General features: G+C 59.1%; 106 protein-coding genes, 1 tRNA gene and 2 riboswitches (1 of these 109 running past the window's edge). Of the genes, 57 read left to right on the plus strand and 50 right to left on the minus strand.

Annotated features, from left to right (window positions below; translation table 11 throughout):
- Positions 1–184 carry the 5' end (the start) of an NAD(P)-dependent oxidoreductase gene (locus IE188_RS13935; protein ID WP_191287128.1) on the minus strand. It extends 767 nt beyond the left edge of the window, so 184 of the gene's 951 nt are visible here — the first part of the coding sequence; it begins with the start codon at positions 182–184; its stop codon lies beyond the left edge, outside the window.
- A 154-nt stretch (positions 185–338) separates the two neighbouring features.
- Here IE188_RS13935 and IE188_RS13940 point away from each other — a divergent pair, with 154 nt between their 5' ends.
- From IE188_RS13940 to IE188_RS13950, 3 genes are all read left to right on the plus strand, one after another.
- A complete protein-coding gene (locus tag IE188_RS13940; RefSeq protein ID WP_229836844.1) occupies positions 339–800 on the plus strand; it encodes a DUF6173 family protein in 462 nt (153 codons plus the stop codon).
- 78 nt (positions 801–878) lie between these two features.
- Positions 879–1,016 carry an aa3-type cytochrome c oxidase subunit IV gene (locus tag IE188_RS13945; RefSeq protein ID WP_308442459.1) on the plus strand — a complete coding sequence of 46 codons (138 nt, stop codon included), beginning with the start codon at positions 879–881 and terminating at the stop codon, positions 1,014–1,016.
- A 33-nt stretch (positions 1,017–1,049) separates the two neighbouring features.
- Positions 1,050–1,646: a hypothetical protein gene (locus tag IE188_RS13950; protein WP_191287129.1), complete on the plus strand. Its 597-nt coding sequence runs from the start codon at positions 1,050–1,052 to the stop codon at positions 1,644–1,646.
- 9 nt (positions 1,647–1,655) lie between these two features.
- Here the strand turns inward: IE188_RS13950 and IE188_RS13955 are convergent, their stop codons facing one another.
- Both IE188_RS13955 and IE188_RS13960 read right to left on the minus strand, forming a co-directional pair.
- A complete protein-coding gene (locus IE188_RS13955) occupies positions 1,656–1,985 on the minus strand; it encodes an AzlD domain-containing protein (RefSeq protein WP_191287130.1) in 330 nt (109 codons plus the stop codon).
- On the minus strand, positions 1,982–2,695 hold the full coding sequence (locus tag IE188_RS13960; RefSeq protein ID WP_191287131.1) for an AzlC family ABC transporter permease: 714 nt from the start codon (positions 2,693–2,695) through the stop codon (positions 1,982–1,984). The genes IE188_RS13955 and IE188_RS13960 overlap by 4 nt, the downstream gene beginning before the upstream one ends.
- Positions 2,696–2,742: 47 nt before the next feature.
- On the opposite strand from IE188_RS13960, the gene IE188_RS13965 reads away from it, so the two are divergent.
- Genes IE188_RS13965 through IE188_RS13975 form a run of 3 tightly spaced genes read left to right on the plus strand, consistent with a single transcriptional unit; the run spans position 2,743 to position 6,007 of the window.
- Entirely contained in the window at positions 2,743–3,633 is an 891-nt protein-coding gene (locus IE188_RS13965) for a formate dehydrogenase accessory sulfurtransferase FdhD (protein WP_229836862.1), read from the plus strand.
- Positions 3,630–4,250 (plus strand): molybdenum cofactor guanylyltransferase MobA, encoded by a 621-nt coding sequence (mobA, locus tag IE188_RS13970; protein WP_191287133.1) that lies wholly within the window; start codon positions 3,630–3,632, stop codon positions 4,248–4,250. Before IE188_RS13965 ends, mobA begins: the two co-directional genes overlap by 4 nt.
- Positions 4,247–6,007, plus strand: a complete 1,761-nt coding sequence (locus IE188_RS13975; protein ID WP_191287134.1) for a bifunctional molybdopterin-guanine dinucleotide biosynthesis adaptor protein MobB/molybdopterin molybdotransferase MoeA — start codon at positions 4,247–4,249, stop codon at positions 6,005–6,007. The genes mobA and IE188_RS13975 overlap by 4 nt, the downstream gene beginning before the upstream one ends.
- Positions 6,008–6,076: 69 nt before the next feature.
- On the opposite strand, the gene smpB is transcribed toward IE188_RS13975, so the two are convergent.
- Positions 6,077–6,553: an SsrA-binding protein SmpB gene (smpB, locus tag IE188_RS13980; protein ID WP_191287135.1), complete on the minus strand. Its 477-nt coding sequence runs from the start codon at positions 6,551–6,553 to the stop codon at positions 6,077–6,079.
- Between the two features lie 80 nt (positions 6,554–6,633).
- On the minus strand, positions 6,634–7,503 hold the full coding sequence (gene dapA / locus IE188_RS13985; protein ID WP_191287136.1) for a 4-hydroxy-tetrahydrodipicolinate synthase: 870 nt from the start codon (positions 7,501–7,503) through the stop codon (positions 6,634–6,636).
- Positions 7,504–7,643: 140 nt separating this feature from the next.
- Here dapA and IE188_RS13990 point away from each other — a divergent pair, with 140 nt between their 5' ends.
- A complete protein-coding gene (locus IE188_RS13990; protein WP_191287137.1) occupies positions 7,644–9,605 on the plus strand; it encodes a lytic transglycosylase domain-containing protein in 1,962 nt (653 codons plus the stop codon).
- On the opposite strand, the gene IE188_RS13995 is transcribed toward IE188_RS13990, so the two are convergent.
- Both IE188_RS13995 and mnmD read right to left on the minus strand, forming a co-directional pair.
- Positions 9,595–10,467, minus strand: a complete 873-nt coding sequence (locus IE188_RS13995; protein ID WP_191287138.1) for a DMT family transporter — start codon at positions 10,465–10,467, stop codon at positions 9,595–9,597. The two genes, IE188_RS13990 and IE188_RS13995, sit on opposite strands and share 11 nt — an antisense overlap.
- A gap of 11 nt (positions 10,468–10,478) precedes the next feature.
- Positions 10,479–11,156, minus strand: a complete 678-nt coding sequence (gene mnmD, locus IE188_RS14000; protein ID WP_191287139.1) for a tRNA (5-methylaminomethyl-2-thiouridine)(34)-methyltransferase MnmD — start codon at positions 11,154–11,156, stop codon at positions 10,479–10,481.
- Positions 11,157–11,210: 54 nt separating this feature from the next.
- Between mnmD and IE188_RS14005 the strand changes: the two genes are divergently transcribed.
- Complete coding sequence (locus tag IE188_RS14005; protein WP_191287140.1) at positions 11,211–12,251, plus strand: NAD(P)/FAD-dependent oxidoreductase; 1,041 nt, start codon at positions 11,211–11,213, stop codon at positions 12,249–12,251.
- Here the strand turns inward: IE188_RS14005 and IE188_RS14010 are convergent.
- Positions 12,248–12,793, minus strand: a complete 546-nt coding sequence (locus tag IE188_RS14010; protein WP_191287141.1) for an NADPH-dependent FMN reductase — start codon at positions 12,791–12,793, stop codon at positions 12,248–12,250. The two genes, IE188_RS14005 and IE188_RS14010, sit on opposite strands and share 4 nt — an antisense overlap.
- A gap of 82 nt (positions 12,794–12,875) precedes the next feature.
- Here IE188_RS14010 and IE188_RS14015 point away from each other — a divergent pair, with 82 nt between their 5' ends.
- Complete coding sequence (locus IE188_RS14015) at positions 12,876–14,531, plus strand: thiamine pyrophosphate-binding protein (protein ID WP_191287142.1); 1,656 nt, start codon at positions 12,876–12,878, stop codon at positions 14,529–14,531.
- Positions 14,532–14,540: 9 nt separating this feature from the next.
- On the opposite strand, the gene IE188_RS14020 is transcribed toward IE188_RS14015, so the two are convergent.
- The 3 genes from IE188_RS14020 to IE188_RS14030 form a co-directional block, all read right to left on the minus strand.
- Complete coding sequence (locus IE188_RS14020; protein ID WP_191287143.1) at positions 14,541–14,852, minus strand: YciI family protein; 312 nt, start codon at positions 14,850–14,852, stop codon at positions 14,541–14,543.
- A 19-nt stretch (positions 14,853–14,871) separates the two neighbouring features.
- Positions 14,872–15,480: a cob(I)yrinic acid a,c-diamide adenosyltransferase gene (gene cobO / locus IE188_RS14025; RefSeq protein WP_191287144.1), complete on the minus strand. Its 609-nt coding sequence runs from the start codon at positions 15,478–15,480 to the stop codon at positions 14,872–14,874.
- 106 nt (positions 15,481–15,586) lie between these two features.
- Entirely contained in the window at positions 15,587–16,792 is a 1,206-nt protein-coding gene (locus IE188_RS14030; protein WP_191287145.1) for a TsoY family (seleno)protein, read from the minus strand.
- Between the two features lie 157 nt (positions 16,793–16,949).
- On the opposite strand from IE188_RS14030, the gene IE188_RS14035 reads away from it, so the two are divergent.
- Positions 16,950–17,264 (plus strand): hypothetical protein, encoded by a 315-nt coding sequence (locus IE188_RS14035; protein ID WP_191287146.1) that lies wholly within the window; start codon positions 16,950–16,952, stop codon positions 17,262–17,264.
- A 2-nt stretch (positions 17,265–17,266) separates the two neighbouring features.
- On the opposite strand, the gene IE188_RS14040 is transcribed toward IE188_RS14035, so the two are convergent.
- Positions 17,267–17,734, minus strand: coding sequence for a GNAT family N-acetyltransferase (locus IE188_RS14040; RefSeq protein ID WP_191287147.1), 468 nt, complete (start codon positions 17,732–17,734; stop codon positions 17,267–17,269).
- Complete coding sequence (gene cobN / locus IE188_RS14045) at positions 17,731–21,426, minus strand: cobaltochelatase subunit CobN (RefSeq protein ID WP_191287148.1); 3,696 nt, start codon at positions 21,424–21,426, stop codon at positions 17,731–17,733. Before cobN ends, IE188_RS14040 begins: the two co-directional genes overlap by 4 nt.
- A 64-nt stretch (positions 21,427–21,490) precedes the next feature.
- Between cobN and IE188_RS14050 the strand changes: the two genes are divergently transcribed.
- Positions 21,491–21,652 (plus strand): hypothetical protein, encoded by a 162-nt coding sequence (locus IE188_RS14050; RefSeq protein ID WP_191287149.1) that lies wholly within the window; start codon positions 21,491–21,493, stop codon positions 21,650–21,652.
- Positions 21,653–21,659: 7 nt separating this feature from the next.
- On the opposite strand, the gene IE188_RS14055 is transcribed toward IE188_RS14050, so the two are convergent.
- Complete coding sequence (locus IE188_RS14055; RefSeq protein ID WP_191287150.1) at positions 21,660–22,112, minus strand: GNAT family N-acetyltransferase; 453 nt, start codon at positions 22,110–22,112, stop codon at positions 21,660–21,662.
- A complete protein-coding gene (gene cobW, locus IE188_RS14060) occupies positions 22,109–23,194 on the minus strand; it encodes a cobalamin biosynthesis protein CobW (RefSeq protein ID WP_191287227.1) in 1,086 nt (361 codons plus the stop codon). The genes IE188_RS14055 and cobW overlap by 4 nt, the downstream gene beginning before the upstream one ends.
- Positions 23,195–23,228: 34 nt before the next feature.
- A riboswitch (cobalamin riboswitch) is annotated at positions 23,229–23,428 on the minus strand.
- 203 nt (positions 23,429–23,631) lie between these two features.
- Here cobW and smc point away from each other — a divergent pair.
- Positions 23,632–27,087: a chromosome segregation protein SMC gene (gene smc / locus IE188_RS14065; RefSeq protein ID WP_191287151.1), complete on the plus strand. Its 3,456-nt coding sequence runs from the start codon at positions 23,632–23,634 to the stop codon at positions 27,085–27,087.
- Between the two features lie 63 nt (positions 27,088–27,150).
- Complete coding sequence (locus IE188_RS14070) at positions 27,151–27,618, plus strand: YbjN domain-containing protein (RefSeq protein ID WP_191287152.1); 468 nt, start codon at positions 27,151–27,153, stop codon at positions 27,616–27,618.
- 35 nt (positions 27,619–27,653) lie between these two features.
- Here the strand turns inward: IE188_RS14070 and IE188_RS14075 are convergent, their stop codons facing one another.
- The 4 genes from IE188_RS14075 to IE188_RS14090 are packed head-to-tail and all read right to left on the minus strand — an operon-like array spanning position 27,654 to position 31,113.
- On the minus strand, positions 27,654–28,838 hold the full coding sequence (locus tag IE188_RS14075) for a lytic murein transglycosylase (protein ID WP_191287153.1): 1,185 nt from the start codon (positions 28,836–28,838) through the stop codon (positions 27,654–27,656).
- A 45-nt stretch (positions 28,839–28,883) separates the two neighbouring features.
- The gene (cbiB, locus tag IE188_RS14080; RefSeq protein ID WP_191287154.1) at positions 28,884–29,801 is read right to left on the minus strand and encodes an adenosylcobinamide-phosphate synthase CbiB; all 918 of its coding nucleotides are present in this window, start codon (positions 29,799–29,801) and stop codon (positions 28,884–28,886) included.
- The gene (locus IE188_RS14085) at positions 29,798–30,745 is read right to left on the minus strand and encodes a threonine-phosphate decarboxylase (protein WP_191287155.1); all 948 of its coding nucleotides are present in this window, start codon (positions 30,743–30,745) and stop codon (positions 29,798–29,800) included. Before IE188_RS14085 ends, cbiB begins: the two co-directional genes overlap by 4 nt.
- A complete protein-coding gene (locus IE188_RS14090) occupies positions 30,742–31,113 on the minus strand; it encodes a DUF1636 family protein (protein ID WP_191287156.1) in 372 nt (123 codons plus the stop codon). The genes IE188_RS14085 and IE188_RS14090 overlap by 4 nt, the downstream gene beginning before the upstream one ends.
- A 183-nt stretch (positions 31,114–31,296) precedes the next feature.
- Here IE188_RS14090 and IE188_RS14095 point away from each other — a divergent pair, with 183 nt between their 5' ends.
- The 3 genes from IE188_RS14095 to IE188_RS14105 are packed head-to-tail and all read left to right on the plus strand — an operon-like array spanning position 31,297 to position 33,270.
- Positions 31,297–31,668, plus strand: a complete 372-nt coding sequence (locus IE188_RS14095; RefSeq protein ID WP_191287157.1) for a response regulator — start codon at positions 31,297–31,299, stop codon at positions 31,666–31,668.
- 46 nt (positions 31,669–31,714) lie between these two features.
- Entirely contained in the window at positions 31,715–32,356 is a 642-nt protein-coding gene (locus IE188_RS14100; RefSeq protein WP_191287158.1) for an HAD family hydrolase, read from the plus strand.
- On the plus strand, positions 32,353–33,270 hold the full coding sequence (locus tag IE188_RS14105; protein WP_229836846.1) for an ornithine cyclodeaminase family protein: 918 nt from the start codon (positions 32,353–32,355) through the stop codon (positions 33,268–33,270). Before IE188_RS14100 ends, IE188_RS14105 begins: the two co-directional genes overlap by 4 nt.
- Positions 33,271–33,357: 87 nt before the next feature.
- Here the strand turns inward: IE188_RS14105 and rpsU are convergent, their stop codons facing one another.
- Positions 33,358–33,564 carry a 30S ribosomal protein S21 gene (gene rpsU, locus IE188_RS14110; protein WP_091427324.1) on the minus strand — a complete coding sequence of 69 codons (207 nt, stop codon included), beginning with the start codon at positions 33,562–33,564 and terminating at the stop codon, positions 33,358–33,360.
- Between the two features lie 108 nt (positions 33,565–33,672).
- Here rpsU and IE188_RS14115 point away from each other — a divergent pair, with 108 nt between their 5' ends.
- From IE188_RS14115 to IE188_RS14125, 3 genes are all read left to right on the plus strand, one after another.
- Positions 33,673–34,362: a COQ9 family protein gene (locus IE188_RS14115; protein ID WP_191287159.1), complete on the plus strand. Its 690-nt coding sequence runs from the start codon at positions 33,673–33,675 to the stop codon at positions 34,360–34,362.
- Complete coding sequence (locus tag IE188_RS14120) at positions 34,359–35,345, plus strand: NAD(P)H-quinone oxidoreductase (protein WP_191287160.1); 987 nt, start codon at positions 34,359–34,361, stop codon at positions 35,343–35,345. The genes IE188_RS14115 and IE188_RS14120 overlap by 4 nt, the downstream gene beginning before the upstream one ends.
- Before the next feature lie 90 nt (positions 35,346–35,435).
- On the plus strand, positions 35,436–35,993 hold the full coding sequence (locus tag IE188_RS14125; protein ID WP_191287161.1) for a hypothetical protein: 558 nt from the start codon (positions 35,436–35,438) through the stop codon (positions 35,991–35,993).
- 6 nt (positions 35,994–35,999) lie between these two features.
- Here the strand turns inward: IE188_RS14125 and IE188_RS14130 are convergent, their stop codons facing one another.
- Positions 36,000–36,641, minus strand: a complete 642-nt coding sequence (locus tag IE188_RS14130) for a ribonuclease T2 family protein (RefSeq protein ID WP_191287162.1) — start codon at positions 36,639–36,641, stop codon at positions 36,000–36,002.
- Positions 36,642–36,789: 148 nt separating this feature from the next.
- On the opposite strand from IE188_RS14130, the gene IE188_RS14135 reads away from it, so the two are divergent.
- Entirely contained in the window at positions 36,790–37,536 is a 747-nt protein-coding gene (locus tag IE188_RS14135; RefSeq protein WP_191287163.1) for a DUF1013 domain-containing protein, read from the plus strand.
- A gap of 143 nt (positions 37,537–37,679) precedes the next feature.
- Positions 37,680–39,887 (plus strand): ATP-binding protein, encoded by a 2,208-nt coding sequence (locus IE188_RS14140; RefSeq protein WP_191287164.1) that lies wholly within the window; start codon positions 37,680–37,682, stop codon positions 39,885–39,887.
- Between the two features lie 8 nt (positions 39,888–39,895).
- Here IE188_RS14140 and yaaA read toward each other — a convergent pair whose 3' ends face one another.
- From yaaA to IE188_RS14155, 3 genes are read right to left on the minus strand one after another with little or no spacing between them, the layout of a single operon-like run.
- Entirely contained in the window at positions 39,896–40,657 is a 762-nt protein-coding gene (gene yaaA, locus IE188_RS14145) for a peroxide stress protein YaaA (RefSeq protein WP_191287165.1), read from the minus strand.
- 1 nt (position 40,658) lies between these two features.
- On the minus strand, positions 40,659–42,704 hold the full coding sequence (gene recQ, locus IE188_RS14150) for a DNA helicase RecQ (RefSeq protein WP_191287166.1): 2,046 nt from the start codon (positions 42,702–42,704) through the stop codon (positions 40,659–40,661).
- A 59-nt stretch (positions 42,705–42,763) separates the two neighbouring features.
- Positions 42,764–43,051, minus strand: a complete 288-nt coding sequence (locus tag IE188_RS14155; protein WP_191287167.1) for a YggT family protein — start codon at positions 43,049–43,051, stop codon at positions 42,764–42,766.
- Positions 43,052–43,177: 126 nt separating this feature from the next.
- On the opposite strand from IE188_RS14155, the gene IE188_RS14160 reads away from it, so the two are divergent.
- The 9 genes from IE188_RS14160 (at position 43,178) to IE188_RS14200 (ending at position 52,272) form a co-directional block, all read left to right on the plus strand.
- Positions 43,178–43,708 carry a thioesterase family protein gene (locus IE188_RS14160; RefSeq protein WP_191287168.1) on the plus strand — a complete coding sequence of 177 codons (531 nt, stop codon included), beginning with the start codon at positions 43,178–43,180 and terminating at the stop codon, positions 43,706–43,708.
- A 56-nt stretch (positions 43,709–43,764) separates the two neighbouring features.
- The gene (locus IE188_RS14165; RefSeq protein ID WP_191287169.1) at positions 43,765–45,129 is read left to right on the plus strand and encodes an MFS transporter; all 1,365 of its coding nucleotides are present in this window, start codon (positions 43,765–43,767) and stop codon (positions 45,127–45,129) included.
- Positions 45,130–45,137: 8 nt separating this feature from the next.
- Entirely contained in the window at positions 45,138–46,034 is an 897-nt protein-coding gene (gene mepA / locus IE188_RS14170) for a penicillin-insensitive murein endopeptidase (protein WP_191287170.1), read from the plus strand.
- Entirely contained in the window at positions 46,007–46,954 is a 948-nt protein-coding gene (locus IE188_RS14175) for an esterase-like activity of phytase family protein (RefSeq protein ID WP_191287171.1), read from the plus strand. The genes mepA and IE188_RS14175 overlap by 28 nt, the downstream gene beginning before the upstream one ends.
- Before the next feature lie 72 nt (positions 46,955–47,026).
- On the plus strand, positions 47,027–47,647 hold the full coding sequence (locus IE188_RS14180; RefSeq protein ID WP_191287172.1) for a queuosine precursor transporter: 621 nt from the start codon (positions 47,027–47,029) through the stop codon (positions 47,645–47,647).
- Between the two features lie 280 nt (positions 47,648–47,927).
- Positions 47,928–48,347 carry an alternative ribosome rescue aminoacyl-tRNA hydrolase ArfB gene (gene arfB, locus IE188_RS14185; protein WP_191287173.1) on the plus strand — a complete coding sequence of 140 codons (420 nt, stop codon included), beginning with the start codon at positions 47,928–47,930 and terminating at the stop codon, positions 48,345–48,347.
- Positions 48,348–48,366: 19 nt separating this feature from the next.
- Entirely contained in the window at positions 48,367–49,644 is a 1,278-nt protein-coding gene (locus tag IE188_RS14190) for an aspartate aminotransferase family protein (protein ID WP_191287174.1), read from the plus strand.
- A complete protein-coding gene (locus IE188_RS14195; RefSeq protein ID WP_191287175.1) occupies positions 49,641–50,582 on the plus strand; it encodes a phosphotransferase enzyme family protein in 942 nt (313 codons plus the stop codon). The genes IE188_RS14190 and IE188_RS14195 overlap by 4 nt, the downstream gene beginning before the upstream one ends.
- A 124-nt stretch (positions 50,583–50,706) precedes the next feature.
- Complete coding sequence (locus tag IE188_RS14200) at positions 50,707–52,272, plus strand: DUF5677 domain-containing protein (protein ID WP_191287176.1); 1,566 nt, start codon at positions 50,707–50,709, stop codon at positions 52,270–52,272.
- Here IE188_RS14200 and pncB read toward each other — a convergent pair.
- Together pncB and pncA are read right to left on the minus strand one after the other, a co-directional pair.
- Positions 52,245–53,537 carry a nicotinate phosphoribosyltransferase gene (pncB, locus tag IE188_RS14205; protein WP_191287177.1) on the minus strand — a complete coding sequence of 431 codons (1,293 nt, stop codon included), beginning with the start codon at positions 53,535–53,537 and terminating at the stop codon, positions 52,245–52,247. The two genes, IE188_RS14200 and pncB, sit on opposite strands and share 28 nt — an antisense overlap.
- On the minus strand, positions 53,538–54,146 hold the full coding sequence (gene pncA / locus IE188_RS14210) for a bifunctional nicotinamidase/pyrazinamidase (protein ID WP_191287178.1): 609 nt from the start codon (positions 54,144–54,146) through the stop codon (positions 53,538–53,540). It abuts the gene before it with no gap.
- Positions 54,147–54,246: 100 nt separating this feature from the next.
- Here pncA and trhO point away from each other — a divergent pair, with 100 nt between their 5' ends.
- Positions 54,247–55,155 (plus strand): oxygen-dependent tRNA uridine(34) hydroxylase TrhO, encoded by a 909-nt coding sequence (gene trhO, locus IE188_RS14215; protein WP_191287179.1) that lies wholly within the window; start codon positions 54,247–54,249, stop codon positions 55,153–55,155.
- Between the two features lie 44 nt (positions 55,156–55,199).
- On the opposite strand, the gene IE188_RS14220 is transcribed toward trhO, so the two are convergent.
- From IE188_RS14220 to rfbB, 5 genes are all read right to left on the minus strand, one after another.
- The gene (locus IE188_RS14220) at positions 55,200–56,300 is read right to left on the minus strand and encodes a polysaccharide biosynthesis/export family protein (protein WP_191287180.1); all 1,101 of its coding nucleotides are present in this window, start codon (positions 56,298–56,300) and stop codon (positions 55,200–55,202) included.
- A 154-nt stretch (positions 56,301–56,454) separates the two neighbouring features.
- Entirely contained in the window at positions 56,455–57,411 is a 957-nt protein-coding gene (locus IE188_RS14225) for a glycosyltransferase family 2 protein (protein ID WP_191287181.1), read from the minus strand.
- Between the two features lie 6 nt (positions 57,412–57,417).
- A complete protein-coding gene (rfbA, locus tag IE188_RS14230) occupies positions 57,418–58,290 on the minus strand; it encodes a glucose-1-phosphate thymidylyltransferase RfbA (RefSeq protein ID WP_191287182.1) in 873 nt (290 codons plus the stop codon).
- Positions 58,291–58,320: 30 nt separating this feature from the next.
- Positions 58,321–59,169, minus strand: coding sequence for a dTDP-4-dehydrorhamnose reductase (gene rfbD / locus IE188_RS14235; RefSeq protein ID WP_191287183.1), 849 nt, complete (start codon positions 59,167–59,169; stop codon positions 58,321–58,323).
- Between the two features lie 27 nt (positions 59,170–59,196).
- Entirely contained in the window at positions 59,197–60,243 is a 1,047-nt protein-coding gene (gene rfbB / locus IE188_RS14240; protein ID WP_191287184.1) for a dTDP-glucose 4,6-dehydratase, read from the minus strand.
- Positions 60,244–60,430: 187 nt separating this feature from the next.
- On the opposite strand from rfbB, the gene IE188_RS14245 reads away from it, so the two are divergent.
- Together IE188_RS14245 and IE188_RS14250 are read left to right on the plus strand one after the other, a co-directional pair.
- On the plus strand, positions 60,431–61,669 hold the full coding sequence (locus tag IE188_RS14245; RefSeq protein ID WP_191287185.1) for a rhamnan synthesis F family protein: 1,239 nt from the start codon (positions 60,431–60,433) through the stop codon (positions 61,667–61,669).
- Between the two features lie 38 nt (positions 61,670–61,707).
- Positions 61,708–62,442: a hypothetical protein gene (locus IE188_RS14250; protein WP_191287186.1), complete on the plus strand. Its 735-nt coding sequence runs from the start codon at positions 61,708–61,710 to the stop codon at positions 62,440–62,442.
- Positions 62,443–62,455: 13 nt separating this feature from the next.
- Here IE188_RS14250 and IE188_RS14255 read toward each other — a convergent pair whose 3' ends face one another.
- Both IE188_RS14255 and IE188_RS14260 read right to left on the minus strand, forming a co-directional pair.
- Entirely contained in the window at positions 62,456–63,115 is a 660-nt protein-coding gene (locus IE188_RS14255; RefSeq protein ID WP_191287187.1) for an ABC transporter ATP-binding protein, read from the minus strand.
- Positions 63,115–64,521, minus strand: coding sequence for a sugar transporter (locus IE188_RS14260; protein WP_229836848.1), 1,407 nt, complete (start codon positions 64,519–64,521; stop codon positions 63,115–63,117). Before IE188_RS14260 ends, IE188_RS14255 begins: the two co-directional genes overlap by 1 nt.
- A gap of 254 nt (positions 64,522–64,775) precedes the next feature.
- Between IE188_RS14260 and IE188_RS14265 the strand changes: the two genes are divergently transcribed.
- The 3 genes from IE188_RS14265 (at position 64,776) to IE188_RS14275 (ending at position 70,598) form a co-directional block, all read left to right on the plus strand.
- Positions 64,776–65,570, plus strand: coding sequence for an ABC transporter permease (locus IE188_RS14265; protein ID WP_191287188.1), 795 nt, complete (start codon positions 64,776–64,778; stop codon positions 65,568–65,570).
- Positions 65,571–65,710: 140 nt separating this feature from the next.
- Positions 65,711–69,637, plus strand: coding sequence for a calcium-binding protein (locus IE188_RS14270; RefSeq protein WP_191287189.1), 3,927 nt, complete (start codon positions 65,711–65,713; stop codon positions 69,635–69,637).
- 136 nt (positions 69,638–69,773) lie between these two features.
- Positions 69,774–70,598, plus strand: a complete 825-nt coding sequence (locus tag IE188_RS14275) for a DUF2793 domain-containing protein (protein WP_191287190.1) — start codon at positions 69,774–69,776, stop codon at positions 70,596–70,598.
- A gap of 57 nt (positions 70,599–70,655) precedes the next feature.
- On the opposite strand, the gene rfbC is transcribed toward IE188_RS14275, so the two are convergent.
- Genes rfbC through IE188_RS14290 form a run of 3 tightly spaced genes read right to left on the minus strand, consistent with a single transcriptional unit; the run spans position 70,656 to position 73,294 of the window.
- Positions 70,656–71,234, minus strand: coding sequence for a dTDP-4-dehydrorhamnose 3,5-epimerase (gene rfbC / locus IE188_RS14280; protein WP_191287191.1), 579 nt, complete (start codon positions 71,232–71,234; stop codon positions 70,656–70,658).
- A gap of 43 nt (positions 71,235–71,277) precedes the next feature.
- Complete coding sequence (locus IE188_RS14285) at positions 71,278–71,967, minus strand: sugar transferase (RefSeq protein WP_308442460.1); 690 nt, start codon at positions 71,965–71,967, stop codon at positions 71,278–71,280.
- Complete coding sequence (locus tag IE188_RS14290) at positions 71,960–73,294, minus strand: UDP-glucose dehydrogenase family protein (RefSeq protein WP_191287192.1); 1,335 nt, start codon at positions 73,292–73,294, stop codon at positions 71,960–71,962. The genes IE188_RS14285 and IE188_RS14290 overlap by 8 nt, the downstream gene beginning before the upstream one ends.
- Positions 73,295–73,477: 183 nt before the next feature.
- Here IE188_RS14290 and IE188_RS14295 point away from each other — a divergent pair, with 183 nt between their 5' ends.
- The 3 genes from IE188_RS14295 to IE188_RS14305 all read left to right on the plus strand — a co-directional run bounded on the left by IE188_RS14295 (position 73,478) and on the right by IE188_RS14305 (position 76,039).
- On the plus strand, positions 73,478–74,104 hold the full coding sequence (locus IE188_RS14295; RefSeq protein WP_229836866.1) for a CAP domain-containing protein: 627 nt from the start codon (positions 73,478–73,480) through the stop codon (positions 74,102–74,104).
- Between the two features lie 158 nt (positions 74,105–74,262).
- A complete protein-coding gene (locus IE188_RS14300) occupies positions 74,263–74,478 on the plus strand; it encodes a hypothetical protein (protein WP_191287194.1) in 216 nt (71 codons plus the stop codon).
- Between the two features lie 127 nt (positions 74,479–74,605).
- A complete protein-coding gene (locus IE188_RS14305) occupies positions 74,606–76,039 on the plus strand; it encodes a mannose-1-phosphate guanylyltransferase/mannose-6-phosphate isomerase (protein ID WP_191287195.1) in 1,434 nt (477 codons plus the stop codon).
- Positions 76,040–76,056: 17 nt separating this feature from the next.
- Here the strand turns inward: IE188_RS14305 and IE188_RS14310 are convergent, their stop codons facing one another.
- Both IE188_RS14310 and IE188_RS14315 read right to left on the minus strand, forming a co-directional pair.
- On the minus strand, positions 76,057–76,737 hold the full coding sequence (locus tag IE188_RS14310) for a YjbF family lipoprotein (RefSeq protein WP_268246025.1): 681 nt from the start codon (positions 76,735–76,737) through the stop codon (positions 76,057–76,059).
- 56 nt (positions 76,738–76,793) lie between these two features.
- Complete coding sequence (locus IE188_RS14315; RefSeq protein ID WP_229836852.1) at positions 76,794–78,902, minus strand: YjbH domain-containing protein; 2,109 nt, start codon at positions 78,900–78,902, stop codon at positions 76,794–76,796.
- Between the two features lie 214 nt (positions 78,903–79,116).
- On the opposite strand from IE188_RS14315, the gene IE188_RS14320 reads away from it, so the two are divergent.
- From IE188_RS14320 to IE188_RS14340, 5 genes are all read left to right on the plus strand, one after another.
- Complete coding sequence (locus IE188_RS14320) at positions 79,117–80,274, plus strand: acyl-CoA dehydrogenase family protein (protein WP_191287197.1); 1,158 nt, start codon at positions 79,117–79,119, stop codon at positions 80,272–80,274.
- On the plus strand, positions 80,267–81,367 hold the full coding sequence (locus IE188_RS14325) for a CaiB/BaiF CoA transferase family protein (protein WP_191287198.1): 1,101 nt from the start codon (positions 80,267–80,269) through the stop codon (positions 81,365–81,367). The genes IE188_RS14320 and IE188_RS14325 overlap by 8 nt, the downstream gene beginning before the upstream one ends.
- A gap of 91 nt (positions 81,368–81,458) precedes the next feature.
- Positions 81,459–81,535, plus strand: a tRNA-Arg gene (locus tag IE188_RS14330).
- Positions 81,536–82,148: 613 nt separating this feature from the next.
- Positions 82,149–83,150, plus strand: a complete 1,002-nt coding sequence (locus tag IE188_RS14335; RefSeq protein ID WP_191287199.1) for a hypothetical protein — start codon at positions 82,149–82,151, stop codon at positions 83,148–83,150.
- Positions 83,151–83,370: 220 nt separating this feature from the next.
- Positions 83,371–84,729: a hypothetical protein gene (locus tag IE188_RS14340; protein ID WP_191287200.1), complete on the plus strand. Its 1,359-nt coding sequence runs from the start codon at positions 83,371–83,373 to the stop codon at positions 84,727–84,729.
- A gap of 29 nt (positions 84,730–84,758) precedes the next feature.
- Here the strand turns inward: IE188_RS14340 and IE188_RS14345 are convergent, their stop codons facing one another.
- From IE188_RS14345 to IE188_RS14365, 5 genes are all read right to left on the minus strand, one after another.
- The gene (locus IE188_RS14345; protein WP_191287201.1) at positions 84,759–85,064 is read right to left on the minus strand and encodes a hypothetical protein; all 306 of its coding nucleotides are present in this window, start codon (positions 85,062–85,064) and stop codon (positions 84,759–84,761) included.
- Positions 85,065–85,196: 132 nt separating this feature from the next.
- Positions 85,197–85,997 (minus strand): ABC transporter ATP-binding protein, encoded by an 801-nt coding sequence (locus IE188_RS14350; RefSeq protein WP_229836853.1) that lies wholly within the window; start codon positions 85,995–85,997, stop codon positions 85,197–85,199.
- Positions 85,987–86,994, minus strand: coding sequence for a FecCD family ABC transporter permease (locus IE188_RS14355; RefSeq protein ID WP_191287202.1), 1,008 nt, complete (start codon positions 86,992–86,994; stop codon positions 85,987–85,989). Before IE188_RS14355 ends, IE188_RS14350 begins: the two co-directional genes overlap by 11 nt.
- A gap of 1 nt (position 86,995) precedes the next feature.
- A complete protein-coding gene (locus IE188_RS14360; protein ID WP_191287203.1) occupies positions 86,996–87,937 on the minus strand; it encodes an ABC transporter substrate-binding protein in 942 nt (313 codons plus the stop codon).
- Positions 87,924–88,643 (minus strand): (2Fe-2S) ferredoxin domain-containing protein, encoded by a 720-nt coding sequence (locus IE188_RS14365; protein WP_191287204.1) that lies wholly within the window; start codon positions 88,641–88,643, stop codon positions 87,924–87,926. Before IE188_RS14365 ends, IE188_RS14360 begins: the two co-directional genes overlap by 14 nt.
- An 87-nt stretch (positions 88,644–88,730) precedes the next feature.
- Positions 88,731–88,944, minus strand: a riboswitch (cobalamin riboswitch).
- A gap of 312 nt (positions 88,945–89,256) precedes the next feature.
- Between IE188_RS14365 and IE188_RS14370 the strand changes: the two genes are divergently transcribed.
- Both IE188_RS14370 and IE188_RS14375 read left to right on the plus strand, forming a co-directional pair.
- Positions 89,257–90,456, plus strand: a complete 1,200-nt coding sequence (locus IE188_RS14370) for a PDDEXK-like family protein (protein WP_191287205.1) — start codon at positions 89,257–89,259, stop codon at positions 90,454–90,456.
- The gene (locus IE188_RS14375; protein ID WP_191287206.1) at positions 90,453–91,022 is read left to right on the plus strand and encodes a hypothetical protein; all 570 of its coding nucleotides are present in this window, start codon (positions 90,453–90,455) and stop codon (positions 91,020–91,022) included. Before IE188_RS14370 ends, IE188_RS14375 begins: the two co-directional genes overlap by 4 nt.
- A 290-nt stretch (positions 91,023–91,312) precedes the next feature.
- On the opposite strand, the gene IE188_RS14380 is transcribed toward IE188_RS14375, so the two are convergent.
- A complete protein-coding gene (locus IE188_RS14380; protein ID WP_191287207.1) occupies positions 91,313–91,987 on the minus strand; it encodes a helix-turn-helix domain-containing protein in 675 nt (224 codons plus the stop codon).
- Positions 91,988–92,185: 198 nt separating this feature from the next.
- Here IE188_RS14380 and IE188_RS14385 point away from each other — a divergent pair, with 198 nt between their 5' ends.
- The 6 genes from IE188_RS14385 (at position 92,186) to IE188_RS14410 (ending at position 98,468) form a co-directional block, all read left to right on the plus strand.
- On the plus strand, positions 92,186–92,413 hold the full coding sequence (locus tag IE188_RS14385) for a helix-turn-helix domain-containing protein (RefSeq protein ID WP_191287208.1): 228 nt from the start codon (positions 92,186–92,188) through the stop codon (positions 92,411–92,413).
- Positions 92,414–92,599: 186 nt separating this feature from the next.
- Complete coding sequence (locus tag IE188_RS14390; protein ID WP_191287209.1) at positions 92,600–93,313, plus strand: hypothetical protein; 714 nt, start codon at positions 92,600–92,602, stop codon at positions 93,311–93,313.
- Positions 93,310–95,478, plus strand: a complete 2,169-nt coding sequence (locus tag IE188_RS14395; protein WP_191287210.1) for a Mu transposase C-terminal domain-containing protein — start codon at positions 93,310–93,312, stop codon at positions 95,476–95,478. Before IE188_RS14390 ends, IE188_RS14395 begins: the two co-directional genes overlap by 4 nt.
- The gene (locus IE188_RS14400; protein WP_191287211.1) at positions 95,465–96,439 is read left to right on the plus strand and encodes a TniB family NTP-binding protein; all 975 of its coding nucleotides are present in this window, start codon (positions 95,465–95,467) and stop codon (positions 96,437–96,439) included. Before IE188_RS14395 ends, IE188_RS14400 begins: the two co-directional genes overlap by 14 nt.
- Positions 96,436–98,274, plus strand: coding sequence for a TniQ family protein (locus tag IE188_RS14405; protein ID WP_191287212.1), 1,839 nt, complete (start codon positions 96,436–96,438; stop codon positions 98,272–98,274). Before IE188_RS14400 ends, IE188_RS14405 begins: the two co-directional genes overlap by 4 nt.
- A complete protein-coding gene (locus IE188_RS14410; protein ID WP_191287213.1) occupies positions 98,271–98,468 on the plus strand; it encodes a hypothetical protein in 198 nt (65 codons plus the stop codon). Before IE188_RS14405 ends, IE188_RS14410 begins: the two co-directional genes overlap by 4 nt.
- A gap of 215 nt (positions 98,469–98,683) precedes the next feature.
- Here the strand turns inward: IE188_RS14410 and IE188_RS14415 are convergent, their stop codons facing one another.
- The gene (locus IE188_RS14415) at positions 98,684–99,913 is read right to left on the minus strand and encodes a hypothetical protein (protein ID WP_191287214.1); all 1,230 of its coding nucleotides are present in this window, start codon (positions 99,911–99,913) and stop codon (positions 98,684–98,686) included.
- Positions 99,914–100,348: 435 nt separating this feature from the next.
- On the opposite strand from IE188_RS14415, the gene IE188_RS14420 reads away from it, so the two are divergent.
- The 3 genes from IE188_RS14420 to IE188_RS14430 all read left to right on the plus strand — a co-directional run bounded on the left by IE188_RS14420 (position 100,349) and on the right by IE188_RS14430 (position 101,860).
- Positions 100,349–100,687, plus strand: a complete 339-nt coding sequence (locus IE188_RS14420; protein ID WP_229836855.1) for a hypothetical protein — start codon at positions 100,349–100,351, stop codon at positions 100,685–100,687.
- Positions 100,684–101,136 carry a hypothetical protein gene (locus tag IE188_RS14425; RefSeq protein WP_191287215.1) on the plus strand — a complete coding sequence of 151 codons (453 nt, stop codon included), beginning with the start codon at positions 100,684–100,686 and terminating at the stop codon, positions 101,134–101,136. Before IE188_RS14420 ends, IE188_RS14425 begins: the two co-directional genes overlap by 4 nt.
- A gap of 223 nt (positions 101,137–101,359) precedes the next feature.
- Positions 101,360–101,860, plus strand: a complete 501-nt coding sequence (locus IE188_RS14430; RefSeq protein ID WP_191287216.1) for a hypothetical protein — start codon at positions 101,360–101,362, stop codon at positions 101,858–101,860.
- Between the two features lie 613 nt (positions 101,861–102,473).
- Here the strand turns inward: IE188_RS14430 and IE188_RS14435 are convergent.
- Positions 102,474–103,526, minus strand: a complete 1,053-nt coding sequence (locus tag IE188_RS14435; protein ID WP_191287217.1) for an alpha/beta hydrolase — start codon at positions 103,524–103,526, stop codon at positions 102,474–102,476.
- A gap of 427 nt (positions 103,527–103,953) precedes the next feature.
- Here IE188_RS14435 and IE188_RS14440 point away from each other — a divergent pair, with 427 nt between their 5' ends.
- On the plus strand, positions 103,954–104,424 hold the full coding sequence (locus IE188_RS14440; RefSeq protein ID WP_191287218.1) for a helix-turn-helix domain-containing protein: 471 nt from the start codon (positions 103,954–103,956) through the stop codon (positions 104,422–104,424).
- Between the two features lie 318 nt (positions 104,425–104,742).
- Here IE188_RS14440 and IE188_RS14445 read toward each other — a convergent pair whose 3' ends face one another.
- Together IE188_RS14445 and IE188_RS14450 are read right to left on the minus strand one after the other, a co-directional pair.
- Positions 104,743–105,348, minus strand: coding sequence for a hypothetical protein (locus IE188_RS14445; RefSeq protein WP_191287219.1), 606 nt, complete (start codon positions 105,346–105,348; stop codon positions 104,743–104,745).
- Between the two features lie 8 nt (positions 105,349–105,356).
- The gene (locus tag IE188_RS14450; protein WP_229836857.1) at positions 105,357–105,980 is read right to left on the minus strand and encodes a HupE/UreJ family protein; all 624 of its coding nucleotides are present in this window, start codon (positions 105,978–105,980) and stop codon (positions 105,357–105,359) included.
- Between the two features lie 148 nt (positions 105,981–106,128).
- Here IE188_RS14450 and IE188_RS14455 point away from each other — a divergent pair, with 148 nt between their 5' ends.
- Positions 106,129–106,761: a tyrosine-type recombinase/integrase gene (locus IE188_RS14455; RefSeq protein ID WP_191287220.1), complete on the plus strand. Its 633-nt coding sequence runs from the start codon at positions 106,129–106,131 to the stop codon at positions 106,759–106,761.
- Positions 106,762–106,959: 198 nt separating this feature from the next.
- On the opposite strand, the gene IE188_RS14460 is transcribed toward IE188_RS14455, so the two are convergent.
- Both IE188_RS14460 and IE188_RS14465 read right to left on the minus strand, forming a co-directional pair.
- Positions 106,960–107,325 (minus strand): cupin domain-containing protein, encoded by a 366-nt coding sequence (locus tag IE188_RS14460; RefSeq protein WP_191287221.1) that lies wholly within the window; start codon positions 107,323–107,325, stop codon positions 106,960–106,962.
- Between the two features lie 242 nt (positions 107,326–107,567).
- Positions 107,568–109,706 carry an SIR2 family protein gene (locus IE188_RS14465; protein WP_191287222.1) on the minus strand — a complete coding sequence of 713 codons (2,139 nt, stop codon included), beginning with the start codon at positions 109,704–109,706 and terminating at the stop codon, positions 107,568–107,570.
- Positions 109,707–109,826 lie beyond the last annotated feature (120 nt).

Consider the following 109,826-nt stretch of genomic DNA (forward strand, 5'->3'; position numbering starts at 1 on the left):
TGATAACGATGTCGCAACCCTGCATCAGATCGGAAGCGTCGTCCGACGCCTTTGCCCCACGCGCCACGAAATCCGCAACACGGTCAGGATCAAGATCCAGAACCGTCAGATCCCTGCCGTTGCGAAGCAGACTGCCAGCCAGTTTCCCGCCGACATTTCCCAACCCTATGAAACCTATTTTCACGTTCTCATCCTTTGCTGCGTGCAGACGGGCCAGATACACGGTCGGCCCTTGCGCGGTATTTGCAAGATCGAGGCGATCTCGCGATCGTCAGGTGACGCCCCTGAATGTGTGTGCCACAAAGAGCAGAGTGAACTGTAAATCGTTGTGAGGCCAGATGGCGAAGAAAAAGCAGACCGACCGCCCCAACCCGCCCCGCGCGCATACTGCCAGGTGCAGCGAGGACGGGCCCGTTGTCGTCGACGACCAACCCTTGCCCAAGAAGGTGGCCGAAACGCCGCTGGAACAGAAAAGCCCGGCGGAATGGGCCTATGAGCGGCTGATTCTCTATATCAAGAACTTCGAGGAACAGTTGGACAATGAACACGAGGTCGCGATGGGCTTCACTGGTGGCGATGCCGGTGTGCTGCGGATCGAAGGGATCGGGTATTTCGACCCTGATGTGCTGACATTCTACGGGTCGGATGGCGAAGGCACGAAAACGCAGTTGATCCAGCATGTCAGCCAGCTGTCGGTCATGTTGCGCGCCCTGCCGAAACGGATCGAAAGCGAAGCCCCCAATCGCATTGGGTTTCGCCTGGCTGCCCAGTTGGAGGACAGTGACGCCGCCGAGGGCTGATCTGCAATCCGGCCCGTGACAGACGATTACAAATCGGGTAATTGAAACTTCAACGCAGGTTTGTGAACAGGAAGACACATGATGGAAGATCACGTACACGGAACGATGGACACCAGCGAGCAGGAAAAAACCTTTGAAGGTTTTGTAAAGTTTTCAGCCCGCGCGGTGATCGCTTTCTTGGTGGTGCTGCTTCTGCTGGCGATGTTCAACGCCTGAGGCTACGGCCTGTTATCGAGTTAGGATTTCCCGATGTTGCGATTGATCATGGCTGTGTCGCTGTTGCTGACGCTTGCGGCCTGCGGAGGTGCAGACAATGTCTGGGCCAGCGACGAGGCCGTGTCGCGCGCCAAGTACCGGCATGGCGGGCCACCCACGATCACCTTGTTCACCGTGATTTCGAACAAATCCGGGGCAGGCGCTCATTCCGCGCTGATGATCAACGGGTCCGAGCGGCTGATCTTTGATCCGGCGGGGACGTGGCATCACCCGAACCTGCCCGAACGGCTTGACGTGCATTACGGCATGACCGACAAGGCGGTCGATTTCTATATCGATTACCATGCCCGCATCACCTATCACGTGGTGCGGCAGGACATCGTGGTCAGCCCCCAGGTGGCGGAAATGGCGATCCGGGCGGTCGAACGGTATGGCGCGGTGCCAAAAGCGCAATGCGCCACTTCGGTCGGGACCATTCTGCGCAGCCTGCCCGGGTTCCAGTCGGTCAAACCCTCGATGTTTCCGAAGAAGATCATGGATCAGTTCGCAGCCTTTCCGGGGGTGACCGAACGCAAATTCTATGACAACGACCCGGAAGAAAACGGCGTGATTCTGACGCGCGGCATCTGACCCGCGCGTCTAGCCCAGCAGGTAAAGCAACCCGTAAAGCGTGGCGGCCCCGGACAGGATCGCGGCCAGCACATTGCGGCTGAAATACCCCACCGACAAGGTCATCAGTGCAGCACCCAGCCGGGCCGGATCGGTCACCCCGCCGGTCGCGGCGGGCCACAGGACCAGCGGCGCGACCAGACCCGGCAACACGGCGACCGGCGTGTAACGCAAGTGGCGCAACAGCCATTCCGGCATCGGGCGATCCCCGACGATCCCAAGGAAACTGAACCGGATCAGGAAGCTGCCAATCGCCAACGCGACAATGACGATCCAGACCGTGATGTGATCCGTGATCATTGTCCCGCCTTTCGCGTCATCAGAAGCTCGACCTGCGCCCCGACGATCATCGCGCCGATGGCGGCGACCAGAAGGCCGGAGCCATAGGGCATCCACGCCATCAAAAGCGCCAAAACAACCGATGTCGTTGCAGCAGCCACATGCGCCAATGTTCGCAAAGCAGGGGCAATCATCGCCAGAAAGGTAATCGGCAGCGCAAAATCCAGCGCAAGTGACGGCGGCACCTGCGCCCCGGCCACAGCCCCCACATAGCTTGCGCCATACCAAAGCGGCGCCAGCGGCGCGACAGTCCCGATATAGTAGGCGAACCGCTCGGACACGGTCAGATCGCGCTCCATCTCGAACTTGATCTGGGACAGGGCATAGGCCTGATCCACCATGAAATAGGCAACCAACGCCCGTTTCCACATCGGGGCTTTGCCCAGATAGGGGGTCAGGGACGCGCTATACATTGCCATGCGAAGGTTCACCGCCAACGCAGTCAGGATCACGATGATCGTCGGCGCATTCTCGGTCATCAACTGAACCGCGGTAAACTGGGCCGCGCCAGCAATCACCAGCACAGAAAAGCTCATCACCTCGACCACGTTCAAACCGGCTTCGGTCGCGACCACGCCAAACAGCGCAGCGAAGGGAACGATCACCAGGATGAATGGCAAAGCGTCACGCACACCGCGCAGGAAATGTCGTTTCGGGTTGGACGAAGTCATCATCGGGTCCTAAGTTGCGCACTACGCTTACGGCGTCATGGCAGGAGTTGCAATTGGCCACCGAAGACAAACTTTCCGACTATCTGATCGCGCCCCTCCCTGCCGATCCACGCCTGACGCGGGCGGTGGACGGCTTCGACGAAACAGGTGCGCCCGTCCATGTATCGGTCGTAGAGGAACGCCCGCTGACCATCTTCCTGAATAAGCGCGAGATCGTGACCGCCATGACCATCGGTGACTATCCCGAATATCTTGCGCTCGGCTTTCTGCGCAATCAGGGAATGCTGTCCGACGATGACCAGATCACGGGTGTGGACTATGACGAAGATATCGACACCGTCGTGGTACGCACTGAGGTCGTGACCGACTACGAAGACAAGCTGGCGCGCAAAACGCGCACCTCGGGCTGTGCGGTCGGCACCGTGTTCGGCGACATGATGGAGGGGTTGGAGGGGCTGACCCTGCCCGCAGCCCCCCTGAAAACCTCGTGGCTGTATGCGCTGGCGCAGAAGATCAACCGCACGCCCTCGCTCTATCTTGAAGCCGGCGCCATCCACGGCACGGTTCTGTGCCAGGAAGACCGCCCGCTGGTCTATATGGAGGATGTGGGCCGCCACAATGCCGTCGACAAGGTGGCTGGCTGGATGCTGTCCGAAAGCGTCACGGGGGCTGACAAGATCCTCTACACGACTGGCCGCCTGACGTCCGAGATGGTGATAAAGACCGCGCAAATGGGCATTCCCGTGCTGGTCTCCCGCTCTGGCTTCACCGCGTGGGGGGTAGAAATCGCGCGCGAGGTCGGTTTAACCCTGATCGGGCGGATGCGCGGGCAACGGTTCACCTGTCTGTCCGGCGAAGACCGCCTGATCCGCGACATGGACCCCGCGCATGTGATGCGCGAAGACCGCAAACACCGCCGCAAAGGGGCGGGCGCATGACCAAGCCGGTCGGCATCATTCTGGCGGGTGGTCTGGCCACCCGGATGGGCGGGGGCGACAAGGGGCTGTTGCCCTTGGGGGATGGCACGCTTCTGTCGCAGGTCATCGACCGACTGGCCCCGCAAGTGGAGGCAATGGCCCTGAACGCCAATGGCGACCCCACGCGGTTTGCAGGCCTCGGACTGCCGATCCTGCCCGACAGCATCGACGGGTTTGCCGGGCCTTTGGCCGGTGTGCTTGCAGGGCTGGATTGGGCGGCGGCGCAAGGTGCGACGCAGGTGGTATCCGCCGCCGCAGACACCCCGTTTTTCCCCCGCGATCTGGTCGATCGGCTGACGCAAGCGGCGCGCGCGGCCAACGCTCCGATCGTCCTTGCCGCCACGCTGGACCCTGATCGCGGCCCGATGCGTCAACCGACCTTCGGGCTGTGGGATGTCACCTTGCGCGACGATCTGCGGACCGCCCTTGAAGACGGGCTGCGCAAGGTCGTGCAATGGACCGACAGCAACGGCGCTGCGCAAGCCGTTTTCGACCCTGACCCGTTCGACCCGTTCTTCAACGTGAACACCCCCCAAGACCTGACCCGCGCCCAATCCTTGCTGGAGTCCGCCCCATGAGAATCTTCGGCATCACCGGCTGGAAAAACTCCGGCAAAACCGGGCTGATGGAGCGTCTGATCACTCATTTCACCGCCAAGGGACTGCGGGTCTCGACCCTGAAACACACCCATCACGGCGTCGATCTGGAGCGTCCCGGCACCGACACGCACCGCCACCGCGGGGCGGGCGCGCAAGAGGTCGTGCTGACCTCATCCGCCCGCGTGACGATCCTGCACGAGCTGCGCGACACCGCGGAACCCGCGCTTGACGACCTGATTGCCCGGCTGACCCCCTGCGATCTGGTGTTGATCGAAGGGTTCAAATCCGCCCCCCACCCCAAGATCGAGGCCCACCGTGCGGCAACGGGCGCGGCGCTGCTGGCCCCCAAAAACGACACTATCCGCGCGGTTGCCAGCGACACCCCCTTGCCCGACATCGACCTGCCAGTTTTCGACCTTGACGACACCGCTGCCATTGCTGCTTTCATCGAGGTCGCAACGGGCATGGCCCGAAAATCCTCGGCCAAGCTGGCAAATGACTGTTTCGCCCTGCCCCCCGGCGTGCATTGGACCCCGGTGGACGAAGCGCTTGAGACCCTGCAAAGCCGCCTGACGCCCATCACCGGCACCGAAACGATTCCTCTGGCACAGGCGCGCGGCCGTATTCTTGCAACGGACCATATGGCGGTGCGCGCCAACCCGCCCGGCGCAAACGCGGCAGTTGATGGCTATGGTTTTGCTTATGCCGGGCTTCCGACAGGTGACACGATCCAGATGCCCCTTGTCGATGGACGTGCCGCCGCTGGCGCACCCTTTGCAGGCACGGTGCCAATGGGCCACGCCATCCGCATCCTGACTGGTGCCCTGCTGCCCGACGGGGTCGACACCGTCGTGATGCAGGAAGACGTGCAGATCGACGGCCAAACCGTCAGCTTTCCCTCAGGCGTGAAGCCCGGCGCAAACGCCCGCGCCACAGGCGAAGACGTGGCCGCCGGCAAGCTTGCCCTGCCCGCAGGCCACAAAATGCGCGCCCCGGATGTGGCCCTTCTGTCGGCGCTTGGCCTGCCGGATGCTCAGGTCCATACCAAACTGCGTGTTGGCGTCTTGTCCACCGGCGATGAACTGACTGAGCCCGGCACCACGCTGGACGTGGGCCGCACCTATGACGCCAATCGCCCGATGCTGCTGTCACTGGCGGAAAATTGGGGCTACACCCCGGTCGATCTGGGGCATGTGGCCGATGATCGACACAAGCTGCGCAGTGCCTTTGACGATGCGGCCACCAAAGCGGACGTCATCCTGACCTCCGGCGGCGCATCGGCGGGCGATGAAGACCATGTCTCGGCCCTGCTTGAACAGACCGGATCGCTGCACCACTGGCGCATCGCGATCAAACCGGGCCGCCCGCTGGCACTTGCCCAATGGAACGGCACGCCCGTCTTTGGCCTGCCCGGCAACCCTGTCGCCGCCCTGATCACCACGCTGATCTTCGCCCGCCCCGCCTTCTCGAAACTCGCGGGCGGCCCTTGGCTTACCCCACAAGCCTTTGACCTGCCCGCCGCCTTCACGAAATCCAAGAAGCGCGGACGCCGCGAATACCTGCGCGCGCGGGTCAATGATGAGGGTCAAGTTGAAGCGTTCAAATCCGAAGGTTCCGGCCGCATCTCGGGCCTTAGCTGGGCCACGGGTCTTGTCGAACTGCCAGACGAGGCACTTGACATCACACCCGGCACCCCCGTGCGCTTCCTGCCTTATACGGGTTTCGGCTTAACGTAATCAGTGTTTCTTCTGGCCGAAAATATCCTAGGGTGAATGCGCGCATGCGCAGAGGGGCAAGGCCCCTTCTTAATCCCCGTGCCGCAACAACCGCTGTTTCTGGCGGCCCCAATCCCGCTTGGCCTCGGTCGCGCGTTTGTCATGGGCCTTTTTGCCCTTTGCGATGCCGATCTTGATCTTCACCAGACCCTTGTGATTGAAATACATGACCAGAGGCACAAGGGTCATGCCCTTGCGCTGGGTCGCATTCCACATCTTCGCAATCTCGCGCTTTGAGGCCAGCAGCTTGCGCTTGCGCCGCTCAAGATGCCCCCAGGTCACGGCCTGTTTGTAAGGCGCGATATAGGCGTTGGTCAGGTAAAGCTCTCCATCTTCGACCGCCGCGTAGCTTTCGGCGATATTGGCGCCACCTTGACGCAGGGACTTCACCTCGGACCCCATCAGAACGATGCCGCACTCGATATCTTCCTCGATCGCGTAATCGTACCGCGCGCGCCGATTGTCGGCGATCACCTTGTAGTTGGGGTCATCTTTCGTCTTGGCCATGTCGCGGATGTAGGGCTTTGCCCCGCCCCTGTCCAGCCCGGCCCCCCGCAAATCGCACGGAACCGGACAACAGGTTCAGTTCAGAGACCCGCCTGGCGCATTGCGTCGTCCAGCGCCGCCTTGGTCTGATCGGTCAGGCCGACCAGCGGCGACCGTACCTCTTCCGAACAAAGCCCCAACTTCGACAGCGCATATTTCGCTCCGCTGGTGCCCGGCTCCAGAAAGATTGCCTTGTGCAGCGGCATCAACTTGTCGGCGATCTCCAACGCGCGGGCATAATCACGTTCAAGGGTCGCGGTCTGCATATCGGCACACAGGCGCGGGGCCACGTTCGCCGTGACCGAGATACAGCCCTGCCCGCCCTGGGCATTGAACCCGTGCGCGGTGGCGTCTTCGCCGGACAGTTGGACAAAATCCTTGCCGCAGGTCATGCGCTGCATCGACACGCGGGCCAGATCGCCGGTCGCGTCCTTCACGCCGATGATATTCTTGTGCTTTGCCAGCTCGCCCATTGTTTCCGGCGTCATGTCCACGACCGACCGGCCGGGAATGTTGTAAATCACGATCGGCAAGTCCACCGCATCGGCCACGGTCAGGAAGTGGTGGATCAGCCCGCGCTGGGTCGGTTTGTTGTAATAGGGTGTGACCACCAGACCTGCCGCCGCGCCCACGCGTTTGGCATGTTCCATGAACCGCAGGGTTTCCACAGTGTTGTTCGACCCGGCGCCCGCAATGACCGGCACGCGTCCGGCGGCAGACTCGACCACCGCTTCGATCACCGCTTCATGCTCTTTATGGGTCAGGGTCGGGCTTTCACCGGTCGTCCCGACAGGCACCAATCCGTGCGACCCTTCGGAAATCTGCCAGTCCACCAAGCGTTTGAGCGCGTCGAAATCCACTGCGCCGTCCTTGAACGGCGTGACCAGGGCAGGAAGAGATCCTTTGAACATGACACGCTCCATCTTGTTGTATCTGATTTCAGGCGGTGCAAACTGACTCGCACCCGCAAACGCGGCGGAAACTAGCCGGGTTCAACACAAATGCCAAGTTTGTGTGTTGCGTATCCGGCGGCCATTACTAGTTTTTCCCCATGAGCAGGATATTCAAACACACAATCGGGGCCTTGTCCCTGTCACTCTTGCCCTTTCTGGCGATGTCGAAAGGGGCAGTGGCGCAAGAATCAAGCGCGGTGAACGCGTTGAAGCAGGCGGTGCAACAGGCCCGCTCGGAGGACTGGCCCGCAGCCTTGTCGACGGCACAGGGCGGAGGGCCTTTGGTGCGCGATATCGTCGAATGGCACCGGTTGCGCCGTGGCGAGGGCAGTTTCGAGGACACCCGCGCCTTTTTGGCGAAACACCCGGATTGGCCGGGTCTGAAATACCTGCGCAAGCAATCCGAAGAGAGTATTCCGCATCGCTACGATCCACAGAAGGTGTTGGCATTCTTCAAACAGGAACCACCGCAAACCGGCCGGGGTGCGCTGCGGCACGCCGAGGCGTTGACCGCGACAGGTGCCGCCGAAGAAGCCCGCGCCCAGATCATCCTGGCCTGGACCACCCTGTCGCTGGACGAAGAAGAACATGATGCGTTCCTGTCCCGCTATGGCGACACGCTGAAACCCTATCACTGGGACCGGCTGGATATGCTGCTTTGGCGCGGCGATACGCAGGACGCGGGCTGGATGCTGCCGTTGGTCGACAAGGATCATCAGGCGCTGGCCAAAGCGCGACTGGCCCTGCGCAAGAAGAAAGACGGCGTCGACGCGCTGATCGCCGCTGTTCCTTCTGCTTTGGCAGATGATCCGGGGCTTGCCTATGAGCGTTTTCTGTGGCGGGCGTCGAAGGGGCGCAATCAGGACGCGATCGACCTGATCCTTACCCGTTCCAATAGCGCGGCATCGCTTGGAAAACCGCATCTCTGGGCCAGTTGGCGCCGGGTTCTGGCGCGGTGGTCGATGCGCGAAGGCAAGGCGCAGCAAGCCTATCAACTGGCGGCGTTCCATCACCTGTCCGGCGGGTCGGATCAGAACGACCTTGAATGGATCGCGGGTTATGTCGCGCTGCGCAAGTTGAACGACCCCGTCACGGCGCTGGAGCATTTCCAGGCGTTCCGTCTGGCGGTGGACACACCGATCAGCATGGGTCGCGCGGGGTATTGGCTGGGTCGCGCCTATGAGGCGTCGGGCGACGCGGTCGCGGCACAGGCTGCCTATGAGCTGGGCGGCGAATATCAGACAAGTTTCTATGGTTTACTGGCGGCTGAAAAGGCCGGGCTGCCCATGGACCCGACATTGACCGGTAACGAGCCATTTCCCCCGTTCAAACAAGCACGGTTTTGGGGCGGGACGGTTATGGAAGCCGCGCGCCTGTTGCAAGCGGCTGGCGAACTCTATTGGGCCGAACGGTTTACCGTGCATCTGGCCGAAAGCCTTAACCGAGAAGAGATCGGCCAGCTTGCCGCATGGGCCGAAAGCGTGGATGAGCCGCATTTGCAGGTGATGATTGCCAAACAGGCCGCCCGTGTTGGTCTGACGATTCCGCGCCCCTATTATCCGACGCCGGATATCGGGCGCGGCAACCGAACGGTTCCCCGCGCGCTTGAGCTTGCCATCGCACGGCGCGAAAGCGAATTTGACCCCAGCGTCATGTCCGGTGTGGGCGCGCGTGGGTTGATGCAGCTCATGCCCGGCACCGCATCGGACATGGCCAAGCGTCTGGACATGCCATACTCGAAATCACGCCTGATCACGGATCCCGAATACAACACACGATTAGGGTCGGAATATCTTGCCAAACTGATCGAGGATTTCGGCATGAACCCGGTGCTGGTGTCCGTGGCCTACAATGCAGGGCCGACCCGCGCGACACGGTGGTCGGAGCAACTGGGCGATGTGCGTGCCGGTTCGACCGATATCATCGACTGGATCGAGCATATTCCGTTCCGCGAGACCCGGAACTACGTCATGCGCGTGGCAGAAAGCCTGCCTGTCTATCGCGCGCGGCTGACCGGCAAAACCGAACCGCTTTCGCTGTCAAAGGAGCTTAAGCAATAGGCCGGGCCGCACGGCGGCTGCGGAGGAGGGTAAATATCCCCGCGCCGACCACGATGGCGGCACCAATCACCACGTTCGTGCGAAGCTCTTCCCCAAACAGGGATACACCAAGGATCGAGACGAAAACGAGTTGCAGATAGGCGAAAGGCTGGACCACGCTGGCCTCGGCAAATTCATAGCATTTGATCAGGAGCCAGTGCCCCAGCACACCGGTGACACACAGAAGCGCCATCCAGCCCCAGTCACGCGCGATCATCGGCTCCCAAAACGCAGCACCGATGCCGGTCATCACGACCGCGCCAACTATCCCGGTCCAGAAAAAGCTGGTCTGGGTGCTGTCGGTTTTCGCCGCCAGCCGGGTCAGCAGCCCGTAAAGCGCGAACATCAGCGCACCGATCAAGGGCACGATCGCCTCGGGCGCGAAGACTCCGACGCCGGGTTGCAGAATGACCAGAATGCCGATGAACCCGATACCGATGGCCAGCCATCGCCGCCAACCCACTCGTTCCCCCAGCACCGGGCCAGAGAATGCCGCGACCAGCAGCGGATAACACGCAAAAATCGCGTGGCTTTCCACCAGCCCCAGAAGCACGAATGACAATACCGTCACGCAGATTTCCAGCGCCAGAAGCGCGCCGCGAAAGATTTGCAGATAAGGGCGGGCGGGACGCAGGGCACTCCTTAGACCACCATTGCGACGGGTCAACCAGATGACGAACGCGGCAAAGAACCAGTACCGGATCATCACCACCATCCAGACACTATAGGCATCGGCAAGGTGGCGCGAAATGCCATCCTGCATGGCGAAAACGAAGGTCGCCCCAATCATCAGCAGAATACCGGCGCGGGTGTTTTGCTCCATCTGGCGGCTCCTCAGGGGCGCAGGGTGCCGCGGCTCATGTGCCGCTTGCGTCCATAGCCCGGTGAGCGTTCCACATCAAAGCCCGCCGCGTCCAGCCCCCGGCGCACGAATCCGGCGGCAGTATAGGTCGCGAATGTGCCACCGGGCGCAGTGTGTGCACCAACCTGCTTCATCAACTCGTCGCCCCATAGTTCAGGGTTCTTGGCGGGCGAGAAGCCATCCAGAAACCACGCGTCAGCCTTGTCCTGCCAAGCGGGCAGGGTCTGGCGGGCATCGCCGGTGATCACGTCGACGGCGAAACCATCCAGATCGAACGAGCGCACGCCATCACCCCATGCCGACAGGAATGGCGCGGCGACAGCACGCGCTTCGGGAAAGGCGCCCAGCGCCTTGGCAATGTCGTCGGCCGCCATCGGAAACGCCTCGAACGAAGTGAAGCGGACGCCGGTTGGTGCGCCTGCGTCGCGCCACAACAAGAACGTCGCCAGCATGTTCAACCCTGTGCCAAACCCCAGTTCGGCCACATGAAACCCCGGTGCAAACCGGGCGGGCAGATCGTTGCCGCTCAGGAACACATGGCGCGTCTCGGCCAACCCGTCTTCCAGCGAGAAATACGGGTCGTCAAACCGCGTCGCCACCGGTACGCCGCTGTCTTTCCATGTGATGTCTGCGTTCTGGTTCTTTGCCATGACTTGCCCTAGAACTCGGCCCAACGCGCGTGACCATGAAGAAGGACCGATGCTTTGGCAATCGTGGATGTGACCATTTATGGCGCGGGTATCTTTGGCCTGTCCGTGGCGTGGAGCTGCGTGAAGCGCGGTGCCAAGGTGCGCGTGATTGATCCGCATGGCGTCGGAGCGGGGTCGTCTGGAGGGTTGGTCGGAGCACTGGCCCCGCATGTGCCGGAACGATGGAACGCGAAGAAGGCGTTTCAGTTTGATAGCCTGATCATGGCGGAAGAGTATTGGGCCGAGGTTGAGGCTGTGTCCGGCCTGTCCTCGGGTTATGGCCGCACGGGGCGGCTGCAACCCATTGCCGACGACCGCCTTCTAACCCTGGCACATGAGCGGCAGGCCGAGGCTGCCACGTTGTGGCAGGGAAAGGCTGTGTGGGAGGTTCTCCCCGCCACTGACTTTCCGGGCTGGGCACCGGACAGCCCGACCGGATACCTGATCCACGACACGCTGACCGCACGGATGAACCCGCGACTGGCGGCACAGGCGTTGGCAAGCGCAGTTCAGGCAAAGGGGGGCGAGATTCAGACCGCTGGCCGCGAAGAAGGCTATGTCGTCTGGGCCACCGGCTGGCAGGGGCTTTTGGCCTTGTCGCAAGAGTTGGGGAAACCCGTCGGCAACGGCGTGAAAGGGCAAAGCGCGCTTTTACGTCACGACGCCGCCACGCTTCCGCAAATCTTTGCAGACGCGCTGCATATCATCCCCCATGCGAACGGCACAGTCGCCATCGGATCAACCAGCGAACGCGAATTCGATGACCCGACAGGCTGTGACGCCGCGATTGAGGACGTAATCGCCCGTGCCCGCGCCGCCTGCCCGGCCATCGCAGATGCGCCAGTCATTGACCGCTGGGCGGGCGTGCGCCCACGCGCAAAATCCCGCGCACCAATGCTGGGTCGCTATCCCGGCAGGCCCGGTCACTTCATCGCAAATGGCGGCTTCAAGATCGGCTTCGGCATGGGGCCGAAGGTCGGCGAGGTGATGGCCGATCTGGTGCTGGACGGGTGCGACACGATTCCCGAAGAATTCAGGGTTGAGGTCAGTCTTTAGGCCCGTTCAACCTCGGCCCGCAGCCTCTCCATCAACGCCGATAGCGTGGCTTCGTATCGCTCGCTTTTCAGCTTACCGCTTTCATCAAACTCCTGACGGCTACCTGCGACAGCCACGGATGGCCCGGTGATCAGGCGTGGCTGGAACGGCATCATCGCCAAAACCAATGAGTTTTGCGCCCGCACGCCCCCGGCCCGCCCCGCAGCAGCCGACATGATTGCCACCGGCTTGTCCGTCCACGGCATCGGTTTCACCCGGCTGACCCAATCAAGCGCATTCTTCAAAACGCCGGACAACATGCTGTTATATTCGGGCGTCGAGATGATGACCGCATCGGCCACCGCGATTTGCCCCGCCAGACGGACCACGCTGTCAGGCGCGCCGTGTGCGTCTTCGTCATCGGCATTGAAAAGTGGCAGAGCAAGATCGGCCTCGGTAAACTCCGCATCGCCATAAAGGCGCGCGGCGTTTCTGATCAGAAGCCGGTTCGTTGCGTCTTTACGCAATGACCCGGACATGCCAAGCAAACAATGATTGGACAATGGAACCTCCCTCAAGCGTCCCGCCAAGGTGCGGTGCGCGTCGGGCAAGGTCAACGGTTGAATGGGCAACGGGGGTACAGACATGCGGCATGGCGGACAGATTTTGGTCGATCACCTTAAGACCGAAGGGGTGCGGCGCGTGTTCTCGGTGCCCGGGGAAAGTTTTCTGGCGGCGTTGGATGGCCTGCATGACAGCGGGATCGAGAACGTCGTTTGTCGTCAGGAAGGCGGCGCGGCCATGATGGCCGAGGCACATGGAAAACTGACCGGAGAGCCGGGGGTGGTGTTCGTCACCCGCGGTCCCGGGGCGTCCAATGCCGCGTCCGGCATTCACGTGGCCCAACAAGACAGCACGCCGATGGTGGTGTTCGTCGGTCAGATCGCCCGCAACCATCGCGACCGCGAGGCGTTTCAGGAAGTCGACTATCGCGCCGTGTTCGGCACGCTGGCCAAATGGTCCTGCGAAGTGGACCAGACCGAGCGCCTGCCTGAATACCTTGCCCGCGCCTTTCACATGGCGCGGTCTGGTCGTCCCGGCCCGGTGATCGTTGCCTTGCCCGAAGATATGCTAAGCGCCCATGCCGACGTGCCCGACCGCCCAGCGATGGCCCGATCGAACGGACATGTCACCGCAGGGGATGCGCAAGCGATCACCGCGATGCTGGCAGACGCGAAAGCACCTTTGCTGATCGCGGGTGGGCCGGGCTGGTCGCAAGAGGCGGCTGACAACTTGGCCCGGTTTGCGAACGCCCATGACCTGCCCGTCGCCTGTGCCTTCCGGCGACAGGACTTCATGGACAACCGCCACCCGAACTATGTCGGCGACCTTGGGGTCGGGATGAACCCGAAACTGGGCGCGCGGCTGCGCGAGGCCGACACGCTGATCGTTGTGGGATCGCGACTGGGTGACAGTGTGACGGGCGGTTACGAGCTGTTAGCCCCTGCCGCCACAAGCAAGCGGATCGTGCATATCTATCCCGATCCGAACGAGCTGGGGCGCGTGTACCACGCCGATCTGGCGCTGGTGGCCACCGGACCCGAGGCCCTTGCGGCGCTTGTGCAGACAAATGGAACGGAAGCGCCCACATGGTCCGACTGGACCCGATCCGCGCGCGGCGATTATGAGGCTTTTCAACACCCGGTGACCACGCCCGGAGACGTGAAAATGGAAGAGGTGGTTCTGTGGTTGTCCAAGAACCTGCCCGAGGACGCCATCATCACCAACGGGGCCGGCAATTATGCCACATGGCTGCACCGTTACTTCTGCTTCAAACAGCACGGCACCCAGCTTGCACCCACGTCCGGGTCGATGGGATACGGGTTTCCCGCCGCAGTCGCCGCGAGCCTTGAACACCCCGACCACACCGTTGTCGCGTGGCTGGGGGACGGAGAGTTTCAGATGACGCTGAACGAGATGTCGACCGCCATCCAGCACGGTGCCAAACCCATCGCGATCATTGCCAATAACGGGCGATACGGCACGATCCGCATGCATCAGGAACGCACCTATCCAGGGCGCGTGTCGGGCACCGACATGGCCAACCCCGACTTCGCCGACCTCGCAAAGGCATACGGCGGGCATGGCGAGACCGTGACCAATGGCGCAGAGTTTGCCGAGGCGTTCGCCCGCGCCAAAGCCGCCGACAGATTGGCGGTGATCGAGCTGGTGCTCGACCCGCAGGTTGCAACACCCAGCCTGACACTGGACGATTTGCGCGAAATGGGACGAAAGGGATGACGCGGGCGGTCAGCCACCCGGCATCTCCATCATCTCGGCCAGATGGATGGTGCCCATCTGGATGAACGAGTTTTCACTGGCGATCGCCAGCGCCGCATCTGCGTCGGCCGCTTCGATGATGCAAAACCCCATCATTGGCTGTTTGAACCCTTCGTGCGCGCCGTTGCCATCCACGGTCCACTGCGCCTTGAATGGTGTTTCCGGCATGACGAATGCATCCTTATACTTCGCAATCCACGCTTTATACGCAGCCTGCATATCCGCCTTTTTGTGGTCCGGCACGTCGCGCGGTTCGTGGTAGGCGATATAGAATTTGGGCATCTTCGTCCTCCTCAGAGGTCTAGAATTCGACCCCTTGCTGCGCTTTCACCCCCGACCGGAACGGGTGCTTGACCAGCTCCATCTCGGTCACCAGATCGGCGATTTCGATCAGTTCCTCTGCGGCGTTGCGTCCAGTCAGAACCACGTGAGTCATCTCGGGCTTTTCTTCAACAAGGAATTTGACCACGTCGTTCACATCCACATAGTCATAACGGATGGCGATGTTGATCTCGTCCAGCAAAACCATGGTGTTTGACGGGTCGCGGATCAGCTCTTTCGACTTTTCCCACGCCGCCTGTGCCATTTCGATGTCGCGCGTGCGGTCCTGGGTTTCCCAGGTAAAGCCCTCGCCCATCGTGTAAAATTCGCAAATGTCGCCGAACTTGTCGTTGATCAGGTCGCGTTCGCCGCAATCCATCCCGCCCTTGATGAACTGGACGACGGCGCATTTCATCCCATGCGCGATGCAGCGGAAAATCATCCCGAACGCAGCCGAGCTTTTGCCCTTGCCCTTGCCGGTATGCACGATGATCAGACCCTTCTTGTCGGTCTTGGTCGCCATGATCTTGTCACGGGCGGCTTTCTTCTTGGCCATCTTCGAGGCGTGTCTGTCGGGATCTACGGTCATGCTGTCCTCATGATTTGTTCGCCCGTCACTGTGCGGCTCATAAGGTCCAGATGCAAGAGAGGGCGCGCCGCATCCAACACGCCCCCGTCCTTTGATGGTGTCTGGTTTACTCAGCCGGCACGGCTTGCACGGCGGGGCGGCCAAAATGCTGGCGGTTCAGGCGCAGCACCAAAGCGACCATTGCAAACTGGAACGCAATGGCAACCGCCGTGATCACCCAGTACATGACCGAGTATTTCGTCAGCACACCGGCCTGCACCAATCCTGCGTTGATGAAAAATTGCAGCAGCACCGACAGGGCAACACCAGGGCAGACTAGCGCATAGGAACCGGGCGAGGTGTCAGAGCCGAATACATAGCTTTTCCAGTAGCCGTGACGCGCCAGCATCACCAGCCCCAACAGCCCGAACAGAACCTGTACAGCGATCAGGCGGGCCAGGAAGATCATGGTTTCCCCGGCGCTTCCATGCACCTCGAACGTGGCGTGCAGGCCGTGGTCCTGACGCAGCGCCATAATGCCAAGAATGGTCATCAGCGGAATCACGATCAGAAGCGTCGGCGCGGTTTCCTTCGATGTGCCATAGTGCAGCATCGAGTTGAATGCGGTGAACAGCGCCAGCACGGCATAGATGATCGACGCGATGCCGAAGAAGGTTGACCCGACCAGCGACACGCCGACCACCACGGTGTTCGCACTCATTGCGGCGGGGGCCGAGAAGCCGACGGCAGTCATGGCAAGCGCGAAGGCCGGCAGCATCTGCGCAAAGCTGTTATGCGCGGTCACGTCGAACACACCCCCCTTGGTCAGCACCCGACCAAGAAAGTCTCCGATATAGATCAGCGCCATAATACCGATCGCAAGGAATGCGGCCATGGCGAAGGGGAACAGGTATTCCACGATCGACCACAGGCCCGGCACGAACACAAGACCGACGATGAACAGACCGTTGACGCTCATCGCCAGGGCCAGCGGCATGGCAAGGATGGTGGTTTCGCCGTTTGAGGATTTGAGTTTGGTATACGCCTCGGTTTTGCGGAAGACCGAGAAGGTTTTGAGGTTCCAGATCAGGTATTTCAGATTCAGAAACACCATCGCGGCAATCCCCAGCACCGCCACCAGGATGCCGGTTTTCAGGCCGACCGTCCCCGTAGAAAAAGCTGCCATAATGTCTTCGAAAACGGGAACGGGTTTGCCGGGATGCGGCACCCAGAACATCAGATACATGAAGAACGTGACCGACAGGCCACCAGCCCCGACCGAAGCCAGGAAATAGAGCGGAGAATACGTGTCCGCAGGGCGAGTGTGTTGCATGGGATTTCTCCATTCATATTCATATTTGTGAATGTTTATAGACCCGACAGCCTGCACGGGCAAGGGATTGTCGCGCACATGATGTCGCACCCGTGCGTTGTTCTTAACCGGTTGTTAACCATCGCCGCGCACGTTGCGGAAAAACAGGAGTGTCCAAGTGAAGCCCATCCTTTCCTGCGCCGCGTTTCTGGCAACCGGCCTGCTTGTCGCCGCCTGCGACAGCCCCAGCCCGCAATTCATGTCATCTGATACATCTGTCAAAAAGGTGACGGTCGATGGCTCGACCTTCTCAATCCACCGCCGCGAAAACTGGGTCGAGGTCTATCGCACAAGTTTCGAAGCCTTGCCGCGCATCCCGGTGATCCTTGCCCGCGCCAAGATCGCGATTGAACAGGCGACAGGCTGCAGGGTGGTCGAGGGGTCACTGTCCGGCGATCAGGCCATCCAGCGGGCCGAAATCGACTGCGGCTAGCGTCAGGGCAGATGCTTTTCGAACCGATAGGATGTGGGCCGGTCGAACCCCTCATGCGCGGTTTCTGCGGTTTTCACGAAGCCGAGCGCCCTGAAGATGGCGTGGTTTTCGACCAGCTCGACCCGCGTTTGCAGCACCAGCCGCGACAGACCCAGTTCACGCGCGCGGGTCTGGGCAAGGTCAATCAGTCGCCGTGCCATCCCGTGTCCTTGCGCAGAAGGGTCCACGGCAAGTTTAGCGATACAAAGCGCGGGAGGTCTTGCCTCGGGCTGCGGGGTCAGGAAAACGCAGGCCACATCATCAATCACCCAGACCTCGCCCGTGCGCGCCTGTTCGGCGATCCCCTCAACGGTCAAGAGATGCAGTGAACTGGGCGGGTCGATGCGGCCCTCCATCCCTGCGAAGGCGCGATGCAACAGCGCAAGGATCGGTGCCATATCATCGTCTGGCGTGATCCGGCGCGGTGTCATCGCAGCTCGTCCAGCCGCGCCTTCGCCGAGTTGGACCGGGGCATCCACAACCCGCGCTCTATCGCTTCGGTCAGGCGTTCGGCGATTTCCTTCAGGGCGGGGGCGTTGTGCTCCTCGATGAACTCACGCGTATCGTCATCGTCGATGAAGGCCGCATAGACCAGATCGAAATGGTGCCCCTTCACCGCGCCTGTGGTGGCGGCGAAAGCGAACAGATAATCGACGGTCGCCGCGATCTCGAACGCGCCCTTGTAGCCATGGCGCTTCACCCCGTCGATCCATTTCGGGTTCACCACGCGGGAACGCACGACGCGCCCGATCTCGTCATCCAAGGTGCGAATGACCGGGCGTTCGGGGCGGGAATGGTCGTTGTGATAGATGGGCCGGTCACGCCCTTGCAGGGTGGCGACCGCCGCCGCCGCGCCGCCTTCGAACTGGTAGTAGTCATCGCTGTCCAGAAGGTCGTGTTCGCGGTTGTCCTGGTTCTGCACGATGGCTTCGACCTGCCCCAAGCGCGCCTCGAACCCGTCCCGGTCACGCGCACCTTCGCTGCCCGCGCCATAGGCATAACCGCCCCATTCAAGGTAGGCGTCAGCCAAGTCGGCCTTGTTCGCCCAAAGCCGTTCGTCGATCATCGCCTGAAGCCCCGCGCCGTAGGCACCGGGTTTGGACCCATAGACCCGATGTGCCCCCTCGCCTGCCCGCACGCGCGCGGCAGCGGGGTTCACGTCGTCGGGTTCATCCAATACCTGAACGGCGCGCGCGGCGCTGTCGACCAGCGCGATCAGTTGGGGGAAGGCGTCCCGGAAAAAGCCGGACACGCGCAAGGTCACGTCCACACGCGGGCGACCCAACGCCGTTGCCGGGATCACCTCGAACCCCGTCACGCGCCGATTGGCGCTGTCCCATTTGGGCTTCACGCCCATCAGCGCCAGCGCCTGTGCGATGTCATCCCCGCCCGTCCGCATGTTCGCCGTGCCCCAGGCCGTGACCAGCATCGCGCGCGGCCAGTCGCCATGGGTTTGCAGGTGTTTGTCGATCAACAGGCTCGCCGACTTCCAGCCCAGCGCCCAGGCGGTCGGGGTCGGCACGGCGCGGCTGTCGACGGAATAGAAGTTGCGGCCCGTCGGCAGTGTGTCCAGCCGCCCGCGGGTGGGCGCGCCGGATGGCGCGGGGGCGACGAATTGCCCGGACAGGGCGGTGAGGAGCCCCGTTTCCTCACCCGGGCCACAGGCCGCCACGTTGGGGCGTACACGGGCTTCGACCTCGGCAAGGACGGCCTGCGTTGCCGGACCGGGCGCGGACGCTTTTTCATCCAGAATGCGGGCTGCCAGTTCTTCCAGCCGCTCGACGGTATCGCCGTGGCTGCGCCATGCGCCTTCACCGACCAGAACCTCTGGCCGTAACCCCGTCCACGGCGTCGCCATGTCGCAATCCAGGGGGTCGAACTCCAGTCCCAGGTCCTCGGCCATTGCCCGGATCAGCGATGCATCGCCCCCCTCGCCCGACCCGCGCGGAACACGGACCAGAGCTTGCACCAGGTCACGCTCCAACCGGTCTTGCGGCGATTGCCCGAAGATGTGCAATCCGTCGCGGATCTGCGCCTCTTTCAACTCGCACAGATAGGCGTCGAGCTTGGCAAGATCCTGTTCTTGATCCTCGCCCGACATGCCCACATCCGCATCCAGCCCGGTGGCCTGTGTCAGCGTCAGGATTTCACGCCGCAGGTGGTCGATGCGGCGTGGATCCACGCCCGCCGCCTCGTAGTATTCGTCCACCAGCGCCTCCAGATCACGCAGCGGGCCATAGGTCTCGGCCCGTGTCAAAGGGGGTGTCAGGTGGTCGATGATCACCGCCTGCGCGCGGCGCTTGGCCTGTGTGCCTTCGCCGGGGTCGTTGACGATGAACGGGTAGACATGCGGCAGCGGGCCAAGCACGGCCTCGGGCCAGCATTCAGCCGACAGGGCTACGGATTTCCCCGGCAGCCATTCCAGGTTGCCATGTTTGCCCATGTGCACAATCGCATGTGCGCCGAACGTGTGGCGCAGCCAGAAATAGAAGGCGAGGTAGTTGTGCGGCGGCACAAGATCGGGACTGTGATAGGTGTCGGTCGGGTCAATGTTATAGCCGCGCGCGGGCTGCACACCGACGACCACATTGCCGTATTCAAGGACCGACAAGGCAAATGACCCGCAATCGACATCGCCGGGGGTATAGAACGGATCTTCTTCCGGCTTGCCCCAGCGTGTCTCGATGGCTTCACGCAGCGCCCAAGGCAATTGGCCATAGCTGATCTGGTACTCTGCCATCGACAGGGTCACGCCGCCCGTGCGCGCGGCCCGGTCGGTCAGCCAGTTGGTCGGCCGTTTCATCACCGCCTGCATCAAGTCATCGCTGGTGGCAGGTCGGTTGGTGACACGATAGTCGTTGTCTTCCAACAGGCTCAGCGCGTGAACAACTGCGGCGGGCGTGTCCAGCCCGACCCCATTGGCCAGCCGCCCGTCCTTGTTGGGATAGTTCGCCATGATCAGCGCCACACGCCGGTCGGATGGATCAGCCCGTCGCAACTTCGCCCAGCTTGCCGCCAGTTCGGCCACGAACTGCACCCGGTCGCCCCGCGCGCGATAGGTGGCGATGGGGCATTCGGTGGCATCGTCAAAGAACGCCTCGCCCTTGAAGCTGATAGCGCGGGACAGGATGCGCCCGTCCACCTCGGGCAAGGCCACGTTCATCGCGATGTCGCGGGCGGACAGGCCGGTTAGCCCCTCTTCCCATGCCTCTTCACTGGACCCGGCCAGCACGACCTGAAAGACCGGGGCGGATTGGCACCACGGCATCTGGAAGGGGTTTGCGGTTTGCGTGGTGTCACCCTCATGCGGTGATCCCACCGCAAAAGACGTGCAGTTCAGGATCACGTCCGGGGCGGCTTCGGTGAACAGATGCTCCATTGTGGCCACCGAGACCGGATCTTTCAGCGAGGCGACGAAGACGGGCAGCGGGTTCAGACCCTGCCTGAGCAACGCCCGCACCAATCGGTTGATCGGGTTCAGCCCGGCGCCTTGCACCAGCGCGCGATAGAATACGATCGGCACCACGGGGGCGCCGTCTGTCCAGTCGGCCCGTGCCGTGTCCAGATCGGCCACCCCGGCACCGGGCCAATAGACGCCAGCCCGCAGCAAGGGACGCGCTGTTTCGGGCTTGTCGCCCCCGTCCAGCATCGCACGGGTGTAGGTCAGGAACCCGACCGCATTTTCCGGCCCGCCTTCAACAAGGTAAGCCCAGAGCGCGTCGTAATCTTCGTCAGACACCGTCGACAGCGCCCGCAGTTCCGCATCGGGCTTGTCATCACCGGGCAAAAGGGCAAGCGGCACACCCGCCTCGCGCAGATGCGCCGCGTATTGTTCGGCCCCGTATTTCCAATACCCGACACCGCCCAGAACACGGGCGATCACCAGACGGGATTTGGTCGCACAATTGTCGATATGCAGATCGACCGACATGGGGTGCGCCAGATGCATCATGTTGGCCAGACGCAATTCGGGGGGATTGGCCATCTCGGCCCGCGCCTGTGCCAGCCCGGCCAGTTCCGTATCGGCGGCCGAGATAAACACCACATCCGCCGGGGTCTGCCCCAGATCGACAGGTTCCTTTCCGTCGTCGATGGAACCGGGTGTGGCAGCCAGAAGATGCATGTCGCGTCCCTTGCGAATTGGTGTTATGCGACCGGGCAGACACATGCCCGATCAAGGTGGACCCATGGATTACAAAGCAGCCGGCGCGCCCAAACCCGCCAAAGGCGCCCCGCGCCACGCCGAACACAATGCCCGTGGCACCGAGAAGAACCCGCTGAACCGCAAGGACGACAAGACCGCCTTGCTGAAACGGATGAAAGCCGCCGCCGAGGCCAGGAAGGGCTGAACGCGCATCACAACGCCTTCTCCATGAAAATCGAACTGTTGGCTTCTGGGTAGTCCCCGAACGGGCCGCAGATACGGAACCCGGCGCGCTGGTAAAGCCGGTGCGCGGCATGAAGCACATTGCCCGTTTCCAGTTTCAACGCGGCCAGGCCCTTTTGTCTGGCGGTCATTTCGATCCGCGCCAGCATTGCTTCGCCCACACCTTTTCCGCGCGCGTCGGTCGCGACAAACATCGACTTCACCTCGCCATAGTTGCCTTTGTCGGCCAAGGCCCCTGTGCCCAGCACGCGGTCGCCCTCGCGCGCCACGAAGAACGATATCTCAGGCGCGCAGAGGTCGCTGATGTCCAGATAGAAATTGTCCTCGGGCGGGAACAGCTCTTCCATCAACGCCTGGCTTTGCCTCAGCAGCGCCGTTGCCCCGGGATCGCGGGGATCGCCGGGGGTCACGTCGATGGTCATGCCACCAGCGCCTTTTCGATGGCGGCGCGATCCAGACCGGACTGACCAATCACCACCAAACGGGTTTCGCGCGGCTGCGCGCCAAAGGGCTGATCGTAATAGGTATCCACACGCGGGCCGACCGCTTGCAGGGTCAGGCGCATCGGCTTGCCCGACACGGCGGCAAAACCCTTCAGGCGCAGGATATTGTGGTCACGGATCGTCTGGGCGACCTGTTCGGCAAAGGCACTTGGGTCGGCCACCTCATCCCGCGTGACCACGAAACTTTCGAACGAGTCATGGTCATGGTCGTGATGATGGTGGTGGTCGTCATCGTGATGGTCGTCATGGTCGTGATGGTCATCATGATGATGCCCCTGCTCATGCAACGACAGGCGTGCGTCCATGTCATCTTCCGCACCGACGCCCTGCCCCAACAGAACTTCAACCGGCAACACACCCATCGACGTGCGCACGACCTGCACGCCCTGACGTGCCTCGCCCGACAGCTTGCCCACCAGCGCGTCGGCTTCGTCACCGTTCAACAGGTCGGACTTGTTCACCACGATCATGTCGGCACAGGCCACCTGATCCTTGAACAGTTCGGACAGGGGCGTTTCGTGATCAAGGTTTTCGTCCAGTTTGCGCTGCGCCTCGACCGCGGCGAGGTTCGAGGCAAACTGGCCATCGAACACCGCCTTCCCGTCCACCACGGTCACAACGCCATCCACGGTCACGCGGGTGGAGATCTCGGGCCACTGAAACGCGCGCACCAGGGGTTGCGGCAGCGCAAGACCCGAGGTTTCGATCACGATGTGATCGGGCGGCGTGTCGCGGTCCAGCAGTTTTTCCAGTGTCGGAATGAAATCCTCGGCCACGGTGCAGCAGATGCAGCCGTTCGACAGCTCCATGATATCGTCTTCCGCGCAGGTCTCGTCCCCGCAGCCTTTCAGAATGTCGCCATCCACGCCCAGATCGCCAAATTCGTTGATGATCAGCGCGATGCGTTTGCCATTTGCGTTGTCCAGCATGTGACGGATCAGCGTGGTCTTGCCCGCGCCCAGAAAGCCCGTGACGACGGTGGCCGGTATCTTTGCTTGCATCTTGTCCTCCATACCCCGTCTCCCCGACGGGTGGGTTGCGTTTTCTTGCATGGCAGGTCTCCTGGCTTCGCGGGTCGAGGCCCCTGCCGCCTTCCCAACCCATCGGGCCAGTGGCATTGTGCAGGTGCTCTCCGCTTACAGTCGCGGGGGCGGCTGCAGCATCAGGCCCCGGATTGGGTCGCCTCCGCTGCATTCCCTCTGGTCCCAATGGGAACCATGCCGGACTTGTTTGCCGCGCAGGGGTTGGCGGGGTCAAGACGGAAACCGACCCGATGGGCAGGTTTGGCGGCAGTCGACTGCGAATGGGCTTCGTGGGGATGCAATATCTTGTGGATAACCCGCCGGTTCCACCCATATGTCGATGTCTGCCGTTGACTCGCCCTCGTTCCGTCGGAAAACTCCGTATTCAAGAAGAATCAAAAGATGAGGCAGACCGCTTGCGGTTTTCTAAACTCCGACTGAATGGCTTCAAAAGCTTCGTGGACCCGACCGATCTGGTGATCGCGGACGGGCTGACGGGTGTTGTCGGCCCCAATGGGTGCGGCAAGTCGAACCTGCTGGAAGCCCTGCGCTGGGTGATGGGCGAAAACCGCCCGACCGCGATGCGTGGCGGCGGGATGGAAGATGTGATCTTTGCCGGTGCCTCGACCCGGCCCGCCCGCAACTTTGCCGAGGTGGCGCTGCTTCTGGACAACAGCGAGCGGTTGGCCCCGTCCGGGTTCAACGACAACGACAATCTTGAGATCGTGCGCCGGATCACACGCGATGCGGGGTCAGCCTACAAGGTCAATACCAAGGACGTGCGCGCACGCGATGTTCAGATGCTGTTCGCCGACGCTTCGACCGGGGCGCATTCGCCCGCGCTGGTGCGTCAGGGGCAGATTTCAGAGTTGATCAACGCCAAGCCAAAGGCGCGCCGACGTATTCTGGAGGAAGCCGCCGGGATTTCGGGTCTGTATCAGCGGCGGCACGAGGCCGAACTGAAGCTGAAAGGTACGGAAACAAATCTGGCGCGCGTTGATGATGTGATCGAGCAATTGGCCTCGCAACTGGGGCAATTGGCGCGGCAGGCCCGTCAGGCGGCGCGGTATCGCACCATCGGTGACGATCTGCGCCGCGCCGAAGGTCTGCTTCTGTATCGCCGCTGGAAAGAGGCCGATACGGCACGTGCCGAGGCCGAAGCCCAACTGACCGAACGGGTGAAAGCCGCCGGTGCCGCCGAAGGGGCTGCGCGCGCTGCCGCCAAAGCCCGGCAGGAAGCCGAGGACCGCCTGCCGCCCCTGCGCGAAGAAGAAGCGGTCGCGGCTGCGGTCCTGCAGCGCCTGCAAGTGCAACGCGACCAGTTGGCGGATCAGGAAGCACAGGCCCGCCAGCGCATCGAAACCCTGACCGCCCGGATTGCCCAACTGTCCCGCGACATCGACCGTGAAAGCGGCTTGAATAAGGATGCTGGCGAAACGATTGAGCGGTTGGAATGGGAACAGACGCAGATCACCAAGGCGTCGGAAGGTCACGATGCCGCGCTGGAAGCCGCCAGCACCGATGCCCGCGACAGCGCCGCGATCCTGCAGGAACGCGAAGGTGACCTGTCGCAACTGACCGAAGATGTTGCCCGTCTGGCCGCGCGTCACCAAGCTGCCCACCGCCTGCTGGAAGACAGCCGCAAGTCGCTTGACAAAAGCGAAGGCGAAGCCCAGCGCGCCCGTGCTGCAATGGACGAGGCGAAAGCCGCCTTGGACAAGGCCGGTACGGATTACGAGGCCGCCAAGACCGCTGAGGCCACCGCCGCAAAAGCTGCCGAGGACGCCGAGGCGGCTCTGGTTGCCGCCGACGAGGCCCGCGCCGACGCGCAGGCCCGCGAGGCAGACGCCCGCGCCGCCCGGTCTGCCGCCGAAGGTGAAGTCAACGCGCTTCACGCCGAAGTTCAGGCGTTGGCGCGGCTGGTCGAACGCGATGCCGCCGAAGGCGGTCAGGTGCTGGACGATCTGCGGGTGAAACCGGGCTATGAAAAGGCGCTTGGCGCGGCTCTGGCCGATGACCTGCGTGCGCCGGTGATCGACGGCGATGCGCCGTCGGGCTGGGCCGCGTTGCCCGCCTATTCACAGGCGCAAGCCTTGCCAGATGGTGTCAGCGCCCTGTCCAACTTTGTCACCGTGCCCGAGGTGCTGGCGCGCCGGATGAGCCAGGTTGGCTTGGCCCGCACGGCTGATGCCGCACGGCTTCAGTCTGAATTGAAGCCCGGTCAACGGCTGGTCTCGATGGAAGGGGACTTGTGGCGCTGGGATGGGTTCCGCGCAGGCGCGGAAGATCAGCCGTCGACCGCCGCCCTGCGGCTGGAACAGTTGAACCGCCTGCAAGAGCTGAAACAGGATCTGGAAGACGCCACAGCGCGCGCGGATGGCGCGCGGGCGGCGCATGAATCACTCAAGACGCGGCTTGTCGAAACGACCGACGCCGACAAGCACGCCCGCGATGCCCGTCGCGATGCCGACCGTGCGATGGCCGACGCCAATCGCGCCCTGTCGCGTGCCGAAGCCGACCGGAACATCGCAGGCGGCAAACTGGAAAACCTCGGCATGGCGCTGAAACGCCATGAAGAAGAAACCATGGGCGCACGGCAGAGATTGATCGAAGCCGAACGCGGCGTGGCCGATCTGGGCGATCTGGACGCGGCGCGAGTGCAGGTTGAGGACGTCAAGATGGCGGTCGAAGCCGCGCGCATGACGATGATGACAAAGCGATCAGCCCATGACGAGTTGCGCCGCGAAGGCGAGGCGCGGACCCGCCGCAGCCAGGAAATCATCAAGGAAATCTCGGGCTGGAAACATCGCCTGGAAACAGCGGGCAAGCGGATTGCCGAGCTGGAAGAACGCAAATCCGACAGCGAAGCAGAACTGAGCGAGGCAAGCGCCGCGCCTGACGCGCTGGTCGCCAAGCGGGCTGAACTGGCCGATGCGATTGATGACGCCGAGGCGCGGCGCAAAGCCGCCGCCGATACACTGGCCCAAGCCGAAACGGCCGAACGAAACGCGACCACGGCGGAACGCGATGCCGAACGTGCCGCCGGTGAAGCCCGCGAGGCCCGCGCCCGTGCCGAAGCCCGGACCGAAGCCGCGCGCGAAACCGTCACCGCAGCCGCCGAACGGATCGCCGAAGACATGGAAACCACGCCGGACGCGCTGCTGGAAACCCTTGGGGCTGATCCCGACAAGATGCCCTCGGCCGAACAGATCGAACATGACGTGAACCGCCTGAAACGTCAGCGCGACGCGCTGGGGGCTGTGAACCTGCGCGCCGAAGAGGACGCGAAAGAGGTTCAGGAAGAACACGACAATCTGCTGCAGGAAAAGACCGATCTGGAAGAGGCGATCAAGAAGCTGCGCAGCGGCATCGCCAGCCTGAACAAGGAAGGACGCGAACGCCTTTTGACCGCGTTCGAGCAGGTAAACCAGAGCTTCGGAAACCTGTTCACCCACCTGTTTGGCGGGGGCGAGGCCAAGCTGGTGCTGGTCGAAAGCGATGATCCGCTGGAAGCCGGGCTTGAGATCATGTGCCAGCCACCGGGCAAGAAGCTGTCGACGCTCAGCCTGCTGTCGGGCGGAGAGCAGACCCTGACCGCCTTGGCGTTGATTTTTGCCGTTTTCCTGGCAAACCCGGCCCCGATCTGTGTGCTGGACGAGGTCGACGCGCCGCTGGATGACGCAAACGTCACGCGGTTCTGCGACCTTCTGGATGAAATGACCCGGCGCACAGATACCCGGTTCCTGATCATCACGCACCACGCAGTCACCATGGCGCGGATGGATCGTCTGTTTGGCGTGACCATGGCAGAAATGGGCGTGAGCCAGTTGGTCAGCGTCGATCTGAAGAAAGCCGAGGCCCTGGTTGCCTGACCCATCCGTTGCATGGGCCGCTGGTTCATACTAGGATCCGGGAAACAGATCAGGAGCTTTCCTATGAAATTTCAGACGCTTACCGCCTCGGCCGGGCTGGCGATGGGGCTGGCCATGCCTGCGCTTGCCGACCCGATCAAGGCCTCCGACCCGCAATCCGTGCTGGCCTATTTTCAGGATATCGGTGCGCCGGCCACGTTGACCGAGGACAGTGTTGGCGATCCCTTGATCGAGCTTCAGTATTACGGGACGACCTTTGCTGTTTTCTTCTATGGCTGCTCGGATAACGTGAACTGCAATTCGATCCAGTTCTATGCAGGCTATACACCGGAAAGCGAGATTTCCCGCGACGCCCTGAACCAGTGGAATGCCGAACAGCGCTATGGCCGCGTCTATGAAGATGCCGAAGGGCGCAAGAAACTGGAATATGACATCTACACCGGCAATGCCGGGGTCGACTCGGCTGATTTCGACGAAATGTTCGATATCTGGACCGAGTTGGTCAAGAGTTTCGAGGCGCAGATGTCCTGACGCAGCCCGTGGATACGGCGATCCCGTTCAGGCCGCTACAGGGCATTCAGCAATTGCGCCGTCGGCCACGCATCTGCCGGCAGGCCAAGCCGGATTTGTTCCTTCTGCACGGCAGCCCGCGTCATGGCACCCAGAATGCCATCGACCTTGCCGACATCGTGCCCGCGCGCCTGTAGCTTTTTCTGCAGCGCCTTCATCTGCTGATCCGAAAATGCCGGATCCGGGTTGCCTGCATTGTAAACCGGCGCGCCTTCCAACCGAGTGGCAAAATAGGCTGCGGTGGTCACATAGACGAAGCTCTTGTTCCATTCGAAATAGACGTTGAAATTCGGATAGGCGATGAAGGCTGGCCCCTTGCGCCCCTGCGGTAACAGGATCGACGCTTGCAGATCAGCCGCCCCGAACGACCCGTGCCGCGGGGCGACCCCAAGGGCGTCCCATTCGGCAACACTCAGCGTTTTGTCCAACCCGGTCTGTGACCAATCCAGGTCTTGTGGCACCGTCACTTCTTGCAACCACGGTTCGCCCGCGCGCCAGCCCAGTTTCCTGAGCATGTTCGCCCCGGACAGAAGCGCATCGGCGGGTGATGTGCGCAGATCGACCGACCCATTCCCGTCGGCGTCCACGCCCGCTTCGATGATGTCACCGGGCAGCATCTGGACCATGCCAATCTCGCCCGCCCACGCCCCTTTCGAGGTCTTGGGGTTGAAGCTGCCCCGCTCGAACAGTTCCAGCGCGGCAAAGACCTGCGGCTGGAACAGTTCGGGGCGTCGGCAGTCATGCGACAGGGTCATCAGGGAATTCAGCGTGTTGAATTCGCCCTGCACCGCGCCATAGTCGGTCTCGAACGCCCAGAAGGCGGTCAGAACGCCCTGGCTGACGCCATAAGTCTGCTCCATCTGATCATAGATTGCGGCGTGTTTCTGCATCATCGCCTTGCCACGCGCCATCCGGTCCTGGCTGATCAGGCGGCGGGAAAAGTCGATGAACGGGCGCTGAAAAATGCCCTGCGCGCGATCCGCCTTGATGGTCGCCGGATCGTGGCGGGCCGAGGCAAAGAAGGTGTCAACGGTGTCTTGCGCATAACCACGATTGATTGCTTCGGTCTTCATGGCGGCAGTGAAATCGCGGAAGGATCCCCCGCATTCCACAATGGCGGCCTGCGACGGAGCGGCGCCAACGAATACCATCGCAGCGGCGTAGGACAGGAACTTGATCATGGTGCACCCTCGTGTTGAACGTCGGTGCACGTTACCTGATTGAACCTAGGTGACAACCGCCAGCAGGATCACAAAACCGAGCATCACAAACCAACCTGCCCACAGAAGATCGACGGATTGGTCGATCTCTTTCGGGCCGATGTAGCGGGTGCCTTCGGCGTTGACCCATGGAAAGCTGCGCATTTCGCCTTCGTAGGAGCGCGGCCCGGACAGGGCGACGCCTAAAACCGCCGCCATCGCGGCCTCTGGCCAGCCCGCGTTGGGCGAGCGGTGCAGGGGGGCGTCCCGCCGGATCACACGCCACGTGCCCCATTGCCGTCGGCTGGCCATGATCAGAAGGGCGGAAAGACGCGCGGGCACCCAGTTCAGCACGTCATCCAGCTGGGCGGCGAACTTGCCGAAAGCCTCGTGGCGCGGTGTGCGATACCCGATCATGCTGTCGGCCGTATTGACCAGTTTATAGACGAGGATCCCCGGCAACCCGGCGATCAGGAACCAGAACGCAGGCGCCACCACCCCGTCCGAGAAATTCTCGGCCGCACTTTCCACCGCGCTGCGGGCGATGGCAGCTTGGTCCATGCCGGCAGTGTCCCGCCCGACGATCTGGCTGACCGCCTTCCGCCCTTCGCCAACCGATTGGCGCAGCGCGTCCGCCACCGCCTGCACATGTTGCGCCAGTGATTTCTGCGCCAGCAGGATGGCGACGACGATCACCTCGAGAACACCCTCGGGTGACAGATCTTCGATGGCCCACCCGATCATCGCGGCGATCACGCAAAAAGCCAGCATCCCAAGCGCGCCATTGGCCATCGGCTTGTCGCCCTTGTTGAATGTCTCGTCCAGCCAGTCGATTGCGCGTCCCATCAGGATCGCCGGATGTGGCACACGCTTCCACAGCCATTCGGGTTCCCCAAACAGCGCATCCAGCAACAGCGCCAGTGCAAGGATCGTTGGGCCGCTCATAAAGCACGCTCCAACTGCGCCCATCCGGTTGCGGGCGGCAGACCAAGCCGCAGCCAGCGGTCCGAATAGGGAAACACCCGCGACCAGATATGCGCCCTGGCCAATCGTGTCTGCCACGCCGTCGCATCATCCACATCGTAAAGTCGGAACAATGAGGTTCCACCCACCAACTCTGCGCCTTTGCCGATCAGCAGCGCGTCCAGCCGGGCCGCATCTTCGGCAAGCCGGGCGCGGGTGCGGTCGGCCCAGTCGCGATCGCCCAGCGCCCGGGCTCCAATCTCCAGCGCCGGGCCCGAGACCTGCCACGGTCCGATCGCCTCGCGCAATCGGGCGATCAGGGTCGCATCGCCAATGACAAACCCCAGCCGCAGTCCGGCCAGCCCCCAGAACTTCCCGAAACTTTTCAGGATCAGAACGCCGGGCTTTGTGGTGAGCTGTATGTGTGACGCGTTGGGCGTGACGTCGCAGAAGCTCTCGTCGATCACGGTCAGTGGCTGATTGAGCTCAGGCAACGTCCATCGCCGCCCATCCGGATTATTCGGATGCACCATCACGCGGGCGTCACCGGTGCCGTCCTCGTTGACGCGCCAGCCCTGCGCCTGAAAGGCGGCGGCATGTTCGTTATAGGTCGGGCCGGAAATCACCACACGACCCGCCGCGAACAACGATGGAATGCGTGCAATCAGGGCCGAAGCACCGGGCGCGGCAAGAACCGCCGCAGCATCGGGCACCGCCCAGAACTGGCGGGCGGATCGTTCCAGCCGGTCAAAGGCACACTGATCTGGCAAACCGGTCCAGGCATCGGGGGACACGTCACCCAACGGATAGGGCACGGGATTGATCCCGGTGGAGAGATCCAGCCAATCAGCGCGCTTCCCGCCATGACGGGCGATGGCGGCATCCAACCCGCCACCATGGTCACGTATGGGCGCGACGTGGTTCATTCGCCGTCAGGCAGGGGCATGTGGCGCGTCACGAAATGCCCCTTCACCGCCTGCGGCCATTCCCGGTAAGGCACCTGGCCCGACGTGCTTTCGGCGTGGGCCTTGGCATAGTCGACCACGCCCTGCGCGGCCTCGTCCGTCGGGTCGAACTTTCCCAACGTATAGGACAGCTTGCCATCGGCCTGAATGGCGACGTTGCAGCTGTTGTCACACCCCATCAGACAGGATACGCGGCGGGTCTTGATGGCTGTGCCCAGGGCATGCTCTTCAATCAGTGCCGCCAGCACCTCGCCATCCGTCAGCGGGTTCTGGGCGGCGTCCCAGCCTTCGCGTTTGCAGGTGTCACAGATCGTGATCCATGTGGTCATGTCGCGCTCCTTGTCCTGCTGCGGGTTGAACCGGAAAACCGGGTGAATTTCAATGGCGGATACGGCATTTGGCACACTGGGCGCGGCATCCTGTACCCACGCGGCACTTTGCCCATTAACCTTTCCCCCGCTTCGGCATAGATATGTCGGCTTGGACATGCGATCCTGAAAGGTGGAGTGCATATGATGCGGGTGCTGATTGTCGAAACAAACCCGGCGCTGACCAGGCTGTGGTCGGATCACTTGCTGCGGCAGGGGATCACGGTGGATTGCGCGCATGACCCGGATCAAGCGAGGGATCTGCTGGATCAACAGAGTTATGACGTGGTGGCAGTGAACACGGATTTTGCCGGGGGAAAAGGGATCGTGATTGCTGATTACGTGGCCTTTCGTTTGCCGCAGGCGCGCGTGGTCTTTGTGACCTCAAGCACATTCTTTTCGGACGGGTCGATCTTCAATCACATCACCAATGCCCATGCCTGCGTATCCGCCGACACGCCGTCCGAGGATCTGGCCAATGTCATTGCCTTTCATGGATCGTCCAAGGGCGGTTAGGATGAAACCCGCTTGCACCGCGACCCGGTCTTGCTAGGGTCTGGGCATGACACGAAACGCTTCTTCCCTGCCTGCCGTCGGTGCCGTCGTATTTGACATTGGCAATGTGCTTATTCGCTGGCAACCCGAAGACCTGTATGACCAGTGGATCGGGCAAGAACTCCGTCAACAGATGTTCGACACGCTCGACCTGCATGAGATGAACGACCGTGTTGACCGGGGCGGCGTGTTTCGCGACGTGATCTATGATTTTGCCGAGGCCAACCCCGACTACCGGACCGAGATCCGCTGGTGGCATGATCGTTGGCTGGACATGGCACAACCTGCCATCGACCTGTCGGTGCAAACCCTGCGCGCGCTCAAGCGGCGCGGTTATCCGGTTTTTGCGCTGTCGAATTTCGGGCGCGAGCCATTCGTGCTGGCGGAAGAGAAGTTCGATTTCCTGTCGGATTTCGACCGCCGTTATCTGTCGGGGCATATGGGCGTGGCAAAACCCGACGCGCAGATTTACCAGTTGCTGGAAGCCGATTGCGGCCATGCCCCGCAGGCGCTGCTGTTCGTCGATGACCGGGCCGAGAACATCGCCGCCGCAGATGCGCGGGGCTGGCAGACACATCATTTTACCTCGGCCCGAAATTGGGCCGATCACCTGATCGAACGTGGACTGATAGACGAGGCCGACCTGTGACCCCCGCCATGATCCCCTTCGAGGCCGAAACCCATCTGAATTGGCGCGCGCTGACCGACGCGCTGCTTGACGGTCACACCCGCCCCAGGGCCGAAATCGGCGACACGTTTCTGTATCGTGGCGAAGATACGATGCTGACCCGGTCGGCCTGGATCGACGGGTTGGGCAGCGCGGTGAAAACCGCCAACATCATGCCCGGCAATCCGGCGCGGGGCGAGCCGATGATCCATGGGGCCGTGAACCTTTATGATGATGTCACCGGGCAGTTGGCGGCGATCGTGGACTTCCACCTTGTGACCAAATGGAAAACCGCCGGTGACAGCGTTCTGGGCGCGCGGCTTCTGGCGCGGCCCGACAGCAAGGTGATCCTGATTGTCGGCGCAGGCACCGTGGGGCGCAATCTGCGTGACGCCTATGGTACGATGTTTCCCGATGCCCGCTTTCTGATCTGGAATCGCAGCCCCGAGGGTGCCGCGAGATTTGCAGACGAGTGTGACAAGACAGAAACTGTTACGTCACTTGAGGATGGCGTTTCGCAGGCCGACATCATCACGTCCGCCACGATGACCACCGACCCCTTGATCAAGGGCGACTGGCTGCAACCGGGCCAGCATCTGGACCTGATCGGCGCCTATCGCCCGGATATGCGCGAAGCCGACGACACCGCCCTGACCCGCGCCCGCCTGTTTATGGACAGCCGCGACACGGTGCTGAATCATATCGGTGAGTTCAAAGACCCGCTGGCGCGCGGGGTGATCACGCGCGACGACATTGTGGGCGACCTATACGACCAGAAAGACGGCGTATTCACCCGCCAAACCGACGACATTACGCTTTATAAAAATGGCGGCGGCGCGCATCTGGACCTGATGACAAGCCGCTATATTCTGGATACGTGGCGCGCCGCGACCTAGCCCAAAAACAAACCCCCGAAGCGGCTGCTGCGGGGGTCGTTTTGACAAGCGGTTGACAACCCGCCTGCCGATACACTCGGGCGTGACTTACATCATACCTTCGCGTTGTGCTTTCTTCCGAGCCAGTTTGCGCTGACGGCGAATCGCTTCAGCCTTCTCGCGCGCTTTCTTCTCGGAGGGCTTCTCGAAATGTTGCCGAAGCTTCATTTCGCGGAAGACACCTTCACGCTGAAGTTTCTTCTTCAGCGCACGAAGCGCCTGGTCTACGTTGTTATCGCGAACCGAAACCTGCATGTGGTTGTCACCACCTTTCTAAGTTAGAGTTTGCAGAATTGCAGGAAGCGTTCATCTAACACCCTTGACTGCATTTGTCCAGTTCACCCTCAGACGCGAGGACCGCACATGATCGAGAAAGAGAAAATGCTGGAAGCGGCCATTGCTAATGTCCCGTTTGACGGGTGGAGCGATGCGACCCTGATCGCCGCCGCGCAGGATTGCGACCTGACCGAGGACGAGGCCCGCGCCATGTTCCCGCGCGGGGCGCTGGATCTTGCACTGGCCTATCACCGCAAGGGGGATGAGGACATGGTGGCCCGTCTGAACGCCGCCGATCTTAAGGGTATGCGGTTTCGCGACCGGATCGCGGCGGGCGTGCGGTATCGTTTGGAGGTCGCGGACAAGGAACTGGTGCGCAAGGGAATGGCATTTTTTGCGCTGCCACAGAACGCGGGCGACGGTGCCGCCGCCTTGTGGGCCACCTGCGGGTTGATATGGGAGACATTGGGCGACAACTCGACCGACCTGAACTGGTACACCAAACGCGCGACCTTGTCAGCGGTCTATTCCTCTGTCGTGCTGTTCTGGCTGGGCGATGAAAGCGAAGGGAACGAGGCCACATGGGCCTTCCTTGACCGCCGTATCGACGATGTGATGAAGATCGAAAAGATCAAGGGTCAGGCCCGCGACACGGCACTTTACAAGGCGTTTATGTCGGGACCGGGCAAGATACTGGACAGCATCAAGGCACCCGGTGCACCCAATCCGAACTACCCGGGCCGATGGGAACCGAAAGACACAGGGAACAAAGAATGACTGAAACCATGCGCGCGATCGAGATTACCGAACCCGGCGGACCCGAGGTTCTGCAACTGTCCGAGCAGCCGATCCCAGCGCCCGGCCCCGGTGACATCCTGATCCGCGTGGCCTTTGCCGGGGTGAACCGGCCTGACGCGCTGCAACGTGCGGGGTCATACGCGCCGCCCCCCACCGCCAGCCCCCTGCCCGGCCTAGAAGCCTCGGGCGAGGTCGTGGCGTTGGGCGATGGTGTCACGCAATGGGCCGTGGGCGACAAGGTCTGCGCCCTTCTGCCCGGTGGCGGCTATGCAGAATACGTGACAACGCCCGCCGCCCACGCCCTGCGCGTGCCCGACGGCATGGGTATGAAAGAAGCTGCCTGCCTGCCCGAAACCTTCTTCACCGTCTGGTCTAACGTGTTCATGCGTGGCGGGCTGCAAGCAGGCGAGCGGTTCTTGGTCCATGGCGGCAGTTCAGGCATCGGCACGACCGCGATCCAACTGGCGAATGCCTTCGGTGCGCGGGTGTTCACCACGGCAGGAACGGACGAGAAATGTGCCGTCTGTCGCGATCTGGGGGCCGAGCGCGCCATCAACTACAAAACCGAAGACTTCGTCGAGGTGATGAAGGCGGAAGGCGGCCCGAACCTGATCCTCGACATGGTGGGCGGCGATTATATCGCGCGCAACATCAAGGCCCTCGCCGTCGAAGGCCGCATGGTCCACATCGCCTTCCTGTCCGGCCCCAAAGCCGAGGTCAACTTCGCCATGATCATGGCCAAGCGCCTGTTCGTCACAGGATCAACCCTGCGCCCGCAATCCGACCTTGCCAAAGCCCGCATCGCCGAGGAACTGGCCGAAAAGGTCTGGCCCCTGCTGGATGCAGGCCGCGTCGCCCCGGTGATGGACCAGACATTCCTGCTGGAGGACGCCGCGAAGGCACATGCAAGGATGGAGACCAGCCGGCATATCGGGAAGATCGTGTTGGAGGTGGGGGCTTAGAAAAGCCATTTTTGGATCTTAAGCAATTCAACTGAAGCATGAATCATGGCAGGTGTCTGCCTTTGTCCAAGACCGGAATGCGGGGTCAATATGAAGCTTGCGGGAGCGTTAATACTTGCGGGATTGTTACTTCAGCCAACAAAAGCACTGGCAGACAGATATGAAACAACCCGGCTGTTCAATCACAAGGCGTGGTCTGTCGAACTGACACATGATCAGTTGGACGATGATTTCTGGTGCAACGCTGAAACCACCAACCGCGCCGGGCAGGTGTTCTCGATCACCGCTTATGACAACGGAAACCTGGGATTGTTCATCTTCGATAGGCGATGGGACATCAACCCCCGTGATATCGAGTTTCGCATAGACATTGACTATTCACGTTGGAATGTTAGCGGACAAGCTCAGGAAAGCTATGTCTCAACATTCCTTGGGGATCCGGAAAACAGCATCAAGTTTCTGACCGAGCTTGCCGAAGGCAGCGCCGTCGCCGTGTTCAACAGCGATGGCCGCAGACTTGCAGTGCATTCCCTTTCTGGATCCAGCGCATCCCTGAGAAAGCTCTTGGAGTGTTGGAATCGGATCAAGAAAACAGATCCATTTGGCACCTCACCAAACGCGTCGGCGCCAAAGTCCGATCCGTTCTAGAAAGCATCACCGCACCGGTTCCAGCAACGCCTTCCCCGCCCGGCAGTCCGTGCGCACGTCGCGGGCGCAGATGCGGGGGTCAAGGTCACGCGTCAGGCACAGGCGTGCCTCTTGGATGCGGCCTTCGCGGCAAGTAATGGTCAGCATGTCGGGGTGCCAGTCAGGATTGGCTTGCAGGAACGCTTCCTCGACCACTGATGCGGGCAGGCGGACGGGGGAGGTCAGTTTGCGCAACACCTCGGGCCGGTTCACCCTGTTGAACGCCCTTCGGGCAAGGGCATAGTACTCCTCGGCCTCCAACCCCGCGCAGACGCCGTGTTTTTTCCACTGATACCACGCGGCGCCACCCGCGCCGAAGATATCCGCCTGTGCGTTTGTCAGGCCACGGGACGGCGGGCGCATCGACGTGTTGCAATAACTCGGCCAGCCTTCTTCGTATTGCGGCCACAGCCCGTGCACGACCCAGCCCAGATCGCGGGCCGCGTCGCATTGCTCAGACCCGCGCGCATCACCTTCGACGGCGCACCAGTTGGGCGACCAGCTGAGCGCCAGAATATAATAGTCGAAATCGCCGGCCGTCTCGCCCTCTGCCCAAAGGCCAACCACTGACGCCAGCCACAGAATGCCGCCGAACAAGACCTGTCGCATTTTGCCTTCCCTCTTTCCTTCTTCCCCCTTATATATGCCCCAAGTTCCCCGACAACGGAAACCGGCCTGATGAAGTCCCCGCGACACAGGCAGCCCAGCCAGGGCGCGGGAAAGTTGTATCCGGGGTCAGTTTCGAAGGAGTGTTCGGATGAGCAAACTGATCATGGCAAAAGCCACCGCCGTCTGGCTGGTGGATAACACGACGATCAGCTTCAAGCAGATCGCCGATTTCTGCGGTCTGCATGAGCTGGAAGTGCAAGGCATCGCCGATGGTGATGTGGCCGCTGGCGTGAAGGGGTTCGACCCGATCGCCAACAACCAGTTGGACGCAAGCGAGATCCAGAAGGCCGAAAAAGACCCGCTGCACAAGCTGAAGCAGAAATTCTATGCCGCCGCGACCGGCGAAGAAAAACGCCGCGGGCCGCGCTACACCCCGCTGTCGAAACGACAGGACCGCCCCAACTCGATCCTGTGGCTGGTCAAATTCCACCCGGAGCTGGCCGACAGCCAGATCGCCAAGTTGGTGGGCACCACCAAGCCGACGATTCAGTCGATCCGCGAGCGCACGCACTGGAACATTCAGAACATGGAGCCGATCGACCCGGTCGCCCTGGGCCTGTGCAAACAAAGCGAGCTTGATCTGGCCGTGCAGAAAGCAGCCGCGAAGAAGGCCAAGGAAGGTGGCGTGATGTCGGACGACGAACGCCGCAAGCTGGTCTCGACCGAACAAAGCCTTGGCATGGAGCCGGAACCGAAGATCCCCAGCGCCATCGAGGGGCTTGAGACCTTCACCTTGTCCGGCACTCCGGATGATGAGAAGGAAGACGAACTGCCCGACGCGGACAGTTTCTTCAACCTGCCGGACAATGACGACGACGAAGACGACAAGGATTGATCCAGCGCAGATCACCCCCAAAGCCCCGGCCCGGTGCCGGGGCTTTTTTGTTGGCGGCGCGTTTTCTGATCGACCGTTAAGACCCTGTTCACCCTGTTCGATGATGCTGGGAGTCACGAAACAGGTGACTCGGAGAACCGGGGATGAAAATCGAAGATATTCTTGCACAGGAACGGCGCGCCAGAATGGCCGCTGAACGGTTGCTGGCGCAGAAACAGGCCGAATTGTCCAATGCCAATCGTGTGCTGTCGCAACATGCGTTGCACCTGTCGGATGAAATCCACGAAACACGCGTCACGGTCGAAGAGATCAAGGGCGAAAATTCGCAGGTGCGCGCCGATCTTGAAAAGGCAAACGCAGAGGTGGTCATCGCCAAGCGCCGTCTGTGGGATTCGCTGGAAACCATCGAAGACGGGTTTGCGGTATTTGACCAGTCGGACAAGCTGATTGCTGCCAACAGCGCGTATCTTGAGCCATTCGACGGGTTAAGCTGCGTTGTGCCCGGCATTCCCTATACCGATATCCTGCACATCGCGACAGATGAAGGGATCGTGGATATCGGTGACATGCGCCCCCTGGAATGGCGCGATATGATGCTGGATCGCTGGCGCGCGCCCTCGCGCGACCCGGTCGTTCTGCGGCTGTGGGACGGAACGCATATCAAGCTGGTCGACCGACGCTCGCGCGATGGCGATATGGTCAGCCTTGGCCTGAACATCACCGAAACCATCAAGTACCAGGCAGAATTGCGAGAGGCGCGGCACCGTGCCGAGGCCGCGAACCGTGCCAAGTCCACCTTTCTTGCCAATATGAGCCACGAGATTCGCACGCCGATGAACGGGGTGGTTTCGATGGCCGAAATCATGGCCGAGGGCGATCTGGACGAGGAACAGCGCCTTTATATCGACACGATCCGGCAATCGGGCGAGGCTTTGTTGACCATCATCAACGACGTCCTGGATTACTCGAAGATCGAAGCCGCCAAATTGACTTTGCAACCTGAACCCTTCGATCTTGAACGGGTGATTCTGGATGTCGTGACGCTGTTGCAACCCGCCGTTCAGGAAAAGGGCATTCGGTTGATCGTCGACTTCGATCTTTTCATGCCGTCGAAATTCATCGGGGATGTGGTGCGGATCCGGCAGATCCTGACCAACCTGATCGGCAACGCGGTCAAGTTCACGTCGGAAGGCCATGTGCTGGTGCGCGCCATTGGCCTGCCACTCAGCGACAGCGATGCGCAGCAGGTTCACATCACGGTCGAAGACAGCGGCATCGGCATCCCCGCAGACATGCAGCGGCACATATTTGGAGAGTTCAACCAAGTCGACACCGAACGCAACCGCAAGTTCGAAGGCACCGGGCTTGGTCTCGCTATCTCGTCCCAACTGGTGGAGTTGATGGGCGGTGAAATCTGGGTCGACAGTCAGGAAGGAGTCGGATCCTGCTTTGGATTTCACATCGCCCTGCCCGTTGCGGAAATCACCGAGCCACCCAAACTGTCGCGCGATGCGGGGTGGGTTGTCATGGCGATGGAAGATCGTCTGAACCGCACCATCCTTGAAAAACGGTTCGAGGCAACGGGATTGCGCATCCGGCATTATGACCCGCTCAGCCCCAGCTACGCTGCGGTTCAGGGGGCGGCGTTGATCCTTGTCGATGAACAAAGCGCCAGAATCCAGTCGCAGGAGGGCAAGTCTTTCGTCCAGGTGCTGCGATCGCAAAATCCGAACGCACCGATTGTTTTTCTGACCGCACCGCAATCGACCACCGCAAAGCAAAACAACAACGTCGCCTGTGCCACGCGCGTGTTGCAACTGCCCCTGACGCGCGATGCGGTGTTCGAGATCATCCAGCAGATCGGCACTTCACCCGCGATCCCAGTGACTGAGCAGATTGAATCGGTCACCGACGCGCCCTTGCTTTTGACACCGGCCGAACGTTCGGACTTGCGGCAGATGCGTGTATTGGCTGCCGAGGACAACAAGACAAACCAGCTTGTCTTCACCAAACTGCTCAAAGACCTGGACATTGATCTGCACTTCGCAAGCAATGGCATCGAAGCGGTCGAGGCGTATCAGTCCCTGCAACCTGATATCGTGTTCATGGATATCTCAATGCCGGAAGTCGACGGAAAAGAAGCCACACGGCGCATTCGTCTGCTTGAGCAGGATGAAGGATTGCCGCGCACGCGCATCGTCGCACTGACCGCCCATGCGTTGACCGGTGATGACCGGGACATCCTTGCACATGGGTTGGACGAGCACCTGACCAAGCCACTGAAAAAGCCCGAAATCCTGCATGAGATCCTGACGCATTGCCCGGATAGCGCCCGCTGCCCCCTGCCGTAAAGCTGCTGCTAGCTTTCGTCCCGCAAGAAGACCGGGCGGTCTGGCGTGCTCATGTCAGGTTGGAAGCGGTATCCGCCCAAATCGAAGCTCTTCAGATCATCCGGGTCACGCAGGCGGTTCTGCACGATGAAGCGCGCCATGGCCCCGCGCGCCTTCTTGGCGAAAAAGCTGACCACCTTTGGCGCGCCTGCCCGCATTTCGAGGAACTGCGGCGTGATTACCTGCAGATCAAGCGCATCGGCATCGACGGCCGAAAAATACTCGACCGACGCACAATTGACGAGGGTCTTGGACGAGGTTTCATCGGCCCGGCGGTTCAACGCGTTTGCGATGCGGTCGGACCAGAATTCATACAGGTTCTTGCCGCGCATTGTCTTCATTCGCGTCCCCATTTCCAGCCGGTGCGGCGCGATCTGGTCCTGAGGACGCAACAGTCCATACAGGCCCGACAGGATACAAAGATGATCCTGCGCATATCGCAACGCATCGTCATCCAGGCTGGCAGCGTCCAGCCCGGCATAGGTATCACCCGCGAACATTTCGATTGCTGGTTTTTCGCCCGCGCCGCTGCCGAACACCTTGAACCGTTCGGCGTTCAGCACCCCCAGTGACGGCGAGATGTGCATCAGGCGTTCCAGATCCTTGCCCGACAGGTGCCGAGCCGTCTCGGCCAGGATCTCGGCCTGGTCCTGAAAGACAGGGCGGGTGCCGTTCGGCGCTTTCGCGGGTTTCTCATCCAGCCGTTTCGCCGGCGACACGACAACAAGCATATCAACCCTCTTTCATCAGCACGTCGATGAAGGCCGCGCCGAACCGCTGGACCTTCTGATCCCCCATGCCCGCGACGCGACCCAGATCCCCCAAGGTCATGGGTTTGCGTTCGGCGATCTGGCGCAGGGTCGTTGCGGTCACGCTCAGGTGTTTTCCGGTCCCGTCTTCGCCGCGAGCCAATTCTGTCGCGACGGCTTGCAACTGATCAAACAGCCCCCCGGCGGCACGCCCGGCCAGCTTGCGCCGTTGCGGATGAAGCACGGGGGCCGCGCCATTGATCACCTCAAGAAACGCATGGCCATAGCTTTCCAGCTTTTTCGCGCCAACCCCACCAATACGGGCCATCTGATCCAGATCAGTGGGTCGCTTTTCGGCCATTTCGATCAAGGTCCGGTCGTTGAAAATCACATAGGCCGGCGCGCGGGCGGCCTCGGCCAGCGCGCGGCGTTTGGCCTTGAGTGCCGACAGAAGCGGCGCGTCCTCTTCCGCCACCATCATTTTGGCAGCCGGTCGCCGCGTACCGGATTTCAGCGTATCGCGGCGCAGTTCAACCTGCGCTTCCCCGCGAAGAACGGGATGCGCCTTTTCAGTTATTCGCAACGCGCCGTGCCGTTCGGGGTCAGGGCGCACCAGGTCAAGCCCCAGCATCTGCCGGAAAATGGCCTGCCACATGCGCTTGTCATGATCCTTGCCAACCCCGAACGTCGGCAACTGGTCATGGCCCCGGTCACGGATGCGGTCGGTCGCGGTGCCACGCAGAATGTCGATCAGATGGCCCGAACCAAAGTATTCACCCGTGCGCAGAATGGCCGACAGTGCTTTCATCACATCGACCGTCCCGTCGAACAGCTCAGGCGGCGTGGCGCAAAGATCGCAATTGCCGCACGGGTCCGTCGTTTCACCGAAATAGGCCAGAAGCTGCTGGCGCCGACAGCCATGCGCCTCGGCCAGGCCAAGCAAGGCGTTCAGGCGGCCGTGGTCGGCCGCGCGGCGTTCGGGCGGGGCCAGCCCTTCGTCGATTTGCGACCGGCGCAGGCGGATGTCGTCGGCGCCGAACAGGGTCAGCGTGTCGGCAGGCGCCCCATCCCGCCCGGCGCGACCGATTTCCTGATAATACGCCTCGATCGACTTGGGCAGATCGGAATGGGCGACCCAGCGAATGTCAGGCTTATCGACGCCCATGCCAAAGGCCACCGTCGCGACAACGATCAATCCGTCTTCCTGCTGGAACTGCCGTTCGACCTCGCGCCGGTCGTCCGCGTCCATCCCGCCGTGGTAATGCACCGCTGGATGGCCCGCATCGCGCAGTGCGTTGGCCAGCGTTTCGGTGCGCGCTCGCGTCGCGGAATAAACGATGCCGGACTGCCCCTTTCGGGCCGCTGCGAAATTCAGGATCTGGTTGCGCGGGTTGTCCTTGGCCGCGAATGCCAGATGGATGTTCGGGCGGTCAAACCCTCGTAGAAAGCTGCGTGGCGTGGACCCGTCGAACAGTTTTTGCACGATTTCGGCGCGGGTCTCTTCGTCTGCGGTGGCGGTGAACGCGGCAAGCGGCACGTCAAGGGCGCGTCTGAGCTCTCCGATCCGCAGGTAGTCCGGGCGAAAGTCATGGCCCCATTGACTGACGCAATGCGCCTCGTCCACTGCGATCAGGGTCACACCGGCATTGCGCAACAAGTTCAGCGTGCCCGCTGATGCCAACCGCTCGGGCGCCATGTAAAGCAGCTTCAGCTCACCACGCGACAGTGCATCGAACACAGCGTCCGTTTCGTCCTGCGTGTTGCCCGAGGTCAGCGCGCCAGCGTTCACCCCCGCCGCCTGAAGCCCGCGCACCTGATCGCGCATCAAAGCAATCAGAGGCGAAATGACAACCGTCACGCCGTCACGGATCAGGGCCGGCAGTTGAAAACACAGCGACTTGCCGCCCCCGGTGGGCATGATCGCCAAGGTGTTTTCACCACGCGCTACGGCGTCGACGATTTCGGCCTGTCCGGGGCGAAACTCTTCGAAGCCGAAAACGGTTTTCAAAAGATCCAGATCGCGGGGCATAAGTGCTGCTCGTTATTTTGAGGGCACAATCCCACGCGCGCAGGTCAGGAACAAGGGGCTTAGTAGAAGGCCGGTGCGTTGTTGATCAGGATGATCCGGATCGCATAGAGCGCGATCAGTGCCACCAGTGGGGCGAAATCCAGCCCGCCCATTTGCGGCAGGAAAGACCGGATACGGGAATAGACCGGCTCCAACAATCGATTCAGCCCGTACCAGACCTGTGCCACCACATGTTGACGCAGGTTCAGCACCTGAAAGTTGATCAGCCACGACATCACGATATGCACGATCAGGACAAACCAGGCGATATCCAGGATCAGCATCAGGATTTGAAACAGCGACTGCATGGGGGCTCCTTTCGGGTTGTCCGTTCCATCTAGGGAAGGTTGCCAGTCAGGGCAAGGGTGACGCGTGGTTTCGGTTGACGTTTGCGGCGCTCAAGGGCAGGTCGGCCACAACCGGAAGGAGCCACCATGTATCCGTTCATCCGCGTGACCAAAGAGCTGATCAAGAACGCGCGCGCCACGCCGCTGCCGATCACCGGCACCCATGTCAGCCATCATATGTGCTGGCCATGGGACATCGACCTGTGGCGCGAGTTGAACAACGGGCGCACGCTGACACTTTATGACCTTGGACGCATTCCGCTGGCCGGGCGTACCGGGTTGTCCCGAATGCTGATCAAGAACCGCTGGGGTCTGACCATGGCGGGTGCTTCGGTGCGGTATCGCAAGCGGGTGCGTACCTTCGTCCGGGTCGAGATGCGCAGCCGCGTGGTCGGTTGGGACGACCGGTTCATCTATGTCGAGCAAAGCATGTGGCTGCGCGGCGAATGCGCGAACCAGATCGTCTATCGTTCCGCCGTGACGGATCGCAACGGGATCGTGCCCACCGCCCGCGTGGTCGAGGCTCTGGGCTATGACGGTCAGCGCCCGACAATGCCGGACTGGGTGCAGGCCTGGATCGACGCCGACGCACAGCGCCCCTGGCCACCCGAAGCATGACACCCCTTGCCCGCGCGCTGGTTTCGCTGTTTGATCGGCGGAAACAGGGAGCAGGCATGGCAGAAATCTCGACGCGCAGGCGCATTTGGGGCTGGTTCTGGTTCGATTGGGCCAGTCAGCCCTATCACACTCTGCTTCTGACGTTCATTTTCGGACCGTTCTTTGCCGCCGTCGCGACCGAGTTCTTCATGGGGCAGGGTTTGGCCGAACAGGCGGCAGATGCCAGGGCGCAGAGCATCTGGTCATGGGGGCTGGCTGCTGCGGGTCTGATCGTGGGGTTCGGTGCGCCGGTCATGGGCGCGCTGGCTGACACTGCGGGGCGGGTGCGTCCCTGGGTCGCCGTATTCAGCCTTCTTTACGTCATCGGCGCAGGGTCGCTGTGGTGGACCCAACCGGATGGATCGAACCTGTGGACCATGATGCTGATGTTCGCGATTGGCTTCATCGGGGCGGAGTTTGCTTTGGTCTTCACCAACTCGCAACTGCCCAGCCTGGCCGACCAGGATCAGGTGGGCGAGATCTCGGGATCCGGCTTCGCTTTCGGCTATATTGGCGGGCTGGTGGCGCTGGCGATCATGCTGACGCTGTTTGTCGAACAGCCTAGTGGCAAGACCCTGATCGGGCTGGATCCCGGCCTGGGCCTTTTGGACGCCGAGGCCCGCGAAGGGACGCGGATCGTCGGACCGTTCGTTGCGATCTGGTTTGTCGTGTTCATGATCCCCTATGCGCTGTGGGTAAAAGACGTGCCACGCCCGAACGCCAAACACAGTCTTTCCGGTGCATTTGCCATTCTGGGCCGGACCATTCGGGGATTGAAAAACAAGAAAAGTCTTGCCGCCTATCTGGGCAGTTCAATGTTTTACCGCGACGCATTGAATGGCCTTTACGGGTTCGGCGGGGTCTATGCGAGCCTTGTTCTGAACTGGCCCATCGTCCTGATTGGGGTCTTTGGGATCATCTCGGGTCTGGCGGCGGCGGCGTTCAGTTGGATGGGCGGCCGGGTGGACAGCAAGCGCGGACCCAAGCCGGTCATCATCGGGTCGATCCTGATCTTGATGTCGGTCTGCTTCCTGATCGTGAACATGACACGCGAGTCTCTGTTGGGCATTGCGCTGCCGGAAGGGTCGAATATCCCGGACATCATCTTCTTCGGCTGCGGCATGTTGATCGGCGGCATGGGGGGCACGCTGCAATCGGCCAGCCGGTCGATGATGGTGCGCCACACCGACCCCGAAGCCCCGACGGAAAGTTTCGGTCTTTATGGCCTGTCCGGGCGGGCGACGGCCTTCATGGCACCGGCGCTGATCGCATGGTTTACGACGATGACCGGCAGCGCGCGGCTCGGCGTGTCTCCGCTGATCGGGTTGTTTGCACTGGGGCTTTTGCTTCTGATCTGGGTTAAACCAGAGGGAGAGCGGTGAGAGGTGGCATGGTGAATATCAAGAAACTCATTCAAAGGGTTGTTCTGGTCGGTGCGCTTGCGCTTTCGGGGGCGGTCAATGGGCCGATCTCGGCGCAGGCCGACACACCGGCGAAACAGCTGTTCGGGTCAAAGCGCTCCGGATCGTCGCAGAAACCGGCCCCTTTCGGATCATACGCGAAAGGGTGTCTTGCGGGGGGCGAGCAACTTGCGCAAACCGGTCCGACCTGGCAGGCGATGCGCCTGTCGCGCAATCGGAACTGGGGACATCCCGAGCTTATCGACTTCGTCAAAGACCTGTCCCGCAAGGCAGCGCGACAGCCCGGCTGGAACGGGCTTTATGTCGGCGACATGAGCCAACCGCGTGGCGGACCGATGCTGAGCGGTCACCGATCCCACCAGATCGGGCTGGACGTGGACATCTGGATGCTGCCCGCGAAAAAGCTGAACCTGTCGGTCGGCGCGCGCGAAAGCATCTCGTCGATCTCGATGCGTCGCGCCAAGGGTGCCTTTGTGAACAGCTCCTGGACGCGCGCGCATCATGAAATCCTGAAAGCCGCGGCCAAGGACAAGCGCGTGGCACGCATCTTTGTCTTTCCCGGTGCCAAGGTGCAGATGTGCAAGGACGAGAAGGGCAACCGCAAATGGCTGAGGAAAATTCGGCCGTGGTACGGGCATCACTATCATTTCCACGTGCGCCTGAAATGTCCCAAAGGAATGCGCGGATGCGTCGACCAGGCCCCGCCGCCACCCGGTGACGGCTGTCAGGACGCAGTGAACTGGGTCAACGATATTCTGCATCCAAAACCGCCCCCGCCCACCCCGCCCAAGCCAAGCAAACCGCGCGGGCCTCTGACACTTTCTGATCTGCCCAACCAATGCCGTTCCGTCTTGTCGTCGCGCTAGGGGCGCTGGCCTTACTGGTCGGATTTCTGACCGTTGATCTGGGCGCGCAGACCGTGACCGAGGCCAAGCTGCTGTCAGTCACACGCTGGCATGGCGGGGACGAACCCGCCTTTGGCGGTTTTTCCGGGATCGAGGTCAGCGAGGACGGCACGTCCTTTACCGCGATCACCGATCGGGGTGATATAACGCAGGGTCGATTTGTGCGGAATGATGGAAGAATCGCAAAGGTGGCCCATGGCGCCCTGCGCAAGCTGACCACACCGCGCGGGGTCAATGTGCGCGGCATATGGTCGGACAGCGAAGGTCTGGCCATCGCGCCGGATGGCACCATGTTCGTCAGTTTCGAGGTGGGCCACAGAATCGTCAGATACCCAACCGGGCAAGGACGGGTGCGAAATCTGCCCAAGAACCCGGCAACAAAGAAGATGGAGCCCAACGCCGGACAGGAAGCGTTGGCGGTCCAGCCGGATGGCGCCATCCTTGTGATCCCCGAAGGCAACGGCAGCCAGAAAGCACCGCACCGCGTCTTTCGGTTGCGCCCCGGTGCAAAAACCTGGGAACAACCTTTCACCCTGCCACGATATCGCCCCTATGTGCCGGTCGGGGCAGATGTCGGGCCTGACGGGCGGCTTTATGTGCTGGAACGCCACCTGAGCAGCATCTTCGGCTTCACCAGCCGTGTCCGGCGCTTTGACATTACCGGCAACAGCCTGACGAACGAGACCATATTGCTGCAAACCGAAGTTGGTGCGCATGACAATCTTGAGGGGCTTGCCGTCTGGCGGGACGCGGATGGTCTGATCCGACTGACCATGGTCTCGGACGACAATTTCAAGTTTTTCCAGGTCACGGAAATTGTGGAATACGTCGTCCCGGATGGGGCGGGCATCGGGACGGACCACTTGATAAACACCCAATGAACCGTTAAACGCAGCCCGTTCCCGGCTTTTGGGAACCAAGTCTCCGCAACCTTGCTAAAACGGACCAACAACATGACCCGTATCCTTCCCGGCGTAATTGCCATGGCCGCCATCGTGGTGGCGTCTAATATTCTGGTGCAACACCTGTTCGGCCAATGGCTGACCTGGGGCGCCTTTACCTATCCCTTCGCCTTTCTCGTCACTGACGTGATGAACCGCGTCTACGGCCCTTCGGCTGCACGCAAGGTTGTCTTTGCCGGTTTTGTCACTGGCGTGGCGTGCAGCCTTGTCGGCACCCAGATCATGGGCGAGTTCGGCCCGCTCGTTACCCTGCGCGTCGCGGTTGCCTCTGGTCTGGCTTTCCTGACGGCGCAACTGCTGGACGTAGCGATCTTCGACCGTTTGCGCGATGGGAAATGGTGGCGTGCTCCGGCGGCCAGCACCCTGATCGGGGGCACGGTGGACACCGCGATTTTCTTTGCCATTGCCTTTTCGGCCAGCCTGACCTTCCTTGAACCCGGCAACGACGTTGGTTGGGCAAACGAGGTTCTGCCCCTACTGGGAAGCGGCCCGGACGCCCCGCTTTGGATGTCGCTGGCACTGGCTGATTGGCTGGTCAAAACGGCGATTGCACTGATCGCACTGGTCCCATTTCGACTCATCGTCACGAAACTTTCACCAAATCCTGCGTGAAAAGTTTTGACAAACGCAAAATCTGTGGCAACCTCCTAGATATAGAAACAGCGAGAAAGGAGGTGTCCATGTCGAGAGGAACAATGGAGCGAGGTGCCGGGACACCCTAGGTCGCGACTTTCCGGGGCAGCCCCCGGCAAGGAACGCGGATCAAGTTGGCCAATTGGCCTAACCGGTCCCACCTCCTTAATTCTCGAAAGGGTCGTCCCAAAGCGGGCGGCCCTTTTCTTTTGCCATTTCCGGGATTTCCGTTTTGGATCCAATTCGCTAGGGTGCCGCCATGATCCGCGTGACCGACGATATCACCCTGCAAGATTGGGAGCTGAGCGAGAGTTTCACCCGCAGTTCCGGCCCGGGCGGGCAAAACGTGAACAAGGTCTCGACGGCTGTCGAGCTGCGGTTTGAAGCCGAACGGTCTCCAAATCTGAGCCAACCCGTCAAGGCCCGTCTGAAACGCATCGCAGGCCGCAAATGGACGCAAGACGGTGCCATCGTGATCCGCGCCGAAGAGACGCGCAGCCAGGCCCGCAACCGCGAGATTGCGCAGAACCGGCTGGTTGAAATGATCCAGCGCGCATTGGTCACCCCGAAACGGCGCATCGCAACACGCCCCACGCTTGCCTCGAAAAAACGCAGGCTTGAGGCCAAGACCCGTCGCAGCCAGATCAAGGCACTGCGCGGACGCGTCAACGACGACTAACCACAGCGGAGCCTTCCCCATGTCGCACAATTCAAACCTACTGCATCGGCGCGAGCGGCTTCTCGGCCCCAACATGACGACGTTTTACAGCGATCCCGTGCACATTGTGCGTGGTGAAGGTGCCTGGTTGTGGGACGCGGACGGCAATCGCTATCTGGATTGCTACAACAACGTGCCGCATGTGGGTCACGCCCATCCGAAGGTGGTCGAGGCGATCTCGGCTCAGGCGGCCACTCTGAACACCCACACCCGCTACCTGCACGAAGGCATCCTGGACTATGCCGAACGCCTGACCGGCACGATGGAGCACGATCTGGACACCATGATCATGGTTTGCACCGGGTCCGAAGCCAACGACATCGCCCTGCGCATGGGGCGGGCGATGACCGGCAAGACCGGGATCATCTGCACCGACAACACCTATCACGGCAACACCGATCTGGTGTCGCACCTGTCGGCCAAGAAAACCCCGATCGGCGGTGCGGTGGACTGGGTCAAGAAGGTTCCGTCGCCAGACACGCTCGCCCCGCTTGGTGGCAGCGCCGAGGCGCAGGCGCAGGCGTTTGCAGATGAAATCCAAACCGCCATAGACACGCTCGAAGCCGAAGGCCACGGCTTTGGCACGCTGATCCTGTGCCCGTTTTTCGCCAACGAAGGCTTCCCGGACCTGCCGTCGGGATTCCTCGACCCGACCGTCGAGGTCGTGCGTCGCGCCGGCGGCATCATCATCGCGGACGAGGTGCAACCCGGCTTCGGCCGCACCGGTCGTCATTTCTGGGGGCATCAGCGGATCGGGCTGGCGCCGGACATCGTGACGATGGGCAAACCCATGGGCAACGGGCATCCTGTCGCCGCCGTCGTCACCCGGCCCGAGATCATGGCCGAATTCCGCAATCGCTTTGGCTATTTCAACACGTTCGGTGGCAACCCGGTCTCTGCCGCGGCTGCAATGGCGGTTTTGGACGTTCTGGCCGAAGAAAGCCTTGTCGAAAATGCCCGTGACACGGGTGACTATGCGCTGGAATTGTTGCGGCAACTCGATCACCCGATGATTGCCGATGTGCGCGGCGCGGGGTTGTTTCTGGGGGTGGAATTTGCCCGCGATGGAGACACGAAACGCGCCGCCCCCTTCTGCGCCCAACTGGTGGACGAGATGCGCAATCGCGGGGTGCTGCTGCACTCGGTCGGGCGGTATTATCACGGGATCAAGATCCGTCCGCCCATGTGTTTCGATCGTGCGCAGGCCGACCTTCTGGTCGAAACGATGGACGCGGCACTCAAGGCGCTTCCCGTATGAGCGCCCTGAAACAGGCGCTGGCTGCTTGGGGCGCGCAGGATATCCGCATGATCAAAGACCGTGAAAACGTGGTGCATGAGGTGCGTGTGGATGGCCGCCCTGCCGCGCTTCGGCTGCATCGTCCGGGGTACCAAAGCGCGGCGGCGATCCGGTCGGAACTGGACTGGATGGCGGCTCTGGCGGCTGCGGGAATGCGGGTGCCCGCCCCGATCCCCACACGGTCCGGCGACATGGTGGCCGATCTGGGGGGCGGTCAGATTGCAACCATGGTGAGCTGGGTTGACGGCACTCCAATTGGCGAAGGCGGTGTGCCGTTGGCGGGCAGCAAGGCGGACCAGGTCGCACTTTATCACAAGGTCGGGGCCGAGATCGCCAAACTGCACAACCTGACCGACGCCATGACCCTGCCCACGACCTTCACCCGCCACCGCTGGGACATTCCCGGCCTTCTGGGCGATGACCCGTTCTGGGGCCGGTTCTGGGAATGCCCGGCACTGAGCGACGACGACCGCGCCCTGATCCAACGCGCCCGCGCCGTGGCACATGACCGAGTGACGGCCTTTGCCGACGCAGGCGCCGATTTCGGGCTGATCCACGCCGACGCCCTGCGCGAAAACATCTTCGTGAAGGACGGAGAGCTGACCCTGATCGACTTCGACGACGCCGGCTTCGGCTTCCGGCTTTACGACCTTGCGGTGATGATGACCCAGAACGAGGACGAACCCGCCTATGACGCCATCCGCACCGCCGCGCTGGCCGGATACCGCGCCCGCCGCGCGTTGAGCCAGGAGGCGGAAGACCTGCTCCCCCTGTTCATCATGATCCGCCGCTTCGCCTCGATGGGTTGGGCGGTGCCGCGATACGACCCGACCGGGCCGGAGGTGGTGAGCTATACGCAGAAAGCGGTGACGGCGGCGCGGAGGGTGCTTGGGGGGTGAGAGGCCGCGTGATGGGTGGAAATGTTTAGAACCTTTGACGCGGGACGCGGAGAAACGAATAGGTTGCTCGGAAAGGTGGAATAAGCCATCTTTTTGATACAGCCATTTTTATCGAGGTTGTTCCGTGGTAAAGTCGCCTGTTCTGAAAGACCACACTAGAAAGAAATCCAAACTTATTCCCCCATTGCTTGCAGCTATGGGAGAGCAATATAGCCCCTATAGTTGGGCAACGGATGCTGTACCCGAGGTGTTTTGGTTAGCAGTGTTTCTGCGCGAGCCGTTTTCTCCAAGGGACATGGATGCCCTCGTAGATTTCTGTAGTAGACTCAAGTTAGTTATCGACGACGAAACAATTACGATTAATCGATTCTCGAGCTTCGTGCAGGTGCCCGAGGATTCTGTGTTTAAGATAATAGACGAAACCTCCGAACGTAATTTGAGAATTCTTCGGCGGGGGTTTTCGCCTCTCAATGAGATATTTGACAAACACCCCTTGAGTTTTGTCTTTGAGAACGATGACACAGAGTACTTGCCGTTGGGTTCGCGGCGTCTAGCCGAGATACTTGGCAAACTTTATGATCGCCATAGCAAGATTTCAACGATTGTGATGGCGACAGTTGCCTACCTGACCGCGACGCAAGGCAAGCTAAAAATTTCAAAACACATCGAAGGTCCATTTTCGAACATCGAAGCTGTTTTCGACTACCCTGATACTGATGAATCAAAATTGGTAGCCTCGGGATTGAGGGCTTTGGCCCCAATGTTGATACTGGACAACGAGGCAATGAAGCAGAGAAACAGTTTGGCGTGGCGTGAAAAATTTTGGCGGTCGGTAGAGGGATTTGGAAACTGCAAGCTAACTCATCACATCCCGTTCCCAGAGCTGGAAGCTGAAACTGAGTCAGAGCGTGTCACGCTTGATTACCTTAGGATAACACGCCAGCAATTTCTCGAACGCAGGACTGCCTTAGGTTTCGACTTGGACAATATTGAAGTGTCTCAAGTCGTAGGATCACTCCTCGCGCGCCAAACAGAGATTGCGAATGATTTCATTAAGTCACCGGGCATCTGGACTCCGAACATAGCCCCTGTACTTTTGCGAACCATGGCTGACATTTTTATTACCCTTTCTTGGATACTTTTAGATCCGAATGAGAGGGCAAAGATGTATATCTACGATGGAGTAGGTAGAGTTAAGCTAGAGATTGCACACCGAAACGAGCAACTCAAACAAATCGAAAATCAGGAAGAACGCGACCAACAACAAAACTTCACTAACGCTCTACAAAGCTGGGTCGATTCCCACATCTTCGATAAACTTCTTGAGGTCAATTTAGGAAACTGGAATGGCATCACTTCGCGAAAAATGGCGGAAGAGGCAGGCTGCCTAGATTTCTACAACTACGTTTTCCAGCCGTTCAGTGCTGCTGTACACTCACATTGGCACCATCTGTCGTGGCAAAACTCCACATATTGTGAAAACCCGGCTCATAACTTTCACACAGTGGGGACTATGATGGATCGAGAACCGGAAATTTATTGGCTTGAACTCGCAACCAGATACTTACGAAAAACTTTCTCAAAATTTGATGAGCATTTTCCGAACGATTATCAAGCTCCTTGCGGATACGAGTTCTTGATGACAGCGATCACCGAAGAAGCTCAGACCAGCACTTCGGAAGCCACCTGATCTCCAACCCCAAACACGCGCTTATACCGCGCGATCTCATCCTCTGGTCCCATCGCCTTGTTCGGGTTGTCGGACAGTTTCACCGTCGCGCGTCCGTTCGCCTCGACCGCTTTGCAGACCAGTGAGAACGGGGCGAGGGCGTCGTTGGGCACGAGGCCGCGGAAGTCATTGGTCAGCAGCGTGCCCCAGCCGAAGCTGGTGCGGACGCGGCCGGCGAATTGCCGGTGCAGTTCGATGATCTTGTCGGTGTCCAGCCCGTCCGAGAAGATGACCATTTTCTGGCTCGGGTCTTCGCCGCGGTCCTTCCACCATTTGATCGCGATCTCGGCACCCGTGGCGGGGTCGCCGCTGTCGACGCGGATGCCGGTCCAGCCTGCCAGCCAGTCGGGCGCGCGGTCCAGGAAGCCCTGGGTGCCATAGGTGTCGGGCAGGATGATGCGCAGGTTTCCGTCGTGCTCCTCGTGCCAGTCGGCCAGCACGTCATAGGGCGCCTGGGCCAGTTCGGCGTCATCCCCGGCCAGCGCGGCATAGACCATGGGCAGTTCATGGGCGTTGGTGCCGATCGCCTCGATATCGCGCTTCATGGCGATCGAGCAATTCGACGTGCCGACAAAACGGTCGCCCAACCCCTCGATCATCGCCTGCACGCACCAATCCTGCCACAGATAGCTGTGCCGACGGCGGGTGCCGAAATCGGCAAGGCGCAGCCCGTCCAATTCGCGCAGGCGTTCGATCTTCTCCCAGATCCGGGTCATCGCGCGGGCATAGAGCACTTGCAGTTCGAACCGCCCCATGTCGCGCAGGACAGCGCGGCCGCGCAGTTCCATCAACACGGCAAGGGCGGGGATTTCCCACAGCATGACCTCGGGCCACGACCCTTCGAAGGTCAGTTCGTATTGGTCACCGACGCGCTCAAGGTGGTAATCGGGCAGGCGCATCCCCTCGAACCACTCCATGAAATCCGAGCGGAACATCTGGCGCTTGCCATAGAAGGTGTTGCCGCGCAGCCATGTGCTTTCGCCACGCGACAGGCTCAGGGATCGGATGTGGTCCAACTGCTCGCGCAGCTCGCCCTCGTCGACCAGATCGGCCAGCGGCACCGACTTGGTGCGGTTGATCAGGCTGAAGGTGACCGTGGTGTCGGGCTTGTTGCGGAACACCGACTGGCACATCAGGAGCTTGTAGAAATCGGTGTCGATCAGTGACCGGACGATCGGGTCGATCTTCCAGTGATGGTTGTAGACCCGGCTGGCAATATCGACCATCTACGCCTCCAGTTTGACGCCGGCGGCGCGCATCTCGGCGCGCGCAGCGTCCAGTGAGCCGTCAAGGTCGATGGCGCGACAGGCGCGTTCCAGAACCGTCACCTCAAATCCCAGGCGCGCACCGTCAACGGCGGAATAGGCGACGCAGAAATCTGTCGCCAGCCCGACCAGAGTAAGCTTCGTGACACCACGGGTGCGCAGATACCCCTCTAACCCCGTGGGGGTTGTCTGGTCATTTTCAAAGAAGGCGGAATAGCTGTCGATCTCGGCCCGGAACCCCTTGCGGATGATCAGATCGGCCCGGTCACGATGCAGGTGGTCGTGGAACCTGGCGCCGATGCTGCCCTGAATACAGTGATCGGGCCACAACACTTGGGTGCCATAGGGCATTTCGATGGTCTGATATGGCTCTTTCTCGGCATGGGTCGAGGCGAAAGAGCTGTGACCCGCCGGGTGCCAGTCCTGTGTGAACACCTTGACCTGAAAGTCGGGCAGCATTTCGTTGATCATCGGGATGATCTCGTCCCCCCGCGTCACGGCCAGCGCGCCGCCGGGGCAGAAGTCGTTTTGAACGTCGATCACGATCAGGGCTTCGGTTGCGTCACGCATGGGGGAACCTCCTTGAAACTCAATGGGTAAGGATCGCTTGTGGGCGGGTCAAGCGATAGGCGGACTTGATCCTTTGAAAAGAGGGGCGTATGCCGCCCGTATGTATACGATTGCAGCACTCTATCACTTCACCCGTTTCGACACCCCCGCGGCCTTGCAGGCGCCTTTGCTGGAGGTTGCCCAGCGCGAAGGGGTCACCGGATCGCTTCTGCTGGCGCAGGAAGGCATCAATGGCACCATCGCGGGGTCGCGCGCGGGGATCGACACCATATTGGCGCATATTCGCGCCCTGCCCGGCTGCGGTGATCTGTCTTGGAAGGAATCCACCGCGCGGGAGCAGCCTTTCGGCAAGATGAAGGTCCGGCTGAAGAAAGAGATCGTGACCATGGGAGTGCCGGATGTCGATCCGCGCGCCTCGGTCGGGCACTATGTGAAGCCCGAGGATTGGAACGATCTGATCTCACAAGACGATGTGGTGGTGATTGACACCCGCAATGATTACGAGGTCGCCATTGGTACGTTTGAAGGTGCGGTTGACCCAAAAACCAAGACTTTTCGCGAATTTCCCGCATGGTGGGAAAAGAACAAAGACCGGTTTCACAACAAGCGTGTGGCGATGTTCTGCACGGGCGGCATTCGCTGCGAGAAATCGACCAACTTCCTGATTGGCCAGGGGGTCGAGGACGTCTATCACCTTCAGGGTGGTATCTTGCAGTATCTGGAGGACGTGCCCGCCGAGGACAGCAAATGGGATGGTGCCTGTTTCGTCTTCGACAACCGCGTGTCCGTTGAACACGGATTGGCCGAAGGCCCGCACGAGCTGTGCCACGCCTGTCGCCGCCCGATCCTGCCGTCGGACAAGGACCGCCCCGAATACGAAGATGGCGTCAGCTGCCACCAATGTATCGACGAGTTCGACGAACCGCGCCGTGACCGTTTCCGCGAACGCCAGAAACAAATGGCGCTCGCCCGCGCACGCGGGGAGCGTCACCTGGGCCGGGAAGCCTGACATCTGCGTCGGGTGCTTTCACCCTCGGGGTTAGGCATCTGACGTTAAAGATCACTCAGGTCAGATGCGGTGCCTGCCAGTTGACGGATCAGGCCAAACAGGAAGGGTGCGGACGCAACCGAGCTTTCGGTGACAAGCACTGTATCCTCGTGATGGATCTGGAATTTTCCGGCGCTGAACAGGCCGTCAGCCGTGGTCAGGTCGATCACGAACACGCTGCGTTCATTGTTCGGACCAGAGGCATCAGCGCGCACCGCTTTCGGTGAATACTCCCGCAGCACAAGAATGCCCTTGGGGTTGGCACGGTTGTCCGTCAAGCCACCGATAAGCGACATGGCATCCAGCGCCGAGATACTTGACCTGGAAAACGGCACGATCGCTTCCTTGCTGGCTGCACCAAGCGAACGGAAATACCGTTCGTCGGGTTCCACCGCGATCTTGTCACCTGGAAGCAGCAGGGCATCGTATTTCGGGTTGGCCAAGACGTCCTGAAGCGGGCGGCGATAGGTCTGGTCGCCCCGGATCAGCTTCAGTTGCGGGTTTTCGATCTGGCCCGACGGACCGCCTGCGGCAGAAATGGCGTTCAAGATGGTGAAGTTGGGGTCATCGACAACAATCGGCCCCGGACGAGAGACACCGGATACCATCGATATCGTGCCACGCGTGCCCTGCGTCACATTCAATTGAACCTGGGCCGAGGGGATTACCTCTTCATATTTCCGCTGAACGCGGGCGCGAGCGGCGGAATGTGGCAGGCCGGCAATATGCAAGGTGCCGACGAAGGGAAGGAAGATGGTCCCCGCCGGAGAAACCTGCATGTTCTTCATTTGCACCGTGTTCTGACCATTCGACGCAAGCAGCGAGTTTTCTTCGCTGTCCCAGACAACGACATCAACGGTGTCAAACGGGCGTATTGGCTTGTCTGCTGCGGGTCTTCCACGGGCTGGCCATTTATAGCCGGAATTGGCGTCCGGGGCAGGCCACCGCGACATGGTGCCAAGCATTTCGCGCGACACTCTGTAAATCGCGATATCGGATCTTGTCTCAGCCTCGTTTCCGATGATCTCGCTTTGCAAGGCACCGCCGCGTGGCAAGCCGCAACTTGCCAGTGCAAGCATCAGAAAAGCCGTTAGAACAAAGCGCATCGTGTCCCCGCAAACACCAGATATACTGCGCGCCACACTATGCTGTGGGTGCATCTGGAACAACCCTGATTCTCGGATACATTCTGTGTGTGACAATAGAATGCCGATACCCGAAAGGTGCGATCCGGTGGCCTTCTTGACGCACCACCCGCACCTATAAACGGCGCATCACAAGCGCAAACCACAGCGCCGCCGTGCTTGCCCATGTCTGACGGTAAAGTTTCATCCTGCGCAACACCCGCCAACTGTGCCTTCGGCGCATGTTCAGGATGCGCGTGAAATCATTCAAAAGCGCCTGATTTTCCGGTTCGAACATATGAGCGGATGCAGCAAGTGCCTTGGCATTCATCCGATTCCATTCTGCAAAATGCCCGCTGAGCAGCATCGAGATACGTGCAAGTTTTGCCTTGGCATTATCGTTGGCGCCGATCTCGTTATAGGCGTGTTGCCGGTAGAGCAATGTCGGCTGATCGTCATGCACAAGCCTGCCGCCTACACCGGCAATCACCTGATACGTCCACCAGTCATGCACCACAACGTCATGAGTATCCACGGCAGCAGATTGAACCAGACGCGTACCCGCCGCGTTCAGCACGATCGTATTTCCCGATGCAACATTCTGCACCAGAGCATTGCGAAACCCAAGCGGGCGCGGGCGCGGAAGCGACAGTCGCCGTTCTGTCAGCGTCTCGTCCGTGATCCAGGTTCGGCTGCAATACAGTGCAGGCGTATCGTCATCCTGCGTGCGCAGCGCCTGAACACTGCGTGCAAGCTTGTCGGGCAGCCAGACATCATCCTGATCGCAAAAGGACAGCCAACTGTCGGCAGGTGCAAAATCCGCCGATCGACGGACAAGGGACATGAAGTTGGCTGCCGCCCCGCTCTTCGGCCCGTTCAGTATCGTAACGGTGTGACCTTGTTGTGCAAAACCCTGCACGATCTCAAGCGTATCATCGGTCGAGCCATCATCGCTGACGATCAAAGACCAATTGTCATAGCTTTGCTCTGCGATACTGGCGAGCTGCTCGGACAGATTCCGGCCCCCGTTATAGGTCGCGAGCAAAATGGCCACATGTGGGTCTGAACGCTTGGTCTGGACGTTATCGTGCATCGGTGGTCACTCTGACATCAAAGACGACAGATAGCGCCCGTAATCATTCTTTGCAAAGTAATCTGCCCGCGCGCGAAGCGCATCCTTGCTGATCCAGCCGTTGTGAAATGCGATCTCTTCCAGGCAACCGACCTGCTGCCCCTGCCGCTTCTCAAGAGTTCGCACGAAGTTCCCGGCGTCCAAAAGGCTGCCATGCGTGCCGGTGTCCAGCCACGCATATCCCCGGCCCATGAGTTGCACTGACAGCTTGTCTTCGTTCAGATACATTTCCAAAAGAGATGTAATCTCAAGCTCGCCGCGCGCTGATGGGGTCACTTCCCTGGCGCGTTCCGGGGCGCTTCCGTCCAGAAAATAAAGCCCGGTCACGGCAAAGTTCGATGGTGGTTTGGCGGGTTTTTCGATGATTGTGTTTACCTTGCCTTCACTATCGAAGCCGACAACCCCATAGCGTTCCGGATCGGCAACGCGATAGCCAAACACCGTGCCACCCGTCGACTGCTGGCTGGCATCGCGCAGCAGGTCCTGAAGTCCGTGCCCGAAAAAGATATTGTCACCCAAAACCAGCGCCGAGGGTGCGCCCGCAAGGAAATCCTCGGCAAGAATGAAAGCCTGAGCCAGTCCGTCGGGCGAAGGTTGCTCGATATAGGTGAAGGACATGCCAAGGTCGGACCCATCCCCCAACATTCGGACGAATTGGGCCTGATCCTGCGGTGTTGTGATGATCGCAACCTCGCGGATCCCGGCCAGCATCAACGCGCTGATCGGATAGAAGATCATCGGCTTGTCGTAAACCGGAAGCAGTTGCTTTGAAACGGCCATGGTGATCGGGTAAAGCCGCGTCCCAGACCCGCCTGCCAGAATAATGCCTTTTCTGTCCATCTATGCGTTCACTTCCCTATCCCGCCAAACCTAGTCGGCGTTTTTCAGTTCTTCCAGAACAATTGCCAGCGACTCTGTCCAGTCAGGCTGTCGAATGCCGAATGCCTCTGTCAGCGCCGAACAATCCATCCGCGAGTTAAGGGGCCGGACCGCCGGGGTCGGAAAATCAGATGTGGGGATTCCCGTGACTGCAACAGACCGCCCAGCCTGGCGAAAGATTTCGACGGCGAAGTCCTTCCAACTGACTGCTGGCGCGCCTGCGAAATGAAAGACGCCACCCGGCGACCCCTCCACCAATGCATGGGCCATGGTCAGAAGAGCCTGTGCGATGTCCTTTGCGGCGGTCGGACCTCCGATCTGATCGTCCACAATGTTCAGTTCATCGCGGCTTTCGGACAGGCGCAACATCGTTTTCACAAAATTGGCACCGTGGGATGAAAACACCCAGCTTGTGCGCAGGATCGCAAAAGCCCCTCCAGCAGCTTGCACGGCCTGTTCACCCACAAGCTTGGAACGGCCATAGGCATTGGGCGGGGCGACCGGATCGTCCGTCGCCCAGGCGGTGTCGCCTTGACCGCTGAACACGTAGTCGGTCGAGATATGCAGGAACGGGATGCCCTTTGCACTGGCCGCCCGCGCCATCGCGCCGGGCGCATGCCCGTTCACCAAAGTGGCCAGGTCTTCTTCCTGTTCGGCTTTGTCCACCGCGGTATATGCGGCGGCATTGATGACGACATCGGCGTCGGCATCCCGGATGATGGCGGCGCAGGCGTCGGGGTTGGCGAGATCCGCATCCTGTCGACCCAGAGCATGCACATCGGCCAGGCGCTGCAGCTCTGTCGCAACCTGTCCTGTCTTACCAAATACAAGGATCTTCATAACGTGGCGTCCTTCAAATGGGCAGGTTTACCCTGTCCCCAATCGTTTGCCCACCCCATCGCGTTTCTGAAGGGGACGCCACCACTCTTCGTTGTCCAGATACCATTGGACGGTCTTGCGCAGGCCCTCTTCGATCGTCACGGACGGGCGCCAGCCCAGCTCGTCGCGGATACGGGTCGGATCAATGGCATAGCGGGCATCGTGCCCCGGACGGTCAGTCACGAAGGTGATCAGGTTTTCATAGGGCCCACCATCGCGTGGGCGCAGGTCATCCAGAATACGGCAGAGGGTCGTCACAAGCTCAAGGTTGGTTCGCTCGTTCTCGCCCCCGATATTGTAGGACCGGCCAATCTTCCCATGCCGGATAACCGTCAGCAACGCATCCGCGTGATCTTCCACATAAAGCCAGTCACGCACATTCGACCCGTCGCCATAGATCGGAAGCGCCTTGCCCTCGAGCGCGTTCAGGATCACCACCGGGATGAGTTTTTCGGGAAAGTGATATGGCCCGTAGTTGTTTGAACAATTGGTCAGAACGACCGGCAGGCCATAGGTTTCATGCCAGGCACGCACCAGATGGTCAGACGCCGCCTTGGACGCCGAATACGGGCTGCGTGGATCATAGGAAGTCTGTTCGGTGAAAAGTTCTTCCTTGTCATCCGACAACGTCCCGAACACCTCGTCTGTCGAAATGTGATGAAATCGGAATCCATCCGGTCGGCCGCAATCCTGCCAATAGGCGCGCGCGGCTTCCAGCATATTGAAGGTCCCGTTTATGTTGGTTTCGATGAAATCCGAAGGGCCGTCGATTGATCGGTCGACATGGCTCTCTGCCGCAAGGTGCATCACCGCATCGGGCTTATGCCCCTCAAAAACACGATCAAGTGCCGCGCGGTCGCGAATGTCGACGTGCTCAAACGCGTAGTTCGGGCTGTTGGACACCGAAGCTACATTCTCGATGCAGGACGCATAGGTCAGAGCATCGACATTGACGATCTCAAGGTTTTCACGAATTGCCTGGCGAACGACGGCGGACCCGATAAACCCTGCCCCGCCAGTAACCATTATCTTCATCTCAAAAACCCTTGATCAGTCAAACAACGCATCATGCATAAGCGAATTTCATCGGCTATTGCCACCCTTACTGCGCGGGCATTTGTCGTGTTCTAGGGGTAGCCGATGTGAATTTACAAGCCGAAGCCATATTCTGTCAGGGTAATAGCCCTATCTACCACGCGTGCCCAGGCCAGGATATGTCTCGATGGCACTCGCCTGGACGCTTGTCTTGCACATGGTGGGTAAGGTATCGGTGCTTTTGAAGAACGTGCTTGTTGGCCTTATTGCGGTCCCGCGACTGCGCTGTCATGCACGGGTAATGGCACAAGGTAATCCGATGAGTATCCGGCCCGGCAAAAGAAACCCGTTCTGGCGCGTTCTGCAATGGGTCGCGTGGGCGGTGTTTCGGGTCCGCTATGTCGCGTTTGACCGGCTCCGGGACCGATGGCGATTGCGCGACTATGTCGATGATATAAAAGACGTCGAGGTCTTGTCGGACACCTCCGACGGGGTATTCGCGATCTTCGTCTATTATGAACCGGGCGAAACCGTGTCCGACAGCGTCCAACGGATCATCCAGATGCTATCCGCGCGGAATGTGAACATCCTGCTGGCCTGCAATCATGCCCTGTCAGACCAGCAACGATCGTTTTTCAATGACCATTGCCACACGATTATCCTGCGCGGCAATCAGGGTTTCGATTTCGGGTGCTACAAGGACACCGTGAAGCATATGGTCACGGCCGGGCTGACCCCGGACCGACTCCTTATCCTGAATGACAGCGTATTTTACGCGTCTCGCGGGTTGGAGGCTTTTGTCGATGCGCTGCTGGACGAGGAAGACGTGATTGTCGCCTATGAGAACTGGGGAGAAGATTATCACCTTCAGTCCTTCGCGCTGAGCATCAGCGCACATGTTTTTGCCTCCCGCTCATTCCTGGATTTCTGGCGCAACTACGTCCCATCGAACAACCGGGTGCTTGCAATTGATCTGGGTGAGAAGGGGCTTACACGGGCCATGCTGAACAGCGCCCGAACGACCAAGGTGATCTATTCCATTGACAAGCTGCACACCATCCTGACCCAGTCGGGAGGCGTCGATGAGACAATGCTTGAGGCGGTGATCCCCTGGCCCGCAAAAGGTCGGCTGAAGGACACGCCGCAAAACCCGGAAGATCGGATCGTCGAGGTATGTGGTCATCTTGGGACAACGTCGACCATCCACAGCGGTGCGTATTTCTTTCCGAAATACATGGCGTCTCCGCTGTTCAAGAAAGACCTGGTTTACCGGCGGCGCTTTTCATTGTGGGAAGTAGGTGTCTGGACAAAAGACCTGTTGCCGGAAGACGAGCGGGAACAGTTTCTGAATCAGCTTCGTTTGAAAGGTGATGCATCGGGGTTGTCTCTGCTGGATAGGTTCAAGTTTACCTATGGCCTGAAGTAACCCCTTGCCCTTTGGCCCTGTGCGGGAAGACGTGAAAGATGAATAAAGTGTCGCCCATAATTGCCTTCGTGCACGTGCCGAAAACGGCCGGGTCGACAGTGAACCACTACCTTGCACGCTCGCGGGCACCGGGTCAGGCACATGTCGAATCCCTCTTCTCACAATCACATAAGATACGAGAGAAGATCGCGGGATATGACTGGGTGTCCGGGCACGTGCCCTTTCCAAAGATGCGCGCCACGCTGACCCGCGTCACCTTCCGCCACATACATTTTTTCACAGCCATTCGCGCGCCGGACGCGCAGGTCATGTCTCATTTCAACTGGTTGATCGAAATTCGAAAGCGTGGTCGTTCGTTTTACAACGCTCATCCCCCCCAGATCAAAGAAATCTCTGAACGGATTCGGGCCGCGGACACGTCCGATCCGCGGCAGATCATCGACCTTCTGCATGGGTCCAGGCAGCTGTTTTTGAACTTTCAATCGCAGATGGTGTTGGGAAAACGTCACCCCACGACATCACTCGATGAGCTGGAACAGCGACTTCGGGTTTACGAGTTGATCGCGACCGAAGCGACACTTCCCACCTTGATCGAGCGTGTATCGGGGCAGGCCTATCAGCCTAAGAAACGCAAGAATGTCAGCCCTTATCATTTTCCGAAAGACGTGTTCCAAGACCAACGCCTTCTGGAATTTCTTCACGAAGAGAATGCATGCGATTTCGCGCTTTATGACTTTGTTCAGTCGCGCAGTGCTGAACAGAACATTCGCTGAACCATTCGCATGATCAACGCGTGCTCATGTAATCCTCGTGGAACGCAATCGCGTCTTCGACCGCATCAAACCACTGGGCATGGCCATCAACAATGACCACACCTGAATCACAGAGGTCCTTCATCAGCGGCATCGAGTGCGAAACAATGATCGCCGCGCTTGCCCCGATACGGTCCCGCAAAATCCGCTTGCTGCGCTTGCGGAAGGACGCGTCACCGACCGATGTTACTTCGTCAATCAGATAGGTGTCAAAATTGATCCCCATCGACACTCCAAAGGCGAGGCGGGATTTCATTCCCGCCGAATAGGTGCGGACCGGCGCGTGGAAATGTCCACCAAGGCGTGCGAAATCCATCACGTAGTCGATCAATTCGTCTGTATCGACGCCATAGACCCGCGCAACAAACCGTGTGTTTTGGGCACCGGTCAATTCCGGGTGAAAGCTGCCCTTGAAGCCGACCGGCCATGAAATCGACCCATCGGATTCGATAGAGCCGGAATCCGGATCTTCGACACCCGCGATCATCCGAAGCAGGGTCGATTTGCCCGCACCGTTTCTGCCGAACAATCCAACCGACTTTCCTGTAGGAAATGTCAGGTTGATGTTGTGCGCAACCGTTTTCCCCTGACCCTTGATATAGTAGGTTTTCCACAAGTCGTGGATCTTGATCATCAGCGGCGGTCCTTGATTGCATAGAAGATCAGGACACCGATCGCCCAGGTAAACAACAGAAATGCCCCAAGCACACCAAGCATCAGGGCTTTCTGCGGATACTCGGCCCGTTCGGCCAGGGTCGGCTTGATATAGGCCGCCAGATAACGGCTTTGTCGCTGGGCTTCGATTTTCGCCGAATCCAGTGCCGCCAGAGCCGCAAGATACGTCTGCTCGGCGAATTCGCGTTCGACGGCCAGTCTTTCGTATTCACCCACAAGGGTCGAGAAGTTCCGTTCTGCCGAGCTGTCCGCGCCATATTTCAGACGCTCTTCTTCGATGCGTTCGCGAATGACCTCGATACGCAATTCGGCCTGCGCCATGCGCGGATCGTTTGCGCCCGCACTTTCCCGCAGCAGATCGAAAGTGATCAGGGCATCCGAGAGTTTCGCCTGCAATGCCGACATCAGGCCCGTCTGGCCACCGATTTCAGCGGCAGGGTCGACGATCTGATTGCGCGAGCGGAATTCGGTGATCGCCTGACGCGCTTCCTTCAGCCGTTCAACCGCGAAATCCAGCTCTTCGCTGGCATATCGTGTTGCATCCGCGCGGGCGTCGGCGCTCAGGTCGTTGATCATGGCTGAGCTGCGATCAAAGATGCGTTCCGCAATATCCTTGGCCGTCTGCGGGTGAAATGCATGCACCCGGACTTCGATCAGGCCCGTTCCGCTGTCATAGAAAATCTTGACGACCCGCGACCAGTATTCCGCAAGATCCTCGATCGTGCCTTCTGGATCGAACGAGAAATACGGATCAGTTTCATAGCTGGCCGCATAGATCGAGCGCAGGTCGATCTCATCATCAATGATGCTGACCAGTTCGCGGCTTTGGATGAACTCGTACAGAATGTCGGTGTCTTCGGACCCACCGCTGCCAAACGCACTCAGCCCGCCCAGAAGATCGGACGCCGAGCTCACATCTTCCGATCGCACCGTGAATGCCACATAGGACACGTACTGATCCAGCGCCCGCGCATAAAGATACCAGGCCGCAAACAGCAAGGGCAGAAGAACCACGACGAAAAAACTGGCCATGACAGCCCTGTGACGCGGTTTGATCCGGGCGGGTTGCGCCATCGGGGCGACCATCACTTTGGGTTCTTTGGGTGTTTCGGACTTGGGAGCGGCTTTCGCTGCTTGGGCTTGTGGCGCCGGCGTCACGGCACCCTGGTTCGCTTTCTGATCAGTGTCGTGTTCGGCGTCCGTCCGCGGCGTATCCCCCGAGGTCGCAGGCGCATCGGGCGTCGAAGCGGCGGGTGTCGCAGCAGCCTGCCGATCAGGCGACGTGTCGGAAGACTGCATATCGCCATCCGCTGATCCGGGCTGGGCAGCTTGGGTGTCAATCTTGGCAGCTTCGGGTTTGTTCATGGGGTATCCTTCGCAGACGCCGTTCTCGTAGTGTTGGGCGACAACCAATTCGCGTCTTTTTGTCTGCCCGCATCTTTCCCGAGTGTATCAATGCTTTCGGTGACAGTTGTAAATCATTCGTCTGGCAGCTTCCACGGCAGTATGGACCGGTGGCTTATAGCATTGAAACATTTTCCGTTAAAAGGGCAATTGTCGCGGTCGCGCCAGCCAGTTTCCGCTTGCGATCATCCGACGGATGAAGGCAAAAGACGCTTATGAGCTTCAAGGCAGAGGGCCTGCACGCCCGTAACTTCAAGACGTGGCGCACAGTCATAGCGCTGATGTTGCGCGAAATGGCGACAAGCTATGGGCGATCGCCCGGGGGCTATCTTTGGGCCATCCTGGAGCCGGTCGGCGGCCTGGCGGTCATGACCATTGCCTTTTCGATGGCCTTCAGGTCACCGGCATTGGGAAACAATTTTCCATTGTTCTATGCCACCGGTTTTCTGCCATTCATGATGTATATGGACGTATCCAACAAGATCTCCAACTCGATCACCTTCTCGCGGCAGTTGCTGTTCTATCCCTCGGTCACCTATCTGGATGCAATCATCGCGCGCCTGTTGCTGAACGGTCTGACCCAGCTGCTTGTTTTCTATATGTTGATGTATGGCTTGCTGACGATTTTCGACACGGGCAATATTTTGAACTATGCGGCCATCCTGAATGCGCTTGGCATGGCGCTGGTTCTTGCGTTTGGCGTCGGTGTAATGAACTGCTTTCTGCTCACACGCTTTCCGATCTGGCAGCGCGTATGGTCAATCATCACGCGGCCCCTGTTCATCATCTCGACGATCTTCTTCATTCTGGAAAGCATCCCGCAACCCTTTCGCGACTATCTGGCCCTGAACCCGCTGGTGCATGTTGTCGGAGAGATGCGGCGCGGGTTTTACGCGACTTATGATGCCACCTGGGTCAATCCGGCCTTCGTATATGGCGTTGGTCTGGTTCTCGCCACTTTGGGCCTTATTTTTCTGGCACGCTATCACCGCGAGATCCTCAACCGCTGACGGTGGATCCGACCGGCTTGAGTCGACAAGTCCTAACATTTGCCTAAAATCCCTTGCGCTTACTCTGGCGAGTAAATCGCACATTAAGACTTGGTCCTCACGATACCCGTAACAGTTGGGGTGTATACGAGGGGGTCGGGGTGGCCAATCTGGTATTGTCCGGCACTCTGCGCAGTGCCGCATTAAACTATGTCTCTAACGTCACGGATCTAGAGATCTCGCTCTGGAATGGTGACGCTTTCCTGTACGCCTCGACGGGTGCATGGGGTGGGGCGACGGTGTTCAAGCTGGCATCATCTGATGCTGTGACGCTTGTCGATCAGGTCGCCTATACCTATTCGACACTGGCATCCCCCACTGCGCAGATGGAGCTTATCCAGACTGACGGCGGGGCTTACCTTTTACCGTTCGGTATCTATGACTGGACACTCGGCGCATTAGAACTGGAAACCAACGGCGGGCTGGGAGCGACGCAACACTTTACCTGGGGGGAAGGCGGTGTGGGCAACCTCAGCGCGCTCACCTCGACAGTGTTGGACGGTCAGGTGCATTTTTATGCGGCAAACGCCCAGAGTACCGGTTTCAACCACTATACCCTGTCGCAAGAGCTGTCGCTGGAACTCGCGACTGAACAAAGCACGGCATCCGGATCGAACGCGGCCGATCTGGTGGACATGGCGGTGGTCCAGGTCAGAGACAGTAAAATCCTGCTTGCGTTATCCGACCATCAGGACGGCATCATCAGCTATCATCTGGGCGAAGACGGAACGCCGACTGAGGTGGGCGTGTTGTCCGCCCAAAACTATTTTCCGATTTCGGCGCCGACCGCGCTGACCTCCGGGCAGGTTCTGGACAGGACGTTCAGCGTGATCGCAAGTGCGGGCAGTTCATCGCTGACCGTCGTCGAGGTGCTTGAAGATGGCGAACTGATCGCCACGGATCACGTTCTTGACAATGTATGGACCCGGTTTTCGAACGTCACAGAGATTGCCTCGGCCCAAGTGGGGGATGCGCTCTTCGTGGCCGCAGGCGGCGGCGATGACGGCGTTTCCCTGTTCACGCTTCTGCCCAGCGGCATGCTGGTCCATCTGGACACGATCTGGGACACGCAGGACAGCGCGTTGCAAAATGTTTCGGCCCTGGCGATGACCCATTCAGACGGTTCACTCAGGATTTTCGCGACCAGCGAGACCGAACGCGGGATCACCAAGCTGAACTACAGCCTGGAAAATATGGGCGTCACGGTGGCCGGCGATGGCACGACCACAATCCTGAACGGAACATCTGGCAATGATCAGATTGATGGCGGTCTATGGAGCGAGCATCTCTCGGGTGGGGCGGGTAACGATATCCTGCGCGATGGTGTGGGCGAAGATACGTTGACCGGCGGCGCAGGGGCGGATGTATTCGTGTTGGCTGCGGACAATATGCTGGATACGATCACGGATTACCAAGTCGGCATAGACCAGTTGAACCTGTCCGAGTTCCATATGCTTTATGATGTTTCGCAATTGCAAATTTCCAGCCGTTCCTGGGGTGCGGAGATCACCTTCCGTGGCGAGATCACTCGTATCTACAGCGCCAACGGACAATCGCTTGATGCCAGCGACTTCACGACGTTCGACAGTCTCAGGTTGAACCGTCCGCCAAACGGCTTCCAGTTTATACCTGAGACGAAATACGGGACAGAGAATGACGACGTTCTGGGTGGGGATGAGGGTACAGAGACGCTGCATGGCCTGGGCGGTGACGATCTGTTCACCTGGTCGCTTGGGGCTGACGTCTTTTATGGCGGTGACGGCACGGACACAGCCTCTTACGTCAACGCCCCGACCGCCGTCATGATTGATCTGGGCAAGCGCCACGCCTCTGGTGCTGCGGATGGGGACATCTTCTATTCGATTGAACGGTATCTCGGTTCTGCTTTCGACGACATCCTGATTGGCGATGCAGGTGCGAACATCCTGATCGGAGGGGGTGGAAACGACACGCTTGAGGGCGGGCTTGGTGTTGATGTGCTTGATGGCGGAGCAGGCCGCGACATTGCCTCCTACGCGAAAGCGCAAATCTCGGTCACCATAAACCTGGAAACTGGGTATTTTTCCGGGGCAGCCCACGGTGACACATTGATCAGCATCGAGAACGTGGTTGGTACAGATTTTCGGGACACAATTGTCGGGGATAGCACGGCGAACCGCCTTTCGGGTCGCGATGGCAATGACAGGCTGACGGGTGGTGGTGGCGACGATCGGCTGATCGGCGGCGATGGGGATGACGTTTTGGACGGCGGGACGGGTGCGGACATCCTGGACGGCGGGTCGGGTCAGGACTGGGCAGATTACCGACTGACGGGCGCGGGGGTGCTGATCAACCTCACCACGCATGTCGGCGGATGGGGCGCTGATGGAGACCAGTTTTCCTCGATCGAACACGTCTATGGCAGCGCCCATGACGACGAGATTCATGGACATGCCTACACCAACACACTGGAGGGGCTGGACGGGAACGATAGGCTTTACGGCCATGACGGCGATGACTTGCTGAAAGGCGGCGACGGCGACGATCAGCTTCAAGGCGGCAACGGAAACGATCGCCTTTACGGAGGAGAAGGGGCGGATCACCTGAAAGGGGGCAGCGGCCACGACCAGCTTTACGGCGGGGTCGGTGATGACCAGATCCTGGGGGATAGTGGGAATGATCGGCTCTATGGATGGCGCGGGAACGACATTCTGAATGGTGGTCATGGAAATGACAGTTTGTACGGCTCCTATGGCAATGATCGGTTGATCGACGTGAGCGGGTCAGACAGGTATTTTGGCGGACAGGGGTTTGATTTTATAGACTATTCGGCGCACTCCAAATCGGTCCGCATCGACCTTGCAGCAGGTAGGGGTTCTGGCGCAGCCTACGGAGATAGCTACAATGACATCGAGGGGGCGGTCGGGGGGGCCGCATCTGATACACTCATTGGTCATTCTGGGCGCAACATTTTTTACGGTCGAAACGGCAACGACCGATTCTACGGGTCTGGTGGAAATGACACGATTTATGGGGAAAGCGGCAAAGACACACTGTTTGGCGGCAAAGGTAACGACACACTAATTGGCGGAAGCGGCTCTGATGTATTGAAAGGGCAATATGGCAACGATCTGTTGCAAGGTGGCACCGGTGCCGACAAGCTATATGGCGGCAAAGGGTCGGATACTGCTGACTATCGCGATGCGGGTTCCCGTGTGACCATCAACCTCGCGACAAACAGCAATGGTGGCGCGGCATCTGGCGACAAATTGTATTCGATTGAGAACGTGCATGGGTCCAACTGGAATGATCATCTGAAGGGAAACAAGTGGACCAACGTTTTGCATGGCTGGAACGGCGACGACCGTCTGTATGCCGCGGGAGGCAATGATCGAGTTTATGGTGATTATGGTGATGACACCATCGTGGCTGGCACTGGATCAAACCGTTACTATGGGGGCAAAGGAAATGACACTCTGGACCTGATCAAGTTCGACTCGGGTGCAGATGTTTGGCTGTATCACAACAAGGGTGGCCGCGCCCTTTCTGGCAATAAGATCTATCAGATCGAAAACGTTGAAGGCACAAAATATAGGGATCACTTGCACGGAAACGCACAAGACAACCTGCTGAATGGTCGCGGCGGGAACGACAAACTACGCGGCAACAGAGGCTCAGACGAGCTTCATGGAAAAAGCGGAAACGATAAAATCTATGGCAACTACGGTTCCGACCGATTGTATGGCGGCAAGGGTCGCGATGTCGTCGATGGAGGTCGCCACGACGACATCCTGACCGGCGGCGCGGATGCCGACACGTTCATCTTTCAACATGGTCATGATGTCATCACCGATTTTGAAACCGATCTGGACACAGTTAGGCTTAGCCGTTCGTTGCTCGGGTCCACCCTGACGGAACCTGCCCGACTTGCCAGCATCGCCGAGGTGCAGGCAGGTGGGGTGCTGATGGACTTCGGCAATGGCAACTCGTTGTTTTTCGAGGATGTCGAAACCTTTGCCGAACTGGAAAGCTCTATCCTTTGGTACTGACGCAGGTCGAGTCTTTGGCAGCTGGGACCACAGATAGACCCTCTTGGCGGCAAGGCTGACCGAACGCCAGTTGCGCAATCAATTAACCTTTTCGACACATGACTTTGCAGGGAAACCAGCCTTTGCGGAGAGCCCCATGCCCAACACCTCGCCCATCCTGTCCTTGCCCCTGATCCAACCGGCACAGGCGCAGAAACATGTCACCCATAACGAGGCGCTGCGCCTTCTGGACATTTTGGTTCAGTTGTCGGTCGAAACGGCTGATACGATCAGCCCGCCACCGGGTGCGACCGAAGGTAACCGGCACATCGTGCCGGGTGGGGCTACGGGCGATTGGGCCGGGCAGGAGCAGACCATCACCTGGCTGCAGGATGGCGTCTGGCAATTCATTGCCCCGCAGGCTGGATGGCGTGCCGATGTCACGGCGACCGCGCAACACCTGCGATATGACGGCAGTCAGTGGGTCGATACAGCCCCGTCTATGAACAACCTCGACCTGCTGGGCGTGAACACCACGGCAGATGCGACCAACAAGCTGGCGGTTGCGTCTGATGCCACGCTGCTGTCGCATGATGGCACATCGCATCAGGTGAAAATCAACAAGGCATCGGCCAGTGACACGGCGTCGATGCTGTTTCAGTCCAACTGGTCGGGCCGGGCTGAGTTTGGGCTGACGGGCGATGACGACTTTCACGTCAAGACCAGCCCGGATGGCAGCACATGGGCCGAGGCGATCGTCGCCACCGGCACGGGCGATGTTGGAATTGGCAAGTCCCCGGCGGCGAAACTGGATGTGGACGGCGTGATGCGCCTGACCCCGACGGCAACGGCCAGCCTTCCCGCTGCAGCCTCGGTCGGGGCGGGCGGGGTCGCCTTTGTCTCGGACGCCGCGGGTGGCGCCCAACTGGCCTATAGCGATGGGTCGTCCTGGCTAAAGGTCAGCGATGGTTCCGCTATCTGACCCCCAGTTTCAATTGTCAAAAACTCAACGCCCGCGGCTTCACGCTGCGGGTTTTTTTCAACTGTGCCGCGCGCCACCATCAAGACCAAAAGGCGTGACAAAGGCGGCCATCGACCCTGCGTCTGCATCCTTGGAGCTGAGCGTCACCTGGTCCGGGGGAATGCCCCAGTCGATCCCAATGTCGGGGTCATCGAAGCGCACTGACATCTCGGTCTCGGGCGCATAATGGTCCGAGCATTTATAGAACACATCCACCCCGTCGGTCAGCGTGACAAAGCCGTGCAGGAACCCCTCGGGCACCAGAAGGGCCGATCCGTTGTCATCAGACAGCTCAACCGCGACCCATTCGCCATAGGTGGGTGAACCGTGGCGCACATCGACGGCAACATCCAGAATGGCACCACGCAGACAGCGCACCAGCTTGGCTTGCGCGTGGGGCGGCGCCTGGCAATGCAATCCGCGCACCGTTCCCCTGGTGGCGGAGCGGGACAAGTTGTCTTGCACGAAATTGGACGGAAGTCCGGCCTGCTCCATCGCGCGGGTTGAGAAGGTTTCGCTGAAAAATCCGCGATTGTCGCCATGACGCGCGGGCGTGACGATCACACAACCGTCAAGTTTGGTCTTTTCTACTTTCACGGATCAGGCTCCAACATGTTCTAGGGCCGACGAAGGCGATGAATTAGCCCCGGATGCGTTTTGCGCGGCGGCCCGGCAGCGGGAACAGCTTGGCGGCGGTCAGATAAAGAATATACAGATCCAGCCGCAGCGATTTGTTCACGTGATAGATGTGATCCAACGCCGCCTTGCGCGGAACGCAGCGCCTGAGATAGACGCTTTCGGCCTCTTTCAGGGACTTGCAGGCAGCCAGCATCTTTTCTTCGTGACCGTGGAAAACGATCGACGCCAGACCCGTGATGCCGGGACGATCCAGAAGCACCTGCCTATAGATGTTGGGCCGCGCCTGAACATAGCGGGGTTCCGGTGGCCGGGGACCGACAAAGCTCATCTCGCCTTTCAGGACGTTCCAGATCTGGGGCAGTTCATCCAGCCGGTGGGCGCGCAGGAACTTCCCCATCGGTGTGATGCGGCTCTCCTTATGCCCGCCGGTGATGCCAACATTTTCATGATCCGGCACGGTGCGCATGGTACGGATTTTCAGAAGGTCGAAGGTCTTGTCGAAGGTGGTGTTACGCCGCGAGCGATAGACGAAGGGCCGACCGTCGCGCAAGGTGACAATGACATACAGCGCCAGCAGCATCGGGATGACGGGAATCGTCAGCGCCAGGGCAAGGCTTATGTCAAAAAGGCGCTTCATCCCCAATTCTTTCCGTTCACCCAGTTCGGCTTTGGCATAAGTAACTTCAACCATCCCAACCATCCGGTCCAAATCCTCGCCGTCCAATGGCGCAATATGCGACAAAGCCAGCCTTTTTTGCATCTTTCGGCGAATAGATGTTGCGCAAGTCGGCCATTCTGGCCGTTTCCATCCGTCGTGCAAGGCGCTTCAAGTCCAGCGCACGAAACTCGTTCCACTCGGTCAGGATCACAACAGCATCCGCGTTCTGAGCCGCCTTATACGCATCTTCGACCCAATGTGCACCCGGCAAAAGAGCTTCGCCTTCGTTTAGCCCCTGCGGGTCAACCACACGCACCTTTGCCCCGCCTCCGATCAGGGCTGGCACAATCGTCAGGCTGGGCGCATCCCGCATGTCATCGGTGTTGGGTTTGAAGGTGACACCCAGCACAGCAATTGTCTTGCCCGATACCGAGCCGTCGCAAAGGTCGATGATCTTGTCGACCATTCGGCGCTTGGTCTCGTCGTTGACGGTGATCACGGTCTCGGTGATTTGCATCGGCATACCGGCCTCCTGCCCGATCCGCGCCAGCGCCTTGGTGTCTTTCGGGAAACAACTGCCGCCATAGCCCGGCCCGGCATGCAGGAACTTGTTACCGATCCGGCCATCCAGCCCGATCCCTTTCGAGACTTGTTTCACATCCGCCCCGACACGTTCACACAGCGCCGCAATCTCGTTGATGAAAGTGATCTTGGTGGCCAGAAACGCATTGGCCGCGTATTTGATCATCTCGGCGCTTTCCAGATCGGTCGTGACAATCGGGAAATCGCGCAGGAACAGGGGGCGGTAAATCTCGGCCATGATGTCCGCGGCCCGTTCGTTCTGAACCCCGACCACGACGCGGTCAGGACGCATGAAATCGTCAATCGCTGCCCCTTCGCGTAGAAATTCGGGGTTCGAGGCGACGTCGAAGTCAAGCCCGGGATGGGCTTTCTGGATCAGTTGCTTGACCTTGCGATTGGTTCCCACAGGCACCGTGGATTTGGTGATAACGACGGCATAATCTTCAAGCGAATCAGCGATCTCTTCCGCGGCGGCAAAGACATATGTCAGGTCCGCATGGCCATCGCCGCGCCGCGTCGGCGTCCCGACCGCGATAAAAATCGCCTGGGCGTCTTTCACCGCGTATTTCAAGTTCTGCGTGAAAGACAGGCGGCCAGCGGCGACGTTTTTTGCCATCAGATCTTCAAGGCCCGGCTCATAGATCGGCACCTGGCCACTTTCGAGCATGTCGATCTTGGCGGGATCCTTGTCCACGCACACGACGTCATGCCCAAAATCAGAGAAACACACACCCGAGACCAGGCCCACATACCCGGTGCCGATCATCGCAATTTTCATTGGCTCGAAACCTCATTTTTTCAAATAATCTACGACGGGATGATCCATCGCGCAAATACTGTCAACGGACGGCGAACCTTCGCCCATCCAGACATCGCCCTATTCCTGTCACGCCCTTGCCATGGCAGGTTTGCATGCTGCGGGGCGAAACTGGATGATGAGGTCGAAATCATGCGTGGAATCATGTTGAAAGCCCTGGGTGTTGCGGCAATCCTGTCGCTGACCGCCCTGCCCCAGGCCGCCACTGCCGCTTGTGCCGTGAAAAAGGTGTCTGGGGCAGAAAAAGCAATTCCAACCAAAGGCTTGAACCAATCTCTTTTGGACAAGGCCGTTGTCGCACGGGTAAATGCCGAACGCTGTCGACGCGGGCTTCCGGCGCTGACCACAGCCTCTGGCCTGCGCAAACAGGCGGCCCGACATTCGCAGTGGATGGCTCGCAGTCAAAAGCTCAGCCATAAGGCCAGCGGGTCGTTCAACCGCTCGCTGACCGACCGCCTGCGGGCTTCCGGCGTGCGTTTTCGGACCGGAGCCGAGAATATCGGCTGGGTGCATCTTTACGGCATTGACGGAAATCGCTTCATGATTCGGTCCTCCGATCAATGTCACTTCACCACCAGTGGCGGACGCAGGATCGGTCGCCACAGCTACAACAGTCTGGCCAGTCTGATTGTGCGCAAATGGATGGAATCACCCGGACATAGAAAGAACATCCTGCGCAGAAACCTGCGTTACAGCGGTGTTGGGGCTGGCGTTCAGCCTGCGTCGAAGTACTGCGGTTCGGTATTCCTGACCCATATCTTTGCAGGGTGAGAAGGACTATTGCATCGCTGCCACAGGGCGGCAAAGTTCTGCGTGTTCAGCGTGATGAATGCAAGAACAGACTTCCAATAGCGTTCATGGTATGCAAAACAAACATGGACGGCTCGCTAGATCGGCGCTGCCCGCGATTAAATTATGGAGTATGAAACATGAAAAAAGTGATGACCCTTGCCGCTGCTGGCATGATCGCTCTGTCCGCACCTGCTTTCGCTGGCGCATACGGCGATGCAGTTGTTGAAGAAGAAGTCGTTGTTGTTGAAGAAGCTGGTAGCTCGTTGGGCAACACCGGTCTGGCCCTGCTGGGTCTGGCTGTCGTTGCTGGCATCATTGCTGCTTCGGACTCTTCGACCGACGAAGCAGAATAATTTGGCTGCTTCTCAGGAAGCATTCAATCTGAAACGGCAAGCCCCAGGGCTTGCCGTTTTTGTTTTCAGAGGTCATGATTCCACCATTGGATGAACAGTCACCCATCGGTGCGAAGGGCGCTTTGAATTGCAAAAAATCACGCCGATCATTCTGGCTGGAGGCGTCGGCACACGGCTTTGGCCGCTGTCGCGCGAAAGTTTCCCCAAACAGTTTCTGAAGATCGACGGCACGGCCAGCCTGTTTCAGCAAACCGTACAGCGTTTTCAAACGCCGGGTTTCACGCGCCCGATCATCGTCACGAATGAAGACTATCGCTTTCACGTGGTCGAACAGATGGGCGAAATCGGGACCCTGCCCGAACTGATCTTGCTGGAACCCTGTCTGCGCAACACCGCCGGTGCGGTTCTGGCAGCCGTCCAGATGCAAGCCCGCCGATCACCGGAATCATTGTGCGTCGTGGCTCCGTCCGATCACTTGATCTCGGACCCGGCTGGATTTTCCAATGCTCTGGGCAAAGGGGTGCCTGCTGCTTTGTCAGGCAAGATCGTCACCTTCGGGATCCAGCCCGACCGGGCCGAGACGGGCTATGGCTATCTTGAGCTTGGCGAAGGCAACCCAGATGGCGGCCAGCCCGAACCCGTCCTGTCCTTCACCGAAAAACCGGACCTTGAAACCGCGGCGCGCATGATGGCCGGCGGACGTCACCTATGGAATGCTGGCATCTTTCTGTTTCGCGCCGACGTCATGCAAGCTGCGTTCGACCGTCACGCCCCCAAGATTGCCAGCCCTGTGACCCGTGCACTTGCTGCAAATACACTCGACCTGGGGTTTACCCGACTTGACCCGGATGCGTGGCAGGACCTGCCCAGTATCTCATTGGATTACGCCGTGATGGAACATGCCGACAATATTTGCGCCGTGCCCTTCGACGGGCATTGGTCGGATCTGGGCAGTTGGCAAAGCTATTGGCGCGAAGGATGTCGTTCGGCCTCGGCAAATGACGGTCTGGTGACCATCGGCAACGCGCATGGGATTGAGTGCGAAGGCAGCCTTCTGATGTCTGAAAACGCGGATCAGACGATCGTCGGCTTTGGTCTGCGCGATCTGGTGGCTGTCGCCATGAAAGACGCCGTGCTGGTCGCTGACCGGAACCGCTCGGACCAGATCGGAACAGTGGTCAGTTTCCTGAAATCCAAGAACGCTCCACAGGCCGACATCCGACCCCGTGATTTCCGGCCCTGGGGTTGGTTCGAGGAATTGGTTACGGGTCCAGGTTTCAAGGTGAAACTGATCACCGTGCATCCGCGCGGTGTGCTGTCCTTGCAGTCCCATATTCATCGCGCCGAACATTGGGTGGTGGTCGAAGGCGTTGCCACGGTGACCATCGGCAACCAAACGCTGGACCTGACGGCCAACCAGTCCGCCTATGTGCCGAAGGGCGAGGTTCACCGGCTGGAAAACAACGGCCTGTCCGACACCGTCCTGATCGAGGTTCAGACCGGCCCCTATCTGGGCGAGGACGATATTGTCCGGTACGAGGACGTCTATGCCCGTGGTTGACCGCTGCGGCGTGTCGGTTACAGGCGCAGGTTCTGAATGGCGAGGCTGCCGATCCGCTGCCCCACCCATTGGCTGGATTTCAGCACACGCCCATTGCCATCGACCCAATAGACATTGTTGAATGCAATCTCGCCGCGCCGGCAGCTTTCCTTCATGATCACGGCATCCGCGTTGATCGCGCCCAGGCTGACGCGTTCGGTCTTGCCGCGAGTCAAGGTGCAGTCCACGACAAGGCTGGTGTTCTGCCCCAGATCGCCAAGATAGGTATGTTCCCGCTTATAGGTGGCATTGCGGCGTGCGGTGATCGCCGACACCGCCGTGTCGATACGCGACGCCATCAGGTCATCACCCAGACCACGTGTGTTTGCCAGAACGCCGCGCTGGAAGGTCAGGCCCTGCCCCGGTGCGCTGCCCCAGGTGACATAATCACCGTTCCGCCCAACAGGACTGATCGCCAGCACGGCCTTGGTTTCTGGGCGCACGACTAATGCAATCGGACCTCGGGTAGCCGCCAAGGCTTTCCCAACAATGGCTTCGGGGTCAACTGGGGCAGCTGATGGCCCAGTAGGTCTCGCTGCTTTTGAGCCATCGAGTTTCGATCCAAGTTTTTTACCAGTATCGGTCAGAAAAGTTGCCGTAGCCTTGGATAACTCAGTTTCAGAAGCATCCGAGCCACAGCCGTTCAGCGCGAAAGCCATTGCAAGCGCAACACAGACGGACCAAAGGGTCCGAGCGGCGAGTTGATCACGCACATTTACCTCCAAAATCTACCCCAACGAGAGGCCAAGGCATCTCCGTGACCCTCATCGACCCATTCGAACAAGCGACCGTCAACTTCCAGACGCGCGCCGCCATCGCGTGACAGCGATCGCAGCGTGGCGTTGGACGCCCCGCGAGAAGGTGTGCCAAACGCCCATTCGAACGGGATCGACAGGCGGATCCCCTTGTCAAACGAGCCTTCGCCGAAATCTTCGGCAGACACGTTGGTCTTGGTGACATAGCCGCCGATTTTCCAACCATTGTTAAAGGTCCGGTCGATGGACAGGGTCGCCCCATAGTCACCTGCCAGATAACGCCCGACGTCAAGCTGACCGGTAAAGCCATTGCCGAAATCGTAATAGGCCGACACATGGCCGGTCACGACACTGTAGTCCTGAAAACCGAACAGCTGGTCGTAATCGCGCTTCTTGACCCAGGCCAGTTCCGCACCCAGCGCAAGCTGGCTGTCGACGGGCTTCCAAAGCACTTCCGCCGAGACCCCGCCAAACATCTTTTCCAGATACCCCACCGTCACACGGCTATAGAGGTTCCTGCCGGGGCGTCCATACATGCTTGCAGTCAGGTGGGAAATCGCAGGATCTCCTTCGGCAGAATAGCGCCCGGCCTCTGTCCGAACAGGCGGCAGCGCCGAGGGACTGCCATTCGGATCTTCGCTCAGGTTGCCCCAGATGCTTTTCGAAATCGAGCCGGACAGGAAGATATTCGGCGCAACTTCGTAAGACCCGCTCAGCTTCAGGCCGAAATCGGCCCGGATCGGGCTGGTCGGGTCAAAAAAGCTCAGCCCCATATAGGGGGCCAAAGCCCAGCGGAACCGGCTGTCCTGACGCGCCAGCTCGGAGTTGCGCACGGCGCGTGGGATGGCTTCGTCGATCGACACACGCTGGAACATATCAATCGCCGGGGCGTGTTCCAGACGCTCGATGTCACTGCGACGCATGGTGACGGTGGACAGCGGAATGCCGTTGTCCACCAGCGTGATCACGAAGGTCTCGACCGATGGCGGCATGGCATGCGTCAGGATCCGCGCGGTCCGTCCGATGGCCTGCGCAGGTGAATAGTACTTGCGGTTGTCGACCTTCAACTCGGCGCGTGTAGTGCCCAACGCAAGAGTTTGCAGTTTGATCCCCTGCTTGTTCAGGGCATCCCCGACCGCCTTGCGAATGCCGGTTTCGTTGGTCGGGTCGGCAATCCACCCGGTGCCCCATGCCTCGGCATTGCTGCGCGACGGGCGGGGTTTCACGGGCAACGGCGCACGCTCGTTCCCGGTACGGGCAATCGGTTGGCGCGGGTTCAGGCGAATGACGACATTTGCACCAACCGTATCGCCGTTCAAATAGAAGGCGTTCAGGTGAATGGCGGGCGACACCTGGTAATCCACGGCAAAGTTGAACGGGGATTTGTGCTCCATGATCCCTGCGGCCACTTCGCGCGCGAAGGCGTCCGAACTGTATTCGGCCTTCAGCGTCAGCTTGTCATTGACCTTGTAGGACACACCGGCGAACGGCGCGAAATCACCCCGGAACCACTGGTTCGCATTCACGGTGCCGCCCTTGCCGAAATCCCAAGGGGGGCGGGTGCCGGTTGCGCCAATCGGTTCGTAGCTGCCCAAGCGACCCCAGCCGATGCCGCCCGTAACACGCAACCGGTCCCCGATGGATTTGGTCGCGACGATATATTCGCTGGAATAGATTCCGGTGCCGATGAAGTCGCGGATGCCAACGGAAACGGCAGGGAAGTATTTGCTTTCGTTCAGAACCCGATAGCGGATATCGAAACTGCGGTCGAAATAATCCCCGACGACAGGATGGAAATCCGCGATCTTGGCATAGCGGAAGCTGCCCGACAGCCGGGGCGTGATCTGGAAGCTCAGCGTGCCATTTGCGTTGGGCCCAAACTGAGAATAGGTGAAGGCCAGTTCGCTGTCCGCCGCAGCCTCGGCGGTGGGCATGGCGATCAGACCGGGTGTGCCATAGATGGTATAGCTGGACGTCAGCGTGCCAACCTCGGCCATGGCGGGCGACGCTGTCGCGGCGGCCACGCCCAAGGCGGCCAATTTACAAAAATCCACCCGAGAAATGCTCACTGCCATCTCCGTTCAACTTCTTTTTTTGTTCAAATACGCGATCCCGTCAGACAAATCACGCAAAACCGACAACAGGGGACGCTTTGCAGTGGATTGTCGCGCAAATGCACGAATGACCTTGCCGCTCGTCTAGCCTGTGTAACGCCACGTTACCAGCCCCTCCAGTGCGATCTTGGCTATAGTTACGGAAAGCCCTGACATGATGGAGCCCTTCATGAGCCTCTTCACCCCTTCCGCCGCCTGGGTCAGCGACGAACACCGCATGTTCGCAGACATGACCAACCGTTTCTTTGCCGACGAACTGACCCCCAATATCGAACGATGGGTCGAACAAGGCATCGTGGACCGCGATTTCTGGCGCACCGCCGGGCAGGCCGGAATCATGGGCGGTGCCATTCCCGAAGAATACGACGGCGCCGGCGGTGACATGGGCTTTGAAAGCATCGTGATCTATGAACAGACCCGGACCGGTGATTGCGGCTGGGGCTATGGCATCCAGTCCATCGTGGTGCACTACATCACCGCCTACGGCACCGAGGAACAGAAAGCCCGCTGGCTTCCGGGTCTTGCCTCGGGCGAGATCGTGGGCGCGATCGCGATGACCGAGCCGGGGACAGGCTCCGACCTGCAAGCCGTGCGCACGCGGGCCGATAAGGACGGCAACCAATACAAGATCAACGGATCCAAGATCTTCATCACCAACGGACAAGCCGCCGACCTGATCATCACCGTCTGCAAGACCGACCCGGATGCAGGCGCGAAAGGCGTGTCCCTGATCGTGGTCGAACCGGACCAGTGCGAAGGCTTCAAGCGCGGTCAGAACCTGAAAAAGCTGGGAATGAAGGCCAACGACACGTCCGAATTGTTTTATGAGGATGTGAAAGTCCCCCAGACCAACCTGCTTGGGGCCGAGGAAGGTCAGGGCTTCTATCAACTGATGAAGCAACTGCCTTGGGAACGGTTGCTCATCGCCATCCAAGCCTTGGGCGCCATTGATTTCGCGCTGGAACAGACCATCGCCTATACGCAGGAGCGCAAGGCGTTTGGGCAGCGTGTGATGGATTTCCAGAACACCCGCTTCAAGCTGGCAGAATGCAAGACCAAGGCCGAGGTGCTGCGCAGTTTCGTCAATGATGGGATCGCACGGCTGATCGACGGCACGCTGGATGCCCCCACCGCCTCGATGGCGAAATACTGGGGCAGCGAGGTGCAAAACGAGGTGATGCACGAATGCCTGCAACTGTTCGGCGGCTATGGCTACATGATGGAATACCCCATCGCGCGGCTCTATGCCGACGCCCGCGTGCAGATGATCTATGGTGGCACGAACGAGATCATGAAGGAACTGATCGCGCGGTCAATTGATGACTGACGCTGTTCGACACGGTCCTCTTCACGGGGTCAAGGTCGTTGAAATTCAAGGGCTTGGCCCCACACCCTTCGCCGCGATGTGGCTGGCGGACATGGGCGCGGAGGTTGTGCGCATTCAACGCCCGAACCTGAAACCGCTGATCCCGCAGAAGGTGGACGTGCTGAACCGGGGGCGTGGCTATGTTGAACTGGACCTGAAAGACCAAAGCGACTGCGACACTGCCCGCGCCCTGATCAATCGCGCCGACATGCTGATCGAAGGAATGCGCCCCGGCGTGATGGAACGGCTGGGACTAGGCCCCGAGGCGTTCACGGACAGCAACCCGCGCTTGGTTTACGGCCGCATGACCGGCTGGGGACAGACCGGACCGCTGGCGCAGGCGGCGGGGCATGACATCAATTATATCTCGATCACCGGGGCGTTGCACACGATCGGCGGCGCTCACCCCGTACCACCTTTGAACCTGCTGGGTGATTTCGGCGGTGGCGGTATGTATCTGGTGGCCGGTATGCTGGCCACCCTCTACGCGGCGCGGGAAACCGGGAGGGGCGATGTGGTGGACGCCGCGATCACCGACGGCACCGCCCATCTGATGGCGATGACCTACTCCATGCACGGTGCGGGGATCTGGGCAGACACGCGCGAGGCGAACCTGCTGGATGGCGGCGCGCCTTTCTACACCGTCTATGAATGTGCCTGCGGCGGACATATGTCCGTCGGCGCGCTCGAGGCGAAATTCTATGCCGAGCTCTTGGCTCGCCTCGGGCTCGAAGGCGAAGAACTGCCCGCGCAGATGGATGTCGAAGGCTGGCCGGTGTTGCGTGCCCGGTTTGCTGCGCGGTTCAAACAGAAAACCCGTGACGAATGGGCAGCACTTCTGGAACGCACAGATGCCTGCTGTGCCCCGGTTCTGTCCTTGCAGGAAGCCCCCCACCACCCCCACAACCGCGCCCGTGACACCTTCGCGGCCATTGACGCTGTGACCCAACCAAACCCCGCCCCGAAACTTGCGCACGCCAAGGCCCAAGCCTGTGCAGGGGACGAACGCACGCCGATGCAGGTCAAGGACGTGCTGGCCCGGTGGTCGACATAGATCAGGACGCGCGCGCGACAAAAGACTTCCGGTTTTTCCCAATTTGCCCCTTGCAAACCCAGCCCCGGACCGCTAAATCCCCGCCTACCGCGCTCTGGTAGCTCAGCTGGATAGAGTACTTGACTACGAATCAAGGGGTCGGGGGTTCGAATCCTCCCCAGAGCGCCACTTTCCAATTGTCGAACGTCAGATGACTTTGACCTTTGCGTCATAAACTGACCCAATCCCCATTTTTTCCCGTGTGGCCTGTTGCGTCGATCTGACTTCCTTTTGGGAAAATCAGGGCTGATTTGCAGGTCAGACGGCGAAGCCGCCTGTTCCTGCTGATCTGCCACGTGGCGAACGCGGGAGGGGGCGAGGCAATGCGATTCGACAGAGGTGGTGCGGCCCGCAGGCGCAGCCGAGGACACGGCCCTGTCTAATCGCATTGCCCGAGGGGGAGGGCCGCGCCCTCACACTGACGGCCAGGGGCGTTTGGCTTGTCCAAATCCCGCTGGCTCACGAAACGAAAGCGGCGGAGCCGACAGCCGCGCGAAAACTTACGAGGACGGCCCATTCCGGACCTTCAGCCTTCCTTGGAAATGCTGCGGCCGCAGTCCGCATAGTCGCATTTCGCTGTGTGTGCGAAATCTGTTGCTTGGTGAACTCGCAGCCTGCGGACGCAACCAAAGCTTGTGCAAGTGATAGAGGCTGGATTAAGATCTGGAGAACAATTGAGCTACCGTATTGAGCGGATAATCCAATTATTCAATTCAAGATCAAGTCTTTGCGAGGACGATCGATGACCAATTATATCAAGTGTTTTGTCTTTGTTGGTTCTATCTTGTTGCCCGGAATTGTGATGACGACGTACTTCGGCGGCAGTCCACTCGCATTGGCAATCACAACAGTTGTTGTCCTTATGATTTCTAATGTGATGTCGGCGAGTAGCCCTTTGGACGGGGAAGCAGTTGATCGGGTCTATTACATGTCCGCGATGTTGGGGGCATGGCTCTTTTTCTACGCGCAGTCGGTAGAAAGGACTGAATTCCTTGGATATCAAAATTTGGCTGGTCTGAGAGCACAGGCATCGAGTTCTCAAGATCTAGTTGATCGACTGACAGTCGATGTTGAGAATGTCACGGGGGCAGCGGGCTATATCGAGGCCAACCCTGAGCAAACGGTTCGTGCAATTAGTCGTGCAATCGCGGGGTTTCGTTCTTTTCAAATAGACATGACCGCCGCCGAACTTGACGCTTGTCTTAGAAGCAGCGACTTCGATTTTGGCCTGACTGACTTTGGTTTGGACCAAACGACAGGCGCAGACTCAATCCTTGAGGAACAACAAAGAGAAATGGATCGAGCACTAGCTGAACAGACTTGCTCCGCTGCGCGCACCAGAGTCGATCAGGAGCGCCTGGAATTCATACAGGCCTTTCCGATCGCAACTGAATTGGATGAAGTTGAAGAAGCGGCGCTCGCAGAACGTGGAATATCTCAGAGTTTCCTTAGACTTGGAGGCTATGATCTAACCGTCGAAGCAGCAATCGCCGTTCTTAAGGGTGAGTTCTCCATGGATGAGCGGATCAATGAACTTGAAGTGGCAAGAGCTAATCTCAATCAAGATATTGAGACTGTTAGAGCAAAGAGCGACGAGCTTGCATTGCAGATTGAAGCCGAGAAAGAAAGATCAGCTTCATTTGCGGGGCAAGTTTCACTGTTTCTTTGGCCTTATGTCTTGATCGCACTCTTGGGGTTGAAGCTCGCGCGGGCACCCAAGAAAAGACCACCAGGACAACCGTGATGGAAGGCCTTACGGATAGGGCTTAGCTACCGGCCCTTAGAAGACGGTCGCCCAGTGAGTTGGGTGCTGCGGTGCAGCCCGCTAGAGGAGACATTCGCTGCAGGCGCAGACTCAACGCAAGTCGAATTTACAGATCGCGGACTTTGCTGCCGTTCGCTATTGTTGCACCAATGTCGGCTTCTGCTGGACAGTGGAGATATCAAGCCATAATCTCGGCATTATGTCAGTTCGAATTTGCCTCGTGTTGCGTTTTCTGTCCGTAATCCTGATTGTTTTTTCCGCTCCGGTCTCGGCACAGAATTGCTCTCTGCCTGATCAATATAACATCAACTGTAACTTCTCGGGAGTTTCCCCGGAGCAAGCAATTCAGGAGCTGGCTCAGGTGATAGCCACTGCCGAGGTAGATCAGGTGGTTCGGCAGTCGGCGCAACAGATGCTGCCATTTCTGAACGACGAAATGATTGCAGCCAACCCGAATGCAGCACTCCTTGCATTCGTTGCCCTTGGCAACAGCATTCGCGAAGACGACTACTGGGAGCGGGCACTCGCCATCGTGGTTGCAGGGCAGGCCGCTGCCCCTACCGACAACCGCGACTACCTTGAATTTGTGGCGCGATATATGCACAGCCAGCGCATGGCAGGTGCCTATGATCGGTCCGCGCAGGCCGCAAGGGCAACTTATGGTTCAACCGTACAGCCTTCCGGCGGCAGGCAACTCCCCGGATATGGCTCGCTTGATTTGCAGCGGCATGACGGGCACATCGCAAGTATTCAACTGATCGAAGCCTGGGAAGGCCGTTCACCCTTGGATAGCGAGTTGCTGATACTTCACGCGCTAGAAGGTGATCCTCAGGCGCAGTTTCTAATTGGTCAACACTTGGCTGAAAAAGGCACTCATCGGGGCCTGAATCTGTCGCGTGTCACGACACGGACCGGGCACTTCGTGAATGGTCCATTTGATGCGGATCGTGGCCTACAATTTTTGGAAGCGGCTTTTGCCGCGGGGGTGACAGAAGCGGGTCCCATCTTGGAAAGATACCGTGCCGAAGCCTCGCGCCTTGCCGAAGAAGAGCGCATTACCGCCGACGCTGCTGCTGCGGAACAGGCCGAGCGCGAAAGGATCGCCCAAGAAGCACGAGAGGCTCGGGAAGCGGAAGCTGCAGAGCAGGATCTCCTAAGCCTAGTTGGCGCGCCCGGGCCCTATAAAAAACGGGATACGCGCCTCGATAACCTTGTCGATGCTGCGGCGGACACCCTTGTGCGGGAGCTTTGCCAGCGGGCCGAAGTTTTGCCCTCGTCAGGCGGTTTTCTTATGACCGGAGGGCGCATCTATTATGCGAACAACTATTGCACGATGAAGTCCCCGACCGGGGCCAGCAGTTCATATTACGTGTCGCGCATCGACATACTCGGCTGCACCGGGCGCAGGTGCAACGTCAGAGTAACATTGAGCTGTGGGGCTCGCGGGCTGCTCATGGCGGCAGACTGCGCAGATTTCAACAGGGGCTACTCTCGCGATGGGACGGCATTGATGGCGGAAGACGGGATCGGGGTGGAGGCCTTCCGCATTGAACTTTAGGATCGCCCGTCTCTAAATCCGAGTTCAAGTCAGTCATGGGTGTCTTTTTCGGACCGCCTGCGTGGGTTGTTTAGCTGCTCGTCAAAAGTGGTCCCAAACGGCGAAGCCCGAAACTGTAAAATTACGGTCGCTTGTGTCAGCGGTTGCGACAAAAGCATCGGTAATGGACTATCTCTTGCCACAAACAACCTGTGGAACCCTGTTAAACTTTCTACATCTACGGCCGCCGCCTGGAAAGGCAGACCTTCGCGCATCTTGCGGCTCCGGGCACTGTGGGCTCTTTCGTTGAATCCGCCGCGCTGTGCGCGAACGGCAGCTTTATCAAAAACGCTCATGAGAGAGTGTCATTTCGCCCCGTCCCGCAAAGGACCCGCTCGTAGCCCTCGATCAGAATCGAAGGAACCGAAGCAATATCATATTGGGGGTCTGAGGGTCAGAGAGTGTCAATATATAGATGTCGCTTGACCTCAATTTCTTGTGGAAAAGCCACCACCCGTCCCTGACCAAACTGGCCCGACAAGGGACAGCGCAGCCCCCTGAAACTGCCCGTCTACTTGATAGTATTGCCTCAACGCATCACGGGTCAGCACCTGATCCGGGGGGCCTTGCTCGACGATCCGACCTTGGGTCATCAGGTAGACCTGATCGCAATAGCGTATCGCCAAAGACAGGTCATGCAGCGTCATCAATACGGTGCGGCCACGGCGTTTGACCTCGTCCAGCAGCACCAGCTGGTAATGCAGATCCAGATGGTTGGTGGGTTCATCCAGAATATAAATCTCGGGGTCGCAGGCCAGAAGCTGGGCGAAATAGCAGCGCTGCAATTCGCCACCGGACAGGTTTCCGGCGGGCTGCGTGGCCTTGTCTGCCAGCCCGACCAGTGCCAGTGCCGCATCACGTCTGTCGGTGTGTTCAGACCTGTCCAGTTGCAGAACAAACAGGCCGATTTCGACAATATCGCGCGGGGTCAGCCCGGCCAGAAGGCCCGAGCTTTGCACCAGCGCGCCCACCTTGGTGGCCCATTCACGGGGGCTGTGATCCTCGATCCGGCGACCAAAGGCGTGGATTGTACCGGCCTGGGCCGTCGTGGCGCGGTAAAGCGTGCGCAACAGCGTGGTTTTGCCTGCGCCATTAGGGCCAAGCAGCCCGTGGATTTCACCTTTTGGGACGGTCAGGGACGCCCCCTGAACATAAGGCGTGTTTCCAATGGCGACCGTCAGGTCCTGCAGCGTTAATGCGGCGTCAGAGGTGATAGGTTCAAACAGCACGGCGCAGCCCTCGTAAGATCAGGATGAACGGGGGGGCGGCCAGAAGGGCCAGCAACACCCCAAGCGGCAGTTCCTCCGGTGCCAGAAGCGTGCGGCACAGCAGGTCCACCGCGATCAGCACCAAGGCGCCAAGGGTCAGCGTCAGGGGCAGAAGCACCCGGTGGCGGGCGCCGGTCAAAAGCCGGGCCATATGCGGGATGATCAGGCCGATGAACCCGACAATGCCCGCAACCGACACCGCCAACCCGGTCAGGGTGACGGTGGCAAGGAAAACCCCCATGCGCAGCCGCCCGGTGCGCACCCCAAGCGCTTGCGCGCGTTCCTCGCCCAACAGCGTGGCATCCAGCGCATTGCTGTTGCGCATCGCCCAAATCATCGCGGCCAGAAGGGCGCAGGTGACCAGCGGCAATTCGCGCCACTCGGTATTGGCGGCGGTGCCCATCAACCAGCCAAGCGCGCTGCGCACGGCTTGCGGATCGCCGAGATACAGGAAAAAAGCCGTGAGCGATTGAAACATCAGCGACACGGCGACACCTGCCAGAATAACCACCAGCGGGTCCAGCGGCTGGCCGCGCCGCGTGGACAAGCCAAACGTCAGGACAAAGGCCAGCGCCGCGCCGAAAAAGGCAATTGCGGGCACGCCGAAACTGTCGGTGATCCAGTCGGGCAGCCACAGGATTGCGCCCACAGCAGCGGCAGAGGCGCCAGAGGACAGACCCATCAGATAAGGGTCTGCCATCGGGTTGCGCAGGGCCGTTTGCATCAACGCCCCCGCAAGGGCCAGCCCGGCCCCGATCACCCCCACCGCCAACACACGCGGAATACGCCATTGCCAGATGATCAGTGACAGGCCCCGTGGGGCATCATCACTGCGCATCAAGATGGCCGCACGGTCCGCCCAGCCGATTTCGGCAGTGCCCCAAAGGACACCGGCCAAAGCGGTCAGCAGCAATGCCGCAAGCGCGGCGGGGAAAAGGATCGGGACCCGAGCCGCCATGTTACTTCAGGGCCGCCAGCTGGGCGTTCACGTTCTCGACCCCATCGGCAAAACGCATCCCCAGCAGAGTTTCCGAGAACGGCACGGTGACGAACTTGCCGTCTTTCACGGCGGTCAGTTCGGACAGAACCGGATCGTTTTCCATGTATTCTCGTTTCTCGGCGGCGGTGGACCAGTCAGCTTCGATCAGAATAATCACATCGGGGTCTGCCGCCACAACGGTTTCCCAGGCCAGATCGACCCAGGTGCCGTCCACATCCGCGCTGATGCTGTTCAACCCGGCGGTCCTGGCAACAAGGGCCGGGCCACCGCAGCAGCCGACCGAATAGGGCGTGTCGGTGCCGCTGTCATAGATGAACGCGCTGCGGCCCGCCCCGGCCGGGTTGTCCTGAACCGCTTCGATGCGGGATTTGGTGTCGGCAATCAGGGCGTCGGCACGGTCTTCCACGTGGAAAATGTCACCGATCACTTCGATGTCCTTCAGGATCGGCGCAATGGTCAGCGGCACGTCTTTCGGGTGATAGGTCTTGCTGGACGCATCCACCAGATAGGTGCCCACCCCCAGATCATGCCATTTCTGCGCCGCGCCCAGATTGTCTTCGGAAAAGGCCGATCCAAAGCCTGCAAACAGGAAGTCGGGCTCTTTTGTCAACACCACCTCGGCCGCCGGGTATTTTTCCGCCAGCACCGGAACGCTGTCATACGCGTCTTTCCACGGCGCAGGGATTGCGTCGTCCAGATAGGCGGTGCCGATCATCTTGTCTTCCAGCCCCAGCGCCAGCATCACCTCGGTGGCCTGCTGGTTCAGGGTGATGGCGCGTGTGGGGGCCGTGTCATAGCTGTGGGCGGTGCCGCAATTGGCCACGGTGACCGGGTCGGCCATGGCGGCGGGGGTGGTCAGGATGAGAGGGATCAGGGGGATCAGCACTTTATGCAGGTTCATATTGGTCTCCTGTTTGATGGATAAGTAGGTGATGGGGGCGGGTGCCCTCGCGCAGGGCCTGAGAGACAAAGCAGCGGATGTCGGCCAGATCCGCCACGCGATACCAGTGGCCCTGCGGGTAATGCACAATCACGGGACCTGCATTGCAGGGAAAGAGACAGCCGGTCGTGGTCACAAGACATTGAGAGCGCACCCGTGCCCGGCCCAGTTCAACCTTCAGCGCATCCGCCAGACTGGGCGCGTCTTTCAGATGGCAGCGGGGGCCTGCACAGACCAGAAGGTGGTGGCGAAAGTCAGGGGGCGCATCCCAGCCCCTGCCGATCTCGCCTGCCGCCTTTGGGCGAATGCGGGTCAATGCAACCCGCGCGCGGGCGGCAGAGTGCACAACCCGGCTGTCGGCCTGTGGCACGGCGGCCATGAACAGATCCGGCGCTTTTGCGCCTTGCCGGTCCAGCCAGCTGCCCGCCGCGCCCGGCAGCCATTTTTCAAGACTTTGCGAGAAGGGCAGGCCGATGGGACGTAGCTCGATCCGGGTGGCCCCCTGCGCGTATAATGCGTCCAGCGCAGACCACATCCCATCGCCGGATGCGTCCAGCCGCACGGCGTGGGCGGGGCAGGGAGCGGCCCGCACCAGCGCTTCGGACAGGGTGCGAAACCTGGCATGGCTCACATAACTTGCGGAAATCAGGTATAGATAAGCGTCCATCTCTGCCCCTTGGTCGGAGGCAGGCAGCGGCAACGGGAAACCCCACTGATATCTGTCATCTTATCCTCCACGGGCCCTCCGCCCGGTTGGTTGCGGTCCAAGATGGCAGGTCTCCTGACTTCGCGGATCAAAGCGTGCTGTCCCTTCCCAGGCCCATGCCCAGTGGTCATGACAGGTTGCTCACCGCTTACAGTTGCGGGGGCAGTCACGGAATTGGCGCCTGTTGGCTCTTCCTCACCGTGTTCCCTTTTCATCCCGCGCGGCCTTTGGCACTGCGGGAACCATCGAAGCAAAACCTGTCGAAAAGCTCTAAGATTGTCAATCACTGAGTACCATTGCCAAATTCAGTTTCGGCCGGCCTCAGCAGTGTCAATGTCCTCCTACAGAGCTTCGCTACCGTTCGTGCAGGTCGCAGCATTTGGCGCTATGGGCTCAAAGAGGTCATGCGGCGGCACGGCGAGCTGGGACGCCGCCTTGGCCAGCGCCTCCGTCGCTTGCGGCCAAACCGGACTTTGGACAATTCGGTGATCACCGCGATGCAACGCGTGAGACCGGCCATTGACATAAAGGGGAATGGAAATTTAACTCGCCAGGTAAGTCAAGGAAGGTTCTTGTGAGCGCGCTAAGAAATTCAATTACATGGCTTGAAACCTCTCCTATGCAGCGAATGTCACTGGGATCACGAGAACTGTTTCACTCAGACTTCTTATCTTGGCTGTTCGAAGAGTATCCTCGCGCTCTGGCACATGTGTTTGATCTGACGGTCAAAGAATGCAAGGTCGCACGCGAAGAACAGAATATCGATCTTGTTGTTCGCGATGGTGAGACGCCTGTTCTTATCGTGGAAAATAAGGTTAAGAGCTACCCTGATTTTGCACAGCTCCAGCGCTACAGCACCAGATTCCCAGATGTGGACAAGAGGTATCTTCTGACGTTGGTGCCGCCGAGTTTCGCAATGCCAAAGGGCTGGAAAACTGTTCTGTACAAAGACTTGGCCGTGGGCCTGCAGCGCTGGTTCGAAGCCAGTCACGTCTCGAGTGAACATAGGCAATACGTCGTTGACTACATGACGTTGGTCGATCACCTCGCGACTGTGGCAGAAGAATGCTTTGATCCCGTGAAAATTCGGGAAAACAACTTTTGGTTCCAAGGCAACCGAATCCAATTTTTGGAAAAAGTTGGCTTTTCCCAAACGCTCCAAAAGTTTCAAGCGATGGCGTTCAGGGATTATCTGAAGCAGGCGGTTCCGGCAGAGGCAGCTTCCATTGCCTTCCCTGCCTTGATTTCAAATGATGATGCGGCTCCAGAAGAACATCACGTCAAAGTTTGGTCGGCGCTTTTCAACAATACGCCTTGCGTAACGCTAGAGCCTGTGTTGGCAGATCTGGGTTCGGAAGGATTGCGCTTTGAGATCCAAATCCAGGGACAACAGTACCGTCGCCTTGTTGCTGGACCGCCATTGCGGAATGTAGTGAGTCGTACTACGTCGCGAACGGAAAAGTCAGAGCTTACATGGGCATGTCTTGAAGCGTCCGGGGCGGATAGCTGGTTATTTGGTCGTGAGCGAACTCTTGCTCCAGATGGAAACAGATCTTTTATGCTTGATGAAGCGATGATGCGCTCAAAGATGCGCAGCGATTTGTGTTTCTACAAGCCGGATGTTGTATATCAATACATTGATATAGCGCACGAGAATGATCTCGGGGCGCTATCTCTGAAAACGCTACCGCTCCAGATATCTAGAGACATTGAACTGGCATTCGGACTCCTGCGACATACTGAAGCAACGAAGAACTCTTGGGGCCATTTGTGACCAATTCGAAAATCCAACAACAAGTTTCCACCCTGCTTGATAAGATCAATTCAGGAGCCATGACGGTTCAGCAGCTGCAGAATGCTTATGCAAATACTGAAAATCATGCCGATGTGACAGATGAACAGCACGAGGATTTGGTGGAGGCGATTACAACTCAGATGCGCAAAGCCTACCCTTCTGTTGCAAATAAGAAATTTGGCCCAATTAACCGAGATAGTCGGCAGAAATTGGAAGAGTATCTCGCAGATCTTCGTTCACGGTTCGACTTGTCCCAAAATGGCCATAAGACCAAGGTGAAAGTTGGGGGCGATGTCATTAAAGGCGAAACGCTTGTTAATGACTATATCTCTTACCGGAACCAAGAAACTAAGGTGATGTGCCACCTATTCTTTGCCCAAAAGGATCATGAGGCCCCAAGGCAGTTGCATGTTGTAATGAATGAGTTAAAGGCTTGGGGCCAGAACGACAGTGAGAGAATTTTCCCAGAGACGTCCTTTGATGAGGCCTGTGCTGCCTTCGAGGATTATTTGAAACGCGTTCTTCGTGGAGAACTCCCTGAGTAACGGTCCCCCTACGGCTTTCGCAACATTGGAGCAAGATTTCTTTCAGGTGCGTGCAAGAGCGTGCCCTTCCGTTGAGGCCCAGCTGTGGGTTGGGGGCATGCAACACTATTCGCGCAGTGCGACACCACACCCATGCTGCAAACAAGCGTTCCGGCCTCCGGGCAGGAAAAGTCACGTTAAGATCAAATCGATTGTTGAACGGCAGTTTTTACCTCCCTCGGATTTTCACTATGCACCTGCAGCGAAAGCCCGCTTTCCGCCCAAACTGCAAATCGTCGAGATCCGCCCTTTTACATGTTTGAAACAATGGTCCGCCTAACCGTCGCCCATGAAATCCCCATATGCTTCGCAATTCTGTTGATCGACCATTTTTCCGCACTGAGCTTGAGTATTAGGCTTTGATCATATTTTGGGTTGGAGTTTCGAGGTTTGATCTGGCGTCCTGTTGACTTGATCCATCTGGAGATCGTTTGGGGTAGAGGGCCGTGTTTAGAGCTTAGATCTCGTAGCGAACTGCCATTTTCCCATTCCTGCGAAATCTCTTCGACAACATCCTTTCCTGCAGATTTAAGCAGGGAAAGGGCCGTTTGCCGGGTAACCTCCAACCGACTTGCAAACACATCAATGGAGGCCAGTTTCTGATAGAGTTCCAGCAATTCGGGGGGCTCCATAGACGGAGAGGCTTTTGGTGGCTCGCCATAAATCAAGGTGCGAAGTCGCGCTGTACTACGTTGCTCAAACTTTCGCGTCTCGCGGTTTTTCGTCACGTCCTTCGGCTGTGAATTGCTTTCAACCGGGGCAAGTGTACGTCTTTTCTGACGTTGGGCCAGCTTTCGCGGAGAAGTTACCTCGAACGTTTCCTTAAGACGGAGTGGAGCAAGTTTGTCATAGGCGGCTTGAGCACGCCTAAGGTTGTCTTCTGCCTCAGACAACAGACGTTGTTCTTCTTCGGTAAGACGACACATGACCTGGCTCCATCTCGGGTGTGATCCTGCGATTCCCGGCTATCGCGATGTGCAGGGGCGGGAAAACTCCCTTCACTCTCAGTTTGATGCACTATTACTCCAGCAAGGTTGAGTAAATCACCCGCACAAACACGAATTTCTTGACCCTTCCACAACGGGAGAACAGATTTCCCGAAATCAAAACTGTTTGATGGGGCAATGCACGCGGATCTCGAAAAGCATGAACTGCTAAAGTTCCGACTGCGACAGAGGCAGCTTTCGTTTGCACAGATCGCACGTGCTCTTGGCATAACGCCGGGAAGTGTCACCGCTGTCAGCCAAGGGCACCGGCGGTCCCAACGAGTGGAAAGAGCTCTGGCGGAAGCTTTGGGAACGACACCCGAAGCGCTCTTTCCGGAACGCAGTTACGGGAGGAAAAAACAATGAGCCCATAAAAGCAAAGGCCTTGAAGGAAGCTAGCGACTTCCAACAAGGCCTGAGATGCAAAAGTTTGACCCCTTTGCACCTCCTTCATGACCCAAATTTCGAGACCCGTCAACCGCGCAGGGCGTTTCTGCGGGCGGGTATCGTTTGTCCCAACATCAAGGAGTGTCATCGGCGCCGGGTTCCCCGGTGGCTGATGCAAACATCATGACCAACTACTTTGACGACGATTTCTATCGTCCGCCGCGGCCGACCACGGCTGGGCTGATGTTCCCTGCGCGGTCCAAGTTGACCGTTCGTGGGTTCACCTTTGCCAAGCTGCCAGCAGAAGAACATTGGCGGCAGATCATCAGTGCCAGTCAGGGCGAACGCGAAACCTGCCTGCTGTGCCTTGCAATGCCGGATATCTGGAACCTGCATGATCAGCCGGAAACGGTCTCTTTTGTCGATCACGATGGAAAGCTGCGATCCCATCGTTTCGACTATCTGGCGGAATTCAGAAACGGCAGTCGGGTGGCCATCGCCGTCAAGCCGATGGAGCGCGCGGAGAAGCTCAATTTCCGGGCAACGCTTCGGGCAATCGAACGGGACTTGCCCCAAGGCTTTGCGGACAAGGTTGTTCTGGTCACAGAGCGACAACGCCACCGGGTCGAGGTCCAGAATGCCGAGCTTCTGAACTTCTTTCGCCGCTCGCCGGATGACGAGGCGGATCAGGTCGTTCTCGATCTGGGACGCAGGCTTGCCGGTGAAATGCCAATCCACCAGCTGATCGAGAAATCAGGCCTTGGCGCGCGCGCTTTCAGGGCCGTGTTCCGCGCGATCTATGCGGGCGTTTTCAACGCGGAAAAGCAGGAGCGGATCACACCAAACACAATCATTTCACCTCGAAAGGAAACCCCATGAACAAGATGAACATCCGGCTTGGTATCACGCCTTGCGACGCAGTTGTCGCGGGCGGCGATATCCACACCGTTGAAAAAGTGAACGACCTATTCGTGCAGATCCGAGCGTTGCACGGTCATGCAGAACCGCTTTCGCTGACGCATCAGGAGTTGTCCGAGCTTGTCGCGGGGGGCGGCTATGCAATCGAATACGGATACTTCGAAAGCCGTCAAGTTGCGCGGCGTGCGCGTGCCGGGCGATCGCTGCTGTCGCGGCTGTCGACCAAGTCGCAACTGGAAGCCTTCTGGAAAGAATGCTGGTGCGAAGCGATGCTTGAGGCGGAACAGGAAGGGAAATTCAACCGTTCCGCCGAACGATGGCCAGCGTTCTTACCCGAGCTGGAAGGACGGGTGACCGAGAAGCTCAAGCTGGGCTTGAAGCAAGCCAATCCGGGAGCCGCGTTTGATAGCGTGTCCCTGAGGCGATCACCGTGTCGCACATCGGCAATGGCGTGGTTGCGCGACTGGGAAGGCGTCAAGGATCCGATGGTCTTCGTCAAGAAATCGATCTTCAACGGGTCGAACGCAAAGCGCGTGAGCGCTGAGGTTGAGGCGATTATTCAGCGCAACCTTCAAGACTACCTGCACCCGAACCAAATTCTTCCCAGCCATGTTCTGGATGCCGTCAATGCGGAGGTCCGGGAGAAAAACCGGGTGCGTGCGCTGTCAGGCGATCCACCGCTTGGAGAGGTCTCGAAGAGCACGATCGAACGCCGGATCAATGAGTTGGACAGATTTGAAGTTCTCGCCGCGCGCAAGGGCGTTGCCTTTGCGAAGAACAAGCTTGGCGCGCATGGAAGCGGCGTGAAGGTTGAGGCGCCGCTGCACCGAGTGGAAATGGATGAATGGGAGATCGACCTGATGGCGATCCTCAAGTCGGCCAACATCGACATCACGTCGGGCAGCCTTCGCGATATCGAGACGGGTCGGTATTGGGTCTGCGTGGCCTTTGATACGGCAAGCCGCAGTATCCTGGGGCTGAAACTGTCGCGCAAACCATCGTCCGGTGAGGCCAAGGCCGTGCTGTGGATGGCCATGCGGGACAAGACTGACCTTGCCCGTCGGCTTGGGTGCAAAGCGGATTGGCGGCAACACGGCCATATCTATCATGTGACCGTCGATAATGGTCCGGCTTTTGTGAACGCTGAATTTAAGGCAGCACTGTCGGATCTGAGTATTGACTACTCGGTTCTTCCAGCAGGTGTTCCAAAGCTGCGGGGGCGCGTTGAGCGGGTCTTCCGTTCGGTGGCAACACAGCTCATGCCTTTGCTGACAGGACGGACACATTCAAATCCTCAGGAGCGGGGCGACTATCCATCGCAGGACTATGCCGTTCACACGGCGGAAAGCATTGTTGAGCTTTTGGTACGGTTTACCGTTGATCGGTATCACAACCGCAAACACCGAGCGCTTGATTGGGCGACACCGAACATTGTTTGGGAGCGCCTCAACGGGAAGTTCGGTTGGTCGCCTGCCCTCAACAATCACAAGCTGCGCCACATCCTCGGCGTCGCGCTAAGCCGTGAAACAGGCCGGCACGGTGTTTTGGTGGGGGGCGTGAACTATCATTCGGAACGGCTTGCCAAACATTTCCTGAAGTTCGGGCCTCAAACGGTCGATGTGCGGATTGATCCGGAAGACATGGGGCACATCTCGGTCTGGTTCGACGGGGGTGAAGACGCGGGCTGGGCGAGTTTGAAAGCCCAAATTCCCAATCTGGAAGGTGTGTCCTTCGCCGCTTGGGAACAGGTGATCTTTGATCTGCGCCAGACCAACCGCAATGCTGCTGGCTTGACCCAAGGCATTGTTGATCGCGCGATCAAACGCATCAAGGAGATCGACGCCGAGCAACGTGCCATGCGGCAACTGGGGCCTGTTGCCCTGACCACCGATCAAATCAAACGCGCCGAGCGGGAAACCTTCTGGGGGCTGTCTTTGGGGCTCGATCCCGAACGTCAGGTGACGACAGAGGATGAGAGCGAAGGCACTTTGGGCGGCTTGCTTTCCGAGGAAATCAAGCATGACCCGGCGTCCCAGCCAGAAGACCAGCCGCTTCAGCGCGACGAGGAGGCGCCCGAAGAATTCTGGAAGTTCAGCGACGAGGAGGAGGGTGATGACGATGCGTGACCCCAAGATCCGGCAGATCATCCAGAATGTCCGCGCCGCTTATGCGCCAACGCCGGCCTACAAAAAGCTCGAAGAACATTTTCAGTCCCTGCTTGAACAACGGCGCGCCGATATGGCGGACGGTGTCAGAAGCAATGTGCGCGGTATCGTATTGGTCGGGCAGTCTGGCAGCGGGAAAACCACGGCCATTCGCGAGCTGGTTCGGCAAAACGCCCATCTGCTCGCGACCGATGCGGACAAGGAACACTGCGAGTTCATAAGCCTGCAGGTGCCAAGCCCCGCGACCATGAAATTCGTGGGCTCAGCAACGCTGCGCGCGCTTGGTTACCCCTTGTCCGGCGACAAGCAGGGCTCGGTGATCTGGGACCAGGTGAAGGTTCAGCTCAAGCTGCGGCGCACGCTCTTCTTGCATCTCGATGAGGCGCAGGACCTTGCACGCTATCAGACCGACAAGGAGCGACAATCCGTGGTCAACACGCTGAAATCCCTGATGGAGAACTCGCATTGGCCGACCGGGGTGATCCTGACCGGGATGCCGGACCTGAAGCGGATCGTGAACCAGGATCCCCAGCTGGCGCGCAGGCTTTTCCCGGTTGAGATTGACCGTCTGCACGCAGTCAAACATGTCGCGCCGGTCCTCGATCTTATAAAGAACTATGCGCGACGGGGCCAAATAAAGGTCTCCGACGGTTTGCTGACCGAGCAATTCGCGCAGCGCCTGATGCATGCTGCGGATTACGAGTTCGGCCTGATGGTCGAGATCGCTGTTCAGGCAGTGGCCAAGGCATTGCTGCAGGGCGGTGTGGGGGCAACGCTCGCGCACAGGTGTTTTGCCGATGTGTACCATGATCGAAGCGCTGCGGTGGATGCGCTGAACCCGTTCCTGGCGGCGGATTTCGTTCGGATCAATCCGCGAAGCATCTTTGATCGCCGCTATGATGATGACGAGGACCCGCAATGAACGCGCCCCTTGTCCTGGCGCTCCCCCTCATCGAGGGGGAGACGCCCTATGGCTATGTCAGCCGCAATGCGCAACGCCATCACACCACGCCTCGGGATTTCTGCACAGATATGGGGATGCGCTGGCCATTCTTGTGCTCGGCGCATCCCGATCAACTCGAACGGCTGTCCTGGATCACGGGGGCGCCCCTGGAAACTCTGACCCGCTGGTCGGCCCCGAAATCCGACATCGGCCGCTACCGCGTGGGGCAGGCCTTCTCGACCACGGGCGCGTTTCGCCGGACCGCGACCCGCCTGTGCCCGCGCTGCGTCGTATCTGCGCTTGAGGCGCGCGGCCCGGCCGGGGTGGTTCAGATGCTGGAATGGTCGGTGCTGGCGCTCTATCGCTGCCCCAGGCATGGATGCGCGCTCATCACCTTGCCGCCTGCGAAAAACTCACATGCGACCTATGATTTCGCGGGGCAGGTGCTGCGGCACGCGGAACTGCTGCGCCGTGCGCGTTGCCGTGCGACGCCGATTGCCGGGACCCGCTATGAGGCCTATGTCAGGCGGCGTATCTGGGAGGGGCCGCAAGACGATTGGCTTCGCACCTGGGATCTGACCCACATCCATCGCGCCAGTTTCACTCTGGGCGCGGCGCTCAACACGGAAGTATCCGCCTCTTTGCTACACATGCCTGCGGCGGAGCAGAGTGCATTGTGCGATACGGGGTTCGCGGCTCTTTCCGGGGGCCCCGATGCCTATCGCAGCGCGTTGGAAAAACTGCGCGCGCAGAGCCGATTTGAGCGGCCCTATTACAGCGCGGATATGGGCCCTTTCTATCATTGGCTGCGCGAGGCCTATGCCGACGCGGCACTGCATGAGCTGACAGATGTCACGCGCCAGCATGTCTTTGCGACCTATCCGACGCCGATGGACAAGGAGGTGTTCGGGAAGAAGCCGGACAAGGAGATCTGGCTCACGATGGAGGATGCGCGCAAACGCTCGGGCTTTGGCGCGGTGTTTCTCAAGCGCCTGCTTGGCCATATGCAAGGCGTGCCGGAAGGCGAGGCGCTCAAGCGGACGGATGTGCATGTGGACGAGGTTGCGCAGGCCAGGGCCTATTGGAACTCGCTCATCAATCTCAAGGACGCGGCCGGGCTGTTGGGGATCCTTCCCCAACAGGTCAAAGCCCTGCAGAACCGCGATGTGTTGTCGACGGTCAGGATCACGTCGTCCCTGCGCTACTTGCTGCGCGACGAGGTGAAGGCGCTGCTGGCCCAACTCGACGCCTTGCCGGAATGGCTGCCCGGAAAATCTGTGATGCCACTCAAGGCGTTTTGCCGGACCAAGGGGGTGCCTTTGGCGCAGGTGATTGATCTGTGGGCCCAAGGCGATCTGGACGGAAAACTGTGTCGCGGCGACGGGGCGGGGCTGCAAGCGATGGAGGTGGATTGGGACGCGCTATGCGGCAAAAGCCTTCTCCAACTCGACCGCGACCTGATGCTGCCGGAAACGGCCAGCTATCTCAAGATCGGCTTGGGATCGATCCGCCATCTGCGAGATCACGGGTACCTGTGCCAGGTCCAGCGGCGCAACCCCGACACCAATCACCGAAAGAGCTACATCTCCCGGGCCAGCATCGCAGGGTTCGAGGCGACCTATGTCACCTTGGGCCAATTGGCGGCCCTCGGGAATATTGCCCCGATCCACCTGGCCCGCCGCTTGGACCGGGAGCTTGTCCGGCCGCTGTCTTGCGGCGGCAAGCTTGTGCGGGTGTATAAGCGCGGCGACGTCTTGCCCGGCGAACAGGGGCCGCAAATGCAACATCATCACAAGGAGCGAGAAGACGCATGAGACAGAAAATGAGGGATGATCACCTTGCCAGGGATATATCGGCGCAACTGAAACTGATCTCTGATGCCTATGCGACGGGCGCGGCGTCCGAGATCGACCAGGCACTTGTCCGCGTGGTGGAGATCAGGCGGATGGAGAAGACCGGATTGCAGGATCTGCTGGAGGATTGTTCGGCGCCGGATGATGCGGAGTGATGCAACCAGAGGGCGGTTCACATAACACCCCTTCCGCGACGTTCACGCTTCGTTACGATGCGGTCGATCATCCGGTGGTTGCGACAAACTGCCATTCGAGACGCGCCTCGGCGAAGACCGCAATGCGGGACAAAGCGACCGTCGGCTTCGTCGAGGCCAACGGCGGAAAAACAACGATTCTTCGGGTTCCACTTCATGAATGCGATTAGGCACTGTCATCGGCACGCAGATGCATATCCGGCAACCTGGTCTTTGAGTAAGAAATATCCATTCGTCGCAGCGATCAGCAGCTCTGCCCGATCGGTCAGGTATACTGAGTTGTTCGAAAAAAAATACTTGGGGACATCGACCTGTGCACCCCAAATACCAAGCTCTTCTCCGGAGGTCCTGTCGAACGCCCTCATTGTACCATTGCCGATAGCAACGTAGGCATCCGATGCGGGGAGATACACCGCAACAAATCGAGAACGCTTGATCTTTGTTTGACCGGGACCGGGTACCGATAGTTCGTGCCTACCACCAACGCCCTTGAAATTCGCGAGCTGGTCTGGGTTCACTCCGGATAAGCCCTTGTCGGAAAACGCATCAAAGTCGTTTAGGACATTCCGGCGTTCCTGTCCCTTCGCAGGAACCCAGATCCCGCCCTCCAGTTCGAGCCGCACCAGAAAACGCCCCCTGAAAGGGCCATACGCTTCCTCCATGTCAATCAGTATTCGATACGGATCAGAAAGCAGGATCGCATCGTTGATAAAAACCCAATCCTTCGGTTCGAATGTTCCAAGATCATGGATGTTTCGGCTGGCGTCGATCAAATAAACTTTGTTTTCAACCTCAGTACCGAGCAATGTCATATTGATCTCGGGAAAATCAATGACTTTGGTGACCCATTCATCAATACCTTCGACATGGCTTATCGCGTCATCCTGAAGCGTATAGACATCGGCACCGGGTGGAATCTTGGAGCCACCGCGGGTAACCAGAAGCGCGTTCATGGGGGTTGACCAGCCCACCGTTCGAACCGCCGCTTCGTTTGGAAATTCCTGGATGAGCATTCGGGCGAACTCTCCCGTCGTCGGGTTTTGTCGCCAAAATTCCCGTTCCCCGAGGAAGCCAAACACTCCTATGCGTTCGCCGTTTCTTGTTTCGTGAATATCGTCCACTTCCGTGATTTTTGGGTGATCTCCCTCCAAAGGCACGAATATGTTGCCACGAACGAACCCGATTATTGTGTTTTTCACTATCGAATCGCCAAGGGAGACAATGGTGTTGTCTGCGACTTCAGATATCGCAACATTATGAATTTTGAACGGGGCGGTTGGTTGCTCGGCCTGGAACACGAGTGGTTCGACGCAAAGGTGCCGGTCACTCTGATCGGCCCATACTGGTGAGTGCGCAATAGCCACGATAAGTGCGAAAAAACTTAGACGCATAAAATTGCCTTCCAATATCTAATTCCCTTTTTTGAAGATACTGTGCTCAAGCACCTGTTAGCAACGCGTCAGTACCTTCGCCGATCAACACGATCTGCGGACATTCGCACGTACTGCAGCATCCGGTAGAAAGGGCTCTTTTGACACCTTCGCTGCGATCTGAACGAACGGCTGTTACCAGCCATTCGCGGCTCGATGAGCGAATGTCCCCTTCCAGAGGAAATCCATAGGGTGTCATTTCGCCCTAGCCTGCAAATGACCCCAGATAGCTGAGGGGTGCGCGCTCGTAAATTCGGTTCGTGTCATCACTGGTTTTGCCATGTGTCTGTCAATATTCTGCCGCCTTCACTGGTTAGCAAACGAATGTAGCGTTTTTCCGGCTGAGGGGGAGGGTCGACTCCCGCTAGGGTCGAGTAAAACATCATACGGAATATTTTGAGGGAGAGCGAATTGAACGGATCATCATTTATCATACCAATAGCATTTGCGTGCCTTTCCGTCCCGGCGCATGCGCAGGTTATTCCTCGTTACAATGTCGAAGTTTACTGCCAGCAGGTCGCAGACGTAAGCGGCGGGTCCACCATGATCTTCAATGGCTGCATGGACATGGAACAACAAGCCTACAACGCCCTGAACCCAGAGTGGGTACAACTGACCGGAAACTCTCGTAACTACTGCGCCGAAGTAGCAAAAGTTAGCGGTGGTTCATACAGCATCCTGAAAGGCTGCATTGACATGGAAACCAATGCGGCCAATGCAACACGTTCTTTCGAATTCCGAGCATCATGAAACTACACCTCACAATTCTCGCCAGTGCCTTCGGCGCTATTCTTTCAATCCCGGCCCATGCCGATTTCATTGACACGCGTTGGTCGGTCGTCGGCTTCACCGGCGAAGCATGGTTCATCAACAAGCAAAGCGTCATTGACCAGTCGCAGACATTCAATCGTGGCTATGCGAAAGGCGTGTTCTACAATTGCGAATACGCTGGGCAGTCTTCGACATATACCCGGTATGAGAACGACGCTTTTTTCACCAATCCTGAGTTTGAGCTGTTCCTGCCGTTGCGCGAGGAAATGACTATGAGCAGCGAAGCTCTATTTGTGCATCGGATCACTTGCGAAGGTAACGGCAATCCGGCCCAGCGGCGCGCGATGTATCCATTTGTCACGAACGAAGCGCGAAAATCCGCGTGGTATCTTTTCGAAGGTGGGGTGTTCTCGCTCTTCAATCCGTGATCCAAGAATGCCGTGGAAGAGACTGCGTTTCTGACGGGGTTGGGTATCGTTGTCGGCCTGACTATTGCGGGCATGATCTTTGCTACCATCACGCCGCAGATCTGCGTTTGGTTTGGTCTGGCCTTCCTTTTGGTGCCACTGGTCGCGGTGTTAAAGCCTCCGAGGCTGCTGCCGCTCCTTTGTAATTTATTGTGAATCTGATTAGAATCTGGAGCGCATAGAATTGGACGACATAGACTGGAATGATCGCGCATTTTACGATGATGGCGAATGGGTGACGTGGACTGAAATTGATGAGCAACTGCGCTATAAAGAATGGGGTGCGAAGTACCCCAACGCCATCCGTTCTATGATCCCCTACTTCGAAAATCTGATTTCACTTGCGGAGAGCTATCACTACGAAACCGGCCTGCATCTTTCCGTCTACGGAGACATCGGCGAACTGTTTGGCGCAATTACCCACGGGATCAGACTGAATAAGACCTACGCGCAAGGATCAGATGGTAGGCTCGGAAACGACCATGTTGAGGTGAAGACTATCACGCCGTTCAAAAGCAAAGACGTTGTGGTGGTCGATACATCGGGAAACTTCAACAAATTGCTCGTCGTCAAGATCAATGAACATTTTCAGGTCTCAGGGAGAATGATCGAACGAAAGGAGCTTCCAAAACGTTCGGGAAGATACTTGAAGGTAAAGTGGAGTGACCTTCCGAGTCCAACTTAATGGAATTGGGTCAGAAATGCTTGACGTTTGGGTCAGAATTGAATGACGTGATTTTCCTAATTCCTGAAGTTTTGGCTGCCAAAAGAGTCAAAGGTTCGTGACGTTCCACACCAATTGTAGAACGTCAGACGAATTTGACCTTTGCGTCATAAACTGACCCAATTCCCTTATTTGCCCATGTGGCCTGTTGCGTCGATCTGACTTCCTTTTGGAAAATCAGGGCTGATTTGCAGGTCAGACGGCGAAGCCGCCTGTTCCTGCCAATCTGCCACGTGGCGAACGCGGGAGGGGGCGAGGCAATGCTATTCGACAGGGATGGCGCGGCCCGCAGCGCAGCGAGGACACGGCCCTGTCTAATCGCATTGCCCGAGGGGGAGGGCCGCGCCCTCACCCTGACGGCCAGGGGCGTTTGGCTTGTCCAAATCCCGCTGGCTCACGAAACGAAAGCGGCGGAGCCGACAGCCGCGCGAAAACTTACGAGGACGGCCCTTAGCGGCCGTTGATAAACCCTCGGCCATGCTGCATCCGCAGCCCGCTTAGCGGGACAAAGTGAGCTTTCGCTGCGCGGGCGCCAATGGCCGCTTTCCTGTCGTCAACCCCATCTTCTCACCGTCTATACAACGGTCACATCCTGCAGGCCGTGCAGGGGCGCGCCCTCAGGAAGTTGACTGTCAATTGCTTGCCTGATCCTCATTAGTGCGGCCCGTGATGATGCCGTCATGCTGTCGTAGGCCTGAAAATCATGCGGCATGTCGGGCCATAGATCGAGCCTCACCTCGGCTCCTTTCGCTTTCTGCTCGCGCGCGAAGTCGATGATCATATCACGCAAAACTTCCCGCCCTCCCGCTTGCAAATAGAGTGGCGCAAGTCCGCTGTAATCGTACGAGATCGGAGACAAGGCACCCCGCCCATACGACTGATCGGGATCAAGCCAGCGGCCGAATTGGAGCGCCATCCAACCTTGAACCAGATCCGTAGGATCGTTGTCGTGTAGGCTCGCGCCGCGCTCCCCTATATCGGTCCATGGACAAAGCCCGATACAAAGCGCGGGCTGGGGCTTTCCTTGTGCCTTAAGCGACTGAATCAGCATCAACGCCATATGCCCTCCTGCGCTGTCGCCAATCACGACGATCTTTTCCGCAGGCACCTGCGCAGCAACGTGGTCCCACGCAGCCATGGCATCTTCGGCCTGTGCGGGATGGGGGTGCTCTGGTGTCAAGCGGTAGTCAGGTGCGAACAACCTCGCAGCAGTATGATGCGCCAGCATTTGAGCGAAACGTCCACTGACCCCGCCGTGGAAAGCATACCCACCTCCATGAAAATAGAGCAGGACCGCGTCGCTATCGCGGCATTTTGGATTATGCCAACGCCCATTGAACCCCTGCGCATTCGATGTTGAAACTGCATAAATATCGTCCGTCTGCAGTTGCACGCTGTCGAACAGCTTGCGCCCCTTCTTGATATCTGAGTGGCGCATAGCCTCGGTAAACTGGTGGCGGACAAACCGGATTCCGGTTTCCATGTTGGCGTCCCAGTCCTTGGCTATGCGGCGACCGAAAGTATGCCGGAACGACGTTAGAATTGCGATCTGACTGAGCTTCGCAAGACTGCGTAGCCGTAGCGACAGCGGGCCTGAACAGACTATTTTACCCATGTTGATATCCATTTTTCCTGTTTCGGCCTTTATTGTCTCAACAGGGGTCGAAAATATAGAATGATTGCGTCACATGGAGTTTTTGATGCCGCCGATCGCAAAACTGTTCCTGCCACCGCCTGACCTGGCGGGCTGCCTCATGGCCGGTGTTTATCGGGACACACGCGGGGCAAATCTGTCCAATGCCGACCGAATGAACCATTTTCCGGCGTCACCGCTTGTTGCGATCACGCTCGTTCAGCATGGGACGCTGCACCTGTTGCCATCAGGCACAAATTGGCGGTAGGCGGCACTGATACCGCCCCTTCGGGAAAAATCGGTTCTCCCTCCACAAGACGTTCCCATATCCAGTTGGGCGCAGGGTGATGTTGTCGCGTTGACCGTCGGTGTCTTTCCCGACGCGTGGCGCGCCCTTGGCGGTGAGGAGGCCTGTTCGACATTGCCGCCCGTTCTGGATGAGGCGTTCGAGGGCTTAGATTTCGCAGGCGATGCAGCCGAAGGCTGGGTCGCATTTTGCCAAAGGCTTCAGGCCGCATGGTCCACCGCGAGGCCGGATATCTGGCACCCTGCGGCACGCATTTCAGACTGGTCCACAGCGCTGACGACCCGTGCCGCGCTTTCAGGAGCTGGGCGCAGCCTGCGCAGCATCGAGCGCAAGATCAAACGCTTCTCCGGCCAAACGCAACGCAGTTTGGCTTTCTATTCAACCTTCGAACGGCTCCACGAGCTTTCAAGGCGCTCGGCGGAACAACCTCTGGCGGGAATTGCCGCTGACGCGGGGTATTCGGACCAGTCCCATATGGGGCGCGCCGTGCGCCGCGCGACGGGGTTCTCGCCGGCCCGGCTCAACAAAGCGATCGAGACCGAGGAGCCCTTTTGGTGCTATCGCCTCCTTGGTGAACGCTTTTGACGTCGAATGATTGCGGACGTTCGAACGTCGTGCAGCATCATGCTTTATGGGCTCTTCGCGGCTGTTAGATCGACCGCAGCATCTGGGCGCTCAATTCAACCTTGCTTCGTCACTCCCGGCCCTTTGCTGCCGTTGGCCAATGGGTCAGGATGCTGCGACGCGGCCCGTCGAACCGGCCGTTCGCTGCGGGTGCAAAATCGACTCCTACCGCGAATTGGTGGTGTGCGGGAGGAGCGGACGTTCGCTACGACGATTTTGCATGTCTCTGCCAGTGAGAAAACAGTCAGAGTGTTTCTGCTCTGTTCCAATTTGCAGATGTCAGCGCGACAAAGTGAATGCCAAGAACAGTATTAGGACTGCGGCGATCCAAGACGCGGCGACCCGCCAAAGGATGCGCAACCAAGCGTCGTCACGCCACTCCAGCACCACCCGGGGAAGCCCCGCCGCGACCGCAACCACCAGATTGGCTGCGAACAGGATGCCAAGGTGGATCGCCAAGGACAGCTCGAAAAGCCCGTGTCCCTCAAGCGAGGCGGCGACTGCCAGCGCGCCCGTTGCACCCGCCGCAAGCCGAACCTCGCCCGCCGAAAGGGACGGTGATAGTGCGGCGAGGATTGCCACCAGCGCACCCGCGCCCATGAGAACCGTCACGATCCATGGCCCCGTCGCCGCAGCCAGACCGACCCCGACCAACTGGCCTAGGATCAGGGCAGGCCACGCGCGCGGGAACCCTTCTCTTTCCCAAAGCGACGCCAGAAGTCCAAGGGCCATCAGCGGTAAAAGTGTCGCAGGATAGGCAAAGACGACCAGTGTGCCCTCGATGAAGCGGTCATAGAACCCGCCCTCGGGCAGGAACGCATGCGCTTTGGCCGGACCCGCCAGCCAGATGGCCGCGAGCGCGACACCATTCCTTCGGGAGATCAACGGCGCGCTCAGGCGAAGCCGAACAAGAAAGCCGCGCCCACGAGCGCGATCAGGCCGCCGGTGCCGCGCACGGCAGCTCGACCAATCTCCATCCGCGTCAGGAAGCCGAAGGCGATCCCCGCGAGGTGCAAGAGACCTGTGCCAACCACGAAGCCGATGGCGTAGCCGTAGGCATTGAACTGTTGCGGGAGTTCGGTGCCGTGGGCGTGGCCGTGGAAGATCGCGAAGGCTCCTACGATCACCGCCGCGACCCAGATCGGCGCCCGCACCGCAAAGGCGATCAGCAGCCCCAGCACGACACCGGACAGCGCGATCCCGGTCTCGACTGCCGGCAGCGGAGCGCCAATGATTCCGAGGGCCCCGCCGAAGGCCATTACCAGAGGGAAGACCACCGGTAGCATCCAGATTGCTGGCTGGCCCAGGAAGGCGCCCCACAGCCCGACGGCGACCATCGCGACGACGTGGTCCCAGCCAAGGATTGGGTGCCAGAAACCAGAGGCAAACCCGGTGTTGATCCCCTCGCCGGTATGGGCGGCGGCGGCGGACGCCGTCAGAACGAACAGGAGCGTCAGAAACTGCGTGTGAAACCTGAACATTGGCAAAACCTCAGAAAGAAAGTTGTCGTGCTCCACCCTAGCCTTCAGTTTCGTCGGGTCAACATGTGACGTCCACTTGGGGCTTTCACCCGACCCTCTCCGCCCGCGCAAATGAACGTGATAAGCTCAGTTGCCAACGTCTGGTTGGCGCTGTGGTGGATCGTGGCGGATAGGAGGAACCATCATGACCATTGCAAACTTACCCGCCATTCGCGCTTGCCGCCCTGCCTGGAACAAGGGCCGAGTCGTCGGACAGAAACGTCCGCTGATGCCAAAGCATGTTTGGGCCATCCGCGTGCGTCTCGAAATCGCTGAGAACCATCGCGATCTGGCGCTGTTCAACCTGGCCATCGATAGCAAACTTCGCGGATGCGATTTGGTGAAGCTGAAGGTCGCTGACATCTATGCCTCAGGCCAGGTCAAGGAACGGGCCTCGATTATCCAAAGCAAAACCCAAAGACCGGTGCGCTTCGAGATCACCGAAGGCACGCGTAAATCGATCCTGCTATGGATGGAGGAGCCGCTGATGGTCGGCTCCGAATACCTTTGGCCGGGGCGCTTTCATGAACGCCTGCACATTTCGACCCGGCAATATGCGCGGCTGGTCCGCGAATGGGTCAAGTCCATTGGACTCGATCCGACATCATTTGGGACGCATTCGATGAGGCGAACCAAGGTTGCACATATCTACCGCAAAACCGGCAACCTGCGTGCGGTTCAGCTTTTGCTTGGCCATACGAAGATGGACAGCACTGTTCGATACCTTGGCGTCGAACTTGAAGACGCGTTAGCGATCTCAGAAGCCGTTGAAATATAACTACAAGGGCCGTCTTCGCGGACGGCCCAGACTTGCCGTGCAAGTCGGCCGCCAGCGCCGCACTGCGGCTTCACCGAACCGGACGTTCGTGCATCGCGCAGCATTTTCGGAAGGCGTAGGACGGCAGAGCGGACAAAGCGGCCCTGCGCAGGGCGAAGTTGAACGTCAGCTTTGCCATGCGCGCGAGTGCGGTCTCTGCTACTCGTACTGGACGATCACGGATAGAAAGTCTTCGTCGCTTGTTACCACGGTATGGTGACCCTTGCCGTGCTTGTCTTCCATATGCCAGACGTCGCCCGGTCCAATATCCCTGGTGTCTCCATCGCTCGCAGTCACACGTACCGAGCCAGAAAGACAAATGAGCTTTTGAGCGACAGGCGTAGGATGAATTGGTTCATCCCAGCCCTTCTTGAGCCTCAAGAACATGAACTGCGTGACGGCTTCTGGCTTTGAAATCTCGATTGCTTTCGCAGGCGGCGCGAACGTTTGCTCATCGAGTTCAACTTCGATGTCTGACCAATGGCTTTCACCTTGAGGATCCGAGTACAACTTTTTGAGTTTCACTTTGGTGCCCCTTCCACATGGCCAGCCAGCTACCGATAGCGGAGTTTGGGCCGCGATGCAGAAAAACGCAAGTCGGGCTCATTCCAGACTTCTACCGCATCGCAGTACTAGCGGCACACGTCACGATCGAGTGTGGCGCTTCCGGCCCATTGCCGACCTTAATGCCAAACGTAGCGGATGATCGCTTGCACTCCGAAGCGGACCCCTTGATAGTATTTTTGGCGACTTCTGCTTAGATGGACTCAGCCTAGCGCTGCAAGCAAAGCCACAGCCTCTTCAACCGCAGTTTTTGATCTATCGGTTTGAAATTCGGTTTTGATGCCGACATCCAATGCTTCAAGTGTCCCTACAATGCCCAAGCACTTGATGGAAAGGCGTTGACGTTCACCATCGGTGAGTTCTGCACCATTGTTGGCGCAAAACACTCTCATATCTTCCAGAACTCGGATTGCATGCACTCTGTGATCGGGTGCCGACAGCATATCATGTACCTTGTCGATAAGATCGAACAAAATTTCGGTGTCGCCCGGAAAACCATCTTCGCCTGCAGGAGCTTGAAGGATTAGCTTCAGATAGTTCGTATCTAGTTGATAAGTTAGGAAACCTTCGGTCGCTTCTGCTCGCAGATATGCGGTTTCTAGGTGGTTACGCGCCATGCCGTAATTGCCTATGTCCTGCATAAATATGCTGTACTGCAGCCAAAACAGCGGTTCATTATTGATGATGATGTTATCTCTCAGTTTTTCATAAAGATCAGTTATGGATTTCTGTGTATCTGGGGCGGCACGACCAAGCAGAGACGACACCTTCCCATACTGCAGAAGAGCACCAAGGGCCTTCCGGGCTTCCCGGCTTCTTTGGGAACTGAGGTGTGCACCATTTTTCTTGCGTTTGGCCGCCTCTATCGCCAACCGGTAAATGACGCTTACTATGCCACGCGAACCCACATATTCATTCAAGAAATACTCGCTAAAGACCGCGGAGTGCAATGCGAGCGCATCTGGTGACAAAGCGCCAAACTCAAGAGCTGCGACCTCGTTTTTCAAAAGAATATCATAGGGATCACCACCCGTTATCGCACGGATGAAATCAGTACCAACATGAATTGAGAATGCTCTCATCACACAGGCAGTCGCAATGATTTTCATCGCTTCCTGGTCGGCTAGTATGGGTCTGATCGCATTGCTCAAACGCTTCTTGATGTATGGGCTATTTAACAAATCTACGAGATGATCGCGCAACTCAGTCCGGCCTGTCCCCGATAGATCTAGTCCCTCTGACGGTATGCCTGAACGCGAGAGAAGTTCCCCGAAATCTTGTCGATCCTGCCTTTCAAGTGGATTCAGATCCAGCCTACCAATTGGACTTGGCAAGAAACTGTGCACCTCGCTTCGACGAACTTGATCAGTGCCGGTGTTAATTTCGACAATGAATGTAGCGTTCTCTCGCAACTGGGCAACTTCGTCGGACACCGCCACCACATCGTCATAGGTTCTAAAAAAAACAACAAGATCATTTACTTGAGAAAGAAATTCAATCTCTGACGGGGGGATGTCACTGTGACTTGTGTAGCGTACGCAACTCTTGCCATCGGCCGACAGTTCGAGGCTGAGCATATCGGCAAAGATGCTCTTGCCGTTGGCGGTTCGAGAATGAAGCAACAGCGTCTTAGAAACTGAAAGAGCCTCAACTGCCTCTGTCATCTTCGACCCTCGTGGCAGAGCGAACTCGGCCTTTGGATAGGTTGAGGACAAAGATTGAAAATTGTAGTTGCCCCTTGTCAGGAAGGTCTCAATCTCAACGGGAGTTGGCCGAGCAACAGCTTTGTTGTCTTTGTAAGGGTCGATCAGCCGGAAGGCATTGAGTTGATGAAAATCGCTGATTGGGTCACGAGTCTCGGCGTTGGCGCAAGCCTCGGCAAATCCATCTGTTGAGATTGTGTCAACTGAGCCGTACCCTTCTAGCCTATCGAGCAAGTAATCATTAACAGGGTCGCGCAAAATAAATCTAGTTTTCTGGGAAATTCGCGGGTCTTTAGTCAGATACTTGGCGACAGTAAAGTCATTTAGATTGTAACCTACAAAGAAAATCCATTCAGCGCCCTGAACATCTCTTTCGAACTGATCCCACCATGGGCTTTCCAAGGCCGCTTGCTCTGCATATGAGCGATGATCAAGTACAAGCTGTGAAAGAACATTTTTCTTGTCACAAGCATGAATGTACCCATGCAAATGCACCACGGTGTTTGAAGGAAACTTGCGAGGTCTGTCATCATCAATCGAAAATGATAGGCGCCGGCTTCCTGATCCGCTGTCCTTTTCAAAGAACTCGACAGCATCATCGTAATTTGTGGTGTAAATCCTTCTCCACCGCTTGCCCAAAATTGTCTTTTGGTCCTCATTCAACCCCGTGATGACAAAAAGATCATGCAGCAGTCCTGTAGCCGCAAAGCTAAAATGTCACCCATGAGCAATTCAGGAATGTCACTCTCCCGTCCGAAG

Origin of the sequence: Aliiroseovarius zhejiangensis, from assembly GCF_014656375.1 — a bacterium.
Lineage (GTDB): Bacteria > Pseudomonadota > Alphaproteobacteria > Rhodobacterales > Rhodobacteraceae > Aliiroseovarius > Aliiroseovarius zhejiangensis.

Bases quoted from the DNA above. Each gene is read 5' to 3' on its own strand.
- IE188_RS14300 (WP_191287194.1), top strand. From the start codon at position 74,263: ATGAAAAAAGTGATGACCCTTGCCGCTGCTGGCATGATCGCTCTGTCC.
- IE188_RS14400 (WP_191287211.1), top strand. From the start codon at position 95,465: ATGACGATGCGTGACCCCAAGATCCGGCAGATCATCCAGAATGTCCGC.
- IE188_RS14190 (WP_191287174.1), top strand. From the start codon at position 48,367: ATGTCGCACAATTCAAACCTACTGCATCGGCGCGAGCGGCTTCTCGGC.
- smpB (WP_191287135.1), bottom strand. From the start codon at position 6,553: ATGGCCAAGACGAAAGATGACCCCAACTACAAGGTGATCGCCGACAAT.
- IE188_RS14290 (WP_191287192.1), bottom strand. From the start codon at position 73,294: ATGAAAATTGCGATGATCGGCACCGGGTATGTGGGCCTGGTCTCGGGT.
- trhO (WP_191287179.1), top strand. From the start codon at position 54,247: ATGTATACGATTGCAGCACTCTATCACTTCACCCGTTTCGACACCCCC.
- IE188_RS14355 (WP_191287202.1), bottom strand. From the start codon at position 86,994: ATGGCGGCTCGGGTCCCGATCCTTTTCCCCGCCGCGCTTGCGGCATTG.
- recQ (WP_191287166.1), bottom strand. From the start codon at position 42,704: ATGCCCCGCGATCTGGATCTTTTGAAAACCGTTTTCGGCTTCGAAGAG.
- IE188_RS14140 (WP_191287164.1), top strand. From the start codon at position 37,680: ATGAAAATCGAAGATATTCTTGCACAGGAACGGCGCGCCAGAATGGCC.
- cobO (WP_191287144.1), bottom strand. From the start codon at position 15,480: ATGACCGTAGATCCCGACAGACACGCCTCGAAGATGGCCAAGAAGAAA.
- pncA (WP_191287178.1), bottom strand. From the start codon at position 54,146: ATGCGTGACGCAACCGAAGCCCTGATCGTGATCGACGTTCAAAACGAC.
- IE188_RS13955 (WP_191287130.1), bottom strand. From the start codon at position 1,985: ATGATCACGGATCACATCACGGTCTGGATCGTCATTGTCGCGTTGGCG.
- IE188_RS14055 (WP_191287150.1), bottom strand. From the start codon at position 22,112: ATGACCATCGACGTGACCCCCGGCGATCCCCGCGATCCCGGGGCAACG.
- IE188_RS14175 (WP_191287171.1), top strand. From the start codon at position 46,007: ATGCCGTTCCGTCTTGTCGTCGCGCTAGGGGCGCTGGCCTTACTGGTC.
- IE188_RS14395 (WP_191287210.1), top strand. From the start codon at position 93,310: ATGAACAAGATGAACATCCGGCTTGGTATCACGCCTTGCGACGCAGTT.
- IE188_RS14125 (WP_191287161.1), top strand. From the start codon at position 35,436: ATGAAGCTTGCGGGAGCGTTAATACTTGCGGGATTGTTACTTCAGCCA.
- IE188_RS14405 (WP_191287212.1), top strand. From the start codon at position 96,436: ATGAACGCGCCCCTTGTCCTGGCGCTCCCCCTCATCGAGGGGGAGACG.
- IE188_RS14015 (WP_191287142.1), top strand. From the start codon at position 12,876: ATGCGGCATGGCGGACAGATTTTGGTCGATCACCTTAAGACCGAAGGG.
- IE188_RS14090 (WP_191287156.1), bottom strand. From the start codon at position 31,113: ATGACCACATGGATCACGATCTGTGACACCTGCAAACGCGAAGGCTGG.
- IE188_RS14130 (WP_191287162.1), bottom strand. From the start codon at position 36,641: ATGCGACAGGTCTTGTTCGGCGGCATTCTGTGGCTGGCGTCAGTGGTT.
- IE188_RS13940 (WP_229836844.1), top strand. From the start codon at position 339: ATGGCGAAGAAAAAGCAGACCGACCGCCCCAACCCGCCCCGCGCGCAT.
- IE188_RS13960 (WP_191287131.1), bottom strand. From the start codon at position 2,695: ATGACTTCGTCCAACCCGAAACGACATTTCCTGCGCGGTGTGCGTGAC.
- IE188_RS14285 (WP_308442460.1), bottom strand. From the start codon at position 71,967: ATGGTTGAAGTTACTTATGCCAAAGCCGAACTGGGTGAACGGAAAGAA.
- IE188_RS14180 (WP_191287172.1), top strand. From the start codon at position 47,027: ATGACCCGTATCCTTCCCGGCGTAATTGCCATGGCCGCCATCGTGGTG.
- IE188_RS14155 (WP_191287167.1), bottom strand. From the start codon at position 43,051: ATGCAGTCGCTGTTTCAAATCCTGATGCTGATCCTGGATATCGCCTGG.
- IE188_RS14195 (WP_191287175.1), top strand. From the start codon at position 49,641: ATGAGCGCCCTGAAACAGGCGCTGGCTGCTTGGGGCGCGCAGGATATC.
- IE188_RS14380 (WP_191287207.1), bottom strand. From the start codon at position 91,987: ATGTGTCGTCTTACCGAAGAAGAACAACGTCTGTTGTCTGAGGCAGAA.
- IE188_RS14075 (WP_191287153.1), bottom strand. From the start codon at position 28,838: ATGATCAAGTTCCTGTCCTACGCCGCTGCGATGGTATTCGTTGGCGCC.
- rpsU (WP_091427324.1), bottom strand. From the start codon at position 33,564: ATGCAGGTTTCGGTTCGCGATAACAACGTAGACCAGGCGCTTCGTGCG.
- IE188_RS14275 (WP_191287190.1), top strand. From the start codon at position 69,774: ATGCCCAACACCTCGCCCATCCTGTCCTTGCCCCTGATCCAACCGGCA.
- IE188_RS14255 (WP_191287187.1), bottom strand. From the start codon at position 63,115: ATGATCAAGATCCACGACTTGTGGAAAACCTACTATATCAAGGGTCAG.
- IE188_RS13995 (WP_191287138.1), bottom strand. From the start codon at position 10,467: ATGGAGCAAAACACCCGCGCCGGTATTCTGCTGATGATTGGGGCGACC.
- yaaA (WP_191287165.1), bottom strand. From the start codon at position 40,657: ATGCTTGTTGTCGTGTCGCCGGCGAAACGGCTGGATGAGAAACCCGCG.
- IE188_RS14435 (WP_191287217.1), bottom strand. From the start codon at position 103,526: ATGGATATCAACATGGGTAAAATAGTCTGTTCAGGCCCGCTGTCGCTA.
- IE188_RS14385 (WP_191287208.1), top strand. From the start codon at position 92,186: ATGCACGCGGATCTCGAAAAGCATGAACTGCTAAAGTTCCGACTGCGA.
- IE188_RS14220 (WP_191287180.1), bottom strand. From the start codon at position 56,300: ATGCGCTTTGTTCTAACGGCTTTTCTGATGCTTGCACTGGCAAGTTGC.
- rfbA (WP_191287182.1), bottom strand. From the start codon at position 58,290: ATGGACAGAAAAGGCATTATTCTGGCAGGCGGGTCTGGGACGCGGCTT.
- IE188_RS14070 (WP_191287152.1), top strand. From the start codon at position 27,151: ATGAAATTTCAGACGCTTACCGCCTCGGCCGGGCTGGCGATGGGGCTG.
- IE188_RS14250 (WP_191287186.1), top strand. From the start codon at position 61,708: ATGAATAAAGTGTCGCCCATAATTGCCTTCGTGCACGTGCCGAAAACG.
- pncB (WP_191287177.1), bottom strand. From the start codon at position 53,537: ATGGTCGATATTGCCAGCCGGGTCTACAACCATCACTGGAAGATCGAC.
- IE188_RS14455 (WP_191287220.1), top strand. From the start codon at position 106,129: ATGACCATTGCAAACTTACCCGCCATTCGCGCTTGCCGCCCTGCCTGG.
- IE188_RS14265 (WP_191287188.1), top strand. From the start codon at position 64,776: ATGAGCTTCAAGGCAGAGGGCCTGCACGCCCGTAACTTCAAGACGTGG.
- IE188_RS14245 (WP_191287185.1), top strand. From the start codon at position 60,431: ATGGCACTCGCCTGGACGCTTGTCTTGCACATGGTGGGTAAGGTATCG.
- IE188_RS14095 (WP_191287157.1), top strand. From the start codon at position 31,297: ATGATGCGGGTGCTGATTGTCGAAACAAACCCGGCGCTGACCAGGCTG.
- mobA (WP_191287133.1), top strand. From the start codon at position 3,630: ATGACCAAGCCGGTCGGCATCATTCTGGCGGGTGGTCTGGCCACCCGG.
- cobN (WP_191287148.1), bottom strand. From the start codon at position 21,426: ATGCATCTTCTGGCTGCCACACCCGGTTCCATCGACGACGGAAAGGAA.
- IE188_RS14040 (WP_191287147.1), bottom strand. From the start codon at position 17,734: ATGACACCGCGCCGGATCACGCCAGACGATGATATGGCACCGATCCTT.
- IE188_RS14050 (WP_191287149.1), top strand. From the start codon at position 21,491: ATGGATTACAAAGCAGCCGGCGCGCCCAAACCCGCCAAAGGCGCCCCG.
- IE188_RS14310 (WP_268246025.1), bottom strand. From the start codon at position 76,737: ATGGCTTTCGCGCTGAACGGCTGTGGCTCGGATGCTTCTGAAACTGAG.
- IE188_RS14295 (WP_229836866.1), top strand. From the start codon at position 73,478: ATGTTGAAAGCCCTGGGTGTTGCGGCAATCCTGTCGCTGACCGCCCTG.
- IE188_RS13975 (WP_191287134.1), top strand. From the start codon at position 4,247: ATGAGAATCTTCGGCATCACCGGCTGGAAAAACTCCGGCAAAACCGGG.
- IE188_RS14020 (WP_191287143.1), bottom strand. From the start codon at position 14,852: ATGCCCAAATTCTATATCGCCTACCACGAACCGCGCGACGTGCCGGAC.
- cobW (WP_191287227.1), bottom strand. From the start codon at position 23,194: ATGCAAGCAAAGATACCGGCCACCGTCGTCACGGGCTTTCTGGGCGCG.
- mnmD (WP_191287139.1), bottom strand. From the start codon at position 11,156: ATGGCAAAGAACCAGAACGCAGACATCACATGGAAAGACAGCGGCGTA.
- rfbD (WP_191287183.1), bottom strand. From the start codon at position 59,169: ATGAAGATCCTTGTATTTGGTAAGACAGGACAGGTTGCGACAGAGCTG.
- cbiB (WP_191287154.1), bottom strand. From the start codon at position 29,801: ATGAGCGGCCCAACGATCCTTGCACTGGCGCTGTTGCTGGATGCGCTG.
- dapA (WP_191287136.1), bottom strand. From the start codon at position 7,503: ATGTTCAAAGGATCTCTTCCTGCCCTGGTCACGCCGTTCAAGGACGGC.
- IE188_RS14345 (WP_191287201.1), bottom strand. From the start codon at position 85,064: ATGAGCGTTTTTGATAAAGCTGCCGTTCGCGCACAGCGCGGCGGATTC.
- IE188_RS14225 (WP_191287181.1), bottom strand. From the start codon at position 57,411: ATGCACGATAACGTCCAGACCAAGCGTTCAGACCCACATGTGGCCATT.
- IE188_RS14165 (WP_191287169.1), top strand. From the start codon at position 43,765: ATGGCAGAAATCTCGACGCGCAGGCGCATTTGGGGCTGGTTCTGGTTC.
- IE188_RS13990 (WP_191287137.1), top strand. From the start codon at position 7,644: ATGAGCAGGATATTCAAACACACAATCGGGGCCTTGTCCCTGTCACTC.
- IE188_RS14100 (WP_191287158.1), top strand. From the start codon at position 31,715: ATGACACGAAACGCTTCTTCCCTGCCTGCCGTCGGTGCCGTCGTATTT.
- IE188_RS14365 (WP_191287204.1), bottom strand. From the start codon at position 88,643: ATGGACGCTTATCTATACCTGATTTCCGCAAGTTATGTGAGCCATGCC.
- IE188_RS14410 (WP_191287213.1), top strand. From the start codon at position 98,271: ATGAGACAGAAAATGAGGGATGATCACCTTGCCAGGGATATATCGGCG.
- IE188_RS14320 (WP_191287197.1), top strand. From the start codon at position 79,117: ATGAGCCTCTTCACCCCTTCCGCCGCCTGGGTCAGCGACGAACACCGC.
- IE188_RS14260 (WP_229836848.1), bottom strand. From the start codon at position 64,521: ATGAACAAACCCGAAGCTGCCAAGATTGACACCCAAGCTGCCCAGCCC.
- IE188_RS14340 (WP_191287200.1), top strand. From the start codon at position 83,371: ATGTCAGTTCGAATTTGCCTCGTGTTGCGTTTTCTGTCCGTAATCCTG.
- IE188_RS14085 (WP_191287155.1), bottom strand. From the start codon at position 30,745: ATGAACCACGTCGCGCCCATACGTGACCATGGTGGCGGGTTGGATGCC.
- IE188_RS14360 (WP_191287203.1), bottom strand. From the start codon at position 87,937: ATGAACCTGCATAAAGTGCTGATCCCCCTGATCCCTCTCATCCTGACC.
- rfbB (WP_191287184.1), bottom strand. From the start codon at position 60,243: ATGAAGATAATGGTTACTGGCGGGGCAGGGTTTATCGGGTCCGCCGTC.
- IE188_RS14425 (WP_191287215.1), top strand. From the start codon at position 100,684: ATGAAACTACACCTCACAATTCTCGCCAGTGCCTTCGGCGCTATTCTT.
- mepA (WP_191287170.1), top strand. From the start codon at position 45,138: ATGGTGAATATCAAGAAACTCATTCAAAGGGTTGTTCTGGTCGGTGCG.
- IE188_RS14120 (WP_191287160.1), top strand. From the start codon at position 34,359: ATGACTGAAACCATGCGCGCGATCGAGATTACCGAACCCGGCGGACCC.
- arfB (WP_191287173.1), top strand. From the start codon at position 47,928: ATGATCCGCGTGACCGACGATATCACCCTGCAAGATTGGGAGCTGAGC.
- IE188_RS14325 (WP_191287198.1), top strand. From the start codon at position 80,267: ATGACTGACGCTGTTCGACACGGTCCTCTTCACGGGGTCAAGGTCGTT.
- IE188_RS13950 (WP_191287129.1), top strand. From the start codon at position 1,050: ATGTTGCGATTGATCATGGCTGTGTCGCTGTTGCTGACGCTTGCGGCC.
- IE188_RS14030 (WP_191287145.1), bottom strand. From the start codon at position 16,792: ATGCAACACACTCGCCCTGCGGACACGTATTCTCCGCTCTATTTCCTG.
- IE188_RS13945 (WP_308442459.1), top strand. From the start codon at position 879: ATGATGGAAGATCACGTACACGGAACGATGGACACCAGCGAGCAGGAA.
- IE188_RS14115 (WP_191287159.1), top strand. From the start codon at position 33,673: ATGATCGAGAAAGAGAAAATGCTGGAAGCGGCCATTGCTAATGTCCCG.
- IE188_RS14135 (WP_191287163.1), top strand. From the start codon at position 36,790: ATGAGCAAACTGATCATGGCAAAAGCCACCGCCGTCTGGCTGGTGGAT.
- IE188_RS14160 (WP_191287168.1), top strand. From the start codon at position 43,178: ATGTATCCGTTCATCCGCGTGACCAAAGAGCTGATCAAGAACGCGCGC.
- IE188_RS14335 (WP_191287199.1), top strand. From the start codon at position 82,149: ATGACCAATTATATCAAGTGTTTTGTCTTTGTTGGTTCTATCTTGTTG.